Here is a 115,343-nt window from a genome sequence, read left to right as displayed (position 1 = left end):
GCCATTGATGCCAAGCGGCATGGAAACAGTTGGCATGTTTATACACATGGCGGTAAAGTCGACACAGGACTTGATGCAGTGAAATGGGCACAGCAAGTAACCGAACTCGGTGCTGGCGAAATCCTGCTTACCAGCATGGATAAAGATGGCACCAAAAGCGGTTATGATCTAGCACTTACATCCAGCATCGCTTCCAGCGTATCCGTCCCCGTCATTGCTTCCGGAGGTTGCGGGACAAGCGATGATATCGTAGAAGTGTTTCAAAAGACTGAAGCCGGAGCTGCACTCGCCGCCAGCATTTTTCATTATGGTACCATCGCTATCCCCGATTTGAAGCAGCACCTGGCTAATAAAGGAGTGGAAATACGCTTATGACGATCCCCAAACTCGATTTTTCTAAAGGTCTGATTCCTGCCATCATTATCGAAGCCGGCACGCAAGAAGTCCTGATGCTCGCTTATATGAATGAAGAAAGCTTTCAAAAAACGCTAAGCAGCAATACCACTTGGTTTTACTCCCGTTCTAGGAGATCACTATGGAACAAAGGCGCTACAAGTGGCAATTTCCAGCACGTCAAAAAAATCATGACAGATTGCGATCAAGATACATTGCTGATCCACGTCGTCATCGACGGCCCAGCATGTCACACAGGTGAAAAAAGCTGCTTTTTCCAAACCATAAAGGAAGTGAATGAAGATGTTGACTAAATTATATGCCGAAATCGAACAGCGAAAAAACGAGCCCAAAGAAGGTTCCTACACCACCTACCTTTTTGAAAAAGGATTAGACAAGATTCTCAAAAAAGTGGGGGAAGAAACGACAGAAGTAGTCATCGCTGCCAAAAATGAGAATCAGGAATTGATTAGCGAAACAGCCGACCTTACTTATCACTTGCTCGTCTTATTAGTAGAAAAAGGCATCCCGCTCTCCGCGATCAAAGAGGAACTGGAAGGACGCGTCGGGAAGATCAGTACGACGAAAGATCGAAGTGAGATCACGGATCTATAAATAAAAAACGACTTAGAAGTGGATTCTAAGTCGTTTTTATTTCCTATTCCAAGGACTGGATATAATCCGCGATCATGCGCTCGAAACTTTCCTCGTGGTCGAGCTGGTGTCTAAAATAGCCCAAAAACACTAGCGAGATGTAGCCATGCAAAATACTGCGAAACTCTCTACTCTTATGCACCGTTTCTTCTTCTGACAGTGAATATGGGACTAAAATCTGGCGAATCATATACGTCATTTCTAAAAATTGGTTCGTCAACTGCTCATTATCAAAACTTGGACAATTAATAAATAGCTCATATCCTGCCCGGTTTTCAAACGCAATATCCCGATACGTCATGGCAAACGTGTGAATAGCATCTTTCCCGGCTTTTCCCAGTAAACTTTTTATCAATTGCTGATTCAGGTTCGCAACAAATGTTTCGGTCATCGCGATTTTTAAAACATCAATATTCGCAAAGTGATTATAAAGCGACGGATATTTTATATTCAGCCGTTCAGAGATCTTAGGGAAATTAATATGGGTGATCCCGATTTCATTCGCAAGTTCAAACGTGACATCGATGATTTTGGCTTTTGTCAAATTTCTTTTTTGCGCCAATGCCCTCACCTACTTTCTTGATAAATTTAGTTTACCATGATACAATTTATTCTACAAACTATTTTTTATAGTCATAAATTATTTTTTATATATGGAGGTTCTGATTTTGAAAATCAATGATTCGATTTATGTATTGCCAATCGAAGAAAGCGAACGAAACAACATGGTACTAAATATTACTGTACTTGTCGAAGGAGATAGCTATATGCTTGTCGACACCGGATTCTTAAATGACTTCGATGCGATTCAATCCGCTTTAAAAGAAGAAGGTCTAGCTGATAAAAAGCTAGCTGGAGTTATTTTGACTCATCAAGACGTCGACCATATCGGTAGTCTGCCCCAATTGGTAAACAAAAACGATTCTATCTCTGTTTTTGCTTTCGGAGAAGATGCAAAAGTAATCAACGGGAAAGAGCCGCTGATCAAATTGCCCGAAGAAAATAAGCCAGCATTATATGCGGCGTACCCAGAAGATGTGGTAAAAGAATTCCAAGCCTTTTATGACGGTTCTCAGGAAAATGTTACTCATTATTTAGATAACCAAAAAGTGATCTCGTTCGGAAGCGATTATCAAGTCCTCCCTACCCCTGGACATACGCCGGGACACATCTCCCTTTACCATGCTGACAGCCAGACATTGATCACTGGCGATGCGATGGTATCAGAAAATGGCGAACTATTTGGCCCGCGCAAACCAGTAACGCCAAATTATCCAGAAGCAATCGATTCCTTGCGTTCCTTTCTTGACCTTCCGCTAACGACAATCATCTGCTATCATGGCGGACTTGTTACTGGGAAAGACCTAAATGAACGGGTGGCGGAGATCATTGCTGAATACCAAGCAGCTTCCAATTAAAAAGACCGTATTCCCATTTTTACTAACGATCTTAGCAGGGCTTGCGGGGGCAGGACTTGCCATGCTCATCCACTTGCCAATACCTTGGCTACTTGGACCGATGTTGATTATCACGATTTTAAATCAGTTTGATAAGATCCCGCTCCATTTTCCAGCCATTTTGCGCCTAGCAGCTCTAATGATCGTTGGGTATACAGCCGGTACAAAAATCACGCTTGCTACTTTCAAACTGATCATCTCCCAGCTACCGATCATGGTGATCACCACCATCGTGCTGATTTTGATTGGGATCCTATTCAGCTACTTTATCAGTAAATGGACGACATTGGACTACCAAAGTCTGGTTGCCGGCAGTATGCCCGGCGGCGCGACCCAGATGATCTTGTATGCGCGTGAGCAAAAACATCTTGACCCAACGATCGTCTCGATTTTTCAGATTTTCCGTTTGGTCACTATTTTCCTGTTTGTGCCTATTATTTTATACACACCGCTGATTGGCGCTCATCATCAAAGTCAAGCCGTAGCAACGCATAATGCTGCTTCCGATTATTTCCTTTCTCAGTTTCCTTGGGCGAGTATTTTATTTTTCCTTATCGCCGTCTTGGTGTTTTCTGTTTTAGGAAGATTCCTGCGTTTGCCGATCCATCAACTACTGGGTCCATTGCTCGGTATTGGTATTCTTAATATCTTCGGCATCCATGGCTTTAATGTCCCCCACGGGATCATCGGCGCCACACAATTGGCGCTTGGTATATACTTCGGATTAGGCATCAATCTAAAAGGAAATGCCAACAAAGCTACTCTCTTTATCAGCGCGATCATCAGTAATATCGTATTACTGTTTTGTATGGTTGGTGTCAGCTTGTTATTGAACCAGCTTTTTCATTACGGAGAAACGACCGCGTACTTGGCGATCGTTCCAGGCGGAATGGACCAAATCAGTTTGATTGCTACCACTATCTCTGCAAATGTCGGGCTTGTTGTAGGCTATCAAACCTTTCGCTCTATCTCTGTAAATCTGATCGCACCGTTCGTTTTCAAACATTTACTCCAAGAACGAAATAAATAGCCACTTTTTTCTATATAAATCAGCAAAAACAATATGGTGGTATCATTATTTTTCAACTATCGAAGAAGCTCAGATCAAAAAGACGTCTGTTTCATTTAAGAAACAGACGTCTTTCTATTTCAGCAGCTCCATCATCTGTCCGAACAGCTTCGGCGCTCCGATCGGTGTATAAAGTGGGCCATCGATCAGTAGGAATGGGATCTCATAATCCGCTAACTCTTGAAGCAACATCTCTTTATGAAAGCGTACTTGGGGGGCCAATAGAAAAATATCCCAGTCTCGTTCCGTCAATTTTTTGGCTACCCGCATCGTACCGACAGCTTCGATATAGAAATCGGTAATATCATTTTTTTGTGCTTCTTTACTTAAATAATTGGCTAATAGGGAAGAACTCATTCCCCCTGCGCAGGCCATTAAAACGTGCATCTTTTATTCCCCTTCCGTTTACTTTTCTCATTATATCAAGAAAGCGCTTCCTAACGAAAGGCAGAAGGTTATTCTTTAATAAGTTGGAGTAGCTTTTTCGCTGTATTGGCATTGCGGATCGTTACGTTGGCATAGGCGGAACGCTTCACGATTTTCGACCATCGCGTTTTGGAAAAAGTAGCGATTGCCGCGGACCAAAAAACGATGGGCTCTGCGATGGCGACTTTCTCATAATCCGGTAGTGCTTCGCCAACTTCTTCTGCAATTTGGGTTGCTGTAAAAGGAGGAATGACAAAAATAGCATTGTGCTTGCTTTCCGGATCATTGCCCCACCAGTCGGGTGCTTGTTTCATTGCCTGTACAAAGGCGTTTGCTTCTATGACCCCGACAACGACACGGAATCCAAAGGTTTGCAGGATCGCTTCCTCACAACGCGATATCAGGCTTTCCAACGGAACTGTCTCAGTATCGAATAAAACATTGCCGCTATTGATGTAGGTCCGTACCCGCTCAAATCCCAGTTTTTCTAAACATAGACGTAAATCAGGCATCGCTACTTTATTTTTGCCACCGACATTGATTCCTCTCAATAGTAAAATATAAGTTGTCATTTTTTCTCCTCCTTTATTTAAAAAATCAGCTTGCAGCAAAATCTGCAAGCTGACTGTAGATTACAACGCTTTGACCACAGTAGGCTGATAATCGATCAAAATAATGTCTCGAATCGCCGGTCCTGCTGCAGCGCCTTTTTTCACGCCGCTGACATAATGACTGACAAGCGCATCCGCAACCCCATAAGAACTCAACGCTTCCGTCAATTCAAACGAAGCTTTGATATGGCTTGGGTCGATAGCTTCGGGCAATTGATCGGTATCGCCGATAGTCGCGATCACATTATGTCCGCCGTCAACATTCAAACGTTGGATCAAATGAGCAAAGGTAAAAGGCTCGCCGTCACGATGCAGACAGTTGGGCGAAGAAACGGCTTCTTCTCCATCTTTTTCTACAATCAGTCGGACAAAATGCACACCAACATTGATCGGCATTTTCTCATCACGTTCTTGCCAATTGGTTTGCGCAAAATCATACTGGATAATATTTTTCAAAAGTTCCGTCGCGCGGACTTCTCCCGGTAATGCCGGAAAGGAACGATAGGCTTCTTTATATTCAGGATTGAAATCGCCTTGGAAATACTCCGCTACTTCATTTCCGTCTTCATCATGCATGCTGGGCAGCCACTCGACATGTAAATTCCAAGGCATGATTACTGCTCGCGAAAAACGACGGTATCTTCCTTTCGTTTGCGCATACGCATCAGGCGGCATGGATGCAAAAGCTTGCTTCAATACCTCAAGCTCACTTTCCTTTATAGTAGGCAGCTCTGCACGCAGATCAAACTGGGCAAAACCGCTTTGTTTTAATTCATTCCAATAGTGTTGATTCATCTCTTTCACCCTTTCTAAACATATGTCTATTATACCATTTTTCTGTTTTGCCAGATACATCTCCCCCTTTTTTGTAAATTTCAGAAAATTTTTATAAAATGCTTGTTTTTATTTTCAATTACAGGTAAACTAACATCATAAGTGATATAAGATAACTTCTATTGTCACCAAACAAACTGTTAAGGAGTGTGGAAATATGAGCGATTCAGCAACGATGACTGCTGCACAGACAGCAGCGAACAACTACGTTACTACCATTTTCCAAAAAATAAAGGAAAAAAGCCCCGGCGAAGTGGAATTCCAACAAGCCGTCGAAGAATTTTTGCATGCCATTGAGCCGATTTTAGCGCAAGATTCTAAATATGAAAAACATGGTATCCTTGAGCGACTTTTAGAACCAGAACGCTTTATCCAATTCCGTGTTGCTTGGCTAGATGACGAGGGAAAAGTACAAGTCAACCGCGGCTACCGCGTGCAGTTCAACAGCAGTATCGGACCTTATAAAGGCGGTTTGCGCTTCCATCCTTCCGTTTCTGCTAGTATCGTCAAGTTCCTTGGATTTGAACAGATCTTTAAAAATGCCCTGACTGGCTTACCGATCGGTGGCGGCAAAGGCGGTTCTGACTTTGATCCAAAAGGAAAATCAGATAATGAGATCATGCGTTTCTGCCAAAGTTTCATGACGGAATTGCAGCGTCATATCGGTCCAGATACGGATATCCCAGCCGGCGATATCGGTGTCGGTGGTCGGGAGATCGGCTATCTATTTGGTCAATATAAACGTATCCGTGGTGCTTATGATGCTGGAACGATCACTGGGAAAGGACTTCCATATGGCGGAAGTTTAGCACGAACCGAAGCTACCGGCTATGGGGTGATTTACTTTACCGTAGAGATGCTCAAATCGATCGGAGAATCTTTTGCTGGGAAAAAAGTCGTTGTTTCCGGTTCCGGCAATGTCGCGATCTATGCGATCGAAAAAGCGCAGGAGTTAGGTGCCACGGTCGTAGCCTGCAGTGATTCCAGCGGTTATATCTATGATAAGAACGGCTTAGATGTAGAACTGATCAAAGAATTGAAAGAAGTCAAACGTGCCCGCATCGAGAGCTATTTGGAGAAACATCCGACAGCGTCTTACGAAGCAAATGGCGATATTTGGAGCATTCCTTGCGACATCGCCCTTCCTTGCGCGACCCAAAACGAAATCAACGAAGCACAAGCTAACGAATTGATCCGTAATGGTGTGATCGCTGTTGCCGAAGGAGCGAATATGCCTTCTGACTTGCAAGCGATCGCTGCTTTCCAAGCAAATAATATCTTATTCGGGCCTGCTAAAGCTGCCAATGCTGGCGGAGTAGCCGTTTCCGCTCTGGAGATGGCGCAGAATAGCAGCCGAATGAGCTGGAGTTTTGAGGATGTCGATAACCAGCTACAGCTTATCATGCAGACGATCTATCAAAATTCCAGTAGCGCTGCATTAGATTATGAACGTCCTGGTAACTTAGTGATTGGAGCCAACATCGCCGGTTTTAAAAAAGTAGCTGATACGATGATCTCACAAGGCGTTTTATAAAAAAAAGCAAGTAGCCAGGTGGTGGTTGGCTACTTGCTTTTTTGCTTTCTAAAACATGTCTGTGGGGGAAGTGATTTATCTTAGAAAGCAATGAGATCTAATGGATATATTTATTATACATTTCTTTTATTTCTTTGTAAATGCTTTTATTTCAAAAATATTTCATTATTCGCATTTTAAGTAACTATCTAGTAACAATTGCGTATGCTTATTATTATCTTAGTGCATATGCTATAATGAATACGTTAACATTTATTGATTAGGAGGAATTTTGAATGGCAAATAAAGAAGCAACTGCATATATCGGGACCTATACAAAGGCAGAAAGCCAAGGTATTTATCGTCTCGTAGTCGACACCTCGACAGGCGAAATAAAAGAAAATAAATTAGCTGGAAAAGTAAACAACCCAACTTATTTAAAAATCAGCAATGACGAAAAACTGGTTTTTTCCGTTGCCAAAGACAATGACAATGGCGGTGTAGCGTCATTTTCCATTCAAGAAGATGGCACATTGCAATTCATCAATCAAGTGCTTGGAGCAGGTAGTCCTCCTTGTTACGTCGATCTTTCCGATGACAATCAGCGTCTAGTATCCGCCAACTATCACTTAGGAACGATTGTTTCCTATCCTGTTTCGGATGATGGCACTATTCAAACAGAAACCTCTGTTGTCCAACATAAAGGTAGCAGTGTGCACGAACGTCAAGAAAAGCCACATGCTCATTTTGCCGGTTATTCTCCGGATGGTAAACACGTGATCACTTGCGACTTAGGTACTGACCGAGTAACCACCTATTCGATCGAAGACGGTAAATTAGTAGAAGTATCTGAACTGGCCGTGACTCCCGGAAGTGGACCACGTCACTTGGACTTCCATCCGAACAAAAAATTTGTTTATATCATGACCGAACTTACTGCTGAAGTTATCGCAGCAGAATACAATGCGGATACGGGAAGCATCATTGCCTTCCAAACAGTTGCTTCCCTACCGGAAGATTTCACTGGCGCAAACACTGGCAGTGCGATCCATGTTTCGCCAAACGGAAAATTCTTATATGTTTCCAACCGCGGCCATGATTCGATCACTAGCTTTTCGATCGATCCGGATTCCGGTAAGCTAACCAAAATAGAGACTGTTTCTGTAGAAGGTAAAGGACCGCGTGATTTCGATCTTAATTTCACCGGCGAGATTTTACTTGCAGCAAACGAAAACACGAATAATGTCACTGTTTTCCAAGTAAATCAAGAAACTGGCGCATTGAAACTTCTGCAAAAAGAAGTAAAAGTTCCTGAACCAGTTTGTGTTAAATTCTTAAAATAAAAACTAAAAAAGTTATGCGGTTGATCCGCATAACTTTTTTTATTTACACTAAATATAATTGCTGCATTTCCCTAGTAAAATCTTTGGGCAGTTGCAAGCCATTTTGGAGATAACCCTCAAACCCACCATAATGCTTTTGCACGAGCTGCTGCACATATTCTAAAAAGCTCGGCTGAACGGTTAGCAGTGTTTCCAAGTCCCCACGGTCGAATACTTGATAGGTCGCCAAGATCTGCTGAATGATCCCGTCATTTGCTTTTTTACGCGCTGCATTGGTTGCTAAATAGTCAGCCATGATCGCTTCTGGCGGAACATCGAGCATTTTCAAGATCAGTGCTGCACCGATCCCAGTGCGGTCTTTTCCAGCAAAACAATGAAACACCAGTGGAACGTTCGCTTTTTCTACTACGATCTCAAAAAATGCTTGATATCCTTTTAAAGCTGACTCAGAAATGATCAGTTCCTCATAAATATTCTCCATTCGTTTTTCCGCTGAGCTTTTGCCGTTCATCAAGTCTTCAAAACTAGCTGTATTACCGTTGCTGCTGCTCATAATGTCGATGGCCGTATATGTTGCTCCCGTTACCACATCATCCGGTTTTTCCAACCGCTCACTCTCACTTCGAAAATCTACAATCCTTTTAAGCTGCAATTCACTTTCCAAATAATGTTTATCGGTTGGCGACAAATCGCATAATTCCCCGCTTCGGAACAACTTACCTGAAACTACTGTCTTTCCGGCATTATTTTGGACATTTCCTAAATCACGAAAATTAATCATTTTTAGCACTCCTTTGAAGTTTTACGTCGTAATTTCTGCTTTATACCATTTTACTATTAAAAAATGGTAAAATAAAATCATATTATAAATTTGAAGGATGTATGCTATGAAACATTTCCATTTTCGCCTAGGAATGCGCACGACAAAAACAGGTATCGCTGTCTTGCTCTGCATTTTGATCTATCATTTTTTTGATCGGCAGTATACGATGATCGCTGCCTTATCAGCGGTTTTCGCATTGCGAGAAGATATCAGCGCTACTTTTACATTCGGCAAAGCACGTATCTTAGGAAATACGCTCGGAGCAGTCGGTGCGATTATTTTTGCGCTGATCAGCCAGTATTTTCACTATAATTTCTGGATAGAACTATTTCTTATTCCGTTGCTCGTCATCGGGATCATCGTTCTTTTCGATGGTTTGGATTATAATGCCGGAATCATCGGTTCAGTGGCGACTTTGCTCATCATCATCTACACGATCCCTCATGGACAGTCGGTTCTCTATGCGTTCCAGCGCTTGCTTGATACAGTTATCGGAGTGGCAGTTGCGATTATTGTCAACCGCGTGATCAAAACACCGAAGCCTAAAAAAGAACAAGAGATCACTTCCAAAGAAACCGAACTAGAAGAAGAATTAACTTCCCTTGAAAAGCAAAAAGAAGCCCTCAAAAAAAGTTCTTCAGATTAAAAGATGTTCTATGAGGAAAGCATCTTCCGTAAGCAAGCTGCTTCCCTCATGGTTTATCAATGATGAAGATATTGTTTGATCTCCGAGAAGACATGTTCAAAATTAGGATACCAGAAATCCCAATCATGTTCTCCGTCACTTTCATAAAACTCGTAGTTCCCCCACTTTGCTTCTGCCAATTCTTGGAAGCGTTTATTATCCTCATATAAATAATCTTGTCTTCCGCAATATTGCTTCATCGCCGGCAAAGTTACATTGTCAGCTGTTTGACGCAGTAAATGGAAGAGATTATTTTCAGATGTTTCAAATTCGGAAATCGATCCAAAGATCCACTGAAACTCCTCTTCGCGTTCCGGCATTCGTTTGCGCATATCCGTTATATCGACTGCTGGAGAAAGTGCCCAGGCAGCTTTGATTTTATGGGGATAACAGAGCGCCCATTTCAAAGCCGCATAACCTCCCATAGAAAGCCCGGCCACAAAAGTATCTTCTGGTTTATCGCTGATTCGATACCATTGTTTTAATTTTTGTGGAAGCTCTTGGCTTACAAATGTCCAATATTTTCCGCCTTGCTTCATATCTGTATAATAACTTCGGTGAACTTGCGGCATGACCACTGCAACCGGCATCTCATTCACATATTTCATTAGCGGACTATGCAGCAGATAGCCGTTATGATCGTCGGTCAATCCATGTAAGAGGTATAACACTGGAATAGCTTTTTCTCCGCTGACATTATCTGGCAACCACACGTTTAATTCGATATGTAGCGCTAGACTGTCGGAAAATATCCGTAAAGATGAAACTGCCATTTTCTCCACTCCTTCTACTATATTTCTAGCATTTAATTTTTATTTTAATCCAAAGAAATGGAAAATACTAATTTTTAACCTTTTTATCGAAACGTTTTTATTGATGACTAAGCTATAAACAGTATTTTACCCGTTCACCTCAAAACAAAAACCTTATTTTCATGAAATAAAACACTTGTAAACGATTACAAAATAGATTATAATAATTTTATCGAAACGTTTCTATTAAATAATTGGAGGGGAAATAATGAAAGGCGCAAAAAAGATTTGGGCATTAGTATTTGTTTTAACTTTAGCACTAGTACTTGGAGCATGTGGTTCAAGCGGCGGCAATTCTTCTAATAGTAAAGTATTAACAGTTTGGGCAATGGGAGATGAGGCGAAACAACTTCCCGACCTAGTCAAAGATTTTGAAAAAGAATCGGGGATCAAAGTAAAGATTCAAGCTATTCCTTGGTCCAATGCACATGATAAACTACTAACAGCAGTTGCTTCTAAATCAGGCCCTGATGTTGTCCAAATGGGAGCAACTTGGATGCCAGAATTTGTTAAAGCTGGGGCTTTGATGGATATCACGAAAGAAACAGAGAAAAAAGCAGCGCTTAACGAAGATAAATTTTACCCTGCATCAATCAAAACTGTAAAATATGATGATAAGATGTATGGTGTTCCTTGGTATGCTGATACACGTGTATTATACTATCGCACAGACCTATTGAAAAAAGTCGGTTATGATAAGGCTCCTGCTACTTGGGAAGAATTGCATGATGCTGGTAAAAAACTAGCGGATCGTGGCAAAGATATGTATGGCTTTAGTCTAGATGGCAAAGAGCAAACCATCGGCTTTATGTATGGAAAACAAAATGGTTCGCCGCTATTAAAAGATGGTAAACCTGTATTCAACCAAAAACCTTTCGTTGATGCTGTGAAATATATGGATTCTTTCTTTAAAGACGGCATTTCACCAAAAGAAGATCTAGGTTTAGATATCTCACAAAGCTTTGGCGGTGACGGCGTTGTCCCAATGTTCGTCAGTGGTCCATGGATGGTCAAAACGATCCAAGAAACTGTTCCTGATGTCAAAGGCAAATGGGCGACTAGTGTCCTTCCAAAAGGCAAAAACAACAACTCTCCATTTGGCGGCGCGAACTTGAGTGTCTTCAATTATAGCAAGAATAAAACCAATGCAGTTAAATTCTTAGAATATATGAGTAAACCTGATGTACAATTAAAATGGATGAAGATGACTACTTCCTTGCCAACTGGTCAAAAAGCATGGGAAGACAAATCTTTGAAAGAAAATCAATTCTACAAAACATTCGGTGAACAAATCAAACATGCAGAACCTTCCTTGCAAGTACCGCAATATGAAGAATTAGCACAAAGCTTCTTGAAAAACTTTGAGCAGATCTATCGCGGTGGCGCAAATGTACAAAAACAAATGGATAAATACAATCAAGAAGCAACTTCGATCCTCAAAAAATAAGGAAGATCGAAAAAGCGCTGTGTCACGTGACACAGCGCTTTTTTAATATGCTCTTGCAAAATGGATCAAACTTACCGCCGGTTTCCCGCAATGCGGACAGGTTTTGCCAGTAAGGTCTTTTTCTTCGTCTGTAAATGCCATACAACGAGCCGTTGCGGTCGTTTCTGTCTTGATGGCCTCTTCGCAACTTTCTTCCCCGCAATGCGGAGTAACAGCAAATCCGCCCGCTTTGATTTTACGGGTAAATTCTTCGGCTGACTCCGTATACAGAGTATTGGCTTCATTGCGGCTTTTCGCTTGTTCAAACAAATTCCGTTGGATCGTCTCAAGCAGTTCCGTTACATACGCTTCTAATCCTTCCATTGCTACCGCCGTTTTTTCACCCGTATCGCGGCGCACGACGATCACTTGTCCCGCTTCCATATCGCGTGGTCCCATTTCGATCCGAATAGGAATCCCTTTCATTTCAGATTCATTGAATTTCCAGCCAGGTTGCTTATCGGACAAATCGATCTTCGTGCGAATCCCCTTCTCTTGCAAACGTGCCAAAATGCTTTCTCCTGCTGCGATCACACCTTCTTTGTGCTGAGCGATCGGTACGATGATAACTTGGATAGGCGCGATTCGTGGTGGCAACATCAAACCGCGGTCATCACCATGCACCATGATGAGTGCACCGATCGTACGCGTCGTTATTCCCCATGAGGACTGGTATACCGGCGTATCGATACCTTCCCGGTTGGTAAACTCGATTCCAAAAGCACTGGAGAAGACATCGCCTAAATCATGAGAAGTTGCGATCTGCAGTGCTTTGCCATCATACATCAATGTTTCTAATGTATAAGTCTCGCGCGCACCGGCAAATCTTTCGCGCGCCGTTTTCCGACCTTTGACAACAGGGATCGCCAGTAGCTCTTCGCAGACAGCTGTATATAGATCCAAAATCGCCATCACTTCTTCTTGCGCTTCTTCATGAGTCTCATGACAGGTATGTCCTTCCTGCCAGAGAAATTCTGTCGTGCGCAAAAAGGGACGCGTATTTTTCTCAAGCCGGACAACATTCGCCCACTGATTATAACGCTTTGGTAAATCGCGGTGGGAGTGGATGATCTCTTTAAAATGTTCGGCAAATAATACTTCTGATGTCGGTCTGATCGCCAGACGTTCGGCTAGTTTTTCTTCCCCTGTTTCAGTGATCCAAGCAAGCTCCGGCGCAAAGCCTTCCACATGCTCGGCTTCTTGCTTTAGTTTTCCTTCAGGGATCAAGAGTGGCATATAAACATTTTCATGCCCAGTCGCCTTCAAGTGCCGGTCGATATACTGTTGGATCCCTTCCCACAAGGCATAGCCTGTCGGCCGAATGACCATGCAACCTTTCACGCTAGAATAAGAAGCAAGTTCAGCTTTCAGCACGACATCCGTATACCATTGTGCGAAGTCTTCTTCTCTTTTCGTTATTGCTTTGACAAAATCTTTCATCTTTTTTCCTCCTTTTTTATACAAAAAAAGCATTACTTCGATAGGGACCATTTCTGGCGGTACCACCCTATTTCAAAGCAATGCTTTACTCTCAGATCATGATAACGGTATGAAAACCGTGCATAATAGGCAAACTAAAAGGTAGGTTCAAAACAGTTTGTCAGGAGAGTTCTCAGCTTATCTCTCTTCTCTGTGTGACAGCACCTATTTTTACTGATCCTTTATCTTGGTTTTAATGTTTTTTCAGAATGTGCGCGCTTAATGAAAAGCGACAATACCAGCGCCACCGTTGCAATCGCTAAGCCGAAGAAAAAGGCTTGGTGAATGCCGTGAACAAGTGACAAACTGATTTCTTGTGGACTTGTGCTTCCCGCAGTCTTCATATAGGCTTTTTGACCAGCCGTCATGATCGTGATCGCAATAGCTGTCCCCGTTGCTCCGGAAACCTGCTGCAATGTATTCATAACAGCTGTTCCATCTGGATATAACTGGATCGGCAATTGGTTCAGCCCATTAGTCTGTGCAGGCATCATTACCATCGAGATCCCGATCATCAGTCCACTATGCAGCAGAATGATCGTCGTGATAGAGGTATTCACGTCTAAGAATAAAAAGCCGACCATCATACCAGCAGAAATGATACAACCGGGGATCGCTAATACGCGTGGACCAAATGCGTCGAACAAGCGACCTGTGATTGGTGAAAGCAACCCATTGATAACACCACCGGGAAGCAACACGAGTCCAGCGCTAAACGCAGCTAAGCCGATTCCTGCTTTCAGATAAAGCGGCAATAAGATCATCGTCGATAAAATCATCATAAACGCACAGAAAACAAGCAGTAATCCGGTCGTAAACATCGGATAGCGGAAAACACGCAGGTCAAGCAACGGTTTCGGCATTTTCAACTGACGGATCGTGAAGAGGATCAAACTAATGACACCGATCGCGATCGATAAGATCACGATCCAACTGCCCCAGCCGTCTTCCCCTGCACTACTAAATCCGTAAACGATCCCACCAAACCCGATCGTGGATAAAATAATCGATAAAACATCGATACGCGGCTTCGTTATCTCAGAGACGTTTTGCATAAAACGAATCCCAAAAAGAAGTGCGATCAATAAAAACGGTAGTGATATCCAGAAGATCCAGTTCCAAGTCAGATTTTCAACAATAAGCCCGGAAACAGTTGGTCCAATTGCCGGTGCAAATGTAATGACCAGACCGATGGTTCCCATTGCGGAACCCCTTTTATGTTCTGGAAAAATCAACAAGATCGTATTGAACATCAATGGAAGCAATAGCGACGTACCTACTGCTTGAACGACTCTTCCGATCAAAAGCATCGTAAATGTAGGCGAAAGTGCCGCTATCAGCGTTCCAACGATAGAAAAGCTGACAGATGCTATAAAAAGCGCTCTCGTGGTAAACCAACGGATCAACAATCCGGAGATCGGGACCAAAATACCAAGCGTCAATAAATAGGCGGTCGTGAGCCATTGGACTGTGGCAGAAGTAATATGGAAAAATTGAATAAGTTCTGTTAACGCCATATTGAGTGCTGTCTCACTAAACAAACCAATGAAGCCAGCGATCAAAAATGAAGCAACAATCAAGACAGGTTTTAGCTGCTCTTGTCCTTGCGAATGTTCTTTCAACTATTCGCCCCCCTTTTCTTTAGACCTTTAGATAGTCTTGTTTCGATAATACGAGAATTTCCAGCTATTGTCAATTTTCCGATTCGCGAAAAAAAGCCCCACCAAAGATTTGGAGGGCTTTACTGGGTTGTCACCGAACGATCAGCGTATCGCATCTTGCCTGTCTGGTCACAAAGGTAGAAACACTTCCTACAAGCAGTTTTTCGATTCGATTCAAACCGGTCGCTCCGACAACGATCAGGTCAGCTTGAAATTCCGCTGGGATATCAATTGCGATCAGCGTCTTCGGATTACCACTTTCTATATAATATCTGATTTCTTTAACGCCTTTTGCCTTCGCATTCTGTGCTAATTCCATCACTTTCTCTTTCAAATTCTGCTGCTCTTGATCCTCGATGCTGCCTTCAAATGATATACTTGGCGAAAAGCTGCGTACATCCACCACACTGACGATTCCTAGCACACTTTCATATTTGATCGCCAGTTCGACCGCTTCGTTAAATGCGCGGTCGGCTTCTTCCGATCCATCTACCGCTACTAAGATTCGATTATATTTTCCCATTTAACTCACCCTCTCTTTTCTTTCTATTTTCCCATACCCGAAATGAAAAAAGATATGCAGAAATCACCCAGATTATTCCCAACTTCCGGAAGCCAGAAAAAAATTTTATGGTATACTGTATTCATTGAAGAAAAAGGAGAAAGCTTATGGATAAAGAACAACTAAATCAGCAAATCGCATTATTCTATTTCGGCTATCGCACCTTTACAGAAACGGCAGATTTGATCATCGCCAAACATCAGCTCAAACGCTTGCATCACCGAATTTTATTTTTCACTGCCCGGATGCCCGGTCTGACGATCCACGATCTGCTTATGTTTCTCGAGATATCCAAACAAGCCTTACATAAGCCGCTTGCAGAACTTCGGGAACGGGAATTGATCCGTATCGAAGAGGGACAAGACGACCGCCGCAACCGCTGTTTATTCCTGACCGCTGCTGGGAATAGACTGGAGAGAGAACTCGGGATAGCCCAGCAAAAGCAAATGGAACAGATTTTTAATGAAATTGGCGGAGATGCAGCCGCTTCTTTCAAGCAAGTCATGGAAGCCTATGCGGCAAATCGGCCAGGCACCAGTTATATCAAAGACTTTAAGGAGTGAGTAAACTTGGAAAAACTTTTATTTATCCAAACTGGATTTGGCGTTGACGTCCACGGTCAAAATATCACTAAGGCAGCAGAACGCGCTGTTCGTAATGCGATTTTCACAAATTCGATGCCTGGAATTGAAGGCCTTCTTCCTGATAATGACCTTAACAATATGGAAGTAAGGATCAAACTAGCACTTCCTTGTGATGAAGAAAAGCTTGATCATGAAAAAATCAAAGCAATCATTCCCTACGGCACCGTTACAATCGAAACAATGCCTGGCGGGATGCTGACAACAAGCGGAATCTTTTTAGAAGATAAAGAGGACGTCAATGATCTGATGTATATCGTGAATGCCTCTGTAGAAACTGGCTATTAACAAAAAAATCCAACCTTAGCAGGCTGGATTTTTTATTGCTTAAAATAACGGGTGCAGCGAATGATTTTCCTGTACACCGTGAATCGCTCGTCCTAAGATCTCGCTGATCGAGATCACTGTCATTTTATCAAGCAAACGAACAGCAGGAATGTCGATCGAGTCCGTGGTTACGATCTCGGAAATCGGCGAGGCATCAAGCACTTGAGCGGCATCTCCTGCCAAAACGGCATGCGTCGCACAAGCAATGACTTTCTCGGCACCTGCTTCTATCAGGACTTGAGCGGAAGTCATGGCACGTACTCCTGTATCAATGATATCATCAATGACGATAGCCACTTTGCCTTCGACGTTGCCGATGATATCCTGGATCTGATCTTCATGAGGGCGCTGTTTGCGATTTAAGATCGCGATAGAAGCGTTCAGTCGATCAGCTACTCTTCTTGCTCTGACGACACCACTATGATCTGGCGCTACCACGACAACATCTTCTTTTCCATAAGCTTCTTTTAAATGTTCGCTGATAAGCGGCAATGCAGAAACGTGGTCGATCGGGATATTGAAAAACCCTTGCAATTGTGCTGCATGGAGATCAACGGTGACTAGGCGTGTCGCTCCAGCTGTTTGAAGCAAATTTGCCAATAATTTTGCTGTGATCGGTTCGCGCGAACGTGCTTTGCGGTCTTGGCGTGAGTAGCCATAATACGGCATAATGATAGTGATCGTTGCAGCCGAAGCTCGTTTTAAAGCATCGATCATGATCAATAATTCCATCAAACGCTCATTGACATTGCTGTTCATTGACTGGATGATATACGCATTAGTCCCGCGCACACTCTCTCCGATATTTATTTTCACTTCGCCATCACTGAACTTCTGCAATTCTACTTCTGCTAACGGCATATCCAAAAACTTGGCGATCTTTACCGCTAGCGGCCGATCCTTGGTTACAGAAAAAAGCCTCATTTGCCCTGACATAGTTATCCCCTTTCAAAACGTTCCTTAAGTATCTACTCTTCTATTATATAGAAGCGAAAAAGGGTTCGCAACTTACAATTAGATTGCAAAAAAAAGCAGCCGACAGTGTACACTGTCGGCTGGCTTCCCTTCTACTGTTTTCCACAAAACATATATGTAGAAGGCGGCAGTGTTTTTCCACTGCTGTAGGCTCATCGCATAACTTGATTCTAGCATGCTTACTGGTTAAAGTAAAGAAGTATCGTGAAATAATTCCAGCAAGCTTCGTAATTGCCCTACTTCTACCTGTCCAGGAGCTGAGGCTTTTTCGAGCGTTCCAAAAGTAAGTACAGAGCCAAACAATTCCCCGGATACACGGCTGATCATTCCTTTATGCCCCATGGAGATCGCAATAAAAGGTCTACCATACTGCTGTTTGAAATGCTCGGCAACGTGGAGAAGCACAAGCACATCTGTACTATTTTTCGGCATCACGGCGATTTTCGGTAGATCAGCTCCTAATTGGACCATTCGCAGTAATCTCGCTGTAAGTTCATCTGCAGATGGTGTTTTTTCAAAATCATGACTAGAGAGAATAATGCGTGTTGCTGTATGTTTAACTGCTGCTAATAGCGTTTCCAGATCCGGCTGTGTGAGCTCGACGTCAACCATGTCGATCGTCCCCCACGTTGATGCTGAACGTATAACTGCTGCATAATCCGCATCCGAGATTTCTAGTGTCCCACCTTCTCTTTTGGTTCGGACAGTAAAGATCACCGGAATCTGTAACCGCTCACGAAGTAGTGCTGCCGCTTTTTTTACGGCTCCCTCGTTCAGTAGATCTGTGAAAAAATCGGCGCGCCATTCTACGACGTCTACTTGCTGTTCTGCTGCTAGCGTCGCTTCCGCCAGCAATTCTTCCACTGTATCTCCCATGATCGGTACACAAATCTTGGGCAGACCACTGCCAAAAGCCGTTTCTCTAATTGTGAGTGTCTCCATCTTTTTTCCTCCAAGACTTAATAAAAAATACTTCCCGCTTCTGCATCTTGTACAAAATGACAATAATCATCATGTGCTTCAATAAACGGTAAAAAGGCCACATTTTCAATAAAAGCAATTTTGTCTGGTAATACACCAGGTTTTGTACAAGCAGAAAGTCCCTCATACAGCTGCTCGGCTGTGAATGTATCAGGTAGAAAATCACGGATCGCTGTGGTCAGTGAAAACAAATCCGAAATGGCTTGATAAGCTTGTTTTAAAATGGTGATGTGATCAAAAGCGAGTGGCAGTTCCAAAGCTTCTTCGATTGAAAAAAGTTCTGCTTCTGCTGCATCATCAGCTGCTTGATAGGCAGCGATCGCTTCTTCTCTAGCAACCGCGTAAAATGCCTGTGAGATCATCCAGCCGCGCGGATCTCTTCCCGGCGTATCAAAGGTACCGAAAGCAGTCAAAGGAATATCCGTCAGTCCCGTTTCTTCCTCCAATTCCCGAATCGCAGCATCATGCGCCGTTTCCTGTTCCTCCACAAAACCGCCTGGAATCGCCCATTTCCCGCCTTCGATGTTTGCTTTGCCTTCTGCATTTTCAGCTGCTCGTTTAATCAGTAAGACTTGTAATTTTCCAGCTTTTATCGTGGTGATCACGATATCGCTCGTATACCCGTCCGGAGTTCGATACTTGCTTGCTTGATAGTTGTTTTGATTCTCTTCCATCGCTATTCACTCCTTTTCTTTTTTATTTTAGCATAAAACGCAGGTTATTTTTATGTATTTGAGAAAGAGCATATCTCATAACCCAAAAATACTCCTAAAGTATGAAACTTTGGAGTATCTGATCATCATTGGAATAAGGAGAGTTGCTAGCTTAGTTAAAAGTTTTCAATTAGATATTATCAAAATCTTTATCTATACTTTTAAATGCTTCCTGTGCTTTTTTTACCCACTTCCCCTTAGCAGAAGTGGCAAATTTGTCTAAATAATTCTTGCACTTGCTTTCTAGATCGGCAACGAAGTTCTTTTTTTGTTCCTTGATCAGTAATTTTCTATTTTCGGAAGTCGCATTTGCCTGACTTGCTGTGAATAAATGAATCATCTTTTTTTCTGTATTCTTTTGAATTTCTTTTAAAGAGTCCTCTAAAAATGGAATCATCCTACGCTTCGTTCCTTTCTTTACGCAGTTCTACAAGCTCTGTTTCTCTCGCTTCGATTTGCTTTTTATAGCCGCGTTCTAAATTCTCTTTTTTAATTTCTAACGCTTTAATTTTAGTTTGCACCAAAGCATTCTCTTCGTACTGTGCTTGTTCGAGGATATGATACGCATGTTGCAGAGGTGGAACTGAATCTTTACGGCCTTTTTTAATTGTAAAATGCAAGCGATCGATTGTTTGTTCCAGTTCTTTACGAAAGCGTTGTTTTATCGCAAGCGACATTTCTATATCAGCTTCTATCTTTTTCTTTTCACTACGAAAATTATCCACTTCGTTTTCCATACGAAGTCGTAAAGCTCTTTCCCTTTCCATTAGGCACCTCCGATTTCTGCTGCAAGTTCTTTATCGTTTTCTATTTGTGACTTGATGGCTGCACTAGTTTGCTTAATAAGGGCATCATAATTTTTTTCCATTTTCTTTAAGTTGGCTAACGCTTTTTCATAATCTTCTTTTGGTTTAGTTCGAATATTAGCCTCTGTAACGTTACCTTTTTCAAGAGCGCTTAATATTTCGTTTGTAGAAAGATGTTTTCCGATAATAGCTGCATTTTTTAACGTATCTTGCCATAATTTGTCTGCATTTTCTTTCCCTTTTTGAAAGATTTCCGTCAATGCTTGTATTTCACTTTGAATCGTTAACTTCATCCCTTCTGTAAGAATCAATGCTTCGGAAGCATCTAAATAAATTTTTTCCGCCGAGGAAAGAGAACCATCACTTTTTCGGAATTTCTTTTTTAAAAGTTCTAAATTTTTTAACCGGCCTCCAGTCAATTGTTTGGCAAGTTTAGCACTTCCTGATGAATCTAGTTTCAGATTACCGTCTTTGTCGAATTCATAACCGCCCCACATATGTTGCTCTGACATACTTCCTGTTGGTTTTCCATCAACGGTTAAGAGCGTTCCGATCGTAGGGTTTCCATATCCATAACCAACGGGTATCAAATCTCGCATGTCGATATAGTTGAAAACGATATGCCTCTCATTCAATGCTTGTACTGTTTCTTTTTGTTCTGCTGATAAAGTGGAATAAATATTGGGGCCTTGATAGAAATAAGCACTATTTATCCGGGATATTTCGCTTTTTTTCAAGTTTGCAAGTGCGTATTGTCCATCCATGGAACCAAGCGAATGTCCATAAATATGGATTTTAGCATTGGGATAATCTTTCAGGACATTATTAAGCGTATCCGAGGAAGATTTTAATTGCGCAGAAACGGCAGACGATTTGCCTGTATTAATTCGAGTAGCAGTTGGAATATCATTTATCCCCCAATCGCGAAACACATCTTTCGGATCGCTGAATGTCTTGTCGATACCGGTGGATCCGCGGTAAAGAATGGTGACTTCTTTTACCTTGGAGCGTTCTCGAAAAGAAGCGGTTTTTGGGACGTAGTTGTTGGTGATGATGTAAGATTGTTCGCCTGTTTTTTTGTCGTTGAATTGGGAAACATAGCCAATTTTAGTATTCCCATTATTTATACTAACCTCTTTAGATTGCTATAATTTGGCATACTCCTTTTTAGCTATTTGGACTCTTTCATCGTCGGTATATGAGTTACTCATTATTGTGCTCCTTTTCAGTTCTACCTAGGCGTTTTGATAATTCATAAGTTAGTACAATTCCATCACCTTTTAGTTTGTCATTTTTTCTTCCTAAATCATATTCAGCAGTTAAATTTTTATCATTATTTATAATTAAAGTTACCATAATTCCGCCCATTGGATTATGATCGATACTACTATAATCAATCTTATACGATTTAATTACACCCTCAGATGTCAATGATTTCGAGTCTATGTTCCTTAACCCATCTTCAAAAACCTCCTTTGCCTCATCACTCTTCACAACTTTCAACATATCTTCATTCATTTTTTTATGATCCATATATATTTTCCCTCCAATCACTAAAATAAGAAGCAAAACTATCCCGATTGCATATAAAAGAAATTTCTTCATTACTCCATTCACCTCTTATGTAAATTATCATTTTCACCTCATTCTAACATATAGATACGCGAACGAAGTACGAACGATTCATGGAGATTTTATGGCGATTAGAGGATGAAAAAGCACGGATCTTTTATTCTTGATATTGTTTTATAGCAGTGTTTTCAACTTTTACATAAGGTTACATAGAGAGATGTGAATTATTTTAATAAAAAAACACCCGCCGAAACGGATGTTTTTATCATTTCTTATTCAATTTCCGTTACCCATTCCTCGATCGGACTGCGCTTCTTCACTTCTGGGACATTGTCTTCCAAAACGCTGAGGTACAATATTCCGATTACTTTGTTTTCATCCGGGATAGCCAAGGCACGGGCGAATGCTTTATCAAAAATAAATTTATTTGTTCGCCAGATCATTCCGACTCCTGCTTCCCAAGCTAATAATTGGAAGTTTTGGATAAAGGCGCTCACGGCCGCGATTGCTTCAAAGTCTTTCTTTTCTTCTTCGACTTGCTTTGCTGTAATAATAATGAGGTAAGGGGGTTTTTCTAGTTTTTGTTTGTTTTTTTCAAGCAACTCTTGTTTTTTCTCTGCTGCGATCGTGTCGCCTTGTGTTGCCTCGATACTTTTTCCGATTGCTTGGAGCAGCTTTTCTTTTCCTGATTTTGAGCCGATGATGTAGGCATTCCAGGGTTCCTGCTTGCTGTGGAAAGGCGCATATGCTGCTTGTTCCAACAACAGATCTATTTTGGCGCGCTCGATTGGCGCGCTACTCGCACGTTTGATACTTCTTCTTGCTAAGATGGCTTTTGTTGTTTCTGTCACTTTACTTCCTCCTTTAGGGGATCAGTGGATCTCTTTTTCAATCGGTTCTTGGATATGCACGATGTCATAACGCGCGATGCTATTGCCATGGATGCCTTTGCGCTGTTCTTTTTGTTCGCGCGAATCTTTTGTACGGCCGTGAGCACGTTTGAAAGAGTCGCTCTTTACCCAATTACGCTGTGCTTCTTCGCTGACCCATTTGCTGGTCACGACGACTTCTTCATGGTCTAAACTTTCGTCTGCATTCTTCCAAAGTTCAAACCCTAAGAATCCTTCCACTTCTGCAATATCTTTCGTTGGGGCGCCGTCGCCTAATTCGCCGGTAAATTGTTTGATTACTTGATCTCCAAATCCTTTTTCTACTTTAATAGTATTGGTCACTACGATCATGATTCTCGCCCTCTCTATTTTCAAAATAGTCAAATATATTATCTTATTATATGTGATAATGATTATCATTGTCAATTCTTTGTAAAAAAACAGCTTCTATTCTAATCGTTCCATTAGAATAGAAGCCATGACATCAAGCATTCTCATTGGCAGCAGCCCGGCGCATCCGTTCCCGAATGCCGACACGCTTGATTTGTTTACTTCGCAGTTGACCACAAGCTGCATCGATATCCGTCCCATGTTCGCGACGAACGACACAATTGATGCCGTTTTTCTTCAGCACATGATAAAACGCATTGATCGATTCTTCCGTACTGCGCTCGTAATCGATATGTTCCGCTACAGGGTTGTAGGGGATCATATTGACATAAGCCAGCTGGCTGTATGGTCTGATCAGTTGGGCTAATTCTTCCGCTTCTTTGACATGGTCATTGACATCTTTCAACATAATGTACTCAAATGTTACGCGGCGATTTGTTTTTTCGATGTAATATTCGATTGCTTCCATAAGTGTTTCGATCGAAAACGTCCGGTTGATACGCATGATCTGTGTGCGTAATTCATTATTAGGCGCATGCAAGGAGATCGCAAGGTTGACTTGCAGATCTTCGTCTGCGAATTCTTTGATCTTTGGTGCAAGACCACTTGTCGATACGGTGATATGCCGTGCTCCGATCGCAAGTCCGCTGTCACTGTTGACAACGTGCAGGAAGTTCATCAGATTTTCATAGTTATCGAAGGGTTCGCCGATTCCCATGACAACAATGTGACTGACCCGTTCGTCGCTGCCTCGGTCATCCAAATAATATTGCACATTCATGATTTGTTCGACGATCTCGCCGGCTGATAAGTCTCTGCTTTTTTTCAGGATACCACTCGCACAAAATGTACAGCCGATGTTGCAGCCTACTTGGGTGGTCACACACACAGATAGACCGTATTTTTGTTTCATCAGGACGGTCTCGATCAAATTGCCATCTTGTAATTTAAATAAGTATTTGGTTGTACCATCTTTTGATTCTTGGATAATTTCTTTTTCTAATGTTTCCATTACAAAGGACTCTTCCAGCAAAGCAAGTGTCTCTTTTGGAACATTGGTCATTTCCGCAAAGCTTCTTACCCGTTTGCGATATAACCAATCCCAGATCTGTTTGGCTCTGAACCCTTTTTGATCGCGTTCAACCAGCCAATCCGTTAATTTTTCCAGCGTGATACCATAAATGGAACTTTTTGACATTCTTTTTCCTCATTTCCCAGCATTCATTACTACCAAGATTATAGCTGTTTTTGCCGCAAGTAGCAATGCTTACTTCGATTAGAAAATGCTCCTATTCATAGCGCAAGTAGGCAACTGTCGTTTGTAAAAATTCTTCAAAGCCTTTGCGTCCATCTGCGCCCCCAAGTCCAGATTCGCGGAAGCCGGCATGGAAACCATTGATTGCTTCTTCTGCTTCACAGTTGACATATACTTCGCCAAAGCGGATTTCATTGATACCGCGCATGATCTCGCGATAGTTTTCCGAAAATAGATAAGAAGAAAGCCCGTAGACACTGTCATTGGCCAAGTCGATAACTTCATCAAATGTTTTATACGTCATGATCGGAACGACTGGTCCGAAAATTTCTTCATTCATGATTTCCATGTCTTGTGTCGCGTTGGTAATAATTGTTGGTTCAAAGAAATAACCTTTACCGCGGTCGATCTTATTTCCGCCAATTAGAATCTTCGCACCTTCTTTTTCTGCACCAGCAACTAATTCGCTGATATGATCCAGCTGTTCTTTATTGATAATGCTACCGTAATCGGTTTTTTCATCGTAAGGATCGCCAACTTGCAGTTTTTCCATGCTAGCGCGTAATTCTTTGGTAAATGCTTCTGCAACATTTTCATGGACATATACACGTTCCGGACATGTACAAACTTGACCGCTGTTTTTGATTCTCGCTTGTACGATATAACGGACAGCTTTTTGCAGATCCGCATGTTCGGTTACGATCGTTGGTGCTTTACCACCTAATTCGAGGTTTACTTTTTTGACTGTTTCGGCAGCTGCCTTCATGACTGCTTTCCCAGAACCCGTGCTCCCGGTAATGGAGATCAAATCGATATCTGGATGCTTAGACAGCTGATTCCCTACTTCCGAGCCGCTTCCAACAACGACTTGGAAAAGACCTGTTGGCAGGCTTGTTCTTTGCGTGTATTCGGCGATTTTCAGAGTATTCAGCGGCGACTCATTGCTTGGTTTGATAACGACCGAACAACCTGCAATCAGAGCTGGAATCAGCTTACGCATCAAAACAAAGACCGGTGCATTCCAAGGAAGAATTCCGCCTACAATGCCGATCGGTTTCTTTAAGAAGACGATCATTTCGTCATCGATCTCGCTTGGGACTACTTCTGATTCTAAATGATAGGCAAAGCCGGCCATATAATCAATGTATTGAATAGAACGTTCTATCTCACCAATTGCTTCTTTAAAAGTTTTCCCTTGTTCTTCTACATAGATTTTTGCTAATTCTTCTTTATTTTCCTCAAGGATCGGTTTTAGTTCTTTCACGATCTCGCTTCTTGCCGCCATTGTTTTTTTCGCCCATTCCTTTTGCGCTTCTTTGGCGCCGGCAATAGCTTCATTTACATCTTGTTCATTTGATTGAGGCATGGTTTCGATAAATTTTTCTGTCACCGGATTGATCAGCTCTTTCGTCTTATCAGAATGACTTAATACAAATTTACCATTGATATAATTTTCCATCATTTTTAACTTCCTCCTCTATTGTTTCACTCTTTTTTGTGTTCCCTACAAGCGTAAAATAAAACTTAATTTACAAGTAAATGGTAATATAGTAGCATTAGTACCATAATAAGCTGGAGAGCGAGGTAAGATAATGGCAAATATAGAAAGAAATCCGATAGAAACGCTTATAAATGAGGTGGAAAAAGCGATCGTCGGGAAACGTGAAACGATCAAATTATGTTTGACCGCTTTTTTAGCCAGTGGACATGTTTTATTAGAAGATGTCCCGGGTGTTGGGAAAACGATGCTTGTCCGATCGCTTGCAAAAGCAATGGGGATACGTTTCAAGCGTATTCAGTTTACCCCTGACTTACTTCCAGCAGATGTGACAGGGATCTCCATTTTCAATCCGGAAACGCGTGAATTTGAATTCCGGCCCGGTCCGATCGTTGGCAATATCGTATTAGCCGATGAGATCAATCGTACTTCTCCCCGCACGCAAGCTGCTTTACTAGAAGGAATGTCTGAAAACAGCGTCACCGTTGATGGCGTGACTCATTTATTAGAAGATCCGTTTTTCGTCATGGCGACGCAAAATCCAGTCGAATACGAAGGAACTTATCCGCTACCCGAAGCGCAGTTAGACCGTTTCCTGTTGAAACTTGCCATTGGCTATCCGACAGCAGAAGAAGAATTGGAACTACTTACACGTAAAGAGAAGACGGATACGCTTGCTTCTGTGAATGAAGTATTAGACAAAACAGCGATCTTGGCATTAAAAAAACAAGTTCAAGACGTTCATATCAATACCGAATTAAAGCAATACATCATCCAGCTGGTTCAAGAAACAAGAAACCACCCGAAGATCCTGCTCGGTGTAAGTCCGCGGGGGACCCTCGCTTTCATGCAAGCCGTAGCCGCATATGCCCTGATTGAAGGACGCGATTATGCCATTCCGGATGACGTCCAATATCTGGCACCTTTTATCTTTGAACACCGCCTACTCCTTAAAACAGCTTATCGCTTTGAAGCGGCTTCGATTCGTTCAATCGTCGAAGAGATCATAAGCACCGTTCCTATCCAGGCAAAGAAAGGATAATCCGATATGAAAAAGCAAACGCTCCGCTTTATCGGCAGGTGGGTTTTCTGGATCATCGTCTACGGCCTCGTCTGGCTGTTCACATTGTTTCAAGGCGACAAAGCCAGCTGGTTTTTAACTTATTTCATTACATTTATCCTACTATTGCTATTGATCGTCTCGATTTCACCACTGCGCAACTGGCGTATCCAGTATGCTCTCGCACAGCCATATTACGCAGCTGGCGAAACGATCCATGTCCATTTACAGCTACAGCGCAAAATCCCCTTTCTACAAGGTAATTTAAAAATCCAACAGCAGATCCGTTCCAAAACTGACGCCAGCGGGTGGCTGGAACAGACTATTTCTCCATTTTTCCGTAAAAAGCTCCTTGTTCCGCTACCTGGCTTCCCTGCAAAACGCGGACCCGTCGATTTTTCTACAGTCCGGCTGACCACCCGTGATCCTTTCAACTTGATCGCGAAAAGTATCCAGCTCGAAACAAGTGAGACGTTGCTAGTATATCCGGCTTATGAAAAAGCGTTAGCCCTTTCCATTGCTGATTCACTGTCGCAAGGCGAGCAAAATGCGGATCACTGGTCCTTGATGAAAAACGAAAATATCTACGGTCTACGCAAATTCCAAAACGGTGACCGTATCGCGCTGATCGATTGGAAAACTACAGCCAAAAAGAATGAACTTTTTATGAAAGAATACGAAAGCAGCCGCAATGCTGAACTACATGTTTTTTTTCATAATAAACATGCAGTTGATCACGAAACAAGTTTGACTGCCTGCTATTCCTTCGTTCGTCATTTATCGGAGCAAGGTCAGCCGATCGAATTATTGATTCCCACTGAAACTTTTCAACAAGCTGGCGAAGGTAAAGCATTCACCGAAACGATCGCGCATTTATTTGCCAATTTGGAAGCAAAGCCGGCAGATCAAGATTTACTGATTCCTGATGGTCCAACTATCGTCTTTACTCCGGAAATCGATGAAACGATCCAACGTGTGCTGGAAAATTATCGTTATCATGATAGTTTGAAAATCGTTACTGCTCAGGGGGATCCCACGCTCCATTCCGATAAAGTCTTGGAACTTGCGGATCTTATAAGAAAGGAGGCGCGCAATGTCTAAACGAATCCTTAGTGGCTGCTTATTGGTATTTGCTTTCCTTTTGATTGCTGAGTGGGTGTATCCTTTTCATGATATCTTGAGAATCGGCGGTAGTTCGTGGACAGTGCTGTTTATCGCCAGTTGCTTACTTGGCAGTTTCTTCCAACTGCGTTTTTATATTTCTTTTCCGATTCATTTCGTGTTGGTTTATCTTTTCAGCACTCTAGCGGTGAAAGGTACGAATCCACTAAGGATCAGTGCTATTTCTACTTTCATAGACAACGTCCGAGATGGGATCGCAGCAATGACGGAATTATCCGCAAAAGCTGTGCCGCCGCTATTTATCTATCTTATTTTCTTAGTGGCATTATGGCTACTTGCCTATATCACGTTTTACTCTATTTTTCGGAAACAACGTGTTTTGAATATTCTTATCATGACATTGCTCTATTTGCTCATCATCAATACATTTACACAATATGACGCTACTTTTGCGATTGTCCGAAGCTGTCTGTTTGGATTTTTGATTCTATATCTCGCTAATTGGCGAGCCAATTTGAGTCCCACCAGCCATGTCTTTAGCAAACGGATCTTTTATCATCTGGGCATATTCGCGCTATTATTTGCTATTCTTTTTGCAGCGACCCAGCTTCCCACGTATAAGCCCTATTTTGCCGATCCGATCCCGACGCTTAAAAGCAAGTTTGGTCTGCTGGATACAACCAGACAAATTGGCTACAGTGAAGATGATTCACGTCTAGGCGGTCCTTTAGAGAATGATAGTACCGAGGTCTTTCAAGTTCAGACTGAAAGTGCCCATTATTATCGCGTGGAAGCAAAATGGCAGTATACAGGAAAAGGCTGGGAAACGCCGAAAGCAGAAAAAACAAAGCCGCTTTCATCACAGACTGATTTTCCTATCGACCTGAATGACCGTTATGATACGAAAGCGAAAGAACAAATAGATATTGAATTCACTGCATCTAACGGTTATATTGCTTATCCATATGGTACGGACAAACTCCAAAGCGGTGCAAGTGATATACGCTACCAGCCCGCTGGCGACAAACTCACCACAGAAAATGGCATCAAAAAGTACCACATCGAACTGGAACCCCCTGTTTATGATATTCCTACGATGCAAAAAGCAAAGATGGATCAGCTCAACAAAAAATTCCTCGCCCAATATACCCAACTGCCCCGCGAACTGCCGAAACGAGTCAAGCAGTTAGCGGAAAAGGTGACTGCTGGTGAAAAAACAGCTTATGATAAAGCCAAGGCAATCGAGACTTATTTAAACAGCGGTGGACGTTTCACCTATAGTATCGAAAATGCGGATGTCACAGATCGCGGTAAAGACTATGTCGATCAATTCTTGTTCGACACAAAAATTGGCTACTGCGATAATTTTTCAACAGCCATGGTCGTGATGCTTCGTTCCTTAGGCATCCCTGCTCGTTGGGCGAAAGGCTTTAACAGTGGTACAATGATTGACGATGTTGAAATGACCTACCAGATCACAAACGATAACGCTCATTCATGGCCGGAAGTCTATTTTCCCGGTACTGGCTGGGTTCCCTTTGAGCCAACGACGACATTCAGCAATCCGGAAACTTTTACCGAGGCGCAAACTGAAGCTCCTGAGCAATCAGCCGATTCTACTAATGACAGTGAGGCTGATACTGAAACACCAGCGGAAAAACCGGATACGGCTACACCAAATCAGCAAAAGCAGGAACAACAAAAACAATCTAAAAAAGAGACTGCAAAATCGAAAGCAACCTCTTCGAATGACCATTCCATTCTTTTATGGATAAGCACGATCACAGCGATCGTCTTGCTCCTTTTAGCAATAGTCGCCTTCCTATTCCGGCGCCAGTTCACTGTATGGCGATTGAAACGCAGGTTAGAAAATGAAGCGATCACTTTCACTGCCGCTTATGAACGACTACTTCATGCATTGACAACAAGCAAGATAAAGCGTCAGTCTTCAGAAACGCTGCGTCAATTCGCTCAGCGCTTCAGCATGATAGACGGTCTAGCTGTATTAACACAGCGGTATGAACAGCTTACTTACAGAAATAGCTCAGAAAATATCATTTCTTCTGAAGAAAAAGCCTTGTTCTTGGCTATTCTTGCTAAGCTACCTTATAAAGCCTAAAAAGCGCCCTACTCCAAACATGATCTGTTTAGAGTAGGACGCTTTTTTATTTTAAAATCTGATACTGATATTATTTATTCAAAAAATCCTGCAAGGCTTTTGCATTAGCTGCAACATCGTCCATTCGCAAAACGTCGCCTGGTCCATCGATTCGTTCAGGATGCCATAACCCTTTGGCTGGGATACTGAATTTTTCAAGCGGCTCGGTTTTGCCTAAGACAAAATCGATTCCTGTCTTGAATAACAAATTGCTGGGCAAGTCTGTCGCGGTATACCCTTGTAGTTTCCCTAAGACATCGGGAAGTTTTGTGATGCTCCCTGCACTTACCGCTTGCTCTTTCAATGCATTCAAAACTTGTTGCTGTCTCCGGATCCGGCCAAAGTCTCCTTCTGCATCATGACGGAAACGGGCATACTGCAAGAGTGTTTTGCCGTCCATTTTTTGTTTTCCAGCTTTGATCGCAACATCAATATTCTTCGACATATTTTTCTCCGCATTGATCTCAATTCCGTCTGGTGCCAGCGTATCGACGATTTTAGGGAATTGCGAGAAATTAGCAACGACGTAATATTGGATATCCACATTGAAGTTTTCTTTGATCGTTTTCCGAACCAGTTCCGGTCCACCGAACGAATAAGCAGCATTGATCTTGTTTTTTCCATGTCCCGGAATATCGACATATGTATCGCGCATGATCGATACTAGTTTTGGCGTGCCTGTTTTTTTATCGTATCTGGCGATCATGATCGAATCAGATCGACCTCGATCTTTACCACGCGAATCACTTCCTAGGAGTAGCACATTGAAATCGCCGTTCCCAGATTTTACTCCGTTAAATGGAAATGACTGCAGTGTATTTTCTTTTTCAGCCTGTTTTAAACTCGATTTATATTTACTATAAGCAACTATTCCCGTGATAACCCCGATAATCAAAAAAATGACTACGATTGCTATGATTACACGACCTACACGTACTTTTCGTTTTTTTTGATGTTTCGCCATTTTTTCACCTCATTTTTTACACTTTACTCTACTATACTACAATAAATTTGCAAATAATTGGAAATGAAATAACTAAGAATTTTTAAAGATTGCATCTTTTTCACCATAACTCGATTATTCTATACCCTTTTTCGCCATTAACGTGTAAACTAAAAGTATAAAAATAAAAAAGTAGGTGTTCAGATGTATAACCAGATAAACAAAAAGAAATCTAAAAAACCTATCTGGATCAGTATTGGGATCGTGGCAGCGCTTATTATTATCGCCGCGGGTGTATTTCTTTTTATTCACTTTAAAAACAGGGCATTGAATGAAGCAACTGCTGTTTCAGAGTCATTTACAAAAAATCTACAAAAGCAGGAATATGCTAAACTCAAAAACGACGTCAACAGCGCATCACTGAAGAAAGTAGCCTTCACAAAACAGGAAATGGTCGATAAATACCAAACAGTTTATAACGGGATCGGCGCAAAAGATATCAAAATCAGTAATTTGAAAGTAAAACAGGCAAAAGAAAAGAATCAGTTTGCTTTGACATATGACTTAAAAATGACAACAGATTTGGGACCGCTGAAAACGAAACATTTTTCCGCGACACTTGCTCAAGAAGGCGATAAATGGAAAGTCAATTGGAAGCCGGATCTGATCTTCCCGAATATGGTCAAATCAGATAAAGTCTTTTTCTCTTCTGACGATGCCAAGCGCGGTGATATCGTCGACCGTAATGGCAAAAAATTGGCAACGATGGATCATATCGAACAGTATGGCATCTTTCCTGAAAAACTTGGCAGCGGTAAGGAAAAAGAAAAAAACATCCAAGCGATCAGTAAAGAACTGCATGTCGAAACGGCTTTTGCAAAATCACAATTAGCACAATCATGGGTGAAGCCGGACAGTTTTGTTCCGCTCAAAAAATGGATCGAAAAAGGAACGCCTAAAGATCTTCCAGGTCTCGCCTCTTCTGCTATATCGATTCGTACCTACCCGCTTAATGAAGCAGCAGCCCAATTGATCGGTTATGTTGGCGAAGTCAGTGCTGACGACATCAAAAAGAATCCAGCGCTAGCAGCAGGAGATGTTATCGGGAAAACCGGCTTAGAACGTTATTTCGACAAACAATTACGCGGTAAAAACGGCGGGACGATCAAAATCGTCAACAGCCAAACAAAAAACGAGGAAGTGCTTCAACAAGTAGCCAAAGCAGATGGGAAGCCAATCAAATTGACGATCGATGCTGCTATCCAGCAAAAAGCTTTCGACAGCTTAGGGAACGAAACTGGACAAGCTACGATGATCAATCCGAAGAACGGTGATTTGCTTGCACTGGTCAGCACACCTTCCTTCAACCCCAACCAAATGACGGCTGGGATTTCTGCAAAGGATTATAAAAAACTCGCTGACAATAAAGACTTGCCATTCTTAGCTCGCTATACAACTCGCTATGCACCTGGATCGACTTTCAAGACGCTGACGGCAGCAGTCGGACTTGATCTAGGCGTGACGAAACCGGATAAAGTCCGTAAGATCTCCGGATTGAAATGGCAAAAAGACAGTTCTTGGGGCAAATATTTTGTCACACGGGTGCATGACGTTCCATCTGTCAACATGACAGATGCCTTAGTATTCTCCGACAATATCTATTTTGCACAAGAAGGACTCGAGATCGGTGCGAAGCGTTTGGAAGCAGGACTCAAGAAATTCAACTTTGACAAAGATTATAAAGATCTACCATTTACGATGAATCCTGGACAAATCTCCAACAAAGAAGGATTATCCTCCGAAGTGTTATTAGCAGACACTGCATATGGCCAAGGTCAATTGCTGCTGTCTTCCATTCAACAAGCGGTAGCCTACTCTGCCATCGCAAATCACGGGAAAATCCCGCAGCCTCGGCTGATTTTGGCAGATAAGGCTGCACCACTTGAACAGGCTGTGAAAGCTGATTCAGCTGATAAAGTCGCAGCGGCATTAGTGAAAACAGTCAGCGATCCTGGCGGAACAGCACACGCCTTAGCTTTAAACGGTAAAAAATTAGCCGCCAAGACTGGAACAGCAGAATTGAAAGAGAAACAAGGAGAATCCGGTAAAGAAAATGGATTCCTCTATACCTTCGATGCCGACAATCCCGATTTTCTCTTAGTAGGAATGGTAGAAGATGTCAATGGCCGCGGTGGCAGTGGTTTAGTTATTAAGCAATTGAAACCTTTAGTAGAAAGTATGTATAAATAAGAAAACGGTTTGGAAAGAAGCATCATGCTTTCTTTCCAAACCGTTTTTATTTTATTTCACAGTACGGTGATTATAGCTGCTGAAATATTCACAGCCTGATTGCAATTCTTGTCCGAGTAGTTCATTGACTGTTACAAATCTATAACCACGTTTTTTGAGTACTCGAAGTGTTTTATCTAAGCTGGCAGCAGTTTTGCCATGAATATCATGCATCAAGACGATCTCGCCTTGCCCTGCATTCGCCAGCACTGCCTTAGTTACACTATTTCCTGATTTCGCTTTCCAATCAAGCGTATCGATCGTCCATTCTACGATCGGCACACCAGCAACCTCTGCGACTTGCCGATCAACACCACCATATGGCGGCCTGACCACTGCGGGAAAATGCCCTGTGGCTTGATAGACAGCGATCTGTGTTCCCCAGATCTGCTGGGCTACTTCCTTCGCAGGACGCTTCGTCAATAATGGGTGATCCCAAGAATGATTACCGACTTGATGCCCTTCCGCCATTTCACGTTTGACCAATGCCGGATTTTTTTCAACATTGGAGCCAAGCACAAAGAAAGTTGCTTTGGCATGATGTTTGCGCAGAACATCCAGTATCTTTGGCGTATACAAACTGCTTGGACCATCATCAAAAGTAAGCGCAATGGTTTTCTTTTTGGAGATCCGTGGCACTTCTGGACGTGCATACTGTTTATTCAGATGCTTTTCTTTCAGCTGATAACCAATCGTTTTCAGTGGAATCGTTACTTTCTTGACTGTTTTCACATGCGGGATCTTGACTGGTAGGATCAGCGCTTCATTCGTCAAATGAAAATCATAGGCACCCGCCTTGTTTGGAAACTGGATAGCTGCTAGATCTTTTCCGTTGGCAACTCGAAGTTTGCCAGTACGGATCGCAGCTTCTGCCACGATTTTTTTGAATGCTGCTTTTTTATAGAAGGAATTCTTAAAAATCAACTGCAAAGTAAGCAGGTCATTAGTCGTTTGATCCAATGTCAAAGTTTGGATCAGCTCTCGTTTTTTCAATTGGACGAGCTTGGTTCCTTGACGTTCATAGCTGACTTTCTCAATGCGGAAACTGTCGGTATTCTTAGCAGAAGACTGTTCTTTAAACGTATAAAAATAGTAACGCGGTTTGTCGGATCGTAAGGCCTTCAAATCTTGCACGATATACGTGTCCATTTGTTTCTTTACCAACTTATTATCCTGTTTGTCTTTGGTCAGCGGGATATACGTTGTGATCTGCACATCGCCCTGCTTGTGATGTGCCTTTCTAAAAGCGATCCCTGGGTTTTGTTTTACCGACTGGTCGATTTTCTTCTCTAGCTTTTCTTCCGCAACTTTGATCTGATGCTTGTGATACAACCATGTACCGATGATAAGCGCAGCTGCTGCAAGAATGATCAGCCCAATAAAGAGCCATTTTTTCTTCAAATCTGTACACCTCAATGGAAAAGAATCTTCCCCAACTCTTTTCTGGTACTATTATACACATGATAATAAAATTTTCTAGCGTTTTTGTTAATTTTTTGCTTTTCTTTAACTTTTTATGACAACTTTTCGACAAAAAAACTTGAAGCCGCATAGACTTCAAGTTGGGTCATGATTTATCCAATCGATATTACTTTTTCCAGCCTTTTTTAAATCCTTCGACAAAAGAACTCGAGGTTTTGGCGGCGGATTTTACAACGAGTGCGGAACCATAAATGGCGATCTTGGACAGATCACCGATCACCTCGCCTGCTTTACCAGCTGTTGTACTGATTTGTGTTGCGATCTCTTCTCCGGCTGCTTTTGCTTTTTCTTCATCAAATAGAATCAAACGTTCTTCTTCAGACAAAGTAAATCCCTCCGTTTCCATTTTTTTCATCCTACCAGATTTTTTCTGCTGGTTCAAGCAACAACATTAATTCGGGATAATGATATCGTTTGAGTCGGATTTCTGCGGTTTTTTGGTTTTTATATCTACGAATAATTTATGCGGCAAGCAGATGATCGTTTCGCCCGGCTTGCTTTTCCAACCCATTTTCACCCCGACTTGGTCCGGGCTGTTATCTTCCTTGATACGGATGCTTTCTCCTTTTACTTCCATGATATTATATTGCTTTCCTTTTCCATGAATCGTAAAAATATCGTCTCCCTTGTGGCCCGTCAACGTAATCTTCCGGATCTGTTTGCCATCTTGGGTAATAACTGCAACAACTTCTTTACCAGTTTCCTTTGCTTGGACAACTGAAAAAATGATGATCGGTAAGAAAGATAACAGGATCAATAAGGTGATTATGATAACATCAAATGGCCGAACCATTTTTAGATAAGATTTCATAGTAATAATCCTTTCTATCTCTTTGTTACCCATCATACAATATTTTCTACGAACTAGAAACCCTTTTTAGAAAAAGATTGCATTTAAAAGCCAAAACACAAGGGCAGCGAGCGTGCCTGAGAGCGGTAAGGTGATCAGCCAAGTAACGAGCATGTTTTTCCCCGTACGCCAATTGACTTCTTTTTTATGATTTGCCGTCCCAACGCCCATGATCGAGCTGTCGATGACTTGTGTAGTGCTCACCGGAAGTTTAGTCAATGTCGCTGTCATAATGACGGACAGTGAACTGAGATCAGCCGCTACTCCTGTTACTGGTTCGATTTTCATGATTTTTGTGCCGACAGTTTTGATGATTCGATATCCACCGATCGAAGAGCCTAGTGCCATTGCTGCTGCACACGAAATTTGCACCCAAAGCGGTACCCCTGCGGATTTAGATTGAAATCCGCTAGTGATCAGCGCCAAAGTGATGATCCCCATTGTTTTTTGGGCATCATTCGTCCCATGTGAGTATGCTTGGATCGCTGCTGTAAAAATTTGTGCGATCCGGAAATGGCGATTTGCTTTCGCCCGCTTGCGATTGCGGAACAACCATTTTATCAAGGAATAGATCAAATAGCCGACGGTAAAACCTAAGATAGGTGAAATAATAAGTGCTAGGATGATCGTCAAAAAACCGGTGTAATTCAAGATCTGGAACGAATTTGCCGAAGCAACCGCTGCCCCGGCGATCGCCCCGATCAGCGCATGAGAAGAACTGCTCGGCATTCCTACCAACCATGTCAGTAGGTTCCATATAACTGCTGCAAGAACCCCGCATAAGACGACGAAAACACCATTTTCCAATTTAAATGGGTTGATAATACTACTAGTCAGCGATTCTGCTACCCCGGTAAAAGAGATGGCTCCCAAGAAATTCATGACCGCCGCCATGAGGATCGCTACTCTTGGCTTTAAAGCTCTTGTTGATATACATGTTGCTACTGCATTAGCGATATCATGGAATCCATTGATGAAATCAAATAGCAGTCCTGCTACGACGATGCAGATCGTAATAATTAAAATCGTATCCATATCCGTTCCCCTGACTTTTTCTTTTTCTTAAGGTTCTATACCCCAATAGAAAAAAACAATACCGCTTTAGGCAGTATTGTTTTGTCCTTTAGTTATAGCTATTTTCTCTTTTCACAACTGTCATAATTCCGGAAATCAAGTAAAGAATGCCGTGAATGCTAGCAATTTGCAAACCACCCAGTACAATCAAGACAACTCCCCAATTTTTTGCTTCCGGAGCATTGTATTTTAATTTATTAGCACTGATAAATCCGAGAACGACCGATGCTCCCATTAAGAGTAGGAAAAATAAAAAATAGATTCCCAGACCGATCACTCCAAATAGCACGTCACCCGCTGAGAAATCTTCTGGAAAGAAGGAAGCGATAAAACCAATCATTACTAACATGCCTACGCACCCTATAACGATTGTATTAACGATTGCTCCGATCAGTGCTAGTATATATTCTGTCCGTCTATTCATGTTATTTCTCAGATCCTTTTCTCATCTCTTAATTTCGAATGCCATACACCAAATGAGAAATACACGATCAAGCCGACTACAAACCAAATTGCAAAAGCAATCAAGGTGATACCAGAAAGGTTGATGATCAGATACACACACAGTAAGAAAGAAAGTGCCGGTACCACCGGATAAAATGGTGTTTTAAAACCAGTATCCGGAATATGTTTATTATTTCTCAAGAAGAATATACCTAATGATACCATAGCAAAAGCAAATAATGTACCGATATTGATCAATTCCGCTAATTTCGTCAGTGGGACTAAACCAGCGATGATACCCATCACAGTCGCAAAAATCAACGTATTGACTACCGGGGTATTATTACTGTTTACTTTCGCGAATGTTTTCGGCAACAAGCCGTCGCGACCCATTGCATAAATCAAGCGCGTCCCACCATAAGACATAACCAGGATAACAGTTGTCATCCCGACGATCGCTCCTAACGACAGCAGACCGGCGAACCAGTTTTGATTGATTGCTTGCAGGGCAAAAGCAACCGGTGCGCTCACATCTTTCAGCAAGTCATAGTGGATGATCCCTGTCAGTACTGCAGACAATAGAATATAGAGCAGTGTACAGATAAATAGCGATGAAATGATCCCGATCGGCATATTTTTCTGCGGATTCTTGACTTCTTCCGAGGCGGTCGAAACAGCATCAAAACCTATATAGGCAAAGAACACCATCGACGCACCGGTAATGATTCCTTTAAAGCCGAACGGCATGAACGGCTGCCAGTTGTCGGGCTTTACATAAAATGCGCCGACAACGATAAAGAGAACAACGACCGCTAATTTAACGATCACCATAATATTATTGACACGCGTTGATTCTCTGATCCCTAGACTCAGCAAGACGCCGATCACGATCACAACGACAAAGGCAAGCAAGTCGAAATACGTACCGGTGGCCGGATTGTAAGAGCCAGCGATCAGCTTTGGAATCTCTACATGGAATCCTGCAAGCAGACTTTGCATATAGGACGACCAGCCACTTGCGACCGCAGCAACTGCTAGACCATACTCAAGTAGTAGCGCCCAGCCAATGATCCAGGCAAAAATTTCTCCAAAAACATAATAGCTATATGTATAAGCACTTCCCGCAATGGGCAGCTTTGATGCAAATTCGGAATAACAGAGTGCCGCTAAACAACAGGCGATCCCTGCAATGATAAATGAAATAACGATCGCTGGGCCGGAAACCACCGAAGCGATCTCGCCAGGTAAAATAAAAATCCCTGATCCAACTACTGCGCCGACACCTAACATCGTTAAGTCAAACGCTCCTAAGCTTTTTTTCAATTTCCCTTCTACAATTGTATCTTTTGTAAATATTTTCCGTCTAAACGGAGAATGACTCCCATCACTCATATGAAAACCTCCAATTCTGTATTGTTAGGGTAACATCTAAAGCAGAATTTTTCAACTAAAAATTTTTAATTGTGCGAATATTTCGTTTCCAAAGAGACACCTGTAAGACCTACAGGTGTCCTGATTTTATTTCGCCATATGAAAATTCTTAGCTGTCAAATGAAACTTCCCTTTTAAGCCAGATGTGATATATACTTTCTTATCTTTGCTGACAAAAATTGCTTCCACGCCTTTTTGTTTTTCAATAAAAGCAAGTCCGTTTTTTATCCCTTCCGAAAATGCTGCCGAGGATAAGCCGTCACCTGTCAGCGATTTGTCAGATATGATCGATACACCAGCAATGTTGTTTTTGAATGGATAGCCGGTTTTCGGATCAAATAAATGATGATACTTCACGCCGTCCACTTCCAAATAACGTTCATAGATACCTGATGTGACGATCGATTTGTTATGCGCCGGCAAGTAGCCGATCAGCTGACCACGTGAGGAAAACGGATCCTGTATCCCGACTTTGAAAACATCACCACTCGGGCTATTCCCATGGATAAGCACGTTGCCGCCTAGATCAATAATCGAAGACTGCACGCCTTCTTTATTAAAGACTTTCTGTACTTCATCGGCAATAAAGCCTTTGGCGATGCCTCCTAGATCAAGCTTCATCCCTTTTTTCTTAAGGAAAACGCTATGCTCTTTGTCGTTCAGAACCACATTTTGATAACCGACTAACGGCAGACGTTCCTTGATTTCTTTATCCGTCGGTTTTTTTGCATCTGGGAAACCGATATGCCACAGTAAGGTGATCGGTCCGATCGTAATGTCTTTGCTTCCGCCGGTTTCTTTACTGTACAGAATACCCCGCTTGATCAGTTTATAGATATTTTTATCTACTGAAACAGGTTTTATCCCGCTTGCAGCATTGATTTTATCGACTTCAGATTCTTGTTTGAATTCATTATTGATATCGATTTTGATCGCTAATTCACGAATGCGTTTAAAACCTTTATCAAGGGCTGCTTCTTTGTCCTTGTCGTATACTTTTAATTTGACGATCGTGCCCATGATCACTTCCGATTTGGTATAGGGTTCATCTTTTAGTTCCACTTTTTTCTTTTCTTCCCCACAACCAGCTAATACCAATAGTGCTGCCACTGTGATGCTAAGCAGCCAGATACCTTTTCTCTTCATTTTGACACCCTTCCTATTCACTGTCCGTGCGTTCTTAATTTACCTCTAGCGCCGGCAATTGTCAATATGCTAAATGATCTGCTTTCCGTATACTTTTTACTATTTTTTAGTATACTAATAAGTAGACATATAAAAGGAGGGATTTTGTGTTAACGAACCAACATTTGTACGAATACTTAGAAGATAATGCTCATTCCTTAGCAGACAATTGGATAGAAGCGCTTGATCAAGGTGACAAAGATGATCTTTCTGTCATTTATACAACAGCGCTGATACGGGCTATCCAAACAAAAAACAATGAATTACATGGCTTGTTAGCTCGAACGTTTACAGAAGATGCGGCCAGCTTCCAAAAAGATTTGGACAACTGGCTGAGAACGATCTCAACGGAGATCGAGTACTTGCAGACACCTATTCACTTTATTATTTCCGCATTTTATCGACTTCAAGGAAATTACATAGAAGCGATAAATACATTTTATCAAAGCAACTGTACTTCTTATTCGGCAGAAGATCTATATGCCTGGACCACTTCGATCTACACGCATATGGAAAAAATCATCCTTGCTTTTTTAGAAAAGCAGCAACAATTTGCAGAAAAGCGACTGCGTTCACAGCAAGCAATGATCAATGAATTGAGTTCACCGGTCATTGCCCTGACAGAGTATACTTCTATTTTGCCATTAATGGGCTACTTGGACACAGAGCGGGGAACAAATTTTGCCGATAACGTGTTAGATCAATGTGTGGAAAAACAAATCAGCTGTTTAATGATCGATCTTTCGGCTGTGACAATCGTCAATACGAATCTCGCGCAAAAATTATTTGCTTTGCTGGACACGTTGCACCTCGTTGGAATCGACACGGTTTTGTCTGGTGTTCGTCCAGAAATCGCGCAAACAGCGGTGCAACTGGGAATCGATTTTGATGGGATCACGATCAAAGCGACTTTGGCGCATGCTATTCATGACCGATATGCAGAACTAGGTTATTTATAAACGATAAAAGACTTGAATCACTTCAAGTCTTTTATCATGCACATTCAGGCATTGGAATATTTTTTTACTTTTCAAGAAAGTTAGCCACCGCGCCGATCAGATTGGCATCATTTTTAAAGTGGCAGATCTCAATGATCGGATCAAAATCTGTTAGTTTCATCGCTTCGCAGAACAAGCGCATCCGCCGATCTATCTCTTGCTTCAACCCTGCTTTGGCAGTTACTCCGCCACCTAAAATAATTTTTTCAGGATCGAGCATAAATTGCAGATTATACAATCCCAGTGTCAAAAAGTGATAAAATTTTTCCACTTCGGCTTTTGCTGACTCTTCCCCCGCTTCTGCAAGTGCAAAAACTTCTTCCCCACTGTAAGTTTTCCCCATCGCTATGGAATAGCGTCTCGCCATCGCGACAGGCGTCCCTAGCTCGCTGAAAGTCTTTCCACGATCAAGTACCATAATCCCGAATTCGCCGCCATACAGATGCGCTCCACGCTGTAGCTGACGGTCAATGATCACTCCGCCACCGATACCGCTTCCCGCAACGACCACTAGCACATTTTGATTATCTTTCGCCGCTCCAAGCCAGACTTCCGCAAGCGCCGCACAATTAGCATCGTTTTCCAAGGAAATAGGCATACCAAGGCGCGTTTGGAGAATTTGTTCAAACGCTACTTCGTGGATATAAGGAACTGCGCTGATGCCGTCAATACGCCCACGGCTTTGATCTACTGCTCCGGGAACACTAAAAGCCGCTCCGGTCAGAGTAAAATCGACCCGCATCTGTGCACAGACCTCCTCCAGTTGTGTCAGCATCGTTTCCCAATCTTTCGGGGTGGTGAACTTCCCTTTTGCTTGTAGTTCATCTGCCTCATAAACACCATATTTTACTGCCGAACCGCCAATATCAAAAGCGATGATTCCCATTTGTCCACTCCCTAACTTTTTCTACATTCTATCTCTAGCATAGCAAGCAACAGCAAGGATGTAAACGCTATTATAAAAATTATTTTGCTTCTCTAAGTCCATTAGGGAATTTTTCGAGTAAATGGGCATGCGCATGTAAGGCACTGCTGCTATTTTCGTTAGCAAGATGAACCTGTTCCAGTTTTTTTCCTCGTTTTGGCACTATGATCGGAATACCTAGCGCCGTTTTTAAATAACTTTGATCCAAATCCGCCGGGATAAGTAATTCTTTGGGCAACATGTTGTTGGGCTGCTGATAAAAAGCAATGATCGCTTCTTCCATCGACTGTTGCTGATCAGGTGGGAGGATCCCCCATTTTCTACCGTTGATCGCGCCATTGCGGACGAAAAAGACATGAAAGCTCCGGTACCCGTTCCTTTCACTATAACCGACGATATCCCGGCTGCTGAAATCGCCAAAAATAATATGTTGTTTCTCAACTGTTTCTTCGATTGCCAGAATAATATCCCGCAGTTCAGCTGCCCGTTCAAAATGAAGCGCTTCGATCTGACGCTTCATTTCTACCTTTAGCTGTTGCTTGACCTTCGATGCTTTCCCCTCTAAAAATTGAGTGATCTTCGTGATCTGCTTTTGATACATTTCCGGTGTTACTTCGTGATCACAAGGTCCGATGCAAAGCCCCATTTGATAGTATAGACAAGGCCGGCCAAGCTTCCCCTCACACCGGCAAAGCGGATATAGCCGTTGCAATAGTTCCATAGTCTGCCGCGCGGAATAACGGTTTGGATAAGGTCCGAAGTATTTGGCTTTGTCCGGCTTGATTTCCATTACGATCTCGATGATCGGATTTTTTTCATTGGTGATCTTGATGTACGGATAGCTAGTACCATCTTTCAGCTGAATATTGAAGGGTGGTTTATACGTGTGGATCAAAGACATTTCAAGCAACAATGCCTCTTTTTCGGAATCTGTCACGATATATTCTAAGTCATTGATCAGTCTCACTAAACGAGCCGTTTTCCCGATTTGCGTCTTATTAAAATACGACCGAACTCGCTTTTTCAAGCATTTCGATTTGCCAATGTAAAGAATCTCACCGTTTTCATCTTTATATATATAACAACCTGGCGCTTCAGGTAATATGTTTAATTTTTCTTTCATGAGTGCTTCCATGAAAAAACTTCCTTTCAAAAAACGAATATACGTTCGCAAATATTTTACACCCGGCAATAGGGAAAGTAAAGAAAAACATTCCCAGTTCCGGAAATGTTTCCCCATGCTCTCCATTTAAAAACCTCTATCCTAAACTTCATCTCTGAAATTAGAATAGAGGTCGTTTTTTATTTTAATTCAGCTACGCGTCCGTAACCAGCAATATATTTTTTCCAATAACCGGAAGAAATCTTGCTATATTTAACGCCGCTGTTTTCTGCGTTGATCATTTCGCCAGAACCAACGTAGATTCCTACGTGAGCGATTCCGCTACCATAATTGAAGAATACTAGGTCTCCTTTTTTAAGGTTTGCTTTCTTCACTTTTTTCGCGCTCTTATATTGTTGTTTTGCTGAACGCGGTAATTTTTTGTTTACTGATTTTTCATAGACATAACCTGTATAGCCAGAACAGTCAAAGCTTTTTGGTCCGCGAGCGCCGTATTTATATTTAGCACCTAAGTATTTTTTTGCTTCTTTATTTAAATTACTAAAGGTTTTAGCTTTATATGTAGTCAAGCACTTACCTGAAACATATCCGGTCTTACCTTTGTATGATGTTTTATACCAATTGTTTTTTGTTTTGCCAGTAAATGTTTTTACAAATCCCTTTTTATAAGAACCAATTACTTTCGCTTTTGTATTATCACTTGTGCGAATATTTGCGGAAACAGTTGTAATCATTTTATATTTTGCCGCTGCCTCTACCTTTGTTGACGTTGGCCAGGTGAAAGCACCTATGCTAACGACAATGATAAGCACAGTCATTATTAATTTATTGATCATAAATGCACCCCTTTTTCTAAGAAAACTTTACCAGTTGAACGTTACAGTCATGCAACAATAAAAAGACATTCTTTTTAAAATTTTTTCTGAAAATGAAACATTACGTAACGAAGTGTTTTTTCGCCCGCAAAAAAAGCCCCTAAGTCTTTACACTCAGGGGCTTCCGTTTCATTTGATCAAGATTCATTTTCGTCCATTTTTTCTTTGATATCTTTTGCTTCTTTTCGCCACCATAGCGAATCTTTCGGATTATCGACAGCTTCTTCTACTTCTTCCTCGCTTTCAACAGTTGGCAAGGAGCCTCGTAGCGATTTGCCTGAAGTATCTTTCAACATAAAGGTAATGACGATGATCCCAACAAGGGCGACGAGCATCATGTAAAAGGCTGGCATCAAGCTATTGCCTGTTTTTTCGATCAAGAAGGAAGCAACAAGTGGCGTCGTCCCGCCAAAAATCGAAACAGATACATTAAAGGAGATCGACAAAGCGCGATAACGTACATCAGTAAAGAATAGTGTCGGTAGCAACGACGGCAAGGAACCTTCAAAGCAGGAAAGGAAAAGTGCTAGTAAAAGCAATCCTAAGAAGACCGTGATTGTATTGCCTGCTTGAATCAATAGAAATCCTGGTATCGAAAAGAGTAGAATGCCGACAAGTCCGACTTGGACCACACGCTTATTTCCTACTTTATCACTTAAATGACCTGCTAAGAATACAAATGGTATCATCAGCAACATAACGATCAGCAACATGATCAGACTTTTAGAGTTACCATATCCTAATACCGCATTTAAATGTGATGGCATGTAGGAAAGCAGCATGTAGTTGATTACGTTGAAGAAACAAACGATCACGACACTTACAAAGAGAAATTTCTTATGGTAACGGAAAATATCTTTCAAGCTGACGCCTTTATTTTCCTCGTTGCTTTGTTCTTCTTCCATTTCTTGGAAGGCAGGTGTTTCTTCTAAATTAGAGCGGAGATATAAACCGACTAGGCCAATCGGCGCTGCAATGAAGAATGGAATCCGCCAACCCCATTCGAGCATTTGCTGATCGCCAAGGATAAAGGTGATCAGTGTAACGATACCGGAACCGGCAATATAACCCGTCAGCGTTCCGACTTCAAGTCCACTTCCTAAGATACCGCGCTTTTTATCAGGCGCTGATTCTGCAATAAAGGTCATTGCACCAGAATACTCTCCACCCGTTGAGAATCCTTGTACTAACCGAGCAGCAAGTAATAGGAAGGAAGCCGTGATACCGATCGAATGATAGCTTGGGATAAGTCCGATACACAGTGTGGAGATCGCCATCATGATTATTGTGATCGACAAGACGCGTTTTCTTCCCCATTTATCACCTAAATAACCAAATACGAAGCCACCGATCGGACGCATGATAAATGCGATCGCAAACGTGGCGAATGTGTAAACTAATTGAAGTGTACCTTCTAAATTCGGGAAAAAGACTTTCCCAATAATAACAGCTAGATAAGAATAAATACCGAAGTCAAACCATTCCATTGCATTCCCAAGACCAGTAGCAAAAACGGCTTTCTTTGCTTTGTCCGTGTCAACAATCGTAATGTCATCCGGCTTTATTTTAAATTTTTGTTTTTTTACCTTCTTTTCTTTCATAACAAAATATGCCCCTTTTTAATTTAGTAATGCTTAATTTTACCCCGATTCTCTCTTTCTGAAACTTTTCATGAAAAAAGGACCTGCTGCACGAAGCAACAAGCCCTTGGAAAATATACTGTTAAACAGCTGTATAGCCACCATCGACTACTAAGATCGTTCCGGAGATGAAAGAAGCGTCATCGCTTGCTAAGAAAGCAACGGCATTTGCCACTTCTTCCGGTTTGCCTAACCGTCCCATTGGATGCAAATCGACCAAAGCTTGGCGATATTCGCCTTGCGCTGCCTCAATAAGCGGAGTATCAATATAACCGGGTCCAACAGCATTGACACGTATCCCTTCCTTCGCATAGGTTGCCCCAAGCGTCTGTGTCAACAATTTGACGCCACCTTTAGCAGAAGCATACGCTGTTACGCCAGGTTTACCGGCAAGACTGTGGATCGAACCTGCATTGACGATCGAGCCACCTGTTCCTTGTTTGCGCATTTGTTCGATCGCATATTTATTAGAAAGGAAAACCCCGTTCAAATTGATATCGATCGTACGTTGCCATTTTTCATAGGACAGCTTGTCAATATTGTCATCTGCAGCAATACCTGCGTTGGCAAACATAATATCTAGCTTACCGAATTTTGCTACTGCTTCAGCGATAACATGTTTGACATCCTCCTCTTTCGTTACATCTGTTTTAACAAATAATACATCATACCCAGCTTTGCGAAATGATTCTGCGACACTTTCCCCTTGGTCAGCAAAATCAGCGATCACTACTTTCGCGCCCTCTTTCACAAATTTTTCTGTGGTTGCTTTACCGATTCCGCTGGCACCACCTGTAATGATTGCTACTTTGTCTTTTAATTGCATGTGAAATTCCTCCTTGATTGACTGATTATTCTATTTCTACCCTGATCAAACTAAATTAAAACGCAAAACAATTGCTTTGCGTTTTAACTCATTTATTTCCAAAAAGTAATTTCTTCCGCGGGCAGGCGATAAGATTCGTGGCCTTTACCTACTGCTTTTCCGATTGAAACGACCATGATCGCTTCATAGCGGTCTTTATCAAAGCCGAAAGTATCTAAAACTTCTTCGCGTTCAAATCCGCCGATCGGATTAGTGTCATAACCATACGCACGGGCAGTAAGCATAAGCTGCATTGCTGCCAAAGAGCCGTCGATCATGGCGATGCGTTTTTTCTCAGATTGGGGGATCACTTTATAAAGTGGTTCCAATTTTGCCATTTGCTCGTCTTTTCTTTCTTGAGGCATCAAGCCACGCGTAATTGCTTCGTCAAAAATACGGTGCGCGTTTTCAAAATGTTCCAAGTCGCCTAAAATGACGATCATTGCGGCAGATGTATCATTTTGCAGTTGGTTGAAACGAATTAGCGGACGCAATTTTTCTTTTCCTTCTGCGCTTTCGATGACAACAAAACGCCACGGTTGCATGTTGACAGAAGACGGAGCTTTTACAGTATCATTGATGATTTGTTTCATTTCTTCATTGGAGATTTTTACTTCCGGATCGAATTCGCGAATCGAGCGGCGATTGGAGATAATATCTGAAAAATCATTGTTTACATAGGTCATTAGTTATTTCCTTCTTTCAATGGTTGTAATAAAGTAATTTCTGGATTTGCTTCTAGTAATATGGCACTTTGCTCTGAAAATCCCTTGAAATGCGCACTTTCATTGTGACTTGCTACAGCAGCAGCGTCTTGCCATTGTTCTAACATATAGAAAACGTTTGGTTGATCGACAGCTTTTACAAGTTCATAGCGTACGTTACCTGTTTCTGCAGTAGAGGCAGCAATCAATGATTGAGCTTTTTCTACAAACGTATCGATTTTTTCAGTTTTGACAGTCAAACGTGCTTGGATAAAAATCATTTTGGATAGGCCTTCTTTCCAGTTTATTAGTTCGATTTTCATCGAACTATGTTAATGTAGCATATCTGAAAGTCTTCTGCAAGAAAAAGAAACTGGATTTATGATATGATAGAAATATGGACAATTTATCAGCTTTATCTAAAAAACGATTATTAACTTTTTTCCAAGCTCTTGCTGATCCAATCCGGTTAGACATCTTTTTATGTTTACTGGAAGAAAAACAACGGCGAGTGACGGAAAATAAGTATCATATTTCCAAGTCGACCCTATCCCACCATATCAAAGTTCTCAAAGACGCCAAACTGATTGCCGTTCAAAAAGAGGGTACAACACATATCTACTCGATCCATCCTGATTTCAAAGCTAACCGGGAGTTATTGTTTACCGTTTTAAAAGGCAGGGAAGAAACGTTGTATGAGGAGTAATGGCGTTTGTTGCCGTTATTTAAAGGAAGGATGATAAATAGTGAAAATATTGATTGTTGGGGCAAGTGGAACGATTGGACAAGCAGTTGCCGAAGAACTAGGTGCGAAACATGAAGTCATTCGTGCTAGTAGACATGACGCCGATGTCCATGTCGATATCACCTCTGTGGCGAGCATCGAAAAAATGTATGCGGAAGTAGGTCAAGTAGATGCAGTCATTAGTGCGACAGGCGGCGCACATTTTGCACCCCTTACTGAAATGACACCGGAACTCAATGATGTGGCTATCGAGAGCAAGTTGAAAGGTCAGATCCATCTCGTATTGTTAGGATTAAATGCTCTGAAAGACGGTGGCAGTTTTACATTGACAACTGGCATCATGATGGACGATCCGATTCTGCAAGGTGCTTCTGCCGCTATGGCGAACGGAGGGATCAGAGCTTTCGTTAAATCAGCAGCAATTGAAATGCCGCGCGGAATCCGTATTAATAGCGTCAGTCCAAATGTCTTGCAAGAATCTTTAGGCAAATACGGTGATTTCTTTGCCGGCTTTGAAGCTGTTCCTGCTAAACGTGTGGCGCTAGCTTATCGGAAGAGCGTGGAAGGTGCGCAGACTGGTCAGAATTATGAGGTCTACTAGGGAAGAATTTTAATGGTCAGGCAGGTGGCCTTTTCTTCTATATAATAAAGAAGAGCCGGAGAAGAAAATCGTATTCTTGATTTTCTTCTCCGGCTCTTTGTGTAGACTTTATTCTTATTGCAGATTATGCACACAACTTTTACCTCTGCTTGAAGTAAAGCTGCTAGTCAAATGACTAACAGCTTTGCTCACTTATTTAATCTTGCTTTTTATTAGAAAACCTTCTAGCAGTAAAAATCGCTAATCCTAACGTAAGCATTCCTAGGAGGATCCACCCTGTTTCCGCTGCATCACCAGTATGTGGCAGAATGCCTTTAGCCGGTGGAGCTTTTGGATTCGCTGGTTTCTTTGGTGGGGTTTTTTTGTGTGTTTTTGGTGGTACTGGGTCGCTTGGCACTGGTGGCACCACTGTTGGAATACCAGTATGCTTTACGTCCCCATTATTGTTGAAGTGTAGCTCAGCTTGGTTTTTTATACCTCCATCTTTTATAAATGGCGCCAATTCCTTATCTGTTGCGCTCACTTTGATTTTGGTCGTGATCGTCATCGTATAAGTGTGACCAGCTAGATAGGCATAGCTACCGTTTTTCTTCTTGATTTTGAAAATGACGTTATTGTTTTTCTTCGTTAATGTTCCGTTCGCCATTACATTCTTTCCATTTTCATCAACAATTGTGATTTTGGTAATATCTAAAACTTTATTGACTTTGTCGCGAATACTAGCCTGCTTCCAGCTTGCTGTTGTATTTCCAAAACTTGCTTGGATATGCCAATCAAAGGATTGGTTGCGGTTTGTCAGTTTTAAATGTTGTTTTTCTTCTATATCCTTTTTGATATTTGGATCTTCATTTGGTGGGACTACCGTCGGGATCTCTGAATGTTTCACATCCCCGTTGTCCCCAAAGTGTAAGTCTGCTTGGTTCGGGATTCCTCCGTCTTTTATAAACAGCGCTAATTCCTCATCTGTCGTGCTCGCTTTGATTTTCGTCGTGATCGTCATCGTGTAGGTGTGACCAGCTAAATAGCTGTAGCTGCCGGCTTTTTTAGCTAGTTCGAATTTGATCTTGTTGTCCGCTTTCGTCAATCTTCCGTTCGCTGTTACGTCTTTTCCAGTTTCATCGACGACTTGGACATCGCTGATGTCAAATACTTTATTGATTTCGTCGGTGATGCTAGCTTCCTTCCAGCTCGCGGTCGTATTTCCAAAGCTTGCTTGTACGTGCCAATCAAAGGCTTGATCGCGGTTCGTTAAATCTAGGTGTTGTTTTCCTGCTATATCTTTGTGGATATCTGGATCTTCGTTTGGTGGGACTACCGTCGGGATTTCTGAATGTTTCACATCACCGTTGTCCCCAAAGTGTAAGTCTGCTTGGTTCGGGATTCCTCCGTCTTTTATAAACGGCGCCAATTCTTCATCTGTCGTGCTCGCTTTGATTTTTGTCGTGATCGTCATCGTGTAGGTGTGACCAGCTAAATAGCTATAGCTGTCGGCTTTTTTAGCTAGTTCGAATTTGATCTTGTTGTCCGCTTTCGTCAATGTTCCGTCCGCTGTTACGTCTTTTCCAGTTTCATCGACGACTTGGACATCGCTGATGTCAAATACTTTATTGATTTCGTCGGTGATGCTGGCTTCCTTCCAGCTCGCGGTCGTATTTCCAAAGCTTGCTTGTACATGCCAATCAAAGGCTTGATCGCGGTTTGTTAAGTCTAGGTGTTGTTTTCCTGCTACATCTTTGTGGATATCTGGATCTTCATTTGGTGGGACTACCGTCGGGATTTCTGAATGTTTCACATCACCGTTGTCCCCAAAGTGTAAGTCTGCTTGGTTCGGGATTCCTCCGTCTTTTATAAACGGCGCCAATTCTTCATCTGTCGTGCTCGCTTTGATTTTTGTCGTGATCGTCATCGTGTAGGTGTGACCAGCTAAATAGCTATAGCTGTCGGCTTTTTTAGCTAGTTCGAATTTGATCTTGTTGTCCGCTTTCGTCAATGTTCCGTTCGCTGTTACGTCTTTTCCAGTTTCATCGACGACTTGGACATCGCTGATGTCAAATACTTTATTGATTTCGTCGGTGATGCTAGCTTCCTTCCAGCTCGCGGTCGTATTTCCAAAGCTTGCTTGTACGTGCCAATCAAAGGCTTGATCGCGGTTTGTTAAGTCTAGGTGTTGTTTTCCTGCTACATCTTTGTGGATATCTGGATCTTCGTTTGGTGGGACTACCGTCGGGATCTCTGAATGTTTCACATCGCCGTTGTCCCCAAAGTGTAAGTCTGCTTGGTTCGGGATTCCTCCGTCTTTTATAAACGGCGCTAATTCCTCATCTGTCGTGCTCGCTTTGATTTTTGTCGTGATCGTCATCGTGTAGGTGTGACCGGCTAAATAGCTATAGCTGTCGGCTTTTTTAGCTAGTTCGAATTTGATCTTGTTGTCCGCTTTCGTCAATGTTCCGTCCGCTGTTACGTCTTTTCCAGTTTCATCGACGACTTGGACATCGCTGATGTCAAATACTTTATTGATTTCGTCGGTGATGCTGGCTTCCTTCCAACTCGCAGTCGTATTTCCGAAGCTTGCTTGTACGTGCCAATCAAAGGCTTGATCGCGGTTTGTTAAGTCTAGGTGTTGTTTTCCTGCTACATCTTTGTGGATATCTGGATCTTCGTTTGGTGGGACTACCGTCGGGATCTCTGAATGTTTCACATCACCATTGTCCCCAAAGTGTAAGTCTGCTTGGTTTGGGATTCCTCCGTCTTTTATAAACGGCGCTAATTCCTCATCTGTTGTGCTCGCTTTGATTTTTGTCGTGATCGTCATCGTGTAGGTGTGACCAGCTAAATAGCTGTAGCTGCCGGTCTTTTTAGCTAGTTCGAATTTGATCTTGTTGTCCGCTTTCGTCAATGTTCCGTTCGCTGTTACGTCTTTTCCAGTTTCATCGACGACTTGGACATCGCTGATGTCAAATACTTTATTGATTTCGTCGGTGATGCTAGCTTCCTTCCAGCTCGCGGTCGTATTTCCAAAGCTTGCTTGCACATGCCAATCAAAGGATTGATCGCGATTTGTTAAGTCTAGGTGTTGTTTTCCTGCTACATCTTTGTGGATATCTGGATCTTCGTTTGGTGGGACTACCGTCGGGATCTCTGAATGTTTCACATCACCATTGTCCCCAAAGTGTAAGTCTGCTTGGTTTGGGATTCCTCCGTCTTTTATAAACGGCGCTAATTCCTCATCTGTTGTGCTCGCTTTGATTTTTGTCGTGATCGTCATCGTGTAGGTATGACCAGCTAAATAGCTGTAGCTGCCGGTCTTTTTAGCTAGTTCGAATTTGATCTTGTTGTCCGCTTTCGTCAATGTTCCGTTCGCTGTTACGTCTTTTCCAGTTTCATCGACGACTTGGACATCGCTGATGTCAAATACTTTATTGATTTCGTCGGTGATGCTGGCTTCCTTCCAGCTCGCGGTCGTATTTCCAAAGCTTGCTTGCACATGCCAATCAAAGGCTTGATCGCGGTTTGTTAAGTCTAGGTGTTGTTTTCCTGCTACATCTTTGTGGATATCTGGATCTTCGCTTGGTGGGACTACCGTCGGGATCTCTGAATGTTTCACATCACCATTGTCCCCAAAGTGTAAGTCTGCTTGGTTCGGGATTCCTCCGTCTTTTATAAACGGCGCTAATTCCTCATCTGTCGTGCTCGCTTTGATTTTCGTCGTGATCGTCATCGTGTAGGTGTGACCGGCTAAATAGCTATAGCTGCCGGCTTTTTTAGCTAGTTCGAATTTGATCTTGTTGTCCGCTTTCGTCAATGTTCCGTTCGCTGTTACGTCTTTTCCAGTTTCATCGACGACTTGGACATCGCTGATGTCAAATACTTTATTGATTTCGTCGGTGATGCTAGCTTCCTTCCAGCTCGCGGTCGTATTTCCAAAGCTTGCTTGTACGTGCCAATCAAAGGCTTGATTGCGATTTGTTAAGTCTAGGTGTTGTTTTCCTGCTACATCTTTGTGGATATCTGGATCTTCTGCGTTTACGACCACTCCAACACGTTCTGGTTCTACTACTTGCAAATTATTAGAGGCATAAGCAAAAGAATTCCATGCTGCGCGAGAATTTTCCGGTTTTGTAGCGTCTGTTAAGTCTTTGTTTAAGTTTTCAGGTGCTTTCATCATGAAATCAAGTGTGATGTTATCACCAGAAACAAATTCTGCATTATCTTTTAGCGTGACTTTAAAGCTATGGATTTTGCTCCAATCCATGACTCCCGTCGCTTCCATCCAATTAGGGGCTTCTGCGCCGGCAGGATCTTCCATTTTTTCAGAAGTATCTGGGTAATCTACGTTGGCAACTAGATCTGCGCGGCTTGGATTTGTTGCTGTACTATATTGAATCGTTACCCTATCTTCCCAGTTTAATGGCGAGAGGATCGGACCAGTTAATTTTGGTGTGAATTGACTGCCCCGAGCTAGGTTATCTGTGATACCTAAATCGCCAACTGAAGGCAGTACATCCATCATTACCATATCGGAAATTGGACTTACACCATTGTTTGTCAATTGTAATTGATAGGCAATTTCACCACCTGGTGATGTGTGCCCCATTTTGCTATAAGCTGTGTCTAAATCACCTTTTACTAACTTAAAAGTACTGATCTGATCTTGGCGAGTTAGGTAATATTGATTCCCTGTTTTAACGCGTTGCTGGTCTGTAACGTTATCACCATTGATATCATCACTATCTGTTTCTTTGGTCGAATCAGTGATATTGTTACCAGAATTGCTTGGTACATTAAAGTCTGTGTTTCCAACGAACGCGTATGCTTCAGGTATAAGCTTAGTCGGTGCATTCGGTGCAATGATTATGTTAAACGAATAGCTGAGTAATTTACCTGATGGGATTTTCGAGATATCGTCATTCCAATTTATACGTATTAACTGTCTCCCTGTGCCTTGATAGTCTGAGTTGATAATCTTGATAGAACCAAATTCTTTATTTGTCCCAGAATCCGTTTTTGCTCCCCAATCATCGATGTTTTTCAATTGAAACTCGGGGTTGTTTGGATCTACGGTTACTCCTTTTGGTAATAAGACCGCTTCTTCAAAAGGTCCAACTAAAGCTGTAACCGATGAAGAATCATTTGTTAAGGAACCGGTCAATCTATTTGATCCGCTTTTCACTTCGCCTGCATTATTCGTATCAAAGCGAACTGTATTTTTTAAAGTCGGTAAGGAATCTGGTGGTACTGGTATGATAGTAGCTGTTCGATAGCCTGTAAATGTATTTACATCATTTGTTTCAGTATCGTTATTCCAAGAAACCTTATCGCCTTTCTTATCATATCCTTCTACATTATAGTGCACATGATTTGTTACTTTCCCTGTATAGCCTTTTTCCACTTCAAAACGTGGATAAGCAAAAGGAGAATATAAACCTGCTGGTGCATATGTGTGATTGAATCTGATTTGACTTACTTTATCATCTTTGCTTAATCCTAGCTGGGAACGAGTCAAGTGCTTTCCTAAATAAGCATAATCACTTAGTACCTTACGTTCAGTACCATTTACTGTTAAATAAATATCTGCTCGCGGTTTCAAAGGAATAACACCGTTCCCTGGAATTCCCCAGTCTGGTTTAAAGTTGGCCCATCCGGAGAAATTCAAAGCTTCAAGATTCAGATGCGAATCCACATCATAAATAATTTCATACTTGTCAAAATCTTTCTCATAACTATTTGCTGCATTTGCACCAATAGTGATAGTGAAAGTTAGTAAAGCAGTGTCATAAACTTTTGGATCGGGGTTATTGTAATTGAACGTTCCCCCTGCATTACCGATACCATCGATTGGACCGCCATGATTAGGTGGTACTAAAGTGCCTCCCGGAGGTACTTTGTTTGGATCGCTTATGCCAGCATACACAGAAGCAGAAGCATTGTTTACAATCGGTTGGTCGGAAACATCTGTAGCAGATGTACTGACTTTATTGGTGAATTGTTGCATGTTTTCGATATCATCATTAAATTTCACCGTAACTTCGATTTCTTTGTTGAATAATGGGTCGCCTGCTGTTGCTGCTTTTTGATCAGCAATAGTTGGTGCATCGAATTCCCATGTGATGGTGCGCGTTGCTGCATCATATTTACCACCTGAATTATCGCTTTGATAAGTCATGCCTGCTGGAAGTGTATCTACAGTTTTGATTTTACTTCCGGATTTAAAGTATAAAAGCCCTGTTTCTTTTTTATCTGCATTTACTTTGATTTTCCATACACCTAGATCCCCAGCCGATGGTGGATCTATTTTTGTTTTTCCAGCAGAATCTATCGTTTGAGCATATGTCTTGCTTGATGCCAAGCTAGAAGCTGCATTTACTTTGACAGTTGCGTCATCTGTTGCAGTTCCTGTATAGTTATCTGCTGTAAAAGTTGCTTTTACAACTAATTCTGTATTATTTTTAGTGGTTCCATTCTCTGTAGGAATTTTAATAATTACTTTGTATGCTTTACCTGATGCAAGTTCATCGAAATGATATAGCAATTGTTGTTTGGTACGGTCATACGTTGGTACAACTCCCGCTATTTTCAATTCTGTCAAGTCTTGCTCAAGATTTGCATTGGTTGGTAATTGAACCGCAATATCAGCATTTTTGTAAGATGTCTGACTGCCGGTAACTTTGAAATTCAAAGCGAAAGGCGCATCTTGACCGGAAGAGATACTTGCTGTTTGAGGAGCAACATCGATATCGACATTTACATTCCCTGAAAATAATGAGATCCCTCCAGCTTTTTTGGTCTTCGTTGTCGATTTACTTTGTATACTAATATTCAGCGGCTCCATTGCAACTTTTTCATGCTCTAAAATTGCTTGTGCATGAAATACATAGTTTGCTGCAACATCTGCTTGGAAATAAAGACCTATCGATTTATCTTCTGTTTTATCTTTCCAAACAACATGCAGTTCTCTTTTCTTAGTATCGTATGTTAGTTTGTCGACTTTTGCCTTGTCTTCTGCATTTTTCACCCCATGATATTGCATATCTCGTGGCACATCTATAATCGCTTCCATGCCTTCCGTTTGTGTTAAGGTGAATTCCATCTTCGCTCCTACTTGATGATCTGTACTGACGGGAATTAATGTCAGTGGGTTGTTTTTCGTTGTGTCATTAGCAGAAACTGCTTGTGCACTTATAGGAGAAAGTAAACTTTGTAGGCTTACGAATAATGTTACTATGATCGCTAAACCTTTTTTCATATATTTTTGCCCTCCCGCATTTTTAAATATGTTCTGTAAATCACTTTCCAACTACGGAACATCGTAAGATTATCAAACAAATTTAACTTTGGGAACGGATTTTTGTAATATAAATTATTTTTAACGGGAAGTAGACACATTTTTGTCACATTCTTGCATATTTATTGCTATTTTTCTCAAAAAAAATTATATTTCCACCTATTTTAGGCTATCTTTTTTCCATTATTGCTTTGAAATGAAAAAATGACTGCTCCAAATTTGGAACAGTCATTTGTCATTATTTAACTTTCATCTAACCAAGAGTTACTTTTTATTTTTCACTTATCTGTCACTATGACGTACGTCACCGCAATTGGTCCGTGCACGCCTACAACCAATTGCATTTCGATATCGCCAGAATTGGACGGACCGGAAATGAAATTGATGGAAGATCCATAGGTTTGCCCCGTGTTTGTCTGTTCATCATAATATTTAGCTGCCTGTGTTGAACGGGGCACAATAACGGATTTCGGAATGATCGCGATATATTTTTCCGGCAAGAAATGGAAAGAGCGGCCTTGGTTCGGGCTGGATTCAACTACTACAGTCCCACTCTCTGCTAATAAAAATTCTGCGAAAGCAATACCGATATTGGTATCTGCCGCTGTATCGATATTTGTTTTCCGATTCTCGTCGCCAGCTTTCCAGATTTTCACCTCGCAATTCGGCACGGCGTTTTCCAAGAAAGGATTAAGCCCAAATTGAATAAAGCGTTCATCTTGCGCTACCATGACTTTGCCATTTTGATAGTATTCTAAACGTTTCGCCAAGTCAGCAGACAAATGTTCGGAAGTCGTTTCGATCACATCAGTGTGAATCGTTTGGCATGCTTCTTTGGCGATTTCTAATAATTCCGTTTGGTTCTTATCTTGTAGCGTTTCTTCCACTACCGTATGAAGATAAGGCGGTCGTTCTACTTTTTCCGTCCGGCGCTCGCGACCTAGTTTTGCGGCGATATTATTTAGAAAAGCTTCCTGGTTTGGATTGGAACTCATTTCGATTTCCCTCCTTGCTCGTGCTTTTTGTACCAGTTGCGGAAGTTGTCTTTCGCTTTTGGTGGCCTTGGCAAATCGCGGACGGAGGTCCATCCTTTGATCATTCCTACGCCACCAGTCACAAACCCGCCGAATTGATACATGTTTTCGATCGCGTAATCTTGTTTGACACCAAACACTTTGACCCCTGCATGGGCAAACTTGAGTGCTTGCTGGAACATAAATGGCGAGCCGGTTGCTTTGGCGATAAATTTCATTTGCTGATTTTCAAAGCCGTGCTTCATTTTCAGCTCGTCCGTCATAACGCGACGATGCGCGATCAATAGTTCATGAAGCGGAATTTTGACTGGGCAGGTTTCTGTACAAGCCCCGCATAAACTGGAAGCATACGGCAACTCGCCGAATTGTTCGTAACCACCTAATACCGGCGATAACACAGCACCGATCGGGCCGGGATAAATCGATCCGTAGCCATGACCGCCGATCGTCCGGTAGATCGGACAGACATTCAAACATGAGCCGCAGCGGATACATTGCAAGACCGATTGAAATTCTCCACCAAGAGCATTAGAGCGATTGTTATCCAAGATCACGACATGAAAATCTTCGGGGCCGTCCGCTTCTGCTGCTTGTTTTGGTCCGGAAAAAGTAATATAGCTAGTCAAGCTTTGACCGACTGCGCTACGTGATAATAGGTTATCCATGATCTCCGCATCCTGCATGGTCGGGACGATCCGTTCCATTCCCATCAAAACGATTTGCGTATCCGGGATACTTTCACAAAGATCAGCATTTCCTTCATTCGTTACTAAGTTCACCATTCCATTGTTAGCGACCGCAAAATTACAGCCTGTAATCCCGATATCCGCCTCTAAGAAAAATTCGCGCAGTACTTTTCTGGCAAACCTTGCCATATGCACCGGTTCATTATCACCATCATAACCGAGTTTTTCTTCAAACACTTTACGGATCTGCTCCCGATTTTTATGTATATCAGGAAAGACGATGTGGGAAGGTTCATCCCAATCATCCATTTGCAAGATAAATTCTGCCAGATCGGTCTCCATTACGGAAACTCCATCTAGTTCTAATAATAGTTTATCAAGATCGATCTCTGTTGTTACCATGGATTTTGATTTGACGATTTTTTTTGCTTGTTTTTGTTCGACTACGGTTTTCACATAATCCGTTGCTTCTTTTTCCGTTTGTGCAAAAAAGACCGTTCCGCCATTTTTTACAACGTTTTTACTAAATTCTTCGAGATAGTAATCGAGATTTTCTAGCGTATGCTGTCTGATTTGCTCGCCTACTTCGCGCCATTCTTCCCAATTTCCTAATTTTTCCCGCGAGGCTTCCCGTTTTACCCATTGGTCATCTTGTGATTTAGCCACAGCTTTACGCATAAAGCTGTCTTGGATTCCTTCTTCCACGCGTTCTTGAAAGGGTTTTGTGCTTGTACTAAGTCCCATGATCTCTCCTCCTTAAAGTGCTACTTCGCTTTGAACGCCGCTGTTCAAGACTTCGGCAATGTGCATGATCTTGATTTCTTTTCCCAAGCGATTGAATTTTCCACCGATATTCATTAAACAACCCATGTCGGCGCTGATCAAGATCTCTGCATCCGTTTCCACGATATCTGCTACTTTTTCGGAAACCATTTGTTCCGAGATCTCTGGCATTTTGACGGAGAAAGTTCCGCCGAATCCACAACAATTTTCCACATGCGGCAAGGCGATCATTTCCAAACCTTCTACTTCTTTTAATAATTCAAATGGTGCCTCGCGTTCTCCCAAGATCCTCGTCATATGACAAGAACGGTGATAGGTCGCTTTTCCCGCTAATTTTGCGCCTACATTTGTCTTCCCTAATACACGATAAATAAATTGGCTGAACTCATACGTTTTCTCGCTCAATTCCTTAGCAGCCTCGGCATATTCGGGGTCATCTTTAAAGATCTCCGCATATTCCCGCATCATCCCAACGCAAGAACCTGATGGTCCGACCACATATTCCGAATCTTTGAATGCTTCGAGCTGGTTGATCAATGTTTTCCGAGTATCTTCCATGTAACCGCTGTTATAAGTGGGTTGCCCGCAGCAGACTTGCGACTCTGGAAAATCCGTTTCACAGCCAAGCCGTTCTAAGCATTCCACCATTGCGATCCCAACATTCGGAAACATCATATCGACTAAACAAGTTGAAAAAATGCTGACTTTCATTTCATACGCCTCCATTATTTTTTTACTAAGTTGTTAAAACAAAGTCATTTTCGCCTCCATTTTAGCACAAATACGACTTACTTTCTAATAAGCATAAATACTAAATTATATCGTTATCGTTTGATAACAATTATTAAATGGTAATTACTCATTAGCAGATTTTAAAGTTGACTAATTTACTATGAATTATTATACTTAACTTACATTTAATTAGTTAAGGAGAAAAAATACTATGAACTTATTCAAGAAAGTCGCGCTTTTATCTTTGCTCACACTCTCATTTGCCCTATTACTCGCTGCCTGTGGTCAAAAAAGCAGTGATACTTCTTCCAGCAATAATTCCACTGCTTCCAAAAAAGTTAATTTCCTTGAAACGAGTGAATTACTTACTTTAAACACGACGGATGAAGAGGATTTCACAAGTTTCACCGCTCAAAATCAAGTCTTCGAAGGGCTCTACGGCTTAGATAAGAAAGATAATTTTGTTCCTGCTGTCGCTGACGGCATGCCGAAGACAAACAAAGCCAAAACGGTTTACACAATCAAACTGAAGAAAAATGCAAAATGGTCCGATGGTTCGGCTGTTACTGCGAATGATTTTATTTATGCTTGGCGCAGAGCCGTTGATCCGAAGACTGCTCCTGGCTATGCTTCTCTATTCAAAGATTCTATCAAGAACGCAACAGCGATCAATGATGGGAAAATGCCGGCTGACAAGCTTGCGGTCAAAGCTCCAGATGATCATACGCTTGTCATCACACTGAAAAAACCCGTTCCATACTTTATTTCACTACTGTCATTTGAAACGTTCTTCCCCGAAAAACAAGCTTTCGTGGAAAAACAAGGCGATAAATATGGTACGGATGCGAAACATACACTATATAACGGACCTTTCGTAATGAAAGAATGGAAAGGTAATACTAGCAAGGAATGGACATATGCAAAAAACGAGCACTATTGGGATAAGAAAAACGTACAAGTAGGCGAGATCCACGTGAGCGTTGCAAAAGACATCAACGCTGGCGTCAACCTATTTGAAACGAAAAAAGCAGATCGTGCCCCACTTTCCGGCGATTATGCCAAGCAATATAAAAATCGCAAAGACTTCCAAACGGAAAACGATGCCTTGATCAGCTACCTACGTTTCAATCAAAAACGCAGTGGCAAAAAAACACCACTGGCAAACAATGATCTACGCCATGCGATCAGCTTAGCAGTCGATAAAGACACCCTTACAAAACAAGTATTAGGCGATGGCTCTTTTGCAGCCAACGGGCTTTTACCGAAAAACTTTGTTCAAAACCCTAAAACAGGAGCCGATTTCCGTAAAGACAGCGGCGATCACCTTGTTTACAATAAAGCAGAAGCGAAGACATATTTCGCCAAAGCTCAAAAACAATTAGGTAAAAAAGAAATCACGTTAGATTTGCTTGGCGATGACCAAGATACAACAAAAACGATCTTCGCTTATATCAAAGATCAATTGGAAAATAATTTGCCAGGCCTTAAAATCAATGTCCGCAATATCCCGGCAAAAACAGCTACTCAGTTTACACGTGACGGCAACTATGACATGTCTCTAAACGCTTGGATGCCTGACTTCAAAGACCCATGGACTTATAGCAGCTTGTTCTTATCGGATTACTACAACAACTCGATGGGCTACAGCAGCAAAGCTTATGATAAACTAGTCAACTCTACAGAAACAACACTGGCAACCAAACCGGAAGCTCGCTGGGATGCTTTCGTTAAATCCGAAAAAATCCTACTGGACGATGATGCTGCGATCTTACCACTTTATCAAAGAAAAACAGCTGTCTTGCAAAATCCGAACTTGAGCGGTGTTCAGAAACATGCTTTTGGATCACCTTATAGTTATAAGTATATTCGGTTGAAATAAAACAACTCGTTCTTCCTAGATATATAACTAAACAGAGCAGCCTCCAATAATGGGGGCTGCTTTTGTATATTCCTTCTAAATGAAAAACTGTCTCTCTTATTTACATTTTAGAAATTCTTTCTATGATCAGTATTCAGTTTTTTTCTGTTTTTAATTGACTTATCAATAATAAGCATTTATATTATAAGTATACTTACAATAAGAAAGAAGGATATTTAATGAAACTAACATTTGAATTAAGCACTGACTTATCCCCCCAAAAAATCTGGCCAATGTATGCGGAAATAACAAATTGGTATAAATGGGAATCTGATTTAGAAAGTATTTCGCTGGAAGGTGACTTTGCAACAGGTACATATGGCCAAATGACTCTACTAGGTCAGCCTCCTCTAAGGTTTGAATTGACTGAAGTACGGGCGGATAAAAGTTTTTGCGATAAAACAGTGATTCCAAAGCTTGGCGATTTGTATTTCTATCATGAATTAATTCTTAGAGATGGACACACCTCTGTTCGTCACTCTGTCGAACTTATCCCGATTGAAGGATTGGATCTTCAGAAAGGCCTCGATTTTTTACAGCAAGTATTTGCTGATGTCCCTGCTTCTGTCTCTCAACTAGTAGAGGCCTCCAGATGAATGAATTCCCTTCACATTTCCGAGAAAATGCAGACGCATCCATTGGTTTCTCTTTTATCCGGGTCTATAACTTATGGCACAGGAAAATAAAATCTGAACTTCAAAAAATCGAGCTTACACATCCACAATTCGTTATTCTAGCAACACTTGGCTATTTGGAACAATTTAATGCAGAGATCACCCAGATAAATATTTCTCAAAATGCTGATATGGATGTAATGACAGTCTCAACCATCTTAAAAAACATGGAAAACAAACAATGGATCATACGCTTCCCATCTGAAAAAGACACACGAGCCAAAGCCGTTTCTTTAACGGAAAAAGGTTCCGAAAAATTAGCAGCAGCTTTACCTGTAGTGGAAAGAATCGATAGCCAATTTTTCGGGAAACTAGCGGAAAAACAAATGGAATTCAATCAGTTGCTTCATATATTTCTAGAAGGAGGAACTGATGATGACTAAATATTGGGTCGGAGTTGCGAGCAAGAACCATGTAGAGCTTGGTGTCGATGGCGGCTTTTCTCAGCTCTGTCATGGAAAACACGCACCACTTGTCAGAATGAAACCTGGAGATTTTATCTTTTATTATGCTCCCAAAGTATCCCTTGAAGGAAAGGAATCTTATCAAAGAATCATTGCGCTAGGGAAAATCGTAAGTGAGAAACCCTATCAAGTATCAATGGGTGAGGATTTCCACCCTTATCGCAAGGATGTTTCTTTTTACCACCCAGAACGTGAGGTTCCACTTTCTGAACTAAATCAATTAGCAGAGTGGATAGAAGTGCGGCCAAGGCTACGTTACGGACACTTTGAAATCTCAAAAAGCTTATTTCAAGCAATTGGTATGCTGATGTTTCCGTCAAAAAAAGAGAAGTAAAGCCATAGCTTCACTTCTCTTTCTAATCAATAAACCGCATTCTCCGCTTCTTTCCCATGAAGCACAGCCTTCACATTCTCGATCGCCATCGCGGTCATTTGATAACGTGTTTCTGTATCCGCATTTCCGATATGCGGTGTCAGCACGACATTTTCAAATTCCTTGAACTGCTTGGAAAGCTTCGGTTCAAATTCAAAAACATCCAGTGCGGCACCTGCGATTTCTTTATTTTTCAATGCTTTCAGCAAGGCTGCTTCTTCGATGATCGGTCCTCTTGCAGCATTAATAAGGAATGCAGTATTCTTCATAGCTGCAAAAGCTTTTTCATCGAACAAGTGCTTTAATTTCTCGCTGTAAGCTGCATGAATGGTAATAAAATCGCTGCTGGCGATCAGTGTTTCTTGGCTGACAAATTCGGCGGCAAATTTTTCGGCAGCTGGTTTTGGGTGATGTCCGGAATAAATGATTTTCATTCCGAAGGCTTTTGCACGCTCTGCCACAGCTTGACCGATTTTACCAAGCCCGATAATGCCCAGTGTTTTTCCAGATAAGGAAGTGCCGAGGAAATAAGTGGTTGCCCAACCAGTGAAGGACTCTGGGGAAGTTCGAAGCAGGCGATCGCCTTCTGAGATACGTCTAGCAACATCTAATAGTAAACCAAATGTCAAATCGGCAGTGGCTGCTGTAGAAACAGCTGGTGTATTGGTCACAACGATTCCTGCTTGTTTTGCTGCTTCAATATCGATATTATCAAATCCTGCTCCGATATTAGCAATGATCTTCAATGAATCTGCCACTTCAATAATTGCTGCATCGATTTTTTCTGACAATGGGATGATCATTGCCTCTACGCCCTTTAACGTGTCACGAAGAATTTCCGGTTTTGTACCGCGTTCCAAAAAAAGCAGTTCGTGATCTGTCAGCATTTGTTGATTCGTTTCTAAAATATCTCCAATAATTACTATTTTCGCCATTTCCCTGTCAACTCCTTTTATTTGATTGCTTGTTTTGCAGAAAACCGCCAGTCGATCTGATGGTAGGCCATTTCCCAAAAATGCCATTCTAATTCGCAGCTTCGTAAAAAGCGTTGTTTGGCTTTTTCGCGCGCTGCTTCATTTGCTTGTGCAGCTTCTCGGTCAAGTAGATAGAATAATTTCGCAGTGGCACTTTCTTCTCCCACATTCGGATGATAAAAATCGATCCACTTGGCAAAAGGATTAGTTGCTTCGTTTTTACCGCTCACCGTATGTGCGACTGCGATTTCTTCATAAGTCCATGGACATGGCGCCAAGGAAGCTACAATATCCAGCAAGCTGCCTTCTCTTGCAGCGTTATACATATGTTCGTTATATAAATAAGCTGTCGGCGCTAAATCTGCTTGTGTATGGGCTTCATAATCAATCGCAGCTACTTCTGAAAAAAGCTGATGCGGCGTTACTTCACTATGTAAAGTGAGATCGATCTGTTCTGAAAAGAACGCCATATCCGCTTTATTGTCGCATTTCATGATTGCCGCTGCGTAAACTTTCGCAAAGGCTTTCAAATAATTCGTATCTTGTTCGATATAAAACTGCAACGCTTCTCTTGGTAGCTTTCCCTCCCCGATTCCGACAACAAACGGATGATCGTGGATCGCTGCCAAGATCGGCTGTGCTTCTTCTTTTAAATGCTCTGAAAACAACATCTTTTTTCCTCCTTTAGACAATGGAACAAACCCCAGAAACCGGCAATGCTAACTGTAAACCTGCGACCTAAATCAAGTTCAAAGAGACCCGACACAATACCTATCTCAGCGTTTCGCTTCCCCAGTGTTCGATATGCTTTTAGAATAACACAAAAAAGACTTAGAGGCCTATTTGTCACCTCCAAGTCTTTTGTTTAATTCAGATCTTTCGGAGTAAACGCTCCTGGAAGAAGTTCTGCAACGGTAGTTTGAACGGTGTTTCCTTTCAAGTTCGTCAGGGTGACCGGCATATCCGGTTCACAAAATTCGCTGATGACTTGGCGACACGCGCCACATGGGGCTACTGGGCCTTCTGTGTCAGCAACTACGACTAGATGCTGGAAGTCCTTTTCTCCCGTAGAAACGGCTCTGAAAATCGCTGTTCGTTCTGCGCAATTTGTTAGGCCAAATGAAGCATTTTCGATATTGCAGCCTTGGATGACCTCTCCGTCCTTGGTCACGAGTGCCGCCCCGACTGGAAAATGAGAATATGGTGTATAGGCAAATTCCCGTGCTTGTTTTGCTTTATCAATCACTTGATCGATATTCATGCAAATCCTCTCCTTACTCCGTAATTAACGTATGAATCAACGTTGGCTCTTCGGCATAATCAGCAATTTCAATATTCGCGTAAAGGCGTTCTTTGACATCGTCCACATTTTCTTTGTTGCTGTAGATCGTTACCAATGATTCGCCTTTTTCGACTTTATCGCCGACTTTCTTGTTGAGCATCAATCCTACTGCTAAATCGATTTCGTCTTCTTTCGTTGCTCTTCCTGCACCTAAGATCATCGCTGCTACGCCTAATTCATCGGCAACGATATTGCTTACATAGCCAGAATCTAGCGCTGGAAGTTCGATTTTATAAGCTGCTTGTGGTAATTTTTCAGGATCATCGACAATGCTAGCATCGCCGCCTTGATTTGTAAGGAACGATTTGAATTTCGCTAATGCCTTGCCGGAATCAATCACTTCTTGGAGCTTTTGACGCGCTTCTTCTAAGGTCGCTGCTTTTTTCGCCAGTACGACCATTTGACTGCCAAGTGTGAGAACAAGCTCTGTCAAGTCTTTTGGCCCTTGTCCTTTTAATGTGTCGATCGCTTCCTTCACTTCAAGCGCGTTTCCGATCGCAAAACCGAGCGGTTGTGACATATCGGAAATTACAGCCATGGTTTTACGGCCGACATTATTGCCGATCTTCACCATCGCATGCGCAAGTGCTTCGGCATCTTCTTCTGTTTTCATGAAAGCGCCGGCGCCAGTTTTGACATCTAAAACGATCGCGTCCGCACCAGCAGCGATTTTTTTACTCATGATCGATGTTGCGATCAATGCCATAGAGTTGACGGTCCCAGTCACATCACGAAGCGCATAAAGTTTTTTATCAGCAGGAGTCAGGTTGCCGGATTGTCCAACGACCGCTACCTTATCGCGGTTCACAAGTTCGACGAAGTCTTGCTTGGATAATTCAATGTGGAAACCTTTGATTGCTTCTAATTTGTCGATCGTCCCACCTGTGTGACCAAGCCCACGCCCGGACATTTTTGCTACAGGGACATCAAGTGCTGCGACAAGTGGTGCCAAGACTAACGTCGTGGTATCGCCAACCCCGCCCGTCGAGTGTTTGTCGACTTTTACGCCTTCGATAGCAGAAAGGTCGATCACATCACCGGAATTTACGATCGCCATCGTCAAGTCAGCGCGTTCTTGTTCATTCATATCTTGAAAATAGATCGCCATTGCAAGCGCACTTACTTGATAATCCGGGATGTCTCCCTTTGTATAACCATCCACGAAGAAATTGATTTCTTCTGTAGAAAGAGCTTTGCCATCACGTTTTTTAGAGATTATGTCTACCATTCTCATTGTTTTTCATCCATCCCTTCTTATTTCAATTGATCTAAAAAGCTAGTGCCGTATTCCGGCATTTTCACTTTAAAATTATCTGCAACTGTTGCACCTAGATCAGAATACGTTTTACGCAGTCCTAGGTCAGAACCACCATTAAAGCGTTTCGAGAAAGCAATCAGCGGTACATATTCACGAGTGTGATCTGTTCCGCGATACGTCGGGTCATTCCCGTGATCAGCGGTAATCAGTAGTAAGTCATCTTCTTTGAGATTTGCAAATACTTCCGGCAAACGGCTGTCGAAGTCTTCAAGCGCTTTTCCGTAGCCTTCTGGATCACGGCGGTGCCCATAAAGAGCATCGAAGTCTACTAAGTTCAGGAAGCTCATGCCATGGAAATCTTCTTCTAATAAGTCGATAAATTTGTCCATGCCGTCCATATTGGATTTGGTACGGATCGATTTCGTTACGCCTTCATTATCGAAAATGTCGGAGATCTTTCCAAGCGCGATCGAATCCAAACCGCCGTCTTCTAACGCATTCATCACTGTTGCGCCAAATGGCTTCAAGGCATAGTCATGGCGATTGGAAGTTCTTTCAAAGGTTTCCTTGGTTTTACCGACAAATGGTCTAGCAATGATGCGACCAAGCATATAAGGTTCATCACGTGTGATCTCACGGCAGTATTCACAAATGCGATATAATTCTTCTAGCGGAATGATCTCTTCATTCGCTGCGATCTGCAGTACGGAATCCGCCGAAGTGTAGACGATCAATGCACCGGTTTTAAGTTGCTCCTCGCCTAGTTCTTCCATAATCTCTGTCCCGCTGGCTGGCTTATTACCAATAACTTTACGACCAGAGAAATCCTCGATTTTTTGGATCAATTCATCTGGGAAGCCATCTGGGAAAACGCGGAAAGGTTTATCAATGAACAGCCCCATGATTTCCCAATGTCCTGTCATGGTATCTTTTCCTGCAGAAACTTCCTGCATTTTCGTATAATATGCGAGCGGCGCATCTGCTTTCGGTACGCCTTCGATCTCACGAATATTCGATAATCCTAGTTTTGCCATATTTGGCATTTTCAGACCACCGCGGCTACCAGCAATGTGGCCTAATGTATCGACATCAAAATCATCAAACTCCGCTGCATCAGGTGCTTCCCCGATACCTACTGAGTCCATTACAATCACATGAATACGTTTGAATGCTTCTACCATTTAAATCCGCTCCTCTTCTATTTAATAAATCAATCCGACGATCGTTGCGCTGACAAAACTTACCAGCGTCGCGCCGAATAATAATTTTAATCCAAATTTTGCTACGACATTTCCTTGCTTCTCATGCAGACCTTTTACAGCGCCGGAAATGATTCCGATCGAAGAAAAGTTGGCAAAGGAAACCAAGAAAACCGATATGATCGCTGTGGTTCTGCCACTGAATGAAAAATGCCCTTGGCTAAGTGTCGTCATTGCCACAAATTCATTCGAAACCAATTTCGTTGCCATGATACTTCCTGCTTTGACAGCTTCATCCCAGGGGACACCCATCAAGAAGGCAAATGGCGCAAAAATATAACCTAATAGATCTTGGAAAGAAATACCGATGATACCGCTGAAAAGTGCATTGATCAATGCAATGATCGCTACAAACCCGATAAGCATCGCCGCTACTGTAATGGCTACTTTGAAACCATCCATGATATATTCGCCTAATACTTCAAAAAACGATTGTTTCTCTTCTTCTTGAACTTCTAAAATATCTTCGTCTGGATCAACTTTATATGGATTGATGATCGATGCGATGATAAATCCGCCAAACAAATTGAGCACGAGCGCCGTAACCACATAACGTGGCTGAAGCAGTGTCATGTATGAACCAACGATCGACATCGAAACTGTCGACATCGCGGAAGCACATAATGTATACAAGCGATTCGCCGGCAGACGCCCTAATTGTTTTTTTACGGAAATAAAGACTTCCGATTGTCCCAGAATAGCGGACGCGACTGCGTTATAAGATTCTAGTTTTCCCATTCCGTTGACTTTACTCAAAAGGACCCCGATCCATTTGACGATGAACGGTAGGATCTTCCAATGCTGCAAGATTCCGATCAAGGCTGAAATAAAGATGATCGGCATCAAAACACCTAAGAAGAAAGTAGCCTGATCATGCTTGACAAGATTGCCGAACACAAACTCGACACCGCTATTAGCATAAGATAACAAATGGTTAAAGCCATTTGCGATTCCTTTGATCAAGAAATTCCCCACGCCGGTATTCAGTAGTAAAAAACCTAACACAAACTGTAGTACAAGCATTACGATCACAGGCCGATATTTTACTTGCTTCTTGTTATTACTTGCCAGCCACGCAATGACTAAAAATACAATCAATCCAACGATTCCTACTAGATACTTCAAAACAAAACCTCCAAAAACATTTACAGCTATGCTGACACCGTTTACAGTTACCTGAACAAGTAAACCGTTTTACGATACAGCGTTTTCTTTCATCTCGCTAACCATAAATTGCTATTTTTTAATAATCTGACTTACTTGTCTGATCCCCTGAAACAATTGCTACCCCTGCACTAGCGCCAATTCTCGTCGCTCCTGCTGCTACCATATCTTCTACATCTTGTTTGGTTCTTACACCGCCTGATGCCTTCACACCAATTGTTGGTCCTACAGTCTTACGCATCAATGCAACATCTTCTTTCGTCGCTCCACCAGTTGAAAAACCTGTTGATGTTTTAACAAAATCCGTTCCAGCTTTTACAGCGATCTCGCAAGCGCGAACCTTTTCTTCATCGGATAATAAACTTGTTTCGATGATAACTTTTACCAAAGTTCCGTTAGCCGCTTCTACGACTGCACGAATATCACTTTCTACCAAAGCATCATCTTTATCTTTCAAAGCCGCGATATTGATAACCATATCCACTTCGCCTGCTCCGTTTGCGATCGCGTCTTTTGCTTCAAACGCCTTCACAGCAGAAGTATTGGCTCCTAATGGAAAACCGATTACGGTACAAACTTTTACATCCGATCCTGCTAAAAGTTCGGCTGCCAGTTTTACCCAAGTTGGGTTGACACATACAGACGCAAATCCATATTCCTTTGCTTCTTTGCACAATTGCGTGATTTGTGCTTTTGTTGTTTCAGGTTTTAACGCTGTGTGATCGATCAGTTTTGCTAATTCCATGAAAATTACCCCTCTTTTCTCTGTTAAATTACTTTCATCATACCCTGTCAAAAGTATTTTGTAAACATGTAAGCGCTATATTCGGTCTTGCGTGACTTTTCTGGGAATTCACAGAAAAAAGCCGCCCCCTAAGGTGCAGCTCTCTTTTGATCAAGCTTTTTTTACAAATTCGGATTTTAACTTCATCGCTCCGAAGCCTGTAATTTTGCAATCTATATTATGATCGCCCTCTACAAGTCGGATGTTTTTTACTTTTGTCCCGATTTTAAGTGGAGTGGAACTCCCTTTTACTTTTAAATCTTTAATGATCGTAACGCTGTCGCCGTCGTTCAATAAAGCGCCATTTGCATCTTTGACGATCAATCCTGCATCTTGGGCCGCTGTTTCCTCTGGCGACCATTCATGTCCGCATTCCGGACAAACCAGCATTGCTCCGTCTTCATAGGTATATTCGGACTGGCATTCTGGGCATTTTGGTAAGGGTTGCATCTTGATTCCTCCTGTTCTCTACTATTAAGTATACTGAATTTCGTACGCTTTTCAAATTATTACTTAACAAAAGGCGATGTTTTCTTTATAATAGGAAAGAGTGTTTAACACCGAATTAGAAAGTGAGTGGAGAATATGGGCCGTAAATGGGCAAATATTAAGGAAAAAAAGGCTTCTAAAGACAAAAATACAAGTCGCATCTATGCAAAATTCGGTATCGAAATTTATGTAGCTGCAAAATCAGGAGAACCAGATCCACATGCTAACCAAAAATTGCGCTTTGTTATTGAACGTGCCAAGACTTATAATGTGCCGAAACACGTCATTGACCGCGCCATTGAAAAAGCAAAAGGCACAGGCGACGAAACTTATTCAGAACTTCGTTACGAAGGTTTTGGACCAAATGGTTCCATGATCATCGTGGATGCGCTGACCAATAACGTCAACCGCACTGCTTCTGATGTTCGTGCTGCTTATAATAAAAATGGCGGAAATATGGGCGTGAGCGGTTCTGTTGCGTACATGTTTGATAATACAGCCATCTTCGGGATCACCGGAAAAGAAGAAGAGGAAGTCTTGGAACTATTGATGGAAGCGGATATTGATGCCCGCGATATCTTTACAGAAGAATACCAAGTCATCATTTATGCTGAACCGGATGATTTCCATGCTGTTCAAGAAGCATTGAAATCCGCTGGTATTGAAGAATTTACAATCGCTGAGATCGAAATGATCCCTCAAAACGAAGTACCACTCGAAGGAGAAGACCTGGAGAAATTCGAGCGGTTGATCGACACATTAGAAGACTTGGAAGATGTCCAAAAAGTCTATCATAATGTGGCATTAGACGACTAATTAATAACTCCGATTTTGCAGGGTGGCAAATGTGCTTACATTATAGGCCTTTAACGAGGACGAATAAAAGCATCTGCCACCCTGCTTTACTTTTCCAAGAGAGGAGGATACACATGATTTTAAGCGACTTGCAGTATTTTATTACCCTTTGCGAAACGCATAATTTTACAAAAGCTTCTGAAAAGCTGTTTGTTTCTCAGCCTTCGATCTCGATGAGTATCCATCGTTTAGAAGAAGAAATGGGACAACAGCTGCTAATTCGTGGTCGTGGTCAAAAACCCCTTTATTTAACGCCAGCCGGTGAAAAAATGCTGGATTACGCCAAAATCATTATCCATGATGTCGAACGAATGCGGGAAGAAGTCAGCAACACTCCCTCTCGAAAATTAAAACTAGGCGTTCCTCCAATCATCGGCGCTTATTTTTTCCCCGAGATCATGAAACAGCTCTCAACAGAAGAAATCAATGCCTTTTCCACAGTGGAAACGGGCTCGATCGAGATGCATCAACTTTTGAAAGACGGCGAAGTAGATATGGCATTTATCGGTTCTGCGACGGAGGAAAAACCAGCAAATCTGGAATCGTATTTTATTGCGCGCGACGAGTTTGTGGTCTGCGTTTCAGAGTTACATCCGCTTGCCAAAAAGAAGACAATCGCGTTTTCCGAATTAAAGGGTTCCCGCTTCATTTCCTTGGGGAAAGGATTTCTGCAAAGCGATATTTTGGAGAAAACATGTCACGCAAACGGGATGGAAAAAGAAATCAATAATTTTTATTATACAGATGAGCTGCAAACAGCAAAATCACTTATTTCTTCCGACATCGGCGTTGGGCTGATGATCCGTTCTTCAGTCGGCACGCAGCGAAATATGGTCACACTGCGTTTGAAAGATCCGCTTTATTTTTATATTTATTTATGGGTAAACGACCTTTACCCGTTTACTGGCTATGAAAAGCAATTAAAGAAAAAGCTAGTCGAAGCCAGTTCTATTTTCATATAAAAAAGGATGGGAGCAATTCCCATCCCAGACTGAATAAAAACACCATTCAATCATTTTTTACTGTTTTCAGCTTGCCAAAAAATGATTAGATTCTAGGCAAAGTCGAGTACCGAAGCGGAGCGTACTTTTGTACGTGAGCATCGGAACGCAGATTTTAACGACGAAGATGATTGTTTTTTGACAAGCTGGGATGGGAGCAATTCCCATCCTTTTGTTAGTCCTCTAAATAAAAATAAATATCTGCCTTGCCCTCTTGCCGGGTATGCTTGTATACATCTGTATTTAGGCCACCGATCCGAAAACCGCTATGCAGATAAAATAGGCAAGCTGCCAAATTATTATCTTGTCCGATCGTATAGATCCCACGTTTTCCAAGTTGCACTGCTTCTTCCTTTGCGCGTGCGATCAACAACTTGGCGATCCCGGATTTCCGGTATTTCTGCTTTACCTTTAAATCCATCAAATACATATATTGGAACCAATCCTTCTGGATAACGGCGAGTCCCACGCATTCCTCGTCCACATAAGCAGCTACGGCAAACCCATTTTGGGAGACTTGCTCATAAGCATAGGCTTCATCGGGAAAAGTCATTGTCGTTGTTTCAGAAAACAACTCTTTGTCATATTCCCATTTTTCATTGATTCGAGAAACGATCAGACAACCAAAAACATCAAAAGCTTCATTTTCTAGGTGAAGCGCTTCTTGATCTGCAGCTGTTACTATGTCGATTCGAATATTTGTCATTGTTTCTACTCCTTGTCAGCTTTATATTTCTTCAAAATAAGCACTGCATTATGGCCACCAAATCCAAAGGAATTAGACAGACCATATGTCAGACTGCGTTTTTCCGCAATAAAGGGAATGTGCAGATTCGATTCTATATGCGCCTCATCTAAGTTGATCGTTGGGGTTACCACATCTTCTTGCAGCATTTTTGCTAAGGCAAAAGCTTCAAACGCTCCGGCTGCACCTAACATATGGCCAGTCATAGATTTATTAGCTGTTACCAATGGGTCTGAATCTGTGAAAACTTGACGGATCGCTTTTTCTTCGGAAGCATCTCCGACAGGCGTACTAGTTGCGTGGGCACTGATGACGTCAATATCTTCAGCTGTGATCCCCGCATCTTCCAGCGCAAATTCCATTGCTTTCGCTGCTCCTTTTCCCTCTGGATCAGTCGCAACGATATGATAAGCATCCGAAGCGACACCATAACCTGTCACTTCTGCATAAATCGCTGCTCCCCGCTTTTCAGCGCTTGCTAGACTTTCTAAAATCAAAACAGTACTTCCTTCTGCAATGACAAAACCATCGCGGTCCTTGTGGAAAGGCCGGCTAGCTTGAGTGGGTTGTTCATTATTTTGCGATAATGCCTTCGCATTGCTGAAACCAGCGATTGCTACTTCATTGATCGCTGCTTCTGTGCCACCGGCAAATGCTGCGTCGATAAAACCATATTTGATCGCCCGGTAGGCTTCTCCAATCGAATTATTGCTAGTCGCACAAGCTGATGTGATCGACATTGTCGGTCCTTTTGCTTGGAAAGCCAAACTGATATTTGCAGTAGCTGCATTCGGCATCAGCATTGGTACTAATAAGGGGCTGACTCTGCGACTTCCTCGTTCTTTCAGTAATTCTACATTATCGATCAGAGATTGGATCCCCCCGATCCCCGAACCGACATAAACTCCAAAACGATACGGATCGATCGCTGCATTTGCAAAATCACTGTCCGCATATGCCTCTTTGGCAGCTGCAAGTGCAAATAAAGAAAAGCGATCTAATTTCCGCAGCTCTGTTTTATCCAGATCTACATCTGCCTCTAAATTTCTTATTTCACCAGCAATTTTGACTTTTAGATCGCTAGTATCTGTGTTTTCGATCGTACTGATTCCTGAAACGCCCTCTTTCAGCGCCTTCCAAGCTGTTTCTTTATTAAAACCTAACGGAGAAATAACTCCTATTCCGGTGATGACTACTCGATTTTCTACCATTTTTTCGCACTCCTCTCGATAATAGTATAGAATAGTTATTAACGTAGTACAATTTAGTAGTTATCCTAGGATAATTAGTGATAAGGAAGGTGACTGACTTGAATAACACGGAACGGCTCCAAGCATTATCCTCCTTTTTAAAGGAAAAAAGAAACGCGATCTCGCCGGAACAATTAGGGATTTCCACTGGCGGAAGAAGGCGTGTCCAAGGACTGCGTAGAGAGGAAGTTGCTCTATTAGCCGGGCTCAGTATCAGCTGGTACACACGTTTTGAACAAGGAAAAGATATCACTCTTTCCCTTGATGCGATTAATGCGATCGCTCGTGTCCTCCATTTAAATCAAGATGAAAAAAACTACTTACTTTCTTTAGCTTATCGCTATCAACTGGCGGAAGAAGATGTGCCTATTTCACGCAAGAAGCCCAATGAAGCGATTCATCAAATCATTTCCGCCATGCCTAATTTCCCTATTTTGGTGACCGATCGGCATTTGCAGATCGTCGATTGGAATGAGCTAGCTACGAAAGTTTTTTTAGACTTTAATCAATTAGCTGGTAAAGATCGTAACCTCATTAAGATCTTGTTTACACGCGAAGAGATCCGCCGGCTTGCCATCAACTGGGAAGAATTCGTCAATGAGTTCATGGCGCTGTTTCGTGCCTATTATGGCCGTTTCTCCGGCGACACTTGGTACAGCACGTTTATTAATGAGATGACCACGACCAGTCCTAGATTTACTGCCTTTTGGAATGCAATGCAAGTCGCCAATGATCCGGAAATCATTTTGTTGTTCCGGCATTCCAAAGTCGGCAAACTGAATTTCAAGCTCACTTCCTTGCAGACGACTAGCCTTTTGAATGAATACCGCATCAATATCTTCATTCCCGAAACGAATAGTATTGAAAAAGTGGTTCGATTACAGTAACTATTTCTCTCAACCTATAAATATTATTTATAAGTCCATAAAAAAAGCATATTTTACTTTGTCCCATTTCGCTTCTACAATAGAAGTATCAATTAAAATGAAATGGGGCATTTTATCATGGAAAGTTTGAAAGGAAAATCTTTATTGAATCACCCTTTCTACAATAAGGGAACTGCTTTTACAGAGGAAGAACGCGCGCAATATCAATTAGAAGGACTTTTACCTACGAAAGTTCGGACATTAGAGGAACAAATCGACTTGGAATATGGAAGCCTTTCCAAAATAGAAGATAATTATAAAAAGAATCAATATTTAATGAACATTTACAACACCAATCGGACACTATTTTACGCAATTGTCAGTGCACACTTAGTGGAACTTCTCCCAGTAATCTACACACCAACGATCGCTGACAGTGTCATGAAATATTCGCACGATTACAAAGTGCCAAACGATGCTGTTTTCTTGGATGTCAATCATCCGGAAACAATTAAGGCATCTCTTCAAAATGCCACTAGTGATTTAGAACAAATCGATCTACTCGTGATCACAGATGGTGAGGGAGTGCTTGGAATCGGCGACTGGGGCATCAATGGCGTTATGATCTCAGTCGGAAAACTTGCAGTCTACACCGTTGCTTCTGGACTTAATCCGCGTCACGTTTTGCCAATCGTCATCGACAACGGAACAAACCGTCAAGAATTACTAGATGATCCGAATTACCTTGGTAATCGCCACGCCCGTAAAACTGGCCAAGAATACTTGGATTATATCGATGCCTTTATCAAAGAAGCAGAAAACTTATTCCCAGATGTTTTATTCCACTGGGAAGATTTCGGACGCAGCAATGCTAGTGTTATCTTGGAAAAATATAAAAATGATTTGACTACTTTCAATGATGATATCCAAGGTACTGGTGTCATGATGGCAGCTGCTATGCATGCTGCTGCCGAAGTCTCAGCAAAAGCGATCCAAGATCACCGGTATGTTATCTTCGGTGCTGGTACTGCTGGAATCGGTGTTGCCGACCAGATCCGAAAAGAAATGGAACTAGCCGGTTTAAGCGAAGAAGATGCTTACAAACGCTTTTATCTCGTCGACCGCTATGGCTTGATCACAGAAGATATGGATGATTTGACGGAAGGACAAAAACGCTATGCCAGGGCCTCCTCAGAATTTGAAAAAGCATTGCCGACATTAGAAGAAACAATCGAAGCAGTTAAGCCTTCTGTGTTGATCGGTACTTCTGGACAACCGGGTTCCTTCACTGAGAGCATTGTCAAAAAGATGGCAAGCTACAACGAACGTCCTGCTATTTTGCCGATTTCCAATCCAACGAAACTTTGTGAAGCAAAAGCAAGTGACATCATCAAATGGTCCGACGGCCAAGCGCTTGTCGTGACAGGAAGCCCTTCTGAACCCGTAGAATATAAAGGCGTCACTTACAAGATTGGCCAAGCAAACAATGCCCTTTTATATCCCGGACTTGGACTCGGGATCGTTGCTGCCAAAGCAAGCCAAGTAACCGAAAAAATGCTTTCCAGCGCAGCAAATGGAATCGTCTCTCTTCAAGATCTAGACAAGCGAGGTGCTGCTATTCTACCGCACGTCAAATATGTACGCGAAGCCTCAAAACTTGTAGCCATTGCTGTGGTTGAAGCTGCGATCGCTGATGGTGTAGCAACAAAAGAAATCGCTGATGCGACTCAAGCAGTAGAAAGTATTATGTGGGAACCCACTTATAAATAAAACGGGATAAAAAAGAAAGGAAGTCTTTGTTGTGGTTTTTTTCCAATCCATCCAAAGTGTCATCACGATCATCTTAATGATGGCACTCGGTTATTTTCTGAAAAAGTTCAAATGGTTCGACGATAATTTTGGTAAAAGTATTTCCGCTTTGATCACTAAAGTCGCACTGCCAGCATCTATCTTCGTGTCTGTGTTGAAATATCTGACACGCGACAGTTTAATGGAGTTATCAGGAAGTCTGATCTATCCAGCTGTTTCTGTTGTCCTTGGTTATCTGATCGCCTATTTGCTAGTGAAAATCTTGAAGATCAGACCTGGAAGACGAGGCATTTTCATGAATGCCGTTGTTAATGCAAATACTATCTTTATCGGGCTCCCACTTAATATCGCGTTATTTGGTGAAAAAAGCCTACCCTTCTTCTTGGTCTACTACATTATCAACACTGTTTCAACGTGGGCATTCGGCGTTTTCTTGATCCAAAACGATGATCCCACCCGAGATAAAAACAGTGAAAAACGCAAATTTAATTGGAAGAAACTCTTGCCGGCACCACTCGTCGGTTTTATCGTCGGGTTGATTTTCTTGCTCTTTAGCATTCCAGTCCCCGGCTTTATCGACTCCACACTCGGATATGTCGGCAGCATTGTTACCCCACTCTCACTGATCTATATCGGGACAGTGCTGTATGATGCAGGTTTATCGAGTATCCGTTTTGAACGCGATACCGTGCTCGCCTTGATTGGTCGATTTGTCTTGTCGCCAGTATTGCTCATCATCATGATCTTGATCGGCGCACACGGCTTCGGAGCTGAATTACCAAAACTATTGAACCAAACACTGATCGTTCAATCCGCTACACCAATGTTAGCGGTGCTTCCGATCTTAGCAAATGAATCCAACGGCGATGTCAAATACGCTACCAATTTAGTAGTATCAAGTACTGTATTATTTATCATTGTTGTCCCAGTTTTGATGCAATTAATTCAATTTATGTAAGAAGAAAAAGCTGCTAATCTCAAAATTAGCAGCTTTTTTATATATCAAACTCCTCCATTTATCCAAAATCGCCTTCAAAATACAAAGTTCGCCAAAAACATACTGCCCAGCTGGACCACATGTTATAATCAGTGCGTCGTCTACCTTTCTGACGATTTAAAATCGCAGAAGGAGGTGTATTTGATGGCATTGACTTTTTCTAGCATCATTGCTCCGATCATTGCTGGTTGTGCAATCACATTTTTCAAGCATTGGTTAGATCATCGAAGCAGTGAGTAGTGTAGGCGACCGATCTAACACAAGTAAAAACACCCTAATGCGCACAACATTGGGGTGTTTTTGTGTTTTGATAACATTAACTTTTCTACCGTCATTATATATCATATAAGGAGTCAATTGCAACTCTTTTCCAGAGTTCTTAAATATCCTTGATCTCTTTAAACACATTCTTTTTTTATTTTTTCTATCTTATTTCAAACAAATTGTGTATACTAAAAGCAAAAAGGAGCTGTTTAGATTGTTAAAAAAGGGATTTTCTATAATTTTAGCTAGTTTTCTGCTTTTTGGTATCAATGCCGTTCCAGCCGATGCTGCTACGCATTATAAACTGACTGCTTCGGTGAGCAATAAAAAACCGAAACAATATAGTACCATTATTTTATACACCAAAGGATTACCAAAAAAAGCAAGTTATAAAGCAACCTTCCACTATAAAACCAAAGATACTATTTATAAAGGCAAAGTCGGTACTCCTAAAAAAGTCCGCATCAGCCGTTCGACTAAAGGATTCAAAGTCAAAATCGATGTTGTTTCTAAATATAAAGGCAAGAAATATCATGCTAAAACAAGTTTCACTGCACGATGAAGAGAAAAAAGCGCCAACACGTTCATAAAGTGTTGGCACTTTTTTTGTTTTGACTCGATTCGATAAAACAACTTTTCGATTTTTACTTTAAATTTAGTTTTTTCGGCTCTATATATACTCATAAAAACACTTTTCATAGCCGCTTTGTGAATTTCTACCTAGTTATCATCTTTTCTCTTATCTGGCACCATCACAGCGCTTTTATATGCTATAATAAAGCACGAATTTTATATTTTCACAATACTAGCTGTATAAAAGAAGCACTACTAACTGCAAGGAGAGCTGATTACTTTGGAGAAAAACTTAGCAAAGAAAGCAACAAAAGAAATATGGCTGTTCAACAGTGGTTCTACATTTTCTGGAAATCCAAAATGGCTATTCCTCTATATTCGGGTCCATCGTCCAGATATTGAGGCTTATTGGATTTGCGATCAACAAGATTTAGTGAAAAAAATTCGGAGATTAGGCCATCCTGCGGCTACTTTTCGTTCTTTACAGGGGGAGAAATGGAAAAGACAAGCGGATGTTTTTGTTGTCGATCAAGTGAAAGAGCATCTCCCCACTTCTTTCCCGTCTACTATCAAAATATTGAATCTATGGCATGGTGTCGGTTGCAAAACGATCGAACGTGGTGTGAAATTTGGTGAGTTAAGGCAGCGGATCTATCAAAAGCATATCCGTTATTATTCTGTGTATCAAAATCACCAACTCTTTTTAGTGACTTCGCCGCTTATGGAAAAACATTTTCAAGAACAGATAGCCATTCCTGACGAAAATTTGATTCGTGCTGGCTATCCCGCTAATTCAAGAGAAAGTAATCTCACTACCTATTCACATGCGATTAAAGCAAGCAAAGGGCTGCCGGATGATGCCAAAATAATTTTGTATGCACCCACCTATCGCGATCGTTCGTTAACGAATTTTTTTGGGAAAGCCATCCCGGATATGGCCTCTTTGCTTGCCCTATTGCAAAAACAAAATGCGCTTTTTATTTTTAAGATTCATCCGCTAATGGCGCAAGACCCAATCTATCAGCAGCTACAAGCCAATTATAGCAATCATCCTAACCTACTTTTTTGGGATAATCAGCAGGATATTTATGAGATATTCAACCAAGTGGACATTGCTATTGTGGATTATTCGTCAATTTTCTATGATTTATTGGCTTCTGGAGTTAAAAGCTTTATTCGTTACATATTTGATTACAAGGAATCTGACACCATGCGAGATTTTGCCTTTGATTATTTAGATATGACCTTTGGCACGCTCTGTTATGACTTTGAGACAATGTTACTTGCCTTAGAAGCACCGGTAGTAAGAGCAGATGTGCAGGCAGATATCGATCGCCTCGAAACATTATTTTGGGAATATGATCGGCCTGATAACTGCGAAAAAATCATTACCGCAACCCAGCGCTTTCAACCTAAGAATACAACTTTCCCAACGCTCTATAGCTTCGATATTTTTGATACATTGCTACGGAGGAAAACATTGGAACCGCTTGGTGTTTTTTATTATGTTCAGGATAAACTGCAGAACAGTCCGCTGGAATTTCCTGGCTATTTTTGTGATAATTACCAGCGTATCCGCAGACAGACCGAGGCACAACTACGCGATTACTACCGCAAATCGACTTCATTACGCGGCTCTGATCTGCTCGAGATCCAACTGGAGGAAATCTTCGCTAGACTCCAAACTCTGTATGATTTGACGACAGAGCAAACAGATTATTTGATGGAATTGGAATTAGAAGGAGAGCTTCAGACTATTGAGGGGATTCCAGAACAGATTGCTGCATGTCTGGAACTAAAGCAATGTGGCGAAACAGTGGTACTTATCAGTGATATGTACTTGCCGGAAACATTTATGAAACAGCTATTGCGGAAAGCACATCCGGAATTAGCTGAATTACCGCTTTTCCTCTCATCAACAACTGGAGAGCAAAAGTCGACAAAAAAATTATATCTACGTGTCTTCGAAAGCTTGGATTACCGCTTTGAAAAGTGGATTCATCACGGCGATAATCAGCATGCAGATATCAAAATGGCACAATCACTCGGAATCGAAACTGTTTTCTGTCCACGACAAAAGTTCGAACAATATGAGCGAGCGCTCGTCAACCGTATTCCACATTATGATGGCTATTTAACAGCTGGATTATTTGCAAATTATCGTACGAAGGACCGCCATTCCAGTGATTATTATACCTATGCCTTTGTCAGCATGTACTTCGTTCCTTATGTCCATTGGGCCTTAAAGCATGCCTTGCAACAAGGTACCGAAACAGTTTATTTCCTATCCAGAGATGGACATTATTTAAAATTGATCGCCGATACGCTGATCGCGCTTAAAAAATATCCACTTCGTACAAAATATCTGTATGGGTCTCGTAAAGCATGGCGTATCCCCTCTTTTGTGGAGGAGATCGACGAAGAGTTCTTTTCTCCATTTGGAAATTTTGAAGCTTTGACAGATTTTGATAGTGTACTTGAAGCACTTTGCGTAGATGAAAAAACATTTGACCGTCTCTTCCCTGAGCTGAATCATTTAAAGGCTTGTACAAATATCACATTAACGGAAAAACAAGAAATTATCTATGCAGCAAAAAATTCGAGTCATTACCGAGATTTTCTGCTGGCTTATGCCAAAGAGAAACGAATTTGTATCAATCAATATTTTCAGCAAGAAATCAATCCTGATGAAAAATTTGTTTTCATTGAATATTGGGGCCGCGGCTATACACAGGATTGTTTCAATCGCTTGTTGGCAGATGCTTTCGGGAAACCGATCCAAACTGTTTTCTACTATTCACGGAGTATTTATCCAAGCCACGGGCTATCGATCCGGCATAATTTCAATCCCAATCTAACTTCGCTTGTTTTTGTCGAGGCTATCTTTGCCACTGTGCCTTATCATAGTATCACTGCCTATCAATGGGATAAAAAGATCGCTCGGCCAGTGATCGATTACAAGGAAAATACGGCTGGACTCCACAACAGCATCCAAGCGCTTCTGCCAGAATTCATCGCAGACTTTTACCAGCTCCCGTTTCTGGATGAAGACGCACTCGAGCGTAGTTTATTTGACTTTGCGATCGATTATTTCCGTACATCTGCCTATAAAAACAGTTATATTATTGAAAATTTTGCGCCACTAAAAGATTCTGTCCGGTTGCATGCAAAAGAAGAAGAATATGCCCCCTGTATCCGGCTACGGGATTGTCTACCTAAATTGGCTGGACGTCCTATCGCTGTGCAGACAACCAATATGCGACTTTCGCTGGCGCGCTCTTCCCGCTTAGTAAGGCTGCTCTATCAAATAGAAAAGAAATGGCTAGAAAAAGCTGTTCGGCAATTAAAAACCCGACTGCGTTTCCTCAAACGAAAATTATTGTTTCGTTCCTGATTGCTTAACAAAAAGCCTGTTCCATATCGTTTATGGAACAGGCTTTGATTCATTTAATTCATCAGGGAATGGAACCATTTTAGAATCGGCTGGATCTCCTTATCCCAGTAATGCCAATTGTGATCACCTTCCGAATAGGAGGAAGTAAGGTCAACTCCCAGCTCATTTCCTAAGGTCTCAAAAGCTTTGTTTTGCTGATATAGAAAATCTTCTCCACCACACCAAAGGTAGAATTTCGGGAGAGGAACTCTATTATCTGCAGCTGTTTTTACTAGGTAAAAAAGATCGTTCTCGGAGTGCTGCAATTCATGGAATTCGCCAAATACTCCCTTCCAGAATGCTTCGTTTCCATCATAAAAGTTCGCTTCATTTGCGATACCAAGAGCGCCGGATAAAGAGGCTACTGCTTGAAAGCTTTCAGGCTCTCGCAAACCGAGTTTAAATGCACCGTAACCGCCCATTGATAATCCTGCTGCGAAAGTTCGTGTCTTTTTAGTCGATAACTGCGGGAAAAAACCATGACAGATCGCCGGTAGTTCTTTAGCGATAAAGTCCCAATAGCGCAAACCATACTTTGTATTGGTATACCAGCCCAAATGAGTCGTCGGCATAATCACCGCAAAGCCGTATTCCGCTGCATAGCGCTCGATCGAAGTCCTCCGCAACCAAATGGACTGATCGTCGCTCATCCCATGCAAGAGATACACGACGGGAATATCTTTTAGTGTTGGACTACTTTCGATACCGATTTGATTTTGCTCTTGCTGTGGCAAGATCACGTTCATCGTCATGTTCATGCCAAGCTGATTAGAGAAAAAACTCACTTCTAACAATGCCATTTTAATTCCTCTTTTCTTTCGGTGGTAATGCTGATTCATTTGCCCTTGATCTTTGGCATTTCTCAGGCTTCCCAGTTAACTGTTATGCTTGTGCATTTTCTGCTTCGATTTCTGCTGCCGTTTCCATTTCTGTCTCTGCTTTACTTTCCATTTCTAATTGATATTCCTTTTTATCAGCGATTTTGATAAAAGGATACCAGATAAGTGCCGTTACTGCAAAACATATCAGCATAATAATCGTGTAATTAATTCCACCGGCTAATGGTGTTTTAACAAAAACTGGCGTTGTCCATGGCATAAGCGATGTGGTCGGATTCAAATTAACGGGTAAAATCGTACGGACAAGTCCCCATGAAAGGAAGCCACTGATGATCGGCGGTAAAATCTGAGGGATAAAGAAAATCGGATTCAAGATGATCGGCATCCCGAACATGATCGGTTCCGTGATTCCAAATAGAGATGGGACAAAGGACAGTTTTGCGAGCTGCTTCATTTTTGCTGATTTAGCTTTGAACATAAAAATCGTCACGATCCCGAGGAAATTAGAGGCCATGATTCCACCGGCAACGATGGAAGGCACTAAATAGGGAAGCGGTTGTCCATTTTGATAGGCAGCAATGTTAGTTGAGATCATCGTAAGTGTAATAGCACTAAGCGGTCCTTGCAGCACAGCATTGTGGATTCCAAAGAACCAAAGTAGACTTAGTAGCGACATAATGATGATGATCGACAGCGGGCTTGCAACTAATAAATTAAGTGGTGCACTGATCGTATTGACAAAGAAGTCAAATATATTTCCTGATTTAGTAAAACTGAATAAAACGCGGATCGCAAAGGCAACAATAAAAATGATCGTTACAACAAATACCGGCGCTAACGATTGTGTTACCATTGGAGGCACGCTGCTTGGCAATTTGATAACTAGATTTTTCGTGTTCAGGTAAGCATACAATCGCGTTACTATCAGCGCCACGAGCATCCCGATGAATATCCCTTGACCACCTAAATAGTCTAAACGCAATGCACCGATATTTGTCGGAACTTGTTTTCCGGCTTGTGTCACAACGGAAGCCACTGTTTGCGGCATGATCATTATAAAAAATGCTAATGAGATAATAGCGGCATTGCGCTGATTCACTTCCAAACGTTTGGCGTAAGACATTGCTAAACTGTAGATCACATATAAAGATAAGACACCCGTAGCACCATTTGTGATCGCGTTGATGTGTTCTGTCAGTCCCACTTGTTTGAGCCAAGCGATCCAGGCATTGATCGGGAAATTGCCGACGATGGTGATAAGTGCGACCCCGATCGTGATCGGACTTGCTCGAATGAAACCTTCCATCAAACTCCCAAGTATTTTATTGCGCTGTACCTTCTCAGCAAGGGGCATCAGTGTTTTGTTCAATAGTGTTTCTAAATTAGCCATTTCTATTCCTCCTTTATTCTATCACGATGGAAATACTTTTATGGACATTATCTGAGCTTGTCGCGATCAAATAGCGATAGCTCCCTTTTTCTAACACGTGTTCTCCTGATTTATTTACATACCCTAGTGAATTACTATCCACTTCTATTTCTACTTCTTCTACGCTCTTGGCACGGACAAAAATTCGTTTACTCCCGACCAGTTCTTGAACAGGACGGACAATCTCAGATGCAGCTGCTTGGATATAAAATTGGATCACTTCTTCGCCGTCTACTTGGCTGGTATTCTGGATAGCCAGCTTAAAGCTAAATGTACCACCAGCTCGGCAGTGAACCGCAGCACTGTCAGTAGTTATTTGGAAGCTACTATAGGACAGGCCATAGCCAAATGGATATAGTGGCTCGTTTGCTTCATCGGTATAGCGGGAAGTAAAGCGCGGCTGCTGATTGCTTGTTCCCATTGGACGACCTGTTGAGTGATGGGCATAATAAATCGGGATCTGTCCTTCTGCACGTGGAAAGGTCATCGCCAAACGTCCGGATGGATTTGCTTTCCCTGTAAGAAGATTGCTGATACCGATCCCGCCCATCGTTCCCGGGTACCAGACGAGCAAGAGACTGTCGAATAGCGGCGCTACTTCCGTTAGCACAAGTGGACGACCTGTATATAAAATACCTACGATCGGTTTTCCTGTTTTTTTAAGTTCCCGCAACAGATGCAGTTGTTTTTCCGGCAGGTCCAAATGCGCTCTTGAGGCGCCTTCCCCGCTCTCCATGAAGTTTTCACCAAACGTAAATAAAATTTTATCTGCTTGTTTTGCCTTTTCAACCGCTTCCTGTACAAGTTTGTTTTCAGTTTCGATTGGTCCATTGAGCTGTATGACAGCCTCTTTTAGCGGGCCGAAAGCTTCATAATCATCAAAGAGATTGTAGCCCTTGGATAAGAGCAGCTGCTGGTTTGGAAAATGCTGCTGCAGACCTTCTGCTAAGGAGATCGTGTCAAGCGGACTGCCAGTGACCGAAGCCCAAAATCCCAATGTCAATTTTGATGTGCCATATGGGCCGATCACCGCTAGTTTTTCAGACTTTCCAAGTGGCAGCTGCTGGTCGTTTTTTAATAGGACACTGCTTTTTTCTACTAATTCTATCGCCGTTTGTTTGGCAGCAGCGGTCAAGATCTCACCCGCAGTTTCTGCTTCCAAACCACGATATGGATTTTCAAATAGGCCTAGTTCATTTTTTAATACTAAAACCCGTCGAACCGCTTCATCCAATAATTCCATTGGTAATTGATCGGATTTGATCAGCGACTGCAGCTCATTGGCATAACAGCTTGTCATCATGTCGATATCCACACCGGCTTCTAACGCTTTTTGCGCCGCCGTTTGCTTATCTTTCGCATAGCCGTGGTCGACGAGTTCTTCGATGGCAGCAAAATCAGAGATCAAAACACCATCGAAATTGTTTTCTTCTCGAAGGATCTTTCGATTTAGAAATTTATTTGCTGTAGCGGGAATGCCATTCAGCAGATTGAATGCTGTCATTACTAGCTTGGCATTTGCCTTTAAAGCTGCTTCATACGGTGGCAGATAGGTTTGCCGTAATTTCAGTAGCGACATGTCCACTGAATTATACTCTCTCCCTGCTTCAGGAGCGCCATATGCTGCAAAATGTTTGATCCCTGCTGCGACATGGTCTTCCTCAATGGTTTTTTCTTCGTTTAACTCGCCTTGATAGCCGGTGACTATGCTGTTCGCATATTGGGATGCCACGTAAACATCTTCGCCAGGTGATTCCATCACGCGTCCCCATCGCGGATCACGTACCAGATCGAGCATTGGCGAGAAAAGCACATGCAAGCCGTTGCGATAAGACTCTTTCGCTGTTTCTGTGGCACCCTTTTGGATCAGTTCAAAATCGAATGAACCGGCTTGGGCTAAGGGGATCGGGTTGATCGTTCGGAAACCATAGATCACATCTGCCATGATCAGCAGCGGAATCTTTTTGGGATGCTTATGCAAATATTCTGTTTGGATCTTTTTGATCTGCCGCCAATCATTTACATTGTAGACCGAACCGATCAAATCTAATCGAAAGTCTGAATGAAAGCCGATATCCTGCAGTGGCCCTGTATCAATTGTTTGCTTATCCTCCATATATACATTCCCACTGACTTGTACGACCTGCCCGATTTTTTCTTCTAATGTCAATGTTTGGAAAAGTGCTTCTAATTTCTCTTTTTTCACAGGATCCCTCCTAAAAGTAAGCGCTTTATTTTTAACTGGTTTTATTATATAGTGAAAGAAACTAGCTTTATATCAAATTTTTTCTATTTGTGTCAAAAAACGAATATTCGGAGGTAACCATGGATTTAGAACGATTGACTAATATTTATAAAACCCTTTATAAACGAACCCATATCCCGATTCAAATCTTTGATGAAGCGGCTAATCCGCTTTTCCAGAAAACGACTTTTACTGAGTTACTACGGCCTTTTTTAGATAGACAGATCCCCAACGGAGCCAAAATGGTCCTCACCAATAACTATAAATTTCTTCATGCTACTTTTCCATATCGTTTTGCCGGTCAGCAGTTTTATATCTTGATCGGTCCAACGCTGGTCCTCGGTGATATGAGTGAATCCATTATCGAGTTTCATGGAAAGCGACTGCTATTGACCAAATATTTGGCAACAGAATCGGAAAAAGAATTTTTGGAATTTGTACAAATGATTTATCAGCTCACTATGGATGCTTCTTTAACGGAAAAAGATATTTCGATTTCACATATTGCCGCTGATCCACAGCAGACGCAGCCGAAAAAATTGTGGAAGGATTTTCTTTTTGACCGTCGCAGCCAAGAGGCAACTCGTGATTCTTATCAGTTTGAATTACGTTTTATCGATTATATCAAGCGCAATAAACGTGATAAAATTGAATGGCTCTTTAAAAAAGCGAGCGATACCTATGTCGTCCATTTATCTGTAAATGACTTGGAAGGACTACGGTTGAAATTTTCATCGCTTGTGACTCTAGTGACGCGGACCGCAATCGATTGCGGCGTTCCGCTGGATTCCGCATTCAGTCTTTCGGATTCTTTGATACGCGGACTTGATTATATTCGCACGCCGGCAGAATGTGCTTCGTATATGCACTATGCGACATTTGAATTTATGGATCTGATCCACGGTCAACCTTATGCTAATTATTCTGGCTTTATCAATCAGACGATCTCCTATATCGATGCGCATCTATACGAAAAAATCACGCTGCAGGAATTAGCGATAGTCACTAATCGGACGCCGGCTTATTTATCGCATCAATTCAAGCAGGAAGTCGGTGAAACGATCAAGCATTATATTTTAGCGAGAAAAACAGAAGAAGCGAAAGAGCTACTGCTATTCACCGATCATAGTTATCAAGAAATTAGTACGCTGCTCTGCTTTGCGAGTCAAAGCCATTTTACCCAGCATTTCAAAAAAGCGACTACTTTAACACCAAAACAATTTCGGATGCAGCACTTCCAGTATTTATGAGTGTGCTTGTTTCAACAGGTAAACCGCGCCGATCATGCCAGCATGATTATGAAGGGAACATGGTAGTAGGCGCGGCATTTGGATCAAGCCCAGGGTCGAATATGACTGACAGATCTCTTGATATGCAGATTGGATCGCTTCGATCACTGCTTCATTTGCGCTGATTCCGCCACCGATCAGGATCACATCCGGAGCTACAGTTACCGCTACATTGACCACTAAGAGCGCTACATCATGATAAAATTCTGCAATGCAGTCAGCCGCGATTTTATCACCGTTATCTCGGCGGCGAAAGATCTCTTCCGCTTCTAGAACACGTTCCTGCACTTTTATACTATAATTACGGCATAGACCAGCAACGACTCCGCTGTATCTTGCTGCTGCTTCTTCCTTATACGATTTGCTGCGTCCGACTAGGCTTAACCCAAATTCTCCGGCTAATCCTCCCAGACCGCGATATAATTGATGATTGATATAGATTGCTCCGCCCACAGCAGTTCCAAGCGTCAGACAAACAAAATTTGCTTCATGTCTGGCATTCCCGATCCATTTTTCTGCTGCAGCTGCTGCTTTTCCGTCTGATTCTACATGGACAGGCAAACCTAATTCGGTGCTAAGCAGATCTGCTAACTGAATACCGATAAAGCCTTTGATTGCTCCTGCTGTCTGCATATATCCCTCGTCGTTGATGATTCCCGGGGTGCTGACCCCGACGCCGATGATCGAGTAAGTCTGCTGATATGTCTTTGTGATTTTTTTCAAGTCTGTGAGTAGCGCTTCCGACTCATATCGAGTAGGTATTTTCCCACTTTCGACGAGCTTTCCCTGATTATCAATGACGCCGTATTTCACATATGTTCCACCGATATCAATTCCAACATAATACGACATTTCGCAACACTCCTAACGTTTGATCGACCTTGCGATCATATTAATAGTATGTTTCTTCCCACGAATCGCCGAAGATAGAGCGAAGATCGCTTCTACTGGGGCTGAACCAAACATTCCCGCATCGCCAATATGTTGGATATCCACTCCAGCGATTTTATTTTTCAGGGCAATTTGTTCAATAACATTATTGGAAGACGTTTCTTGACTCGTGCCAATCGTACTCATTGTCAAGATTCCCTTTGCCTTGGCATAATCGACTGCTTGCTTCATATCCTCTTCTGAAAACCCTGGAACTGTGCCGATCGACGGTAAGAGCAGCACATCTACTCCTGCTTCGGCATAAGCTTCTACAGCCGCTTGCGTTACCACTGGTTCTGCTGATCCCGAACTGTGCATTTTTCCGGCAAATATCAAACCGGAGAAATGCTGCTTGCTGATACGGATCGATGCAGCGATCGATTTCGTTGTCACGCCAGAACCAGGATTACCTGTCAAACAGATAAAGTCTGCACCCGCAGCTTCCGCTTTTTCGAGCGTTTCCTTGGTACAGGTTTGTCCTAATGATACTTGGTTACGTTCATTATTCATGGCGGCTTCCGAGTCGATTGGTTCCAAGTTTACACCGATCGGACGACCGACTAATTCTTTGAGTTTTTTCAACGGGGCTTCGTATTTGGTATAAGAGCGGTCAATCAATACTTCATTGAGCGTAACACCGGGAAGACCCATGATGAGTGGGCGAAACGCATTGAAGCCGTTAAGCAAGATTAGATCCGCGCCGACTGACTTTGCAACTTCTGCGTTTGTTAGGGAGCGGGAATATGGAGAAGAGATCGCGCCTAAGCATTCTGCTAAAATCGTTCTCCCATCATTTGCTTTTACTGCTTGTTTTAAATCTTCCGCTGTCATTTTTTCAAAGTCACTTGTTTGACAGCTCATTAATCGTTTTACCATGTTATCCCTTCTTTCTGTGTGATGTGTCCATTATATAGAAAGCGCATACACTTATATATAAGATTTTTATGATATATATCAAAAAATCGTAACTTGATCGCATAAAAAAACCTCTCTAAAAGAGAGGTTTAATCACGAAAAATCTTTTCACCAAAATATTCTCCCGGCTCAAGTCCGCCTTGACAGGCAAAGAGTGCACTGCCGATCGGGATCGTATATTCATTGAGTTTATCCATTTTCCCCATGATTTTCAGCATTGGCAAAAATTGTTTGTCGGGGTTTTGCGTAAAACAGATGAACAGCAGGCCGGCATCTAAATTACCGGTTCGATTGTCTACGCCGGCTGTGTAGGAATAAGCGCGTCGCTGCATTTGTTGGTTGGTTTCTTTTGCTAGACGAACATGTGAATCCGTTGGTAGTTTTTTAGGATCGACTTTATCGAATTCTCCTTTTTTACCGTAGGCTGCTCCACTGTGTTTTTTACGACCGAATGTGTCTTCTTGATCCATCAAGGAAGAACGATCCCAGATTTCTAAGAGCATTTGGATCTTTCGATAACCAAGATAGCTGCCGCCTTGCATCCATTCTGGTTCGCTTTTTTCTGCCCAAACTACTTTTTGAAAGCCGGATTTCGTCGCATGATCTTGATTGGCCGTACCATCTTTAAAGCCAAACAGATTGCGCGGGGTTACTTCTTTCGGCGCCCGCAGGAACCCTTCTTCCAGCCAGCGGATCGTTGCTATCCCCGAGGCCAGACGGATAAAGTTACGGATACCGTGGAAGGCAACTTGCTGATCGTCTGCGCAAACTTGTACACAGATATCACCATCACAATATTCCTCCTTCAAACTGTCGTGCGCCATATGTGGGATCTGTTTTAAATAATGTGGACGTTTATGCTTGATGCCAAAGCGGTCTTTGCCGTCTTTTTCAAAGAAGGTCGGACCGTAGCCGATCGTAAAGGTCAGCTTGGCAGCGCCTAATCCGAGTGCTTCGCCAGTATCCGCAGGTGGCAGCATATCGTTATCATCATTTTGCAAATGCCCGCCTTGCGAAGTCAAATCGGCGAAACGAGTCCATGTTTGGAAAAGATCTATGACCTTTTTTCTGCTAGAAACTTCGATATCAAAGCTCGCCAAGTAACCATATGTTTGCTGCGATGTGATGATTCCTGCTTGATGCTTCCCATAAAAATCAACCGCATCGATTTTCTTTTTGTTTTTGTTCACGGCTTGATAGGTATGATCTGCCATTGAGAGAAATGTACCAATCCCGCTTGCGCCGATCGCGATGCCGGTTCCTGCAACTGCAGATAGCTTCAGCATTTCACGCCTTGTCATGCCTTTCTTATCAGGTATTTGATTTGACTTGTCTTGATCGTTCGTGTTTTTCATCTACCTCAAACTCCAATTTTTAAAAGATTTTCCCTGTTTTTGCCATCAATTCGGATAAGTGACTTAATTCATTGCTGATTTCACGGATCTGCTTTTTAGAAAGCTTTTTATAATTCACAAAGCTGTCGCCTTCACGATAGGCTGCAAGCGTGTCTTCCATTTTATTGAATGCCGCATCGATATCATCTGCTAGTTTTTTATCTTGGGCCGTAAGTGCAGGAACGATTGCTTGGTAAACTACTTTTGAACCTTCTACGTTGGCATTCAAGTCCACTAGGTCAGTGTGTGAATAGGCTTCTTCTTCCCCGGTGATCTTGGTTGTTGCTGCTTCGTTTAATAATTCCATTGCTCCCGCCACCATTGGTTTTGGTTCCAATTTTAGTTTTGCGACTTCTTTTTGAAGGGATTTAGCATCTTTGACTAATTGATCGGCATATTTATCCATACCGGCCAACGATTTTTTCTCCCAAAGGGCGCGCTCAATGACATGGTAACCCGTCCAATCTTTCTCATTATCTACGTCGTTGATACGTGCATCTAATTTAGGATCAAGATCGCCGAAGCTTTCTGCGATCGGTTCAATGCGTTCATAATAGACCCGCGGCGCTGAATATGCTGCTTTGGCTTTTTCGATATCACCGGATTTGACTGCTTTGGCGAAAGTTTCAGTAGCAGTCACAAATTGATCGGTTTGATCAACCACGTAAGCTTGGTATTTTTTCACAGCTTGTTTCAGTACTTCTGAAGATTTCGCTTTGTTTTCTTTAGCTTTGGAAAGGACATCTAGTGCTTTGTCTAAGCCAGTCGTATTCGTTTTCACTTCGTTATAATCTGGTTTCGAGTTTTTAGATGCATAGAAGATCGGTGTTTCATATTTTTCCACATCTGTGTATTGTAGCGGATAAAGATCACGAACGTTATTTTCAAATGCTAGCCAATGTTTGTGCATCGTATTGGCAGTCGCTTGGAAATTACCTTTGTCTTCCTTTTCAGCTGCGGCGGTAACTTCTTTTAGTTCTTTTTGCATGTTTGCTACTTCTTTTTTCACAGCGTTTGCTTGTTTACTTTCCTTTGCTGGCTCTTTCTTTGTTTCCTCTTTGCTGCTGGTTTGATTGCCACACGCGACTAATAATACGGCGGTAAAAACGGTTAGAAAAATGACCCTCCATTTTTTCATTTACTTAACTCCCTTTCGTTTGTGTATTTGCATATAAATCATTGTGCTAACTCCAAAAATAACGAGTACTAGTTGCGGTAAAAAGCTATACCAAGATGGATAAATGCTCAGTGCCGGAACGGAAGGCAGGTAATCCTGTACAATCGATGGCACTACGCCCGCCAGTTGCAAGCTGTGTATCCCGGAACCCATGAATTTGAAGCAGAGATAAAAGACCACTGCGCTGGAAGCCATGAAAAATGGCTTCATTGGCAGATAATTACTGAATTTCAAGATGAAAAAGGCGATCAATACCAGCACGCCAAGACCGACAACGATTCCCAGTATCAATTCTTCCATCGTCATCCGACCAGCCATTCCGATCAAAAAAACGACTGTTTCTAATCCCTCACGAAGAATTGCTAAAAATGCCAGCACGGCGAAGGAGATCATCTTTCCACCTGAAATCGCTTGTTCACTTTTAGTTTGCAAAAAAGTGTTCCATTTTTTGATGTCCGAATTGCGGTGCAGCCAATAACTGACATACAGCATCATGATACTGGCGATCAAGCCTGCCCAGCCGTTGATCAGATTGTTATTGTTCCCGAATGCAACGGTCGAAAGCCAGAAGGCCACAATCAATCCTAATCCGAGACTTGCCAGCAATCCGGCGACTGTTCCACCAACTACCCAGCGGCTAGCGGAGCGTGATTTTGTCCGTTTGGTGAACGTCAGTAAGGTAGCGATGATAAGCAGCGCCTCCAACCCTTCTCGAAACGGGATCAGTGCTGCATCGAACCATGTATAGGAAACATCGGCAAGTGGTTCCAAGCTGATGATCATTCGATTTAAGATTTTACCTGTCGATGCTTGCTGCTCTGGATTATTGATAGCAGCACCCAAAAGCATCAGATCGCGTTCCGCATTATCATACGCAGCCTGCGATTGACTGACTACTTCTCCTTCTACCGAAAGCCATTGTGTTGTCAGATCCTGAATTTGGATGCTTGCTTCTGGGTATTGCTTTTTCTGCACAAGTGCTTGCGTTTGTTTCAGCTTTACTATGTATGTCTGCAGTGTAATGGTCGTCTTTCCATTGTTGTCCGTAAAGGCACCGCTTTCGTAATTTTGGATAAAGATCCTTAATTGGTCCGTCGCGGCGAGAGCTTTCTTCTGTTCTTGGTTCAAAAGTGTTAGCGATACTTCGGCAATGCCATGATCGATATCTCCTGCCAGTTCATAGGACTTTTGTTTGACTTTCTGTTTATTCTGACTCCACCAGCGTTTGACTTGCATGAAACGTTCTTCAGCTTTTTCAAACTGTTTGGCCTTCACATCTTTGCTGATAGCAGTAAGGCTTGTGCTGACTTCTTTAGTAGTCGGCGAGGATTCACTCGCTTGGACCGGTGCCGAGAAAAGCAGCAGGCAAACAGTCATCAACAAGAGCATAAACCCAGTTGCTCTCTGCTTTCTCAAAGTATTAGCCTCCTTTAATTGATAATGATTATCAATATCATATGCTCTTTTTAGAAAATTGTCAATCTTTTTTAAACGTATTGACATCCTACCTAAAGTAGCATAAAATTATCACGATAATGATAATCATTTTCAATTAAGGAGTGGGTAAAATTGGCTATTGGTCCTGGAAGTATAATTTTCATCGTTGGTGCCGCTCTCGTCATTTTTGGTCCGAAAAAGTTGCCGGAACTTGGAAAAGCTGCCGGTGATACGTTAAGAGAATTCAAAAACGCCACTAAAGGGTTGATTGACGACACAAATAAAAAAGAGCCTACCGACAAGAATGACTGAAGAAGAAATGCCGCTCGGAGGCCATATTCGAGAACTGCGCGCCCGGTTGATCATTTGTATCCTCAGCCTTTTCGGCACATTTTTGATTGGTCTCTTATTTGCACGGCCAGTCCTCGTATTTCTGCAGCATGACAATCTGCCTAAAGCCATCACCTTTCACATTTTTAAAGTAACCGATGCCTTTCAGATTTATATGGATATCGCTTTTGTGATTGGTTTTATACTGGCACTTCCGATCGTGCTGCTCCAGCTGTGGCTGTTCATAAAGCCTGGACTGCATCCACGGGAGCAGAAAATGACATTGCGGTATATTCCGCTTATCTTCTGTTTGTTTCTGATCGGAGCCGGTTTTTCTTACCTCGTGATCTGTCCATTTATCATCACCTTTATGTTTGAGTTTTCAGCGCGCATTGCCGTGGAAAATACGATCGGTCTCGCCACTTACCTTCAGTTTTTACTGAAAATGGTAACAGCCTTTGGATTTTTATTTCAATTACCTGTCGTCATCATGTTCTTGACCAGGCTGCATCTCATTACTCCACAGTTCCTGCGTAAAGTAAGGAAATATGCCTATTTTATTCTCCTTATTCTGGCTGCTTTGATTTCGCCACCGGAATTGATGTCACACTTATTGATCACATTGCCATTGATTATTCTATATGAAATCGGTGTACTTATTTCGAGTTATACGTATTCTAAAATGCCTTGATCCTACTCATGTAGATAGGATCAAGGCATTTTTTGGCACAAAAAAAACCCGCTGCCTGTTTAAGCAGCGGGGTTCTCTCGGTTAAATTCCGCCAGCAACGAATGCTGTACCGATTTGTTGGATAAAATCGTTTTGGTTTGCGATTTTCCATTTCTTGTTATCTTTATTTACTTCAAATTTCATTTCGACTGTAGCAGGAGTATCCACTGCTTTCGCTTTTTTGATTTCGTTTGTGTATAATTTGATGATTTTCACACGGTCAGTCGCAATAGAAGGATCTTTTTGCGCTTCTTTCATGACAGCTTTTTGAAGGTTAGTTGCAACGTCTTTCATGTTAAGACCTTTTGCTTTGATCTCCACAACTGGTTTTTCTTTGTCGTTATCTGTCACTTTAGTAGTGAAAGATGTTACTTCACGGTTACGTTTTTGGAAAGCTTTATAGAATTTGCGGATTTCTTTATCAGCTTCTTCCCCAGTTGCACCGGATTGTGATTTAAAGCCATCGATAAAAGATTTTTCAAATTCTGTGTCAAAATCTCCGTTTGATTTACCATAGATTTTTTCCATGTTGTCTGTATTTTTACCATACAACATTGCTTCGACTGTTTGCTCAGCCGCTTTCTTTGGTTCTACACGATCGTTACCACATGCTGCTAGAACTAGCAAAAGTATAGATAGCGATGCAAATGCAACTAGCAATTTTACCTTTTTCATTTTTATTCCCCCTATTTTTTTGACACCTATCCCCCATTTTGATAAGCGCTAAATTGATCTCATATCCAAAGAATATGAACGTTACTATTATCCCTTATTTTTTCACAATGCACAATACAAATATTAAAATTAATTACAATTGTATAAAAAAACTAAGCATGGGGTGCTTAGTTTTTTTATACCCTATAGTTCTCTAAAATTAACCAATTCTATTTCACCTTGGTTTAAAAATTCCATGATTCTTGGATTTGTCAGCAACTCCAGTTCCTCTACTCGTTCCATATTGTAGCTCGTGATGTTTTTCAGACGGTTATCGAAGTATGCCGGGTGACACATGAATTCTACTACTTTATCCGTATCGCGGTGTTCATTGATTACTTCCTGCAGTGTTTCTAAAGTGGCATGCTCCCCGTAAAAACGGTTGCTGAATGTGCCCGGCTCTTTCACTTTTGCAGTGGTATTGCTCTCGTGTGAGCGAATCGCAAGGTCATATTTCTCAGCCAATTTGTTTTCGATCGGGTGCACAAATTCTTCTATATTGTGATGTACATCTAAATGGGTGACAGGAATTCCCGTTGCTAATACTTTCTCGATTTGAGCGGTATATTCCCGTTCGATCTCTGCTCCCCATTTTTCCAAGTCGAATTCTGCCCGAAACTTTTCTTGTGGAAGGAAATTATCTTCATTGTCTGTAATAAACTGCAGCCCTTTTGTTAGCGCTTTTCCAGAAGTCATTACTAAGTGGACTCCGATATCTAAACCAGGGTTTTCTTTCGCGATCTCTACCGCTAAGTCAAACGCTTCCCCCGTTGCCATCAGCGTCGTTGAGCGAACTACTCCTTTTTTATAAGCGTCTAAAATACCATAAACGGTACCTCTCGTTAATCCATAATCATCTGCATTAAATATAATTTTCATGGCTGTTGCTCCTTTCGATTCTATCTCTTCTATTCTATTGTAATCGATTTCACTGTATTCGTACATCGTAACACACCATGCCACCTTTGAGCGGCATGGTGCTTCTTAGTTTGCTTTTGTTTGTTTCAATTGGATCAGTAGCAAAATGAAGCCGATCAGCGTCAAAAGCGGTGCGATCAAAACGAGCCACTGAATCGGCAACAATGCGACAATGATCCCACCAACGAAAGCCCCAAGCGCATTACCGACATTCATTGCTGACTGATTTAATGTACTTGCTAGCGTAGGCGCATCTTTAGAAACCTGCATGGTCCGGAATTGTAGACTTGGTCCAACTGAAAAAGCGATAATACCAAAAATAAAGACACCAAACGGAATCAAATAATAGCTGAATTGCATAAAGAATAAAATAATATACCAGCCGATCATTGCTAAAATAATAATAATTAACCCTTTATCCATATTCCAATCCGCAAGCCGTCCACCGACAAGATTGCCGATCGTTACGCCAACTCCGAAAATGACCAGAATCACAGCGACACCTAAGTCGTGATACCCACTTACCTCTCGTAAAACTGGCGAGATGTAGGTGAAAAATGCGAAAACACTGCTGAAACTGAATGTCGAAATAAGTAGCGACATCCACAGCTTTCCAGTCTTTAAAATCGACAGTTCTTTTCGGACTGAGCCAGTCGGATGGGTGTTCTTGTTTGGGACAAAGAAAAGAATCCCCAAGAAAGCAATCACTCCAATAACGGCGATAATGGCAAAACTAGCACGCCAACCCCATTGCTGACCAATGATCGTTCCAAATGGTACGCCGATAATATTACTGACAGCTAAGCCAGAAAACATCAAGGCCATCGCGCTTGCTTGGCGTTTTGGTTCTACTAAACTAGTCGCGATGATCGCTCCCAGTCCAAAGAAAGAACCATGCGCAAGCGCTGTAACCACACGGCTCAGCATCATCACTGAGTAATTTCCAGCAACACTTGCAACGATATTTCCAAGTATAAAAATAAGCATCAACAGCAGCAATGTCGTTTTTCGCTTCAAGCGATATGTCAGCAGCACGATGATCGGGCCGCCAACTGCGACACTTAGTGCATAAATGCTGATCAGCTGTCCTGCTTTGGAAACGGAAACGTTTAAATCAGCAGCAACCTCCGTCAATAATCCCATAATTACAAATTCTGTCATCCCGATCGCAAATGCGCCGATGACTAATATCCATATTGGCAGCGGATATTTTTTCATAACAACTCCCCTTTCTCGCAGCCATTAGTCTATCATGCGGCTTTGGAAAGCGAAAGAAATCTGCTTGATTCAGATAGTCTTGTGAGATTCCATGATCAAAAATCTATTAGTTTAGTGGCATGTGATTTGATCTGAAAAAGTAGCGGCAAATTGTCTTAAAATAAGCACCGGGCTATTTGCTCCGGTGCTCTATTTTTATTTTGGCTCTTTTTTGATCACAAAAGGTGTTCCATACATTTTCCATTTCAGTGGTGTTTGCAGATTGTATTTCTTTTCTTTTAAAAATTTGCGTTGCGCAGTCACACGGCTGATGTCTTCGTGAGCTGCTTCAAGCCGCATTACTTTCACGCGTGCTTTGAAAAAGGCTTCCAGATATTTCGCTTCATTGCCGCCCTTAGCTGGTGTTTTTGCATGTTTGAGCGCTGCTTCGCGAATGCCGTAGAAACTTTCCGGATGCGGAACAGAACCATCATCAGGTCCGTGCATCACGATCGCGTCATAATAGACGAACTGACCTAATGTGCGCAGGCCGTCTTTTTTAGCTTGCTTCACTGCTGGGTCGAAGTAAACTTTATCACGCAAATTGTTCTGCGCTTTTTGAAAAGTTTTATCTTTGGCAGCTTTTTTCCAGTCTTTTTCAAAAGCTTTGCCAAGTCCTTTGTGAGAAGCTGTACCATTTACTTTTTTCAAAGCAGGCAGATATTTTTTCAACACATTTTGCGGTTTCATTTTTGTATAACTTTCGACGAGCTGTAGCATGTCCCCAGTTCCAGAACAAAAACCGATAATCCCAGCTGTGTAGCCGCGGCCGTCTTTGATATCTTCAATATAGGCGTATTGTTTTTTCCATTTCAAGCTTGAATTCTCTGCACTGGAAACCAATTCCATCGCGATTTCTTTTTTAGCGGCAGTTTTTAGGGAAACAGCTGATTTTTTCGCGGCTGCTACTGTTTCCTGGTCGCCGAAAACAAAGTAGCAAATAACGGAAACGATAATTGATAGGATGACGATAATGCTCGAAAATTTTAACCTTTTATCCATTCTATCCCTCTTTTCGATTATTTAAGCGTTAACAGACTGCGTTGCAATATCTTGGTCGCTTTTTTCCTTCTCAAGCATTTGTTTTTCCGCCATTTTGAAAAATGGTGCATAACAAACGATCGCAATGACGATCTCGATCGCTGACCAAACACCTGCTTTCCAATCCCAGCCGGTTGCCATAAGCGGACCGATGATCGGCGGCATTGTCCAAGGTACGAGGGTAACTGGTCTGCCGACGATGCCAAATGCCATCAATAAGTAAGTTAGTGTTGCTAAAACAAGTGGAATGAAGATAAATGGAATCATCATGATTGGATTCATAATGATCGGAAAACCAAAAATAACTGGTTCGTTGATCTCAAAACAAGCGCCCGGGAATGCTACTTTTCCGAGTTCTCGATATGTTTTGCTCTTAGAACGAAGCATCAATAACACTAATGTCAATGTCGCTCCTGTCCCGCCGACGTTTACAAATAAGCTTGAGAATCCAGAAGCGGTGATGTATGGCAGGCTTTGGTGATGCGCATAAGCAAGGGCATTAGCTGTAATGAACTGAATGAAGATCGGATCGGATACTCCTTCCAGTGTCATATCGCCATGCACGCCCGCACACCATAGCAAACTTACTAATAATGTGTAGATCAAGATTCCCGGCAGACTGTTTAAAGCAAATAATAATGGCGAGAAAACATGTTGGATAAATACGGTAACGTCAAAGCCAAGCGGGACACGAATTACCCAGAATAAAAATAAAATCAAAACTGCTGGAACGAGAGAAATAAACGAATTACTTACTGCCGGCGGAACACCTTGTGGCAAGCGGATGACCCAATTTCGTTTGATACAAAACCGATAGATCTCCGTGGTCACGATGCCAGCAATGATAGCAGTAAAAAGTCCTGAGGAATCAAAACCGCTCGTTGCTAACTCAAATTTATTCGTTAGTTGGGTAATGATAAAAGCCATTAATGCTAATGCTGCTCCTGAGATCGCATCTAAGCCGTAGCTTTTGCTGAGTTCATAGCCAATTCCCATTGCAGCAAGCAACGAGATGATCCCGAACGATCCGATAACCGCGGCATTGATCATGCCTTCGTATGGTTTCAAAAAGTTCAGCCAAGCTTGAATCGGGATATTTCCGATAATCAGAAACAAACTTCCGGCGATGATAGCCGGCAATGTAACGACTAAACCATTCCGGACTGCTAATAAATGGCGCTGATTCCCGATTTTTGTAAGCGGTGGAATCATTTTGTCTTGCATAAAATCCATAAATCCATTCACATTAAACTCCTCCTTTTTCATAAAAAACTTCTGTCTTTTGTTATGCTGTCGCAAGTATAGCCTACATTTATTTTTATGAAAAGGCTTTCTTTGTAAACGGTTAAAATTTTCAATTCTAGTATTTTGTTACCATTTTAAAACAAGTCGTTTTTTTTACTTTTTTTAGTGTTATACTGGTTTTATAGTTTATGAGGAGGAACTGCGATGTTATTTTTACCCTATCATGTCGATTTAAAAGATATTGACGTAGAGATCTATAATTATATCACCACCAATTTGGACAAAGTCATTTATATGCGTATCCGTGAATTGGCAGAAGCGACGCATGTAAGTACCACTACCATTCTCCGCTTCTGCAAAAAGTTCGATTGCGATGGTTATTCGGAATTCAAATTACGACTGCAGCTATTTGCCAAAGAAATGAATGCCCATCCCACTTCAGTGGAAGTTCCGGATGAACTCACCTACATCGAATTTCTGAAACGAACCGCGCAGCCCGATTTTCAGAATCAACTGGATAAAGCAGTTGGGAACTTGCAGGATGTCGACCTTGTTTTATTCGCCGGCATCGGTTCTTCCGGTACGATCGCAGAATATGGCGCCATGTTTTTCTCTTCCTTATTTACCCTAGCGCTCCACATCGAAGACCCGCTCAACCTACCGATCTATAACCTTTCCGAACGATTAGATGGAAAGATCTGCTTGTTTGCTCTATCGGTATCCGGTGAAAATGAAGATATCATCAGCTATATCAATCAATTGAAAATGCACCATTCTAAAATCATCTCCGTCACAAATAGTTCCAACTCCACGATCGCCAAAATTTCCGATGTCAATCTTTCTTATTATATGAATAAGGAAATGTATCAAGAAGCCAACATCACATCCCAGCTCCCAGCCGTTTACATTCTTGAAACACTTGCCAGACGGGTCCATAAAAACCAAACGAGCCCGCAAGGAGCAGAATAAGGTGTAACAAATTTATGGCATTGTTACCTGCTTTTAACCAAACCGCAAAAAGAAACCGCTTTTTTTCATGCTATAATGAACCCATAATCGAAAAAGGATGGGGGATAAAGAAATATGAAGCGAATCATACTGGGGATTTTCATACTTTTATTAAGTGTCGGCAGCGCGCTGCTCGTATCATCACCTGCGCAAGCGGCCAGCAAGCAAGTTAAAATAACAGATAGTTCTACTTATATCAATCAAAAGGCCAATCCAAATTCCAAACGACTGAAACTGGCCAAAAATGGACAAACTTACACCTATATCAGCTGGACAAAGGGCAAAGGCTACGCCAAAGGTGCCAATAAGATAAAAGTCGGCAGCAAAACCGGCTATGTTTCCGCAAAAGCATCGAAAGTAGTGACAAAAACAGCTCCTCTCAGCGCCACAACTGTTTCTAAAACTAAAACAGCTAAGAAAACCAAACAGATCTTGACTGTTCAAGCGAACAATACAACTAAAGCGACTGTCATCTTATGGCAGAAAGATAGCAAAAAGAAATGGAAGAAAGTCCGGACGATGAAAGGAATCGTTGGTAAAGGTGGCGTCGGAACGGCATCCGAAAGTTCGACAAAAACACCGAAAGGCAGCTATAAATTGGGCTTCGCATTCGGAACATCCAATCCGGGTACCAAAGTTCCTTTCCGCAAGATAAAATCTAATTCCTATTGGAGCGGTACCAAAGGAAAAACATACAATACTTGGCAAAATAAATACCACAGCAAAAATGATGAACATTTAGCAAGTTATCCAAGTCAATATCAATATGCGATGGTCATTGAATATAATATGCATCCAGTGAAGCAAGGAAAAGGTTCCGCCTTCTTCCTGCATATCGATAATAAAAAGTATACCTATACATTAGGTTGTGTGGCAGTTCCTAAAAACGACATGAAATACCTAATGAAGAAACTGAATGGTGCTTATATCATTAATGTGAATAAGGCAAGTGAAGTCAAACAATATTAAAAAAAGTATCCGGAGCGCTTCCGGATACTTTTCTTATGTTATTTAATCCAATATTCCCTTACCAGCCAAGATCTTAGGTGCATATTTCTCAATACGGGCAATACGGGTCTTCGCTTGTTTAGCTTCTGCAAAATGGCGGATATAAGCCCGCTGCCGGCCAGGTGTCAATCCCTCAAAGGCCGTTTTAAAAGCAGGGTCTTCGGCCAATTTGGCTTGCAGTTCTTCTGGAACAGCGATCTCGGTTTGCTTTTTCGGTGGCAGTTTCAGTCCAGCCTTTTCAATTTCGATCGCTTCTGCAATATAACTCCGGATGCTCGGCTCCATATCACTGATCGTTTGGACATCTGTAAACCGCAATTGCCGTCCTACCTCCGTGTTTTCACCGGTCTTGATCAAAATGCTGTCTGGATCTTTCAGCAAAACGCCTTTAAAAAACAAAAGTGCAGCGTAGGCTTTGAAACCCTGAATGATCGCGATGTTTTTCCCTTCAAATGTGTAGCATGGCTTGCCCCATTTTAATTCCTCTTCAACATTGCAATCAATCAGGATCGAACGCAGACGCTCCATTTCTTGCGGCCAATTTTGAACCGTACTCAGATATTCATCCACTTTAGGATTCCATTTTTTCTCCGCCATTTTGAAAACCTCCATTTAGATTCGATTGCTCACGAGGAAGTGGTTTCTGATTGCCAATTATTCATTCCCCCTGAAACATTGGTTACTTGATAGCCTTGCGTTTGTAAAAAATCAGAAACGATTTGCGAACGCCCGCCTAAATAACAAATCACATAGATCGGTTTTGTTCTATCTAACTGTTCATACTTGGCTGCCAGTTCATTGATCGGGATATTCACAGCACCGTCAATATGCGCCTCATCAAAATCGGCTGTTTCTCTTACATCTAATACGATTTGCGGCTGTTCCGCCAATGCGGCCTCCAGCTCTTCATTGGTAATGGTTGGATACATCTCTCTTGCCCCCTTCTAATTCTTGTCTATCATATCAAAAGGAGATTTCCATTTGCCAATGATTCGGCTCGCAATGTTCCGCGTACGGCGAATCGGTTTTTTCAAACTTTCTGGTAATACGCTTCTCAGACCATTGGCGTTCCGTGTTTGTTCCAGCACTGCGGTTTTAGCTTGCCAAAATTCTAGTAACTGCCGTTTTTCATTGTCCGTTTTTTCCTTTTGGACATCTAGCCCTTGTTGCAGCCGAATGAGTTTTGCTTCATCAGAAATCGCCGTGATCGGTTCTACAGCTTCCGGCATGGAAGTGTTTACGACTATTTGATCTAAAGGCGCCGTTTTCCGCTGGTGATCTGTTTGGTAAATATGGTTGATGTTGTTTTTATCTAAAAACGCAATAAAATGTGCAAATCGTGCTGCGTGTACATTTTCCGCTGAATGAAAATCCACTTGCTCCACTAAATCAGTGAGTTTAGTTCCAGCATGGACCTCTTGGACAGAAACGGCTGTCAACTGATGATAATCCGCCAATTCCCGCATTCGAGCATCTTGGACGATCGTAATATTTGGCGTGCCATTGATCGTTGCAACGATATTACCGTGCAGTCTCGTGCCGATACTAAGATCCGCCTGTTTGATGTACTCAAACCAAGTAGCAGCATTCAAAAAGAATTTCACCTTCCCACTTTTATACAAATCAGAAGTGATTTGGTGCGGATAGTTAGGCGCTGTTCCGCGAATGGAAGGGCCACCTAAATAAGTCAGTGATAGTTCCGGATATACTTGCGGTACAAAGCAGTGATTGGGATATGTATGAGTAATGTTTTCTAAAAAATCTACGGCCCGCTTGAAAGATACATTACTTGCGTTTACAGATATAGCTGCTTGCGAATCTAGTTTCAATGGTTTGATCCGTAGCGTGTCACCAAAGGTATATAGGGAGGGGCAGCCGATCACAGTATGATCCGTTTCTGCTTGAAACCCTAATCTAGTTAAATAATCCGCTGTAATCTGTCCGCGCAGCCCAATCATTTGCGATTTGTTCAAAACCGCTGACACAAAAGCTTTAACGTCTTCATCAAATGCAAAGCCTTCCTTTAAGTTTGGTTCATAGGGTGCCCGCAATCCGACACCGATCACATAGACCGGAATCGTTAAACGGTTGAACAGCTCCGCATAGTCCCGCAGCTTTTTCCGAAAATCATGGCGAAAAGCATCTGCCAGCGGAAGTATGTAAGCATCATAATCTGCATTGATCTGCTCTGCTTGCATTGGATCGATCAGGTACCCATCTGCAAAAATTTCATTTTCTTCCGTCAGCAATGTCCGGATCACACTATGCTGATAAACCAAATTGCCACTATTGGAACCCATCCGATCTTTCGCCAGCATGTCGATCGCGGTGATCGGCTCATACGGCATCATTCCGCATCTTACTAATAATCTTGCCACCTGTAAACTTCCTTTCTAAGTTGAATTCTCATGTTGTATTGCGATGTCTCCGGCTATTCTCACTTGTCTTTCTGCGCTTTCCCATTGATAAAATACGTTTCCTTTTCGATTTTCCCGTTATGATCATAGCGCAGCCACGGACCATGTTTATAGTCGTCCATTAAATGACCAACCTGCCATAGTTTTCCACTTTTCCGATAAAAACGCCACTCTCCCTGCATTTTCCCATCGAAATGACCAATTGCTTTTAAAACACCGTTTTCGTAATAATACGAACGGAAACCGTCATGATCTTCCATTTTTATCTGTCCATTTCGATATTTGCCATTCATCTTATTCATCTCCTCATTTGATATGCTAAAAAAAGAGGATAGCCAGGTGGTTTTATTATAAAACATTTGCCAGGGGAGATTCTAGTTTTTTGTGTAGAAAATAGAAATGGATGAAAAAGGGCATCAAAGAATTTAAACTACCGCTATCTTCTACCGATGTAAAGAAATTCTCACATGGATAGAAAGAGTACCCAGCAATCAGGCGTGCGCGTAGCGTTTTATACCAGTCTTTCTGGAATGTGGTTTTATGAGTGAGAGGAAGCAATTCCAATTAAGATAGCGACCCCGTTTGAAAACGCAATAAAAATAGCACTTACTAGCAATATCACATTCAATACTTTTAATAACAGCAACATTTTCATCTTTATTAAATAGAAAAAGAAACATGCGGTAATTAATGGCAGACCTGCAAAAATCAAGAGAATCGCTATTTCATTTTCAAATCCTAATGAACCATAATTTCCAATTGCGCCCAGCCAGCCTAATATTAATGTAACTACCATTAATATATAGCCCATCGTTAATTTACTTGTCATAATGCCCTCCTTGTTGTGCTGTATTATTTTTGGTGGATTTTGTTACTTATCAAACATGGTATTTTAGATTCGTTTATCTTTATTCATGTAGACAAAAAACTATTACTCTTGGTTAGTAATAGCTTTTTAAATCTTCCTTAGATAGTCCATAAATGATAGTTTTTAGACTTAGGCAAATATTGAAAACTACTTACCCCAACTCGTTTCATAAATAGTTTCTAACATTTTATCTGTCATATTTACACATGTTCGATAATAATAAGTAATTTCTTTTTTATTCAGCTTATAACTTAAAGTTTCTTTTCCCTTTTCATGAATGCTTCCTTCATAAAATAACAAATGATTCTTTTTATCAACTATTAAGGAAATGATTATTTCTTTTGATCCCTTGTGAATAATAACATCATAATTCATTTTATTATCAGTAGGAGCACTTATCAATATCTTTGGATTATCTTGAATCGTTAAGTGTATAATTCTCTTGTTCATCTTTAGATAATAATCATCCACTTCATATCCTGCTCTCTCAGCTTCTTTCGCATATTTTTTTGTATTCATTAAAGTAGCTACTTTGTCTAGTCTACTTTTTTTAGGGTCCTTGTATACATGTGGAAAACTCGTGACTTGAAAATAGTAGCTTACAGAAATCATAATCACTACAGCACTAATGAAAAACAATAAAAAGATGAATTTTTTCTTATTTAACATTGGTCTGTTCTCCCCGTTTCAAGTAGTCATAGAAATCATCTAAATGTTGCTGCTTTTCACTTGTAGTACAAGGCATTTCATATAAAATTTCATTTTACTCTATATTAAATTTTGGATACGTGATTACTTTCAGTTTTTCTTTATACACCTGTTGGAATGCTACTTCTTCCTCATCTCTATATCCCTCGTGGTATACTTTTTCAATATTTTCTTTATTAAAAAAATAGACTTGTTCTTCTACTTTTCCATTTGGATACATACAAGCAGAATAATCAAAATATCCAATTTGTCCTTTTTGATTATACAAAGGGAGCCTATTCAGAATCATCAATTTTATGTCTCCATTATATAATTTAACAATACTACCTATTGGTAAAACGTTCATTCTAAATCTTCCTTTCTCTTATAAATTTTTTGAATTTTCTTCCTTGCATAGGGATGCATAAACATCCCTATCCACATTATGATAAATAGTAGCAATACTATTATTAAAATTAAAAAGCTTCCGAACATAAAAAATAGAGTAGTACATAAAAGCATCATTATGTCGGTAATAATAATTAAAATAGTATATATTTTATTTTGTTTTCTGCCCTTTACAAATAATTCACTTACATCCAATACAGTAGCTTCCATAACTCGCTGTTCTGATATTTCATAATAATTATTGTAAAACACTTTTGCAATCAGGTAGGATAACATTATACTAATCATAATACTTATCAAGTTAACGTATCCGTTACTTATCTCTTTGTAGAGATTAGCTGCAAATTGGCTGCCATTCAGTAGAACTATAAAAACTATGATATAGAGCCAACTATTTGTTTTTTTATGCGGAACTTTAATAAATTTCTTTTTATCACTACTATAAAAAATAGAATACAATTCTTTTTCACGATAAATAAAAATCAATTTTTCCATTTTATCCTCAATTCTAATCAAAAGCTGACCCTAGATTCCCAAAGAATCCTGAAACAGCATCCCCAATTTTTTTAACTCCTTTAGAGACCGTTTTGATTCCTTCATCCACTTTTTTTGAAACTTCATGTACCACTTTCTTTCCTGTATCAACAATAGCATCCTTATGATCATACACCCAATCTACTGCCATTGATCCACCAACACCCACTAAGAAACCTACTGCTGTTCCTATAGGACCACCAATTGCACTTCCTATCGCCATTCCAGCCCCTATATGCCCAGTCGTTTTAATTGCTGCATCTACACTGCTCTCCCCTTGTGCTCTTTGTATTCCGTAATCAATAAGTGCCCCTACAATAGGAATCCCGTATCTAGCTCCTGTTCGAACTACTTGACTAAGAAAAGTAGGTGCCTCGCGAAAAGTTGCAACACTTCCATCTACTAGTACAGGAACCAACCCCCTATCCATAAAATGGAATGTGCTTTCCTGTAACCATTTAACAGCAGCATTGACTCCTTTTTCGACAACCGCATCAGTTAATTTTGTTTCAATTGCATTTTTAATAAATTGAGTCCCCGTTGAAAGTATCCCAGATTTAATAGACTCAAAAATACTATTACTTATTCTTCCATCTTCATGATCCTGCTTTGCCTTTTCCAAATATAATTTTTCTTCAGCAGATAAATTTGCTGCTTTTATATTTTCATCTTTTTCCCATTTATCATTGATCGGTTTCACCCAATCCATATTCAATCCCATCGTGCTGAAGGTTCCTGTTAATCCGCTAAAACCCTTTCCACTACGCATCTCTTTTAACCCTTGTTCCACCGCATCCAGTAATGTTTCTACTTCACCAAAAAGCGTTGCGGATACGGGATCAAATGCCATCAGTTTTGCCAACTTTGCTTGTTCATCCTTCTGTTGATCTTGGTAATGTTCCCCTAATTTTGTAAATCCGGTTTTCAAAAAACTGTTTTTTGATGCGCCTGCTGCTAAGTGGTCCGCGAAAGCCATGAGCTTATTCAGCTGCTCGATATGTCGGCGTAAAACAGCTTCTTGAAGGGAATTTTCATCCACATCCGACCGATAGCGATCTGAAAGTTTCTTTGCCGCCGTCTCTAAAGTTTCTGCCGCTAAAATCAGGCCAGTGATGACAGGGATATACGTCATTTGAAAATAATTTTTTGCGGAATCATAGGTTTTCCCTATTAATATCGGCTCGAAAATAAACTGGGAGATAGCCGTTTTCAAGCTGTTTAGTCCTTGAACATGGGCTCGGCACATATTCCTGATCGCGGTGACTTGACTGTCTGCGTCGTCTAGAAACATATCGACACTCATGATGTTGCCTCCTTCTCATAAGCTGCTTTTCGCTGATAGTAGACGGCTTCTTCTTTCGCTTCCAATTGTTGGTGCGCTTTTTTGATCGTTTCCCTTTCTTCCCAAAATCGTTCCATCAACCCTTGTTCTTCTTTTCGTATTTGTAGCATTCGGTCTGTTGTCCGGCGCGCCATCTGTCCTTTTTGCCACGTGTGACTGATTTCATCCAAAAGCCGATTTTTTTGTTGAAGATGGGTTTGGAATTCTTCTTCCAACCGACGTAGCTCCCGTTGTTGCCCTTCTACTTCCTGTTTTTCTTCGCCTATCCGGTATAGTCGTTGCGTTAATTCTTCCGCTGTAGCTGTTTCCAATGTCCCCATTCCTTCCTATGGTAATGATGGCAATGTAAAGTTTTGTTGTAGTTGTTGATCGAGTGCCTCGAAATCTGTTGCCACACTGTGGATATTCGCAATATCTTGTTCTAAGACACTACGAAGGGAGGCTAGTAAAGCTAGTTCTTGCGTGCTGACCGTTTGCAGCTTCGTGTTTCCCTGCAAGGTCGTTTTTTTATCCGTATCTGGTGTCCAGTTTCCAGATAACGCGGTCAGTGCGTTTTGTAGGCTTGTCGCGTGTCCCTGAGCAATGCCCAGATTGCTTACGATTCCATCTGCCATTTACGATCCCTCCTTGATGTAGAAAAAGCCATACACCTTCGTGCATGACTTTTCCAGTTTTTGGAAACCTTAATGGAGACCAAAGTTCTGCGATAACTCGCGGTCATGGTTCTCCACAGAAGTCGCTGTTTTCTCTAATTGTCCTTGGATCTGGTCGAGTAGATCGGAGAATTGGACGACTTTTGGTTTTAGTTGGTTGAATTGCTCATCAAAACGTGCGAAGGCTTGTCCTTCCCATTCTCCTCGTAATTGTTCTTGTAGATTTTTCAAGTTATTTAAGATCTGATCGATTTCTCGTGCGCTCGTCCCGTATTTCTTGGCGCGATCCCGTAATTCTGCCGGGCTCATTCTGATTTGTCCTGCCATTTCATTCTCTCCTTTGATGTCTATTTTTACTGTACTCTTGTATTTTAGCACAGCCTGAGGCGAACGAAAGGCGAACATTTCCTGAACTTTCTTTGACAAAAAACGAGAAAGTTGCCATAATTAGATAAAAAAGCCTAGAAATTATACTTTCTAGGCTTTACTTTGTTATATTTGCGTTATCCAATGTCTTACATTTTTTTCAAGCTTTGACCGCTCATTGCTAGCAAAACGTTTACCCATAATACTATCAAACTTATCATTAAGATGAAAATAGGCACTATAATGTTAACTTCCTTTCCTTACTACCTCCGATATTTTTACAATACCAAAAAAGCTTCGATTCCTTTCGATATATTCTGAAGGGAATCAAAGCTTTTTGGGTATTGTACTAGAAACTATCCTTATTCATTTTACGCAGTGACGATCTCAACTCCGTCTTTACGAACAATCAGCGAATGCTCTAGCTGACAAACTAGCGAATCTGGTCCGGCAGTGAGTGTCCAGCCGTCGTTGTTTTTTGGTTCGGCTTCGATTCCCTTTGTGGAAATGAAGGGTTCGAAGGCGATGACTTGGCCTTCTTTCAGCTTTTGTTTATCCCAGAAAGCATCTACATTATAAACATAGTCTGGTTTATCACGTAGCGAATGACCTACGCCGTGGCCTGTCAGGTTTTCAAGCACTTTATAGCCTAGTTCCTCCGCTTTTTCTTCTACTGTTCGACCAAGTTTTTGTAGGGTCGTGCCGGTTTTGATAACTTTCAAGGCATGGTTGAAAATTATTTCTGTGTCTTGTACTAGTTTCGCGGCTTGACTATTTTTTTCGGTGACTGATCCAGCAATGAGGCTTTTGCCTGTATCGACATAATAGCCGTTATAAGCGCCGGATACGTCGATATTTACTAGTTCGCCATCTTGGATAACGCGGTCGCCGGGAATGCCGTGTGCGACTTCATCACCGACACTGATACATGCGTAACCAGGAAATTGAAAGTCTTCTTTTGGTGCGGAGATCGCTCCTGCTTCCAAAAATGCTTCTTTTGCTATATCGTCTAATTCTTTGGTTGTGATGCCGGGCGCAACGTGGGCAATCACTTTTTCACGGATTTCCGCGAAGACTTTGCCTGCTTGTCTGATTCCAGCTAATTCTTCTTCTGTTTTGATTATCATTTTCTCACCACTTCTATTTTCGTCTCTTCTATATTCTAGCGGATTATGTCTAAAAAAAGTAGTGTTTTGTTTCAGAACGCCTTGTTTTTACGGGTTTATTTGATTTTTTCGCCTTGGTAGTAGGAATGTGTAACGCCTGTTTGCCGAGCGACGAATTCTGCTGAACTGTTTGCTTTTGTGAAGAGGAAAGTTGCTTCTGCCCCCTCGAATGGCCATGCTGGTTCTCCTGCTGGATTCAATGTCGTGATCCCATTTGTTACGAGGCCAAGGCTGGCTGTCATTCCTTCTAACGTTTTAATGCCGAAAAGTTCGCCATAGCGCGCCAATTTTTCTTGGATATTGCCGTCACCGTATGCGGACCAAGAATCATAGACATTATCACAGCCAATGTGTACTGGGACGCCGTAAGACTGTAGTTCTACTAATGGCGGGATCGTATTCGGTGTGATCGGAATGCTGGAAATGATGTGGATTTTTTCATCAGCAAGTGCTTGGAAAACGGTCTTGCGTTCTTCGCCTGTAAAATCATTCAGGCCAAAAGCATGGCTGATGCTGACTTTATCTTGCCAGTTATATGCTTTTGTCAAGCGGATGATTTCCTTGATTGTTGCTTTTCCAGCTTCATCGCGGTCATGGACATGTAGGTCGATGCCGGCTTGATATTCGGCGGCGATCTCAAACGTCTGCTCCAAAGATTTTTTGTAATCTTGGTCAAGTGTATACGGATCCACACCGCCAATGATCGTTGCACCGTTTTCGAGAGCTTGTCTAACTAAGCTTTGTGATTCGGAGCGCAGGAAGCCGTGTTGCGGGAAAGCGATCAATTCGTAGCCGATCGGATGTTTGTATTTTTGGATAGCGCGTTTTACATTTTCCAGATAATCTAATCCGCAGGCTGGTTCTACGTCCACGTGCGAACGGAAGAAAGAAACTCCATGATCGATTTCAATATCCAGTAAAGCTTCTGTCCGTTTCTCTGGTGCGATCTTCAGGGCATTTAATTGGCTGATTTCTGATTCAAAGCGTTCGACGATATTTTTTGCCGGCGATACTGGTTCAAAGTCTGTTCCTAATTTTGTTTTATCCAAATGACAGTGCTTTTCCACAAGGCCAGGCAAAATAAGCTGACCTTTCATATCGATAACTTCCTCACCTGCTGTTGCCGGGAGCTCGCCCGCAACGATTTTTATGATTTTGCCATCTTGTACTTGCAGATGTTTTGTTTCTAATTTTGCACGATTGACGTAGCCTTTCTCATTGATAAAGCCCGTTTCGACTGATACATTTTGGAACCATTGTGTTTTTGTCATTTTAAAATTCCTACCTTTCCCATTCTACTTCTTTTCCACGCGCGATCAATTGGCGCTTTTGTGGTCGTCTAGCCGTCAATTCAGCTGAACTGGCAACATCTGCGAGAACAAAGCTTGCCTCGTCTCCGATTTTCGGCCAGATTTGATTACCTTTTGCATCAAGGGGAGTAATGCCGCCTGTGATATGACGCAAACCAGCGCGGAGGCCGCGTTCATCGGATTTGCGCGTAAGTTCGCAGAAGTGTGCTGCTTTTTCTAAAATATCACTGGATACATATGGGCTCCACGAATCATAAAATCCGTCGCAACCGAGATGGACTGGTACTCCAGCCTGTGTAAGTTCGTCGATCGGTGGTAGTGTACTTCCTAAGCTGATCGGGATCGTAGACAAGATCTCCATCTGCTGCGCTGCCAGTCGCGTAATGATTTCCTGCCGTTCGCCTACTCCGATCTGGCCGAGGCAGAAAGCATGGCTGAAAGCACTAGTTATTTTATCTTGGCTGTCTTCTACTAATTGTAACCAACTTTCGACTGTATAACTACCAAGATGCCCATTATCATGTAAATGGATGTCAACTGGCTTACCACTTTCCACAGCTAAGTCCATGGTCTGCGCTAACGAGCGTTCGACCGCATGATCGATACCACCTGGATCAAGTCCACCGACCATGGTCGCACCGCTGCGCAGCGCTTCCCGCATCAATTGCGGAACGTCATGGCGAAGTAGGCCATGTTGAGGGAATGCCACGATGTCATAGGTGAGGATATCATCAAATTCGGCAAGTGCTGCAGCGACGCCTTCTAAATTTTTCAACCCAATATAAGGATCGATATTGACATGTGTGCGGATATGCGTTGTCCCTCTGCTGATAATACTTTTGATCATTTTTTCAGCACGTTCTTTGGTAGAAGGTGCTAATAAGGAAAGTTCCTCTGCTTCCAATATCAAACGTTCCCGCAAACTTGAAACCGGAACTGCGGCTTTCCAATTCAATGATAAATAGGTTTTATCCAAATGATTGTGCATATCTTTAAAGCTCGGGACTGCTAATTTCCCTTTAGCGTCGATCGTTTTTGCTATCTCAGCGGTTATCGGCTCAACTGCTGGTGATATTCCTGTTATTTTCCCTGCCTCGATCATGACATGAAAAAGTTCTGTTTTAGTTTGGATCCCGGTATCAAGTTGCTCTTCGCCGACTTCTAAGCGGACATTTTTCAACAAGGTCGTTCCCATCAGACTTCCTCCCATCTTTTCGGCGATTCATTTGTGTAAGCTACTTTTCCGCCTGCAACTAAATAATGGATATGCCGTTTTCGAGCAATCAAATGGGCTGTACTTTCAGCGTCGACTAAGATGAAGTCAGCGCGATCGCCTCGCTGTGGCCAGACTTGGACGCCTGCTTCATTTAGAGGAGTGACTCCCCCCGTTGCATAGCGCAATGTCCGGCTAAGCGAATATTCGTCAAGATATTTAAAACGTTCTGCGAGCAAGTTGAGCTTCGCGATCGTGTCGCCTGTGCCAAATGGCGACCAGTGATCGGTCAAGCTGTCATGGCCTACAGAAACAGAAACACCGCCGTCATACAACGCTTCTACCGGTATTGTGCGTCGATTGATCGGGATCGTTGATGTGACATCGATTCCTACTTCTGCTAAACGCGCGATCATTTCGTCTAATGCTTGTCCTTCTAAATCGGCAAGCCCAATGCCGTGACTGATCGTCACACGATTTTGCCATTTGGCTTTTTCAGTATAGGCAGCTAATTTATAAAATTCATATTCACCAAGCGTATCCGGATTATGTAGGTGGATATCTAGGCCTTTGTCGAATTCTGTTGCGATCTCCATCATCGTTTGGAAAGAATGGTCGATATGACCGTCAACTGTAGATGGATCAACACCCCCGACCAAGTCAGCACCCATGCGCATCGCTTCTTTCATCAAGCCAGTCACTTGCGAGCGGAGCAGTCCATGTTGCGGGAATGCAACGATCTCAGAGGTGATGCGATCACTATATTTTGCTAAGGCTTGTTTTGTGAGTTCGATGTGTTTGGTACCGATATATGGGTCAACGTTGCAATGTGTGCGGATATGCGTATGCCCATGGCGCAAATACAACTCAATCACTTTTTCTGCTCGTTCTTGCGCTGTTGCCAACTGTTTAGGCAATAGTTCTTTTTCTTCTTCAAAACGCGTGAAGATACCGTTTGTCGCTGGTCTTACTGCTTGCCATTCACCGCCATAGTAAGTTTTGTCAATATGGATGTGCATTTCGCGTAAACTTGGAAGCATCAGTGCGCCGTTTGCATCAATGATTTCCGTATCTTTTTCTGATGGAATAATTTCTTTTGCGATTTGCGTGATTTTTCCTGTTTCTACGAGGATATCAAAATAATCGGTTGCTGTACTTATAACTCTGCCGCTGCTGGTATTATAATTCGTTTCCAAACGAGCGTTTTTGATCAATAAAGCATGTGTCATGATTTCCCTGCCCTTCTGAACAGCCAAAAGCCACGCGAAGAGGATTTTTTCCTTCGCCTGGCTCATCGACCGCTTCCTGTTTATTTTACAAATGCGTATTTTAGACTGTAATCTGGGCCAAATGCGTGCCAGTACATATCCTTGATCGTTGTTCTCGACAAGATCGCTGCGGAACGGTTGTAAATCGGTGCAAGCATGGTATCCTCATTGATCAGCATATTTTGCGCTTTGATAAAGTCTTCCATGCGTTTGGAATTATTTGTTGCGTCCACTGTTCGGGTAGCATCGATCAATTTATCATAAGCTTTATTATTATAAGCGATCCCACCAATGCCGCTGCCTGATTTAAAAATGCGCATTACTGTCAATGGATCACGGTAGTCGGTTCCCCAGCCGCCAAGTTCCACATCATAGTCATGCTTGTTGTCCAGTTGGACACGGCTCGTGAACGGAACCATTTTCACTTTGACTTTCAAGCCGGGCAGATTGGTTTCTAATTGTGATTGGAAATATTCAGAGGATGTTTTCGCGATATCTGTATCATCTGTCAAAAATTCAAGCGTTACATTTTTTCCTAATTCTTGCTGAGCAAGTTTCCATTCTTTTTGCGCAGCTGCTTTGTTATATGTCAGGTAGTCATTCGCCTTTGCTGCAGCAGTTGTAAAGTCTTCTTTACCATCTGGACCTTTGGATTGACCTTTCGGGATCAGTTGATCTGTCGGGGTAGAACCATCGCTCAATACTTGATCGGTGAATTGTTTTTTATCAAATGCTTGGGCAACTGCTTTGCGCATATGTTCGTTCGCAAGTGGTGTTTTTTTGCCATTTCGTTCCGGGTTTAGTTTCAAAAAGAATGTGACGAACTGCGGTACGGATTTGAAATTTTTATCATTGAGGTAACGTTTTGCATATTCGGAATCCAATTTGTTGATAACATCTACTTTGTTGGTATTGAAAAGATTGATGCCCGTTCCCGGTGATTTTACAACAGTTACATTGACATCGGTTAGTTTCACTTTCTTTTTATCCCAGTATTCCGGATTTTTCTTGTAGGACCATTCTTTCGAAGTTCCATTCCAATTCGCCAATTGGAATGGCCCATTATAAACTAAATTATCTGAACTTTTAGCGTATTTTTTACCCTGTTTTTCGTTGAATTTCTGGTTTTTAGGGAAGAACACGGAATATGAAAGTATGGACTTGATATATGGAATCGGAACTTCTAATTGCACTTCTAAGGTATGCTTATCGATTGCTTTCACGCCTAATTCATCTACTTGTTTTTTCTTTTGGAAAATGGCTTCCGCATTTTTGATAACGCCGGAGAAGACATCTGCATTTGGTGAGGCGGTTGCTGGATCGACCATTTTCCGCCATGCGTATACAAAATCATCGGCAGTGACCGGATCGCCATTCGACCATTTGGCATCTTTGCGAAGATCAAATGTGTAAGTTTTCTTATCTTTTGAGATTTTCGGCTCTTTCGCTGCCACGCCAAGCTCGAATTCATCCTTTTTACCTAGCACGTATAGACCTTCATAGACCTGGCTCATTGCCAATGTAGAAGTTGTATCCGTCGCAAGTGCCGGATCCATGGTCGAGATCTCTGCTGCGGATGTTACGGTAAAGGATTGTTTCACCTTACCACCATTGCTTCCGTTTGCTGTATTTTCTCCACATGCTGTCGCGAATACGACTAACAATGCCAATATTCCTACCAATAGTTTTCGATTTACCTTTTTCAATATAAATCCCCCTTTATTTTCTGAAAAAACTTAATTTTTAGAATATATTATAGCATAGCTGTCAAGCGTGAAGAGAAAAACTCTCTTCACGCTCTCAGCTAGGTTACGCACGATTGATTT

114 protein-coding genes, 1 pseudogene and 1 other annotated feature (2 of these 116 only partly in view) are annotated in these 115,343 nt (G+C 41.8%); of the genes and pseudogenes, 35 read left to right on the top strand and 80 right to left on the bottom strand.

All coding sequences use genetic code 11. The annotated features are described in order from the left end of the window. The 3 genes in view from hisF to hisE are tightly spaced (at most 2 nt apart) and all read left to right on the top strand, a layout consistent with a single transcriptional unit that may run on beyond the window. Positions 1-375: the 3' end of an imidazole glycerol phosphate synthase subunit HisF gene (gene hisF / locus EL241_RS03275; RefSeq protein WP_036107955.1), read on the top strand. It extends 381 nt beyond the left edge of the window; 375 of the gene's 756 nt are visible here — the last part of the coding sequence; the start codon falls outside the window, past its left edge; the stop codon is at positions 373-375. A 2-nt stretch (positions 376-377) separates the two neighbouring features. Next, positions 378-707, top strand: coding sequence for a phosphoribosyl-AMP cyclohydrolase (gene hisI, locus EL241_RS03270; RefSeq protein ID WP_170166173.1), 330 nt, complete (start codon positions 378-380; stop codon positions 705-707). Continuing rightward, on the top strand, positions 697-1,008 hold the full coding sequence (hisE, locus tag EL241_RS03265; RefSeq protein ID WP_036107961.1) for a phosphoribosyl-ATP diphosphatase: 312 nt from the start codon (positions 697-699) through the stop codon (positions 1,006-1,008). The genes hisI and hisE overlap by 11 nt, the downstream gene beginning before the upstream one ends. Positions 1,009-1,051: 43 nt before the next feature. On the opposite strand, the gene EL241_RS03260 is transcribed toward hisE, so the two are convergent. Then, positions 1,052-1,618: a TetR/AcrR family transcriptional regulator gene (locus EL241_RS03260; protein ID WP_003757964.1), complete on the bottom strand. Its 567-nt coding sequence runs from the start codon at positions 1,616-1,618 to the stop codon at positions 1,052-1,054. A 97-nt stretch (positions 1,619-1,715) separates the two neighbouring features. Here EL241_RS03260 and EL241_RS03255 point away from each other — a divergent pair, with 97 nt between their 5' ends. Next, complete coding sequence (locus EL241_RS03255) at positions 1,716-2,465, top strand: MBL fold metallo-hydrolase (protein WP_036107967.1); 750 nt, start codon at positions 1,716-1,718, stop codon at positions 2,463-2,465. Continuing rightward, positions 2,437-3,534, top strand: a complete 1,098-nt coding sequence (locus tag EL241_RS03250; RefSeq protein ID WP_036107969.1) for an AbrB family transcriptional regulator — start codon at positions 2,437-2,439, stop codon at positions 3,532-3,534. The genes EL241_RS03255 and EL241_RS03250 overlap by 29 nt, the downstream gene beginning before the upstream one ends. A gap of 114 nt (positions 3,535-3,648) precedes the next feature. Here EL241_RS03250 and EL241_RS03245 read toward each other — a convergent pair whose 3' ends face one another. The 3 genes from EL241_RS03245 to EL241_RS03235 form a co-directional block, all read right to left on the bottom strand. Beyond that, positions 3,649-3,960, bottom strand: a complete 312-nt coding sequence (locus tag EL241_RS03245) for a PTS sugar transporter subunit IIB (protein ID WP_036107972.1) — start codon at positions 3,958-3,960, stop codon at positions 3,649-3,651. Between the two features lie 68 nt (positions 3,961-4,028). After that, positions 4,029-4,571 carry a DUF1697 domain-containing protein gene (locus tag EL241_RS03240; RefSeq protein ID WP_036107975.1) on the bottom strand — a complete coding sequence of 181 codons (543 nt, stop codon included), beginning with the start codon at positions 4,569-4,571 and terminating at the stop codon, positions 4,029-4,031. Positions 4,572-4,631: 60 nt separating this feature from the next. Continuing rightward, complete coding sequence (locus EL241_RS03235; RefSeq protein WP_036107978.1) at positions 4,632-5,405, bottom strand: 2OG-Fe dioxygenase family protein; 774 nt, start codon at positions 5,403-5,405, stop codon at positions 4,632-4,634. A gap of 214 nt (positions 5,406-5,619) precedes the next feature. Here EL241_RS03235 and gdhA point away from each other — a divergent pair, with 214 nt between their 5' ends. Together gdhA and EL241_RS03225 are read left to right on the top strand one after the other, a co-directional pair. Then, positions 5,620-6,978, top strand: coding sequence for an NADP-specific glutamate dehydrogenase (gene gdhA, locus EL241_RS03230; protein ID WP_382310272.1), 1,359 nt, complete (start codon positions 5,620-5,622; stop codon positions 6,976-6,978). A 275-nt stretch (positions 6,979-7,253) separates the two neighbouring features. Beyond that, entirely contained in the window at positions 7,254-8,300 is a 1,047-nt protein-coding gene (locus EL241_RS03225) for a lactonase family protein (RefSeq protein ID WP_036107982.1), read from the top strand. Between the two features lie 43 nt (positions 8,301-8,343). On the opposite strand, the gene EL241_RS03220 is transcribed toward EL241_RS03225, so the two are convergent. After that, entirely contained in the window at positions 8,344-9,081 is a 738-nt protein-coding gene (locus EL241_RS03220; protein WP_036107985.1) for a tyrosine-protein phosphatase, read from the bottom strand. A 106-nt stretch (positions 9,082-9,187) separates the two neighbouring features. Between EL241_RS03220 and EL241_RS03215 the strand changes: the two genes are divergently transcribed. Next, positions 9,188-9,769, top strand: coding sequence for an FUSC family protein (locus EL241_RS03215; RefSeq protein WP_040486706.1), 582 nt, complete (start codon positions 9,188-9,190; stop codon positions 9,767-9,769). Positions 9,770-9,825: 56 nt separating this feature from the next. Here the strand turns inward: EL241_RS03215 and EL241_RS03210 are convergent, their stop codons facing one another. Continuing rightward, positions 9,826-10,581, bottom strand: coding sequence for an alpha/beta hydrolase (locus tag EL241_RS03210; protein WP_052009283.1), 756 nt, complete (start codon positions 10,579-10,581; stop codon positions 9,826-9,828). A gap of 247 nt (positions 10,582-10,828) precedes the next feature. Here EL241_RS03210 and EL241_RS03205 point away from each other — a divergent pair, with 247 nt between their 5' ends. Beyond that, positions 10,829-12,067: a sugar ABC transporter substrate-binding protein gene (locus EL241_RS03205; RefSeq protein ID WP_003757940.1), complete on the top strand. Its 1,239-nt coding sequence runs from the start codon at positions 10,829-10,831 to the stop codon at positions 12,065-12,067. Between the two features lie 42 nt (positions 12,068-12,109). Here EL241_RS03205 and proS read toward each other — a convergent pair whose 3' ends face one another. From proS to EL241_RS03190, 3 genes are all read right to left on the bottom strand, one after another. After that, positions 12,110-13,546 (bottom strand): proline--tRNA ligase, encoded by a 1,437-nt coding sequence (gene proS / locus EL241_RS03200; protein ID WP_036108050.1) that lies wholly within the window; start codon positions 13,544-13,546, stop codon positions 12,110-12,112. A 39-nt stretch (positions 13,547-13,585) separates the two neighbouring features. Then, positions 13,586-13,783 (bottom strand) — a binding site (T-box leader). After that, a complete protein-coding gene (locus tag EL241_RS03195) occupies positions 13,768-15,207 on the bottom strand; it encodes a DHA2 family efflux MFS transporter permease subunit (RefSeq protein ID WP_126320347.1) in 1,440 nt (479 codons plus the stop codon). (Overlaps the previous feature by 16 nt.) Before the next feature lie 130 nt (positions 15,208-15,337). Then, positions 15,338-15,769 (bottom strand): universal stress protein, encoded by a 432-nt coding sequence (locus tag EL241_RS03190; protein ID WP_003757934.1) that lies wholly within the window; start codon positions 15,767-15,769, stop codon positions 15,338-15,340. A 146-nt stretch (positions 15,770-15,915) separates the two neighbouring features. Here EL241_RS03190 and EL241_RS03185 point away from each other — a divergent pair, with 146 nt between their 5' ends. Together EL241_RS03185 and EL241_RS03180 are read left to right on the top strand one after the other, a co-directional pair. Continuing rightward, positions 15,916-16,371 carry a MarR family transcriptional regulator gene (locus EL241_RS03185; RefSeq protein ID WP_003757930.1) on the top strand — a complete coding sequence of 152 codons (456 nt, stop codon included), beginning with the start codon at positions 15,916-15,918 and terminating at the stop codon, positions 16,369-16,371. Between the two features lie 6 nt (positions 16,372-16,377). After that, positions 16,378-16,737 (top strand): Lin0512 family protein, encoded by a 360-nt coding sequence (locus EL241_RS03180; RefSeq protein ID WP_003757928.1) that lies wholly within the window; start codon positions 16,378-16,380, stop codon positions 16,735-16,737. Between the two features lie 39 nt (positions 16,738-16,776). Here EL241_RS03180 and EL241_RS03175 read toward each other — a convergent pair whose 3' ends face one another. From EL241_RS03175 to aldA, 11 genes and pseudogenes are all read right to left on the bottom strand, one after another. Then, positions 16,777-17,712, bottom strand: coding sequence for a ribose-phosphate diphosphokinase (locus tag EL241_RS03175; RefSeq protein ID WP_003757926.1), 936 nt, complete (start codon positions 17,710-17,712; stop codon positions 16,777-16,779). 225 nt (positions 17,713-17,937) lie between these two features. Next, entirely contained in the window at positions 17,938-18,693 is a 756-nt protein-coding gene (gene aroD, locus EL241_RS03170; protein WP_036107992.1) for a type I 3-dehydroquinate dehydratase, read from the bottom strand. Between the two features lie 17 nt (positions 18,694-18,710). Continuing rightward, a complete protein-coding gene (locus EL241_RS03165) occupies positions 18,711-19,406 on the bottom strand; it encodes an NUDIX domain-containing protein (protein ID WP_036107994.1) in 696 nt (231 codons plus the stop codon). A 169-nt stretch (positions 19,407-19,575) separates the two neighbouring features. After that, positions 19,576-19,842 (bottom strand): hypothetical protein, encoded by a 267-nt coding sequence (locus EL241_RS03160; RefSeq protein WP_126320346.1) that lies wholly within the window; start codon positions 19,840-19,842, stop codon positions 19,576-19,578. A 1-nt stretch (position 19,843) separates the two neighbouring features. Beyond that, the gene (locus EL241_RS03155; RefSeq protein WP_036107997.1) at positions 19,844-20,212 is read right to left on the bottom strand and encodes a hypothetical protein; all 369 of its coding nucleotides are present in this window, start codon (positions 20,210-20,212) and stop codon (positions 19,844-19,846) included. After that, positions 20,212-21,462, bottom strand: a pseudogene (locus EL241_RS03150) (lipase family protein). The gene EL241_RS03155 and the pseudogene EL241_RS03150 overlap by 1 nt, the downstream one beginning before the upstream one ends. Beyond that, positions 21,455-21,856: a DUF1310 family protein gene (locus tag EL241_RS03145; RefSeq protein ID WP_003757915.1), complete on the bottom strand. Its 402-nt coding sequence runs from the start codon at positions 21,854-21,856 to the stop codon at positions 21,455-21,457. The pseudogene EL241_RS03150 and the gene EL241_RS03145 overlap by 8 nt, the downstream one beginning before the upstream one ends. Before the next feature lie 239 nt (positions 21,857-22,095). Next, on the bottom strand, positions 22,096-22,674 hold the full coding sequence (locus EL241_RS03140) for a nitroreductase family protein (protein WP_126320345.1): 579 nt from the start codon (positions 22,672-22,674) through the stop codon (positions 22,096-22,098). A gap of 21 nt (positions 22,675-22,695) precedes the next feature. Beyond that, on the bottom strand, positions 22,696-23,064 hold the full coding sequence (isdG, locus tag EL241_RS03135; RefSeq protein WP_036107999.1) for a heme oxygenase IsdG: 369 nt from the start codon (positions 23,062-23,064) through the stop codon (positions 22,696-22,698). Positions 23,065-23,197: 133 nt separating this feature from the next. Then, positions 23,198-24,301: a dual-specificity RNA methyltransferase RlmN gene (gene rlmN / locus EL241_RS03130; protein ID WP_003757909.1), complete on the bottom strand. Its 1,104-nt coding sequence runs from the start codon at positions 24,299-24,301 to the stop codon at positions 23,198-23,200. Positions 24,302-24,392: 91 nt separating this feature from the next. Next, a complete protein-coding gene (gene aldA, locus EL241_RS03125; protein WP_003757907.1) occupies positions 24,393-25,820 on the bottom strand; it encodes an aldehyde dehydrogenase in 1,428 nt (475 codons plus the stop codon). 130 nt (positions 25,821-25,950) lie between these two features. On the opposite strand from aldA, the gene EL241_RS03120 reads away from it, so the two are divergent. From EL241_RS03120 to EL241_RS03110, 3 genes are read left to right on the top strand one after another with little or no spacing between them, the layout of a single operon-like run. Next, positions 25,951-26,898, top strand: coding sequence for an AAA family ATPase (locus EL241_RS03120; RefSeq protein WP_036108003.1), 948 nt, complete (start codon positions 25,951-25,953; stop codon positions 26,896-26,898). Positions 26,899-26,904: 6 nt separating this feature from the next. Then, positions 26,905-28,017, top strand: coding sequence for a DUF58 domain-containing protein (locus EL241_RS03115; protein WP_036108006.1), 1,113 nt, complete (start codon positions 26,905-26,907; stop codon positions 28,015-28,017). Further along, a complete protein-coding gene (locus tag EL241_RS03110; protein WP_036108008.1) occupies positions 28,010-30,157 on the top strand; it encodes a transglutaminase TgpA family protein in 2,148 nt (715 codons plus the stop codon). The genes EL241_RS03115 and EL241_RS03110 overlap by 8 nt, the downstream gene beginning before the upstream one ends. A 70-nt stretch (positions 30,158-30,227) precedes the next feature. Here EL241_RS03110 and EL241_RS03105 read toward each other — a convergent pair whose 3' ends face one another. Next, positions 30,228-31,160 (bottom strand): LCP family protein, encoded by a 933-nt coding sequence (locus EL241_RS03105; protein ID WP_003757903.1) that lies wholly within the window; start codon positions 31,158-31,160, stop codon positions 30,228-30,230. A gap of 183 nt (positions 31,161-31,343) precedes the next feature. Here EL241_RS03105 and pbp4 point away from each other — a divergent pair, with 183 nt between their 5' ends. Next, positions 31,344-33,389: a penicillin-binding protein PBP4(5) gene (gene pbp4 / locus EL241_RS03100; protein WP_126320344.1), complete on the top strand. Its 2,046-nt coding sequence runs from the start codon at positions 31,344-31,346 to the stop codon at positions 33,387-33,389. Between the two features lie 51 nt (positions 33,390-33,440). Here the strand turns inward: pbp4 and EL241_RS03095 are convergent, their stop codons facing one another. From EL241_RS03095 to EL241_RS03065, 7 genes are all read right to left on the bottom strand, one after another. Beyond that, positions 33,441-34,829, bottom strand: coding sequence for a polysaccharide deacetylase family protein (locus EL241_RS03095; protein WP_126320343.1), 1,389 nt, complete (start codon positions 34,827-34,829; stop codon positions 33,441-33,443). 187 nt (positions 34,830-35,016) lie between these two features. Continuing rightward, the gene (locus tag EL241_RS03090; protein WP_036108062.1) at positions 35,017-35,235 is read right to left on the bottom strand and encodes a hypothetical protein; all 219 of its coding nucleotides are present in this window, start codon (positions 35,233-35,235) and stop codon (positions 35,017-35,019) included. Positions 35,236-35,301: 66 nt separating this feature from the next. Beyond that, complete coding sequence (locus tag EL241_RS03085; RefSeq protein WP_036108012.1) at positions 35,302-35,721, bottom strand: NusG domain II-containing protein; 420 nt, start codon at positions 35,719-35,721, stop codon at positions 35,302-35,304. A gap of 66 nt (positions 35,722-35,787) precedes the next feature. Next, a complete protein-coding gene (locus EL241_RS03080; RefSeq protein WP_003757898.1) occupies positions 35,788-36,795 on the bottom strand; it encodes an inorganic phosphate transporter in 1,008 nt (335 codons plus the stop codon). Positions 36,796-36,883: 88 nt separating this feature from the next. Further along, a complete protein-coding gene (locus tag EL241_RS03075; protein WP_003757897.1) occupies positions 36,884-37,258 on the bottom strand; it encodes a hypothetical protein in 375 nt (124 codons plus the stop codon). 8 nt (positions 37,259-37,266) lie between these two features. Next, on the bottom strand, positions 37,267-38,670 hold the full coding sequence (locus tag EL241_RS03070; RefSeq protein ID WP_036108015.1) for an amino acid permease: 1,404 nt from the start codon (positions 38,668-38,670) through the stop codon (positions 37,267-37,269). 126 nt (positions 38,671-38,796) lie between these two features. Continuing rightward, positions 38,797-39,855, bottom strand: a complete 1,059-nt coding sequence (locus tag EL241_RS03065; protein WP_036108018.1) for an FAD:protein FMN transferase — start codon at positions 39,853-39,855, stop codon at positions 38,797-38,799. Between the two features lie 146 nt (positions 39,856-40,001). On the opposite strand from EL241_RS03065, the gene EL241_RS03060 reads away from it, so the two are divergent. Beyond that, complete coding sequence (locus EL241_RS03060; protein ID WP_036108024.1) at positions 40,002-40,853, top strand: STAS domain-containing protein; 852 nt, start codon at positions 40,002-40,004, stop codon at positions 40,851-40,853. A 64-nt stretch (positions 40,854-40,917) separates the two neighbouring features. On the opposite strand, the gene EL241_RS03055 is transcribed toward EL241_RS03060, so the two are convergent. The 7 genes from EL241_RS03055 to EL241_RS03025 all read right to left on the bottom strand — a co-directional run bounded on the left by EL241_RS03055 (position 40,918) and on the right by EL241_RS03025 (position 47,305). Further along, positions 40,918-41,778, bottom strand: a complete 861-nt coding sequence (locus tag EL241_RS03055) for an ROK family protein (protein ID WP_036108028.1) — start codon at positions 41,776-41,778, stop codon at positions 40,918-40,920. A gap of 79 nt (positions 41,779-41,857) precedes the next feature. Then, positions 41,858-42,952 (bottom strand): excinuclease ABC subunit UvrC, encoded by a 1,095-nt coding sequence (gene uvrC / locus EL241_RS03050; protein WP_036108065.1) that lies wholly within the window; start codon positions 42,950-42,952, stop codon positions 41,858-41,860. 167 nt (positions 42,953-43,119) lie between these two features. Further along, complete coding sequence (locus EL241_RS03045; protein ID WP_376701033.1) at positions 43,120-43,758, bottom strand: NlpC/P60 family protein; 639 nt, start codon at positions 43,756-43,758, stop codon at positions 43,120-43,122. Positions 43,759-43,952: 194 nt separating this feature from the next. Continuing rightward, positions 43,953-45,416 carry an MFS transporter gene (locus tag EL241_RS03040; protein WP_003757885.1) on the bottom strand — a complete coding sequence of 488 codons (1,464 nt, stop codon included), beginning with the start codon at positions 45,414-45,416 and terminating at the stop codon, positions 43,953-43,955. A gap of 121 nt (positions 45,417-45,537) precedes the next feature. After that, the gene (locus tag EL241_RS03035) at positions 45,538-46,281 is read right to left on the bottom strand and encodes an SDR family NAD(P)-dependent oxidoreductase (protein WP_003757883.1); all 744 of its coding nucleotides are present in this window, start codon (positions 46,279-46,281) and stop codon (positions 45,538-45,540) included. Positions 46,282-46,373: 92 nt separating this feature from the next. Continuing rightward, entirely contained in the window at positions 46,374-47,006 is a 633-nt protein-coding gene (locus EL241_RS03030) for a nitroreductase family protein (RefSeq protein ID WP_003757880.1), read from the bottom strand. Next, on the bottom strand, positions 47,006-47,305 hold the full coding sequence (locus EL241_RS03025; protein WP_036108030.1) for a putative quinol monooxygenase: 300 nt from the start codon (positions 47,303-47,305) through the stop codon (positions 47,006-47,008). The genes EL241_RS03030 and EL241_RS03025 overlap by 1 nt, the downstream gene beginning before the upstream one ends. A 116-nt stretch (positions 47,306-47,421) precedes the next feature. Between EL241_RS03025 and EL241_RS03020 the strand changes: the two genes are divergently transcribed. Continuing rightward, positions 47,422-47,730, top strand: a complete 309-nt coding sequence (locus tag EL241_RS03020) for an ArsR/SmtB family transcription factor (RefSeq protein ID WP_036108033.1) — start codon at positions 47,422-47,424, stop codon at positions 47,728-47,730. A 40-nt stretch (positions 47,731-47,770) separates the two neighbouring features. After that, a complete protein-coding gene (locus EL241_RS03015; RefSeq protein WP_036108035.1) occupies positions 47,771-48,370 on the top strand; it encodes a short chain dehydrogenase in 600 nt (199 codons plus the stop codon). 196 nt (positions 48,371-48,566) lie between these two features. Here EL241_RS03015 and EL241_RS13725 read toward each other — a convergent pair whose 3' ends face one another. The 4 genes from EL241_RS13725 to EL241_RS02995 form a co-directional block, all read right to left on the bottom strand. Continuing rightward, positions 48,567-55,613, bottom strand: coding sequence for an isopeptide-forming domain-containing fimbrial protein (locus EL241_RS13725; protein WP_197721051.1), 7,047 nt, complete (start codon positions 55,611-55,613; stop codon positions 48,567-48,569). Between the two features lie 317 nt (positions 55,614-55,930). Next, positions 55,931-56,647: a LutC/YkgG family protein gene (locus tag EL241_RS03005; RefSeq protein ID WP_003757875.1), complete on the bottom strand. Its 717-nt coding sequence runs from the start codon at positions 56,645-56,647 to the stop codon at positions 55,931-55,933. After that, positions 56,644-58,116, bottom strand: a complete 1,473-nt coding sequence (locus EL241_RS03000) for a LutB/LldF family L-lactate oxidation iron-sulfur protein (protein ID WP_003757874.1) — start codon at positions 58,114-58,116, stop codon at positions 56,644-56,646. The genes EL241_RS03005 and EL241_RS03000 overlap by 4 nt, the downstream gene beginning before the upstream one ends. Positions 58,117-58,128: 12 nt before the next feature. Further along, positions 58,129-58,866, bottom strand: coding sequence for a (Fe-S)-binding protein (locus tag EL241_RS02995; RefSeq protein WP_036108452.1), 738 nt, complete (start codon positions 58,864-58,866; stop codon positions 58,129-58,131). Between the two features lie 232 nt (positions 58,867-59,098). Here EL241_RS02995 and EL241_RS02990 point away from each other — a divergent pair, with 232 nt between their 5' ends. From EL241_RS02990 to EL241_RS02975, 4 genes are all read left to right on the top strand, one after another. Then, positions 59,099-60,766, top strand: a complete 1,668-nt coding sequence (locus tag EL241_RS02990; RefSeq protein ID WP_036108454.1) for a peptide ABC transporter substrate-binding protein — start codon at positions 59,099-59,101, stop codon at positions 60,764-60,766. Between the two features lie 218 nt (positions 60,767-60,984). Next, positions 60,985-61,401 carry an SRPBCC family protein gene (locus EL241_RS02985; protein ID WP_036103297.1) on the top strand — a complete coding sequence of 139 codons (417 nt, stop codon included), beginning with the start codon at positions 60,985-60,987 and terminating at the stop codon, positions 61,399-61,401. Further along, positions 61,398-61,862 carry a MarR family winged helix-turn-helix transcriptional regulator gene (locus EL241_RS02980; RefSeq protein ID WP_126320339.1) on the top strand — a complete coding sequence of 155 codons (465 nt, stop codon included), beginning with the start codon at positions 61,398-61,400 and terminating at the stop codon, positions 61,860-61,862. Before EL241_RS02985 ends, EL241_RS02980 begins: the two co-directional genes overlap by 4 nt. Continuing rightward, the gene (locus EL241_RS02975) at positions 61,852-62,277 is read left to right on the top strand and encodes an EVE domain-containing protein (protein WP_003757863.1); all 426 of its coding nucleotides are present in this window, start codon (positions 61,852-61,854) and stop codon (positions 62,275-62,277) included. The genes EL241_RS02980 and EL241_RS02975 overlap by 11 nt, the downstream gene beginning before the upstream one ends. 26 nt (positions 62,278-62,303) lie before the next feature. Here EL241_RS02975 and EL241_RS02970 read toward each other — a convergent pair whose 3' ends face one another. The 8 genes from EL241_RS02970 to EL241_RS02935 all read right to left on the bottom strand — a co-directional run bounded on the left by EL241_RS02970 (position 62,304) and on the right by EL241_RS02935 (position 69,547). Next, the gene (locus EL241_RS02970) at positions 62,304-63,251 is read right to left on the bottom strand and encodes an NAD(P)-dependent oxidoreductase (protein WP_036103302.1); all 948 of its coding nucleotides are present in this window, start codon (positions 63,249-63,251) and stop codon (positions 62,304-62,306) included. Positions 63,252-63,268: 17 nt separating this feature from the next. Then, the gene (tenA, locus tag EL241_RS02965; RefSeq protein ID WP_036103304.1) at positions 63,269-63,961 is read right to left on the bottom strand and encodes a thiaminase II; all 693 of its coding nucleotides are present in this window, start codon (positions 63,959-63,961) and stop codon (positions 63,269-63,271) included. Between the two features lie 194 nt (positions 63,962-64,155). Beyond that, on the bottom strand, positions 64,156-64,551 hold the full coding sequence (locus tag EL241_RS02960; RefSeq protein WP_036103309.1) for a cytidine deaminase: 396 nt from the start codon (positions 64,549-64,551) through the stop codon (positions 64,156-64,158). A gap of 13 nt (positions 64,552-64,564) precedes the next feature. Beyond that, on the bottom strand, positions 64,565-65,866 hold the full coding sequence (locus tag EL241_RS02955; protein WP_003757855.1) for a pyrimidine-nucleoside phosphorylase: 1,302 nt from the start codon (positions 65,864-65,866) through the stop codon (positions 64,565-64,567). Positions 65,867-65,886: 20 nt separating this feature from the next. Continuing rightward, on the bottom strand, positions 65,887-67,071 hold the full coding sequence (deoB, locus tag EL241_RS02950; RefSeq protein WP_003757853.1) for a phosphopentomutase: 1,185 nt from the start codon (positions 67,069-67,071) through the stop codon (positions 65,887-65,889). Positions 67,072-67,092: 21 nt separating this feature from the next. Continuing rightward, entirely contained in the window at positions 67,093-68,274 is a 1,182-nt protein-coding gene (locus tag EL241_RS02945) for a NupC/NupG family nucleoside CNT transporter (protein ID WP_003757851.1), read from the bottom strand. Positions 68,275-68,392: 118 nt separating this feature from the next. Next, positions 68,393-69,058, bottom strand: coding sequence for a deoxyribose-phosphate aldolase (gene deoC / locus EL241_RS02940; protein ID WP_003757848.1), 666 nt, complete (start codon positions 69,056-69,058; stop codon positions 68,393-68,395). A 150-nt stretch (positions 69,059-69,208) separates the two neighbouring features. Next, positions 69,209-69,547: a zinc ribbon domain-containing protein YjdM gene (locus EL241_RS02935; RefSeq protein ID WP_003757846.1), complete on the bottom strand. Its 339-nt coding sequence runs from the start codon at positions 69,545-69,547 to the stop codon at positions 69,209-69,211. A gap of 135 nt (positions 69,548-69,682) precedes the next feature. Between EL241_RS02935 and EL241_RS02930 the strand changes: the two genes are divergently transcribed. Both EL241_RS02930 and EL241_RS02925 read left to right on the top strand, forming a co-directional pair. Beyond that, complete coding sequence (locus tag EL241_RS02930) at positions 69,683-70,402, top strand: YebC/PmpR family DNA-binding transcriptional regulator (protein WP_036103314.1); 720 nt, start codon at positions 69,683-69,685, stop codon at positions 70,400-70,402. 113 nt (positions 70,403-70,515) lie between these two features. Then, positions 70,516-71,403 carry a LysR family transcriptional regulator gene (locus EL241_RS02925; RefSeq protein ID WP_036103317.1) on the top strand — a complete coding sequence of 296 codons (888 nt, stop codon included), beginning with the start codon at positions 70,516-70,518 and terminating at the stop codon, positions 71,401-71,403. A gap of 214 nt (positions 71,404-71,617) precedes the next feature. On the opposite strand, the gene EL241_RS02920 is transcribed toward EL241_RS02925, so the two are convergent. Both EL241_RS02920 and fabF read right to left on the bottom strand, forming a co-directional pair. Beyond that, a complete protein-coding gene (locus EL241_RS02920) occupies positions 71,618-72,148 on the bottom strand; it encodes a GNAT family N-acetyltransferase (RefSeq protein ID WP_036103320.1) in 531 nt (176 codons plus the stop codon). Positions 72,149-72,153: 5 nt separating this feature from the next. After that, positions 72,154-73,398 carry a beta-ketoacyl-ACP synthase II gene (fabF, locus tag EL241_RS02915; protein ID WP_126320338.1) on the bottom strand — a complete coding sequence of 415 codons (1,245 nt, stop codon included), beginning with the start codon at positions 73,396-73,398 and terminating at the stop codon, positions 72,154-72,156. Positions 73,399-73,496: 98 nt separating this feature from the next. On the opposite strand from fabF, the gene EL241_RS02910 reads away from it, so the two are divergent. The 6 genes from EL241_RS02910 to EL241_RS02885 all read left to right on the top strand — a co-directional run bounded on the left by EL241_RS02910 (position 73,497) and on the right by EL241_RS02885 (position 81,340). Continuing rightward, positions 73,497-74,324: a helix-turn-helix transcriptional regulator gene (locus EL241_RS02910; protein WP_036103322.1), complete on the top strand. Its 828-nt coding sequence runs from the start codon at positions 73,497-73,499 to the stop codon at positions 74,322-74,324. Positions 74,325-74,441: 117 nt separating this feature from the next. Next, entirely contained in the window at positions 74,442-76,073 is a 1,632-nt protein-coding gene (locus EL241_RS02905) for an NAD-dependent malic enzyme (RefSeq protein WP_036103325.1), read from the top strand. Between the two features lie 31 nt (positions 76,074-76,104). Beyond that, positions 76,105-77,070, top strand: coding sequence for an AEC family transporter (locus EL241_RS02900; RefSeq protein WP_003757833.1), 966 nt, complete (start codon positions 76,105-76,107; stop codon positions 77,068-77,070). 183 nt (positions 77,071-77,253) lie between these two features. Next, positions 77,254-77,349, top strand: a complete 96-nt coding sequence (locus EL241_RS02895; RefSeq protein ID WP_126320336.1) for a type I toxin-antitoxin system Fst family toxin — start codon at positions 77,254-77,256, stop codon at positions 77,347-77,349. Positions 77,350-77,587: 238 nt separating this feature from the next. Beyond that, on the top strand, positions 77,588-77,935 hold the full coding sequence (locus tag EL241_RS02890; protein ID WP_036103329.1) for a hypothetical protein: 348 nt from the start codon (positions 77,588-77,590) through the stop codon (positions 77,933-77,935). 291 nt (positions 77,936-78,226) lie between these two features. Beyond that, entirely contained in the window at positions 78,227-81,340 is a 3,114-nt protein-coding gene (locus EL241_RS02885) for a CDP-glycerol glycerophosphotransferase family protein (RefSeq protein WP_052009042.1), read from the top strand. 53 nt (positions 81,341-81,393) lie between these two features. On the opposite strand, the gene EL241_RS02880 is transcribed toward EL241_RS02885, so the two are convergent. From EL241_RS02880 to EL241_RS02870, 3 genes are all read right to left on the bottom strand, one after another. Next, on the bottom strand, positions 81,394-82,179 hold the full coding sequence (locus EL241_RS02880; protein WP_036103332.1) for an alpha/beta hydrolase: 786 nt from the start codon (positions 82,177-82,179) through the stop codon (positions 81,394-81,396). Positions 82,180-82,261: 82 nt separating this feature from the next. Continuing rightward, positions 82,262-83,608 carry a PTS sugar transporter subunit IIC gene (locus tag EL241_RS02875; protein ID WP_036103335.1) on the bottom strand — a complete coding sequence of 449 codons (1,347 nt, stop codon included), beginning with the start codon at positions 83,606-83,608 and terminating at the stop codon, positions 82,262-82,264. Between the two features lie 13 nt (positions 83,609-83,621). Further along, a complete protein-coding gene (locus EL241_RS02870; RefSeq protein WP_036103338.1) occupies positions 83,622-85,853 on the bottom strand; it encodes a glycoside hydrolase family 3 N-terminal domain-containing protein in 2,232 nt (743 codons plus the stop codon). Between the two features lie 119 nt (positions 85,854-85,972). Here EL241_RS02870 and EL241_RS02865 point away from each other — a divergent pair, with 119 nt between their 5' ends. Continuing rightward, the gene (locus EL241_RS02865) at positions 85,973-87,142 is read left to right on the top strand and encodes a helix-turn-helix domain-containing protein (RefSeq protein WP_036103341.1); all 1,170 of its coding nucleotides are present in this window, start codon (positions 85,973-85,975) and stop codon (positions 87,140-87,142) included. Here EL241_RS02865 and EL241_RS02860 read toward each other — a convergent pair. The 5 genes from EL241_RS02860 to EL241_RS02840 form a co-directional block, all read right to left on the bottom strand. Then, positions 87,137-88,033 carry an ROK family protein gene (locus EL241_RS02860; protein WP_036103345.1) on the bottom strand — a complete coding sequence of 299 codons (897 nt, stop codon included), beginning with the start codon at positions 88,031-88,033 and terminating at the stop codon, positions 87,137-87,139. The two genes, EL241_RS02865 and EL241_RS02860, sit on opposite strands and share 6 nt — an antisense overlap. 12 nt (positions 88,034-88,045) lie before the next feature. Next, positions 88,046-88,987, bottom strand: coding sequence for a DUF7916 family protein (locus tag EL241_RS02855; protein ID WP_036103348.1), 942 nt, complete (start codon positions 88,985-88,987; stop codon positions 88,046-88,048). A gap of 128 nt (positions 88,988-89,115) precedes the next feature. Next, positions 89,116-90,381 (bottom strand): iron uptake transporter deferrochelatase/peroxidase subunit, encoded by a 1,266-nt coding sequence (efeB, locus tag EL241_RS02850; RefSeq protein WP_126320335.1) that lies wholly within the window; start codon positions 90,379-90,381, stop codon positions 89,116-89,118. A 19-nt stretch (positions 90,382-90,400) separates the two neighbouring features. Next, positions 90,401-91,558, bottom strand: a complete 1,158-nt coding sequence (gene efeO, locus EL241_RS02845; protein WP_126320334.1) for an iron uptake system protein EfeO — start codon at positions 91,556-91,558, stop codon at positions 90,401-90,403. Then, positions 91,559-92,986 carry an FTR1 family iron permease gene (locus EL241_RS02840; protein ID WP_036103389.1) on the bottom strand — a complete coding sequence of 476 codons (1,428 nt, stop codon included), beginning with the start codon at positions 92,984-92,986 and terminating at the stop codon, positions 91,559-91,561. A 180-nt stretch (positions 92,987-93,166) separates the two neighbouring features. Between EL241_RS02840 and EL241_RS02835 the strand changes: the two genes are divergently transcribed. Both EL241_RS02835 and tatC read left to right on the top strand, forming a co-directional pair. Then, positions 93,167-93,346 (top strand): sec-independent protein translocase protein TatAY, encoded by a 180-nt coding sequence (locus EL241_RS02835; protein WP_036103353.1) that lies wholly within the window; start codon positions 93,167-93,169, stop codon positions 93,344-93,346. After that, positions 93,339-94,055: a twin-arginine translocase subunit TatC gene (gene tatC, locus EL241_RS02830; protein ID WP_036103356.1), complete on the top strand. Its 717-nt coding sequence runs from the start codon at positions 93,339-93,341 to the stop codon at positions 94,053-94,055. Before EL241_RS02835 ends, tatC begins: the two co-directional genes overlap by 8 nt. An 81-nt stretch (positions 94,056-94,136) precedes the next feature. On the opposite strand, the gene EL241_RS02825 is transcribed toward tatC, so the two are convergent. The 5 genes from EL241_RS02825 to EL241_RS02805 all read right to left on the bottom strand — a co-directional run bounded on the left by EL241_RS02825 (position 94,137) and on the right by EL241_RS02805 (position 99,269). Then, positions 94,137-94,769 (bottom strand): DUF5105 domain-containing protein, encoded by a 633-nt coding sequence (locus EL241_RS02825; RefSeq protein WP_003757805.1) that lies wholly within the window; start codon positions 94,767-94,769, stop codon positions 94,137-94,139. Between the two features lie 183 nt (positions 94,770-94,952). Next, on the bottom strand, positions 94,953-95,687 hold the full coding sequence (locus EL241_RS02820) for a carbohydrate deacetylase (RefSeq protein WP_036103393.1): 735 nt from the start codon (positions 95,685-95,687) through the stop codon (positions 94,953-94,955). 105 nt (positions 95,688-95,792) lie between these two features. Further along, entirely contained in the window at positions 95,793-96,944 is a 1,152-nt protein-coding gene (locus EL241_RS02815) for an MFS transporter (protein ID WP_036103358.1), read from the bottom strand. A gap of 195 nt (positions 96,945-97,139) precedes the next feature. After that, complete coding sequence (locus EL241_RS02810) at positions 97,140-97,985, bottom strand: chitosanase (RefSeq protein WP_126320333.1); 846 nt, start codon at positions 97,983-97,985, stop codon at positions 97,140-97,142. A gap of 21 nt (positions 97,986-98,006) precedes the next feature. Beyond that, the gene (locus EL241_RS02805; protein ID WP_036103362.1) at positions 98,007-99,269 is read right to left on the bottom strand and encodes a PTS sugar transporter subunit IIC; all 1,263 of its coding nucleotides are present in this window, start codon (positions 99,267-99,269) and stop codon (positions 98,007-98,009) included. A 204-nt stretch (positions 99,270-99,473) separates the two neighbouring features. Between EL241_RS02805 and EL241_RS02800 the strand changes: the two genes are divergently transcribed. Both EL241_RS02800 and EL241_RS02795 read left to right on the top strand, forming a co-directional pair. After that, positions 99,474-100,238 carry a MurR/RpiR family transcriptional regulator gene (locus EL241_RS02800; RefSeq protein ID WP_036103363.1) on the top strand — a complete coding sequence of 255 codons (765 nt, stop codon included), beginning with the start codon at positions 99,474-99,476 and terminating at the stop codon, positions 100,236-100,238. A 114-nt stretch (positions 100,239-100,352) separates the two neighbouring features. Further along, the gene (locus EL241_RS02795; RefSeq protein ID WP_052009043.1) at positions 100,353-101,246 is read left to right on the top strand and encodes a L,D-transpeptidase family protein; all 894 of its coding nucleotides are present in this window, start codon (positions 100,353-100,355) and stop codon (positions 101,244-101,246) included. Between the two features lie 42 nt (positions 101,247-101,288). Here the strand turns inward: EL241_RS02795 and EL241_RS02790 are convergent, their stop codons facing one another. From EL241_RS02790 to EL241_RS02705, 18 genes are all read right to left on the bottom strand, one after another. Beyond that, entirely contained in the window at positions 101,289-101,882 is a 594-nt protein-coding gene (locus tag EL241_RS02790; protein ID WP_040486697.1) for a YdeI/OmpD-associated family protein, read from the bottom strand. A 29-nt stretch (positions 101,883-101,911) separates the two neighbouring features. Then, positions 101,912-102,214 (bottom strand): rhodanese-like domain-containing protein, encoded by a 303-nt coding sequence (locus EL241_RS02785; RefSeq protein WP_036103366.1) that lies wholly within the window; start codon positions 102,212-102,214, stop codon positions 101,912-101,914. A 15-nt stretch (positions 102,215-102,229) separates the two neighbouring features. Further along, entirely contained in the window at positions 102,230-103,663 is a 1,434-nt protein-coding gene (locus EL241_RS02780; protein ID WP_036103368.1) for a polysaccharide pyruvyl transferase family protein, read from the bottom strand. A gap of 59 nt (positions 103,664-103,722) precedes the next feature. After that, the gene (locus EL241_RS02775) at positions 103,723-103,995 is read right to left on the bottom strand and encodes a toxin-antitoxin system YwqK family antitoxin (RefSeq protein ID WP_232020847.1); all 273 of its coding nucleotides are present in this window, start codon (positions 103,993-103,995) and stop codon (positions 103,723-103,725) included. A gap of 245 nt (positions 103,996-104,240) precedes the next feature. Continuing rightward, positions 104,241-104,531, bottom strand: coding sequence for a hypothetical protein (locus EL241_RS02770; RefSeq protein ID WP_036103373.1), 291 nt, complete (start codon positions 104,529-104,531; stop codon positions 104,241-104,243). 186 nt (positions 104,532-104,717) lie between these two features. Further along, positions 104,718-105,239: a hypothetical protein gene (locus tag EL241_RS02765; protein ID WP_036103376.1), complete on the bottom strand. Its 522-nt coding sequence runs from the start codon at positions 105,237-105,239 to the stop codon at positions 104,718-104,720. Between the two features lie 94 nt (positions 105,240-105,333). Then, positions 105,334-105,624 carry a DUF4176 domain-containing protein gene (locus EL241_RS02760; protein WP_036103377.1) on the bottom strand — a complete coding sequence of 97 codons (291 nt, stop codon included), beginning with the start codon at positions 105,622-105,624 and terminating at the stop codon, positions 105,334-105,336. Beyond that, positions 105,621-106,160 carry a hypothetical protein gene (locus EL241_RS02755; protein ID WP_126320332.1) on the bottom strand — a complete coding sequence of 180 codons (540 nt, stop codon included), beginning with the start codon at positions 106,158-106,160 and terminating at the stop codon, positions 105,621-105,623. The genes EL241_RS02760 and EL241_RS02755 overlap by 4 nt, the downstream gene beginning before the upstream one ends. A gap of 13 nt (positions 106,161-106,173) precedes the next feature. Then, positions 106,174-107,490 (bottom strand): T7SS effector LXG polymorphic toxin, encoded by a 1,317-nt coding sequence (locus tag EL241_RS02750; RefSeq protein ID WP_269471792.1) that lies wholly within the window; start codon positions 107,488-107,490, stop codon positions 106,174-106,176. Between the two features lie 8 nt (positions 107,491-107,498). Next, positions 107,499-107,852 (bottom strand): DUF3958 family protein, encoded by a 354-nt coding sequence (locus EL241_RS02745; protein WP_126320330.1) that lies wholly within the window; start codon positions 107,850-107,852, stop codon positions 107,499-107,501. 15 nt (positions 107,853-107,867) lie between these two features. Further along, positions 107,868-108,155 (bottom strand): TIGR04197 family type VII secretion effector, encoded by a 288-nt coding sequence (locus EL241_RS02740; protein ID WP_126320329.1) that lies wholly within the window; start codon positions 108,153-108,155, stop codon positions 107,868-107,870. Positions 108,156-108,224: 69 nt separating this feature from the next. Continuing rightward, positions 108,225-108,521, bottom strand: a complete 297-nt coding sequence (locus tag EL241_RS02735; RefSeq protein ID WP_036105062.1) for a WXG100 family type VII secretion target — start codon at positions 108,519-108,521, stop codon at positions 108,225-108,227. Between the two features lie 410 nt (positions 108,522-108,931). Beyond that, on the bottom strand, positions 108,932-109,687 hold the full coding sequence (gene map, locus EL241_RS02730) for a type I methionyl aminopeptidase (RefSeq protein ID WP_036107807.1): 756 nt from the start codon (positions 109,685-109,687) through the stop codon (positions 108,932-108,934). A 95-nt stretch (positions 109,688-109,782) separates the two neighbouring features. Beyond that, entirely contained in the window at positions 109,783-110,997 is a 1,215-nt protein-coding gene (locus EL241_RS02725; RefSeq protein ID WP_036107804.1) for an amidohydrolase family protein, read from the bottom strand. A 10-nt stretch (positions 110,998-111,007) separates the two neighbouring features. Next, complete coding sequence (locus EL241_RS02720; protein ID WP_036107801.1) at positions 111,008-112,231, bottom strand: amidohydrolase; 1,224 nt, start codon at positions 112,229-112,231, stop codon at positions 111,008-111,010. Continuing rightward, on the bottom strand, positions 112,231-113,544 hold the full coding sequence (locus EL241_RS02715) for an amidohydrolase (RefSeq protein ID WP_077912838.1): 1,314 nt from the start codon (positions 113,542-113,544) through the stop codon (positions 112,231-112,233). The genes EL241_RS02720 and EL241_RS02715 overlap by 1 nt, the downstream gene beginning before the upstream one ends. Before the next feature lie 14 nt (positions 113,545-113,558). Continuing rightward, complete coding sequence (locus EL241_RS02710) at positions 113,559-115,223, bottom strand: peptide ABC transporter substrate-binding protein (RefSeq protein ID WP_036107798.1); 1,665 nt, start codon at positions 115,221-115,223, stop codon at positions 113,559-113,561. A gap of 103 nt (positions 115,224-115,326) precedes the next feature. After that, positions 115,327-115,343, bottom strand: the final stretch of a protein-coding gene (locus EL241_RS02705; RefSeq protein ID WP_003757760.1) for an amidohydrolase family protein. 1,210 nt of this gene lie beyond the right edge of the window; only the last 17 of its 1,227 coding nucleotides appear in the window; the start codon falls outside the window, past its right edge; it ends in the stop codon at positions 115,327-115,329.

Source organism: Listeria grayi, assembly GCF_900638015.1.
Taxonomy (GTDB): domain Bacteria; phylum Bacillota; class Bacilli; order Lactobacillales; family Listeriaceae; genus Listeria; species Listeria grayi.
Note: the sequence above shows the minus strand (reverse complement) of the source record. Positions and strands in the feature narration are given on the sequence as shown.

What these genes read in the sequence shown, in the direction of transcription:
- EL241_RS03105 (WP_003757903.1), bottom strand. Translation starts at nt 31,160, where the DNA reads ATGGCGAAACATCAAAAAAAACGAAAAGTACGTGTAGGTCGTGTAATC.
- EL241_RS03000 (WP_003757874.1), bottom strand. Translation starts at nt 58,116, where the DNA reads ATGGGACTTAGTACAAGCACAAAACCCTTTCAAGAACGCGTGGAAGAA.
- EL241_RS02825 (WP_003757805.1), bottom strand. Translation starts at nt 94,769, where the DNA reads ATGAAAAAGGTAAAATTGCTAGTTGCATTTGCATCGCTATCTATACTT.
- EL241_RS02905 (WP_036103325.1), top strand. Translation starts at nt 74,442, where the DNA reads ATGGAAAGTTTGAAAGGAAAATCTTTATTGAATCACCCTTTCTACAAT.
- EL241_RS03185 (WP_003757930.1), top strand. Translation starts at nt 15,916, where the DNA reads ATGGATAAAGAACAACTAAATCAGCAAATCGCATTATTCTATTTCGGC.
- tatC (WP_036103356.1), top strand. Translation starts at nt 93,339, where the DNA reads ATGACTGAAGAAGAAATGCCGCTCGGAGGCCATATTCGAGAACTGCGC.
- EL241_RS03025 (WP_036108030.1), bottom strand. Translation starts at nt 47,305, where the DNA reads ATGATTTTTATCCAAGCACGTTTGACTGTCAAAACTGAAAAAATCGAT.
- efeO (WP_126320334.1), bottom strand. Translation starts at nt 91,558, where the DNA reads ATGAAAAAATGGAGGGTCATTTTTCTAACCGTTTTTACCGCCGTATTA.
- EL241_RS02790 (WP_040486697.1), bottom strand. Translation starts at nt 101,882, where the DNA reads ATGGCGGAGAAAAAATGGAATCCTAAAGTGGATGAATATCTGAGTACG.
- EL241_RS03035 (WP_003757883.1), bottom strand. Translation starts at nt 46,281, where the DNA reads ATGCAATTAAAAGACAAAGTAGCAATCATTACAGGTGGTGCCAGCGGA.
- EL241_RS03155 (WP_036107997.1), bottom strand. Translation starts at nt 20,212, where the DNA reads ATGGAAAGGGAAAGAGCTTTACGACTTCGTATGGAAAACGAAGTGGAT.
- EL241_RS02980 (WP_126320339.1), top strand. Translation starts at nt 61,398, where the DNA reads ATGAATGAATTCCCTTCACATTTCCGAGAAAATGCAGACGCATCCATT.
- deoC (WP_003757848.1), bottom strand. Translation starts at nt 69,058, where the DNA reads ATGGAATTAGCAAAACTGATCGATCACACAGCGTTAAAACCTGAAACA.
- uvrC (WP_036108065.1), bottom strand. Translation starts at nt 42,952, where the DNA reads ATGGAAGCACTCATGAAAGAAAAATTAAACATATTACCTGAAGCGCCA.
- EL241_RS03030 (WP_003757880.1), bottom strand. Translation starts at nt 47,006, where the DNA reads ATGACCTATGTAAACAATGATTTTTCAGATATTATCTCCAATCGCCGC.
- EL241_RS02930 (WP_036103314.1), top strand. Translation starts at nt 69,683, where the DNA reads ATGGGCCGTAAATGGGCAAATATTAAGGAAAAAAAGGCTTCTAAAGAC.
- deoB (WP_003757853.1), bottom strand. Translation starts at nt 67,071, where the DNA reads ATGGTAGAAGCATTCAAACGTATTCATGTGATTGTAATGGACTCAGTA.
- EL241_RS03235 (WP_036107978.1), bottom strand. Translation starts at nt 5,405, where the DNA reads ATGAATCAACACTATTGGAATGAATTAAAACAAAGCGGTTTTGCCCAG.
- EL241_RS03040 (WP_003757885.1), bottom strand. Translation starts at nt 45,416, where the DNA reads ATGAAAGAAAAGAAGGTAAAAAAACAAAAATTTAAAATAAAGCCGGAT.
- EL241_RS03020 (WP_036108033.1), top strand. Translation starts at nt 47,422, where the DNA reads ATGGACAATTTATCAGCTTTATCTAAAAAACGATTATTAACTTTTTTC.
- EL241_RS02920 (WP_036103320.1), bottom strand. Translation starts at nt 72,148, where the DNA reads ATGACAAATATTCGAATCGACATAGTAACAGCTGCAGATCAAGAAGCG.
- EL241_RS03160 (WP_126320346.1), bottom strand. Translation starts at nt 19,842, where the DNA reads ATGATTCCATTTTTAGAGGACTCTTTAAAAGAAATTCAAAAGAATACA.
- EL241_RS02820 (WP_036103393.1), bottom strand. Translation starts at nt 95,687, where the DNA reads ATGAAAATTATATTTAATGCAGATGATTATGGATTAACGAGAGGTACC.
- EL241_RS03215 (WP_040486706.1), top strand. Translation starts at nt 9,188, where the DNA reads ATGAAACATTTCCATTTTCGCCTAGGAATGCGCACGACAAAAACAGGT.
- EL241_RS02840 (WP_036103389.1), bottom strand. Translation starts at nt 92,986, where the DNA reads ATGCTCTTGTTGATGACTGTTTGCCTGCTGCTTTTCTCGGCACCGGTC.
- EL241_RS02860 (WP_036103345.1), bottom strand. Translation starts at nt 88,033, where the DNA reads ATGTCGTATTATGTTGGAATTGATATCGGTGGAACATATGTGAAATAC.
- EL241_RS03205 (WP_003757940.1), top strand. Translation starts at nt 10,829, where the DNA reads ATGAAAGGCGCAAAAAAGATTTGGGCATTAGTATTTGTTTTAACTTTA.
- EL241_RS02740 (WP_126320329.1), bottom strand. Translation starts at nt 108,155, where the DNA reads ATGGCAGATGGAATCGTAAGCAATCTGGGCATTGCTCAGGGACACGCG.
- EL241_RS02855 (WP_036103348.1), bottom strand. Translation starts at nt 88,987, where the DNA reads ATGGTAAAACGATTAATGAGCTGTCAAACAAGTGACTTTGAAAAAATG.
- EL241_RS02795 (WP_052009043.1), top strand. Translation starts at nt 100,353, where the DNA reads ATGAAGCGAATCATACTGGGGATTTTCATACTTTTATTAAGTGTCGGC.
- EL241_RS02750 (WP_269471792.1), bottom strand. Translation starts at nt 107,490, where the DNA reads ATGTTTCTAGACGACGCAGACAGTCAAGTCACCGCGATCAGGAATATG.
- EL241_RS02935 (WP_003757846.1), bottom strand. Translation starts at nt 69,547, where the DNA reads ATGCAACCCTTACCAAAATGCCCAGAATGCCAGTCCGAATATACCTAT.
- EL241_RS02800 (WP_036103363.1), top strand. Translation starts at nt 99,474, where the DNA reads ATGTTATTTTTACCCTATCATGTCGATTTAAAAGATATTGACGTAGAG.
- EL241_RS03240 (WP_036107975.1), bottom strand. Translation starts at nt 4,571, where the DNA reads ATGACAACTTATATTTTACTATTGAGAGGAATCAATGTCGGTGGCAAA.
- EL241_RS02785 (WP_036103366.1), bottom strand. Translation starts at nt 102,214, where the DNA reads ATGTATCCAACCATTACCAATGAAGAGCTGGAGGCCGCATTGGCGGAA.
- isdG (WP_036107999.1), bottom strand. Translation starts at nt 23,064, where the DNA reads ATGATCGTAGTGACCAATACTATTAAAGTAGAAAAAGGATTTGGAGAT.
- EL241_RS02760 (WP_036103377.1), bottom strand. Translation starts at nt 105,624, where the DNA reads ATGAACGTTTTACCAATAGGTAGTATTGTTAAATTATATAATGGAGAC.
- efeB (WP_126320335.1), bottom strand. Translation starts at nt 90,381, where the DNA reads ATGAAAAACACGAACGATCAAGACAAGTCAAATCAAATACCTGATAAG.
- EL241_RS02735 (WP_036105062.1), bottom strand. Translation starts at nt 108,521, where the DNA reads ATGGCAGGACAAATCAGAATGAGCCCGGCAGAATTACGGGATCGCGCC.
- EL241_RS02975 (WP_003757863.1), top strand. Translation starts at nt 61,852, where the DNA reads ATGATGACTAAATATTGGGTCGGAGTTGCGAGCAAGAACCATGTAGAG.
- EL241_RS03245 (WP_036107972.1), bottom strand. Translation starts at nt 3,960, where the DNA reads ATGCACGTTTTAATGGCCTGCGCAGGGGGAATGAGTTCTTCCCTATTA.
- EL241_RS02725 (WP_036107804.1), bottom strand. Translation starts at nt 110,997, where the DNA reads ATGACAAAAACACAATGGTTCCAAAATGTATCAGTCGAAACGGGCTTT.
- EL241_RS03225 (WP_036107982.1), top strand. Translation starts at nt 7,254, where the DNA reads ATGGCAAATAAAGAAGCAACTGCATATATCGGGACCTATACAAAGGCA.
- EL241_RS02715 (WP_077912838.1), bottom strand. Translation starts at nt 113,544, where the DNA reads ATGAGCCAGGCGAAGGAAAAAATCCTCTTCGCGTGGCTTTTGGCTGTT.
- EL241_RS02775 (WP_232020847.1), bottom strand. Translation starts at nt 103,995, where the DNA reads ATGAATGGCAAATATCGAAATGGACAGATAAAAATGGAAGATCATGAC.
- EL241_RS13725 (WP_197721051.1), bottom strand. Translation starts at nt 55,613, where the DNA reads ATGAAAAAAGGTTTAGCGATCATAGTAACATTATTCGTAAGCCTACAA.
- EL241_RS03065 (WP_036108018.1), bottom strand. Translation starts at nt 39,855, where the DNA reads ATGAAGAGAAAAGGTATCTGGCTGCTTAGCATCACAGTGGCAGCACTA.
- EL241_RS03110 (WP_036108008.1), top strand. Translation starts at nt 28,010, where the DNA reads ATGTCTAAACGAATCCTTAGTGGCTGCTTATTGGTATTTGCTTTCCTT.
- EL241_RS02925 (WP_036103317.1), top strand. Translation starts at nt 70,516, where the DNA reads ATGATTTTAAGCGACTTGCAGTATTTTATTACCCTTTGCGAAACGCAT.
- EL241_RS02955 (WP_003757855.1), bottom strand. Translation starts at nt 65,866, where the DNA reads ATGAGAATGGTAGACATAATCTCTAAAAAACGTGATGGCAAAGCTCTT.
- gdhA (WP_382310272.1), top strand. Translation starts at nt 5,620, where the DNA reads ATGACTGCTGCACAGACAGCAGCGAACAACTACGTTACTACCATTTTC.
- map (WP_036107807.1), bottom strand. Translation starts at nt 109,687, where the DNA reads ATGATAATCAAAACAGAAGAAGAATTAGCTGGAATCAGACAAGCAGGC.
- EL241_RS03210 (WP_052009283.1), bottom strand. Translation starts at nt 10,581, where the DNA reads ATGGCAGTTTCATCTTTACGGATATTTTCCGACAGTCTAGCGCTACAT.
- EL241_RS02995 (WP_036108452.1), bottom strand. Translation starts at nt 58,866, where the DNA reads ATGAAAGTCAGCATTTTTTCAACTTGTTTAGTCGATATGATGTTTCCG.
- EL241_RS03045 (WP_376701033.1), bottom strand. Translation starts at nt 43,758, where the DNA reads ATGACTGTGCTTATCATTGTCGTTAGCATAGGTGCTTTCACCTGGCCA.
- EL241_RS03115 (WP_036108006.1), top strand. Translation starts at nt 26,905, where the DNA reads ATGAAAAAGCAAACGCTCCGCTTTATCGGCAGGTGGGTTTTCTGGATC.
- pbp4 (WP_126320344.1), top strand. Translation starts at nt 31,344, where the DNA reads ATGTATAACCAGATAAACAAAAAGAAATCTAAAAAACCTATCTGGATC.
- EL241_RS03120 (WP_036108003.1), top strand. Translation starts at nt 25,951, where the DNA reads ATGGCAAATATAGAAAGAAATCCGATAGAAACGCTTATAAATGAGGTG.
- EL241_RS02880 (WP_036103332.1), bottom strand. Translation starts at nt 82,179, where the DNA reads ATGGCATTGTTAGAAGTGAGTTTTTTCTCTAATCAGCTTGGCATGAAC.
- EL241_RS02815 (WP_036103358.1), bottom strand. Translation starts at nt 96,944, where the DNA reads ATGAAAAAATATCCGCTGCCAATATGGATATTAGTCATCGGCGCATTT.
- EL241_RS02990 (WP_036108454.1), top strand. Translation starts at nt 59,099, where the DNA reads ATGAACTTATTCAAGAAAGTCGCGCTTTTATCTTTGCTCACACTCTCA.
- EL241_RS03005 (WP_003757875.1), bottom strand. Translation starts at nt 56,647, where the DNA reads ATGAGTTCCAATCCAAACCAGGAAGCTTTTCTAAATAATATCGCCGCA.
- aldA (WP_003757907.1), bottom strand. Translation starts at nt 25,820, where the DNA reads ATGATGGAAAATTATATCAATGGTAAATTTGTATTAAGTCATTCTGAT.
- EL241_RS02765 (WP_036103376.1), bottom strand. Translation starts at nt 105,239, where the DNA reads ATGTTAAATAAGAAAAAATTCATCTTTTTATTGTTTTTCATTAGTGCT.
- EL241_RS03220 (WP_036107985.1), bottom strand. Translation starts at nt 9,081, where the DNA reads ATGATTAATTTTCGTGATTTAGGAAATGTCCAAAATAATGCCGGAAAG.
- EL241_RS02970 (WP_036103302.1), bottom strand. Translation starts at nt 63,251, where the DNA reads ATGGCGAAAATAGTAATTATTGGAGATATTTTAGAAACGAATCAACAA.
- EL241_RS03145 (WP_003757915.1), bottom strand. Translation starts at nt 21,856, where the DNA reads ATGAAGAAATTTCTTTTATATGCAATCGGGATAGTTTTGCTTCTTATT.
- EL241_RS03075 (WP_003757897.1), bottom strand. Translation starts at nt 37,258, where the DNA reads ATGAATAGACGGACAGAATATATACTAGCACTGATCGGAGCAATCGTT.
- EL241_RS02875 (WP_036103335.1), bottom strand. Translation starts at nt 83,608, where the DNA reads ATGGCTAATTTAGAAACACTATTGAACAAAACACTGATGCCCCTTGCT.
- EL241_RS02770 (WP_036103373.1), bottom strand. Translation starts at nt 104,531, where the DNA reads ATGACAAGTAAATTAACGATGGGCTATATATTAATGGTAGTTACATTA.
- EL241_RS02865 (WP_036103341.1), top strand. Translation starts at nt 85,973, where the DNA reads ATGGATTTAGAACGATTGACTAATATTTATAAAACCCTTTATAAACGA.
- EL241_RS03085 (WP_036108012.1), bottom strand. Translation starts at nt 35,721, where the DNA reads ATGAAATCTTATCTAAAAATGGTTCGGCCATTTGATGTTATCATAATC.
- proS (WP_036108050.1), bottom strand. Translation starts at nt 13,546, where the DNA reads ATGAAAGATTTTGTCAAAGCAATAACGAAAAGAGAAGAAGACTTCGCA.
- EL241_RS03165 (WP_036107994.1), bottom strand. Translation starts at nt 19,406, where the DNA reads ATGGAAGAGAATCAAAACAACTATCAAGCAAGCAAGTATCGAACTCCG.
- EL241_RS02755 (WP_126320332.1), bottom strand. Translation starts at nt 106,160, where the DNA reads ATGGAAAAATTGATTTTTATTTATCGTGAAAAAGAATTGTATTCTATT.
- fabF (WP_126320338.1), bottom strand. Translation starts at nt 73,398, where the DNA reads ATGGTAGAAAATCGAGTAGTCATCACCGGAATAGGAGTTATTTCTCCG.
- aroD (WP_036107992.1), bottom strand. Translation starts at nt 18,693, where the DNA reads ATGGAGACACTCACAATTAGAGAAACGGCTTTTGGCAGTGGTCTGCCC.
- EL241_RS02985 (WP_036103297.1), top strand. Translation starts at nt 60,985, where the DNA reads ATGAAACTAACATTTGAATTAAGCACTGACTTATCCCCCCAAAAAATC.
- hisE (WP_036107961.1), top strand. Translation starts at nt 697, where the DNA reads ATGTTGACTAAATTATATGCCGAAATCGAACAGCGAAAAAACGAGCCC.
- EL241_RS03080 (WP_003757898.1), bottom strand. Translation starts at nt 36,795, where the DNA reads ATGGATACGATTTTAATTATTACGATCTGCATCGTCGTAGCAGGACTG.
- EL241_RS03175 (WP_003757926.1), bottom strand. Translation starts at nt 17,712, where the DNA reads ATGTCAGGGCAAATGAGGCTTTTTTCTGTAACCAAGGATCGGCCGCTA.
- EL241_RS03190 (WP_003757934.1), bottom strand. Translation starts at nt 15,769, where the DNA reads ATGGGAAAATATAATCGAATCTTAGTAGCGGTAGATGGATCGGAAGAA.
- EL241_RS03070 (WP_036108015.1), bottom strand. Translation starts at nt 38,670, where the DNA reads ATGAGTGATGGGAGTCATTCTCCGTTTAGACGGAAAATATTTACAAAA.
- rlmN (WP_003757909.1), bottom strand. Translation starts at nt 24,301, where the DNA reads ATGTCAAAAAGTTCCATTTATGGTATCACGCTGGAAAAATTAACGGAT.
- EL241_RS02720 (WP_036107801.1), bottom strand. Translation starts at nt 112,231, where the DNA reads ATGGGAACGACCTTGTTGAAAAATGTCCGCTTAGAAGTCGGCGAAGAG.
- EL241_RS03055 (WP_036108028.1), bottom strand. Translation starts at nt 41,778, where the DNA reads ATGGGAATCATCGCTTTTGATATTGGCGGTTCGGCAGTAAAATATGGT.
- EL241_RS02810 (WP_126320333.1), bottom strand. Translation starts at nt 97,985, where the DNA reads ATGGATAAAAGGTTAAAATTTTCGAGCATTATCGTCATCCTATCAATT.
- EL241_RS02960 (WP_036103309.1), bottom strand. Translation starts at nt 64,551, where the DNA reads ATGAATATCGATCAAGTGATTGATAAAGCAAAACAAGCACGGGAATTT.
- tenA (WP_036103304.1), bottom strand. Translation starts at nt 63,961, where the DNA reads ATGTTGTTTTCAGAGCATTTAAAAGAAGAAGCACAGCCGATCTTGGCA.
- EL241_RS02895 (WP_126320336.1), top strand. Translation starts at nt 77,254, where the DNA reads ATGGCATTGACTTTTTCTAGCATCATTGCTCCGATCATTGCTGGTTGT.